This is a genomic window from Streptomyces sp. NBRC 110035 (genome assembly GCF_000829695.1).
Classification (GTDB): Bacteria; Actinomycetota; Actinomycetes; order Streptomycetales; family Streptomycetaceae; genus Streptomyces.
In genome coordinates this window covers 1-114,608 of sequence record NZ_BBNN01000028.1, presented here as the reverse complement: position 1 = coordinate 114,608, position 114,608 = coordinate 1, and the positions used below count along the sequence as shown (strand labels likewise).

The window sequence follows — 114,608 nt, the reverse complement described above, 5'->3', positions numbered from 1 at the left end:
CGAGGGTGGTGCGGAGGTCGTCGCGCACGGAGTCGAACATCGGAAAGCTCCTGAAAGTGCTCGCGGAAGGGGGGAAGAGGGTGCCGAGGACGGCGCGGGGTGTGCGCCGCGGCGCACCAGGCCCTACGCCGTCCAGTCGAGGATGATTTTTCCGCTGCGGCCGCTCGCCGCGTCCTCGAAGGCCGCCTCGAAGTCGCGGTGGGAGTACCGGCCGGTGATCACGGGGGCGAGGTCCAGGCCGCCTTCGAGGAGCACCGACATGGCGTACCAGGTCTCGAACATCTCACGGCCGTAGATCCCCTTGAGGGTGATCATCGAGGTGACGATCCGGGACCAGTCGACCGGGAACTCCTCGGCCGGCAGCCCGAGCATCGCGATCCGGCCGCCGTGGGTCATGTTGGCGATCATGTCGCGCAGCGCCTCGGGCCGGCCGGACATCTCGAGGCCGATGTCGAAGCCCTCGCGCAGGCCGAGGAGGTGCTGCCCGTCGGCGATCGCCGAGTCCCGCACGTTCAGCGCCAGGCTCACACCGATCTTGCGGGCGAGTTCCAGCCGCTCCTCGCTGACGTCGGTGATCATGACGTGCCGGGCGCCGGCGTGCCGGGCCACCGCGGCGGCCATCAGGCCGATCGGTCCGGCACCGGTGATCAGGACGTCCTCGCCGACGAGGGGGAAGGACAGCGCGGTGTGCACGGCGTTGCCGAACGGGTCGAAGATCGCGGCGACATCGAGGTCGACGGGGACGCGGTGCACCCAGACGTTGGCCGCGGGCAGGGTGACGTACTCGGCGAACGCGCCGTCGCGGCCGACGCCGAGGCCGATGGTGGCACGGCACAGGTGCCGCCGTCCGGCCTGGCAGTTGCGGCACTTGCCGCACACCAGGTGGCCCTCGCCGCTGACCCGGTCACCGGTCTTGATCTCGCCGACGTCCCGGCCGGTCTCGACGACCTCGCCGACGAACTCGTGCCCGAGGACCAGCGGGGTGCTGATCGTCTGCCGGGCCCAGCCGTCCCAGGCACGGATGTGCAGGTCGGTACCGCAGATGCCGGTGCGCAGCACCTTGATGAGTACCTCGCCGGGGCCGACGGCCGGCTCCGGGACGTCCGCGAGCCACAGCCCGGGTTCGGCCTTGTCCTTGACGAGCGCCTTCAACGCCACGGCTCCTCGGGGTGAGTCCCGGCTCCGGGCATGCCGGAGCAGCCCCGGCCGGAAGCGGGATGGGGATCGCACTGCAATCTGCCGTACGACACCCTCACCGGTCCATCGAGGATTTCTTAAGCACGGCCACAGCTTTCCTTCACGCCGTCACTCCTTCGGCGGCAGCACACCGCGTCCGTGGGCTCGAGGAAGCAGGTCCGTCTCCGCGGTGTCAGAAGGGCAGTCCGTGTCTCTCCCCGCGCTCGAGCCGTACGACGAGATCGGCGGCCCGTTCCTTGATGGCGGCGAGCCCTTCCTGCCCCCAGGCCCGCGGCCGGGTGTCGGAGACCGAGACGGTGCCCAGCACCGTGCCGGTGCTGTCGATGAGCGGGGCACCCAGGTAGGAGCGCACCCCGAACTCGTCGACGACCGGGTTGCCCGCGAACCGCGGGTAGTCGCTCACGTCCCCCAGGGCCAGCGCCTTGCGGCGGGCCACCACATGGGGGCAGAAGCCGTGGTCGCGGGGCAGCGACCGGCCCAGCAGGGCGCCGGTGCCGTCGCCGCGGACGGCGGGGGCGACCGCCGGGGTGTGCAGCCCGGCGAAGAACTGTCCCTCCTCCCCCAGGAAGTTGACCATGGCGTACACCGCTCCCGTGAGTTCGGAGAGGCCGTACGCGAAGGCGTCGAGCGTGGGTTCGGGGCGCTCGCCCAGCCCCAGCCGGCGCAGTCGCTCGATGCGGGCCGGGGCTTCCTTGTCCTCGGGGGTGAGCAGCAGACGACCGGCCGGACGCGGCGGGTCGTAGCTCATGGGCGGGCTCCCCGGATGTGGGCACATGTCATATACGGGCTCCGTGGTGTGCGGTGATCACCTGTGGGCGCGGTACCCCGTCGCGGGGGCCGGGGCGTGGGCGATGAGATGGCGGACCAGGGTCAGCAGGGTCTGGACGCCCGAGTTGGAGATCCGGGCGTCGCAGCACACGACGGGGATCCCGCCCGGCAGGTCCAGGGCGGCGCGCACCTCCTGGGGGTCGTAGCGGAAGGCGCCGTCGAACTCGTTGACGGCGACGATGAAGCCGAGGCCGCGTTGCTCGAAGAAGTCGACGGCGGCGAAGCACTCCTCCAGGCGCCGGGTGTCGGCGATGATCACCGCGCCGAGGGCGCCCTCGCAGAGTTCGTCCCACATGAACCAGAAGCGTTCCTGGCCCGGTGTGCCGAACAGGTAGAGCACATGTTCCTGGTCCAGGGTGATGCGGCCGAAGTCCATCGCCACGGTTGTCTCGACCTTGTTCTCGATGCCGTCGAGCCGGTCGGTGGCGGCGCCGACCGTGGTGAGCAGTTCCTCCGTGCTGAGCGGCGCGATCTCGCTGACCGCGCCGACGAAGGTGGTCTTGCCCACACCGAACCCGCCCGCCACGAGGATCTTGAGCGCGGTGGGGAACACGTCGGCGGCGGAGCCGCGGTCAGAGCTGTCGTCGTAGTCCATCGAGCACTGCCTCCAGAAGGGCCCGGTCCGTCGGGTTGTGGTCGAACACGGGGGGCTTGGTGGTGAGGCCTCCGCTGTCGACGAGGTCCGCCAGCAGCACCTTGGTGACGGCCAGCGGCAGCTTGAGGTGGGCGGCCACCTCGGCGACCGGGAGGGGCGCGCGGCACAGTTCGAGTGCCTGCGTGTGCTCGGGGCCGAGGTAGCCGAAGGGGGCGGCCCCGGTGGCCATCACCTGTGACATCAGGTCGAGTTCGACGGTGGGGCGGGTGCGGCCGTCGCTGACGGTGAAGGGGCGCACCAGCCGCCCGGCCGCGTCGTCCAGCCAGGGGCCGTCACCGGCCGTCGTCACGTTCAAGGCCTCATCGCCCGCGGCTCGACGGCGGGCTGCCGGGGGGCGGTCACCAGGTACGGCCTCACACTCTTGACCAGCATGGCCATCTCGTAGCCGAGCACCGCCGCGTCGGCCTCGCGACCGGCCAGTACGGCGAGGCAGGTGCCGGAGCCGGCGGTGGAGACGAACAGCAGCATCGAGTCGAGCTCGACGACGACCTGGCGGACGTCGCCGCCCTCGCCGAAGCGGATGCCGGCGCTGCGGCCGAGGGAGTAGAGGCCGGAGGCCAGGGCTGCCATGTGGTCGGCGCTGTCCGCGTCGAGACCGTGCACGGACTTCACCAGCCCGTCGCAGGAGAGCAGCACGGCGCTGGAGGTGTGCGGCACCCGTTGCACGAGGCCGCTCATCAGCCAGTCGAGATCGGAAACGTGGGCGGTCGGCGCATCGCTCGCCATGGTGGATGGACTCCTTGGGGTACGAAGGTCTGCGGGAGCGCTGGGTGCGGGGACGGGCGGGGAGGTGGGGGCCCGGCAGGGGGTGGAGGGTGCGGGCATGCTCATCCGGGGGGTGCGCTCCCGTCGTGCCGTGCGGTGGGGTGGTCGGTGGGGGGCGCGGACACGCCGTCGCGGGCACCGCGTGCTTCCTGGACTGCCGCGTGCGGGGGACGCGCGTCGGCGGGGTGGGACTCCGTGGTGGGGGACTCCGTCGTGTGAGCCGTGATGCCGTGGGACGGTCCCATGAGGCGGGCGTCCACGTAGTGGGGGTCGACGGGGTGGGTGTCCGTCGGGTGGGCGGTGGGACCGGGCCGCTCCCCCATGGGCGACGACGGCAGTCCGGGCAGGGGCGCCATGAGGTCGCCCGTCGTGTGGCCGCCCGCCATGGGGTCGTCGGCCGTGCCGTCACGGCGCAGGTCGCCCCGGTCCGTGTCCTCGCTGCCCATGGGGCCCGTCTCCATGGACTGTTGGGTTTCGGCGAGGCTGACCCCCCGCCGGAAGGCCGCCATCAGGTGGGGATCGTGCCCGACGACGTGCTCGGTGTCCTGACGCGGCGTGGGACCGTCGCGGAGCTGGGGCACCAGGTGTTCCTGGGCACGGCGGCGGGGCAGGTGGGGCCTGCCCGTGGTGCCGCGCACCGTGGTGTTGCGTGGGGTGAGGGGGGCGGTCCCGGTCCCGCTCCCCTCGAGTGTCTGCCGGTCGTCCGGGGTGACCCCGGGCACGGCCTCGGCCGGATGGGGCCGCACCGCGCGGGCACCGCGCAGCGGCAGGGGCGGCGCCGCGCCGTCGGGGGCCGCCGGGGCGGGGGCGGGGATGTGGTCGTGGCGCCGCGCCGACGGCACGGCGGAGGACGGCACCGGGGGGAGGGACGTCTCGCTTCCGTACCCCGCCGGTGGGCCGGATCCGGTCTGCTGCACGAGGCCGGTCCGCGCATCGGGTCCCGTCCACGCATCGGGGTCGGTCCGTGCGTCGTGTCCCGTCCACACGTCGGGGCCGGTCCGCGGGCCGGTGACGTCGGCGTACGGATCGGGGCCGGTCCGCGGGCCGGTCTGCCACTGTCCGTTCCCGTGCCCGGCGGTACCGGCCGGCGGGACGCTGCCAGGCGCGGGGACGGCCGGCGCGGACCGGTGTGCCGGCCCGCCACCGTGTTCCGCGGACCACTGCTCGGCGCCGAGCAGTGCCTGCGGCACCACGAGCACGGCCTGCACTCCGCCGTAGATGTTGTTCTGGAGCCGGACCCGGATGCCGTGCCGCCGCGCGAGCTGCGAGACCACGTACAGGCCGATGCGCCCGTCGGCCAGCAGGCTGGCGACATTGACCTGGTCGGGGTCGGCGAGCAGGGCGTTCATCCGGTCCTGCTCGCCCACGGGCATACCGAGTCCGCGGTCCTCGACCTCGACGGCGAGCCCGGAGGTGACGAGACCGGCGCGCAGCAGCACCTGGGTGTGCGGGGCGGAGTACAGCGTGGCGTTCTCGACGAGTTCGGCGAGCAGGTGGATGACGTCGGCGACGGCGTGCCCGCGCAGGGTGCCGTCGATCGGCGGCACCAGTTTGACCCGTGAGTACTGCTCGACCTCGGCGATGGCCGAGCGCAGCACCTCGGTCATGGAGACCGGGTGGCTCCACTGCCGCCGGGAGACGGCCCCGCCGAGGACGGCGAGGTTCTCGGCGTGGCGGCGGATGCGGGTGGCGAGATGGTCGACCTGGAAGAGGCCCTTGAGCAGGTCGGGGTCCTCGATCTCGTTCTCCATCTCGTCGAGGAGGGAGATCTCGCGGTGCACCAGGGACTGCAGACGCCGGGCCAGGTTGACGAACACCTCGAGCTTCTGTTCGCTGCCCGCCTGGCTGGAGAGCCGGGACGCCTGGACGACGGCGGTGACGGCGCTGTCGTGGGACCGGGACAGGTCTGCGGCGAGCCGGTCGAACGCGTCGGCGTCCCCCGGCGTTCTGCCCGGCTGCGTGCGCGGGGGCGGGGGCGGGCCGTCGCCGCGTCGCAGGGTGTCCACGAGGGCGCGCAGGTCGGCCTCGTGCCGGGCCGTGCTCCGGCGCAGGCCCTCGACACGGTCGTGCACGGACCGCGCCGCGCGGTCGGCTGCGACGGCCGCGATGACGATGCCGGCGAGAGCCACCGACACCGCGCCGCCGAGCACGCCCCACAGGGGCGCGTCCGGCCGTGTGCCGGTGGAGCGGATGATGAAGATCACGGCGGCACAGGCGCTGAGGGCGACCGCCACGGGCGGCAGGACGGCCAGCCGCAGCAACTGGGGTCTTGTCTGTGCCTCGGGGGGCGCGGGGGCGGGCCGGGAGGGCGGGCGTCCGTGCCGTCCTCCCTCCCGCCGGTCCGTGCGGGAGGGAGGACCGGCGGGAGGGAGGGGGTCGGGCATGGGCGTCCTCGAACTGCTCCGTCGGTCCTGGGTGCCGGGTGAGCGCCCGGCGCCACGGCCGCCGGGCGGGCGGGAGCGGTTCCGCGCGCCGCGCGGCCCGCCGCCGAGCGGTGCGGACGTACGCCCGTTGCCGGCACCGGCGCGCGGGCCGGCCGGCGGGCCGTCCGGGGCACCCGCGGCTTCCTGCGACCCGGCAGGCGCGCTCGGCACACCGGTCACGCCCGAGGCGCCGGCCGGGCCCGGGCGTCGGGGTGTGTCACCCCGGCCTCTCCCTCGTCCGCCTCCGCCTTCTGCCTGCACGTACCGGTCCCCGCTCCCTGATTCCGATGGGCGCGACCCCGTGGGGCGGTGCGCCGAGCGACGGGTGTCGTCGCGGTGTCGCCGTACCGGTCGGGGGGCGCCTCGGAAGGCCGAGGGCGTCGGCCATGCGTCACCCGACCGGCACTCACCGTAGTCGCCACCGCATCACGTGCGGTGGTCAGTTGACAAACTCACACGGACAGCGTCCCGCTCTGGTATGAGGCTTCGTACGACAGACCGATAAACCCGTCACTCACTCGCCAAAGAGCGGCCATCACTCGATCCGACCTGCTCGGATACGGTCAACAGGAAGCGCCGAGGGCCGGGGAGCTCGCAGCTCCCCGGCCCTCTCGTTTTCTTCCGGCCCCCGGCCGGACGCCACCTCGGGGACCCCCTCAGGGGCCCTCCGCACGCCGTGCGCCACTCACAGGAGCATCACTCAACGTAGCGATCGAGGCCAAGGCTCATTCCTCCGGCACCAGACCCAGCTCCTCGGGGGATGAGACCGTGACGGGGTCGGGCAGCGGCCACCTGTGGTCCGGGACGTGCCCCACGCCCCGCCACCACGGCTCGGCCGGCAGTTCACCGGCGGGCTCGAACGGCAGGCCCGGGACGGGGAAGGCGGCGGGCTGCCCGACCGCGTCGGCCGCGGCCATCGTCCACTCGCCGGGCTCCGCCCACGGATGCGGTGCCAGGTTGAAGGTGCCCCAGTGGATCGGCAGGAGGACACCGCCCGTCCGGCCCCGCTGGAGGTCGAGGTGGGCCTGGAGGCCTTCGGCGGGGTTCATGTGGATCTCCGGCCAGGAACCCGGTCCCGGATTCGGGTCCGGCTGCCCCTCGGGCCAGAAGTCCGAGTACGCGCCGATCTGGATCATCGTCGCGTCGAAGGGGCCGTGGGCGGCGCCGATGTCCTTGAAGCCGTCGAAGTAACCGGTGTCCCCGCTGTGGTAGACGCGGTGTTCCCCGCCGGCGACGGCCCAGGAGGCCCACAGGGTGTGCTGCGTGTTGCGCAGGCCCCGGCCGCAGAAGTGGCGGGCCGGGGTGGCGGTGAGGGTGAGTCCGCCGATCTCGGTCGCCTCGTGCCAGTCCAGTTCGCGCAGCCGGTCGGCGGACACACCCCAGTGCTCGAGATGGGCGCCCACGCCGAGCGGCACGGCGAACAGCGTGTCCGTGCCGGCCAGCGCCCTGACGGTGGGCAGGTCCAGGTGGTCGTAGTGGTCGTGCGAGATCACGACGACGTCCACCGGGCCGAGCGCGGCCAACGGCAGAGGAACCGGGTGCAGCCGCTTCGGGCCGACGAAGGGGAACGGGGAGCAGCGCTCGCCCCACACGGGGTCGAACAGCACCCGCCGCCCGTCGATCTCCACGAGCACACTGGAGTGCCCCATCCAGGTCAGCCGCAGTCCGGAGGCCGGCGGGCGGGCCAGGTCGGCGGGGGTGGTGGCGTGCACCGGCGGGGTGTGGTGGGGGGCACGGCGGGACCGGGTGCGCTTGTCGAAGTAGGTCCTCGCCAGGTCCCGGGACGAGCCCGGGGGCCGGGGCCGGGTGGGGCCTTGGGGATTCTGGAACACGCCGTCCCGGTAGTGCGGGGACCGGCGGATGCGCTCCATGCGCTCACCGGCGGGGTCCGCGCCGAAGGCCGCGGGCCGTAGCGCGCGGAGCCCGGAGCTCTGGGAACGGGTACCGGCCACGACGCCTCCAAGGAGAATCGGTCAGACATTCCATTATGTACGTCGGCGCAGTGCCGCGGGGGCGGGTACGGGGCCCGTGCCCGGTGCGGGCCCCGCACCCGCCCCCTTTCTTCACGCCCGGCGTCACGCCACCGCGGCGATGCGCTCCCTGATGTCGCCCGGGGACAGCATCCCCTTCGCCGTCACATGGTCCCCCGACGACTCCCCGCGCAGCCTGCGTCCTATCCACGGCACCAGGTACTCGCGCGCCCACTGGACGTCGTCACGCCGGACGTGGAGGCTGCCGCGCGGCGGCAGCCGGGGCCAGGCCTGCTCCGGGTCGGCCGGGACGTCCAGGCCGAGGGTCTGGCCCGCGCGGAGCGCCACACGGGTGTGCCCCTCGGGCGAGAGGTGCAGCCGGTCGGCGTCCCAGGCCCTGCGGTCCTGGATGCTCCTCAGGGACCACAGGTCGAGCACCGGACAGCCGTACCGGTCGGCGACGGCCCGGACGTGCCCGTTGTAGGTGGCGATCTTGCCGCGCAGATGCCTCAGCAGGGGCACGCCCCGGGTGTCGAACCCGGTCGTCACCAGCACCGTGCCGGAGACCGCCGTGAGCGCGGCGATCGCCTGCTCGAAACGCTCGGCCACCTCGTCCGGATCGCTGCCGGGGCGCAGGATGTCGTTGCCGCCCGCACAGAACGAAACCAGCGCGGGGTCCAGTTCGACGGCCCGCGGGAGCTGGTCGGCCATGACCTGGTCGAGCAGCTTCCCGCGCACCGCGAGATTCGTGTACCGGAAGTCGCCTTCGGGACGCCGGTCGGCGAGAAGCACCGCGAACCGGTCGGCCCAGCCGACGAACGCCCCGTCGGGGCCGGGGTCGCCGACGCCCTCGGTGAAGCTGTCCCCCACCGCCACGTACGACCCGATCACTGCCTTGCCGTCATTCTTCGAATCGTCTGCCACAACCGGACATGATTCACCTTCGAATGTGACCTACGCGACCGTAGGAAGACATTGACGGGCGGTGAGATAAGCCACTCGCAAAGCATCGGCCCATTCCGGAATAGCCCTGGGGAGGCGGACGTTGGACGGCGGCGACGTGACGCACGGAACGCTCCGGGCGCGCGCGCCGAACGCGCCGAAGGCCGGACCCGGGGATCGGGGTCCGGCCTTCGGCGCGTACCGGGCGGGGTGCCGCGGGGTCAGCCGATGGGGACGCCCTTGCCGCGGAGGTAGGAGACCGGGTCCACGTCCGAGCCGTAGTCCGGCGTGGTGCGGATCTCGAAGTGCAGGTGCGGGCCGGTCGAGTTGCCGGTGGAGCCCGCGAGGCCGACCTGCTGGCCGCCGCTCACGGTCTGGCCGGCCGAGACGGACAGCGAGGACAGGTGGGCGTACTGGGCGTAGTAGCCGTCGTTCAGCTTGATGACGACCTGGTTGCCGTACGAGCCGGCCCAGCCGGCGGAGACGACGGTGCCCGGGCCCACGGCCTTCAGGGAGGTGCCGGTCGGGACGGCGAAGTCGACACCGGTGTGGTAGCCGCTGGACCACATGCTGCCGGCCACCTTGTAGGCGGTGCCGAGGCCGCCGCCGGGAACCGGCGAGCTGTAACCGGAGGTGTTCGCGACCCGGTTCGCGGTCGTCACGGCGGAGGAGGACTTCGGCGCGGACTGCTCGGAGGAGCCCGAGGACGGCTTCGGGGCGGACTGCTCCGAGGACTCACCGGCCGCCGCCGACTTCGACGCGGAGGACGGAGCGGGCGAAGAGGGCGCAGTGGACTTCCCGGGAGAAGAGGACTTCTCCGGCGCGGCGGTCACGGCGGCCTCGCCGTCGACCGAGAGCTTCAGACCGGGGTGGATGAGCGACGGGTCGCTGCCCACGGCCTCGCGGTTGTCGGCGTAGAGCTCCTTCCAGCCTCCGTCGACGTTCTCGGACTCGGCGATCTTCGCCAGGTAGTCGCCGCCCTTCACTGTGTACGTGCGGGCGTCACCCTTCCCTCCGCCGTCGGCCTTCACGCCGTCAGCCGTCCTGGCGGCGACGGAATACGACTGGACGGCCTTCTCCGGGACGGCCTGCACAGGGGCGGCGTTCGCCCCGGTGGCGCCGAGAAGCGGCAGGGCGAGTGCGGCGCCACCGGTTCCGGCGACGGCGATGGAACGGGTGAAACGCGCAGCGCCGGGACGGCGGTGCTTACCCTTTGCGGGCATGACGAATTCCTCTCCGGCGCCTACGAGGTGAGCTGTCGGGTTCGGACTGGAGATGCCCGGCCGCGTCGAGACGCGGCTTAACCCCAAGCCGTTCCGGAGACCGGAACAGGCAGTCGTACCTGTGGGTCCCCCGCTCCTGCCGTACGCGGGTCAGAGTGTGAAGGCTCCGGACAGCGGCAGGATTAGGCGTCTGTCCGGATCGATGGTGAACGTAGGCGACCGATACGCAAAGGAACAAGCGCGATCTTCCGAGCAAAGGCGCATTTCCGTGATCCATCGACATGAAAACGGTCACCCAGAGTCGCCCCGGGTGTTACGCGCTCCCCGAATCCTCTTGCGAAACACGGGAATTACGTGAGCATGGCGACAACGCATCGTCACCTCTATGACGATGCTCACCACCCCATTCCCATCTCCCTCCCTATCGGGTCGTGTTGGATCGAAACCGCCTAAACGGACAGATTGCACCAATAGGAGGGGAAAGGGTGGTCCCGCCCGGTCCGGCGACGGGTCCGCCCGGGGGCCGTGTCACGGGTCCGTCCGCGCCGGTGGCTCGACACCGGCGACATCACGCCGCCGGTCCGGTCACCAACTCATGGCCCCTGCCAGGCATGTCGTATCGTCGGGTGACACCCGTCGACGCCGCCGCGCCGGCGGCGCAGAGTGGGAGAGGGGCCCCCGTGACGCAGCAGATCCCGTCGACCGAACCCGAGCTCACCGGTGTGCGCAATTTCCGTGATGTGGGCGGCCTGCCGACCGTCGACGGCCGCCGGGTGCGGCACGGGGTGCTGTTCCGCAGCGGCCACCTCGCACACGCCACCGAGGAGGACGCCGCCTTCCTGTCCTCCCTGGGCCTGCACACCGTCTTCGACTTCCGTAACGCGGCCGACCACAGACTGGACGGACGGGACATCGAACTGCCCGGCGTGCGCAATGTGAACCTGCCGCTGAGCGATCCGGCCGACGGCGCCGAGTTCTGGAGGATGGTCCGTGACGGGGACCTCGACCAGCTCCGCGCGATCCTCGCCGACAGCAAGGGAGCGGAACGGATGATCGCCTCGTACCGCGCGACCGTGACGCAGCGCACCTTTGAGCACTCCCGCATGCTGATCTCGCTCGCCGAGGAGAGCCTTCCCGCACTGATGCACTGCGCGGCGGGCAAGGACCGCGCGGGCCTGTCGGTGGCGGTGACGCTGCTCGCGCTGGGCGTGGAACGGGACGCGATCTTCGACGACTACCTGAAGTCCAGCGCCGCGCACCGCCGCTACAAGGTGCGCCGCAGCTCCACCTCCGCCTCGGCCTACTCACCCGAGGTCATGGAGCTGCTCGACCCGCTGTTCGACGCCCGCGCCGAGTATCTGTCGGCCGCACTCGAGACGATCGAGGAGACCTGGGGCGGCGTGGACCCCTACCTCGAACAGGCTCTCGGGTTCACCCCCGGGCACCGGGAGCGGCTGCGCGAGCGCATGCTGGACTGAGCGGCGCCGGGGGCTACGCCTTCGCGCCCAGCTCGAAGAGCAGGTAGACGAAGGCCGCGAAGAGGTGACCCACCACGACGTAGATGAACAGCCTCACCCACAGGGCGCGGGGGAACTTCTCCTCCATGTCTTTCATGACACGTCTCCAGGGGTGGGGCCCAGGCACAGGGCGGCCGTGGGACTCTGCAGCAGGGTGTGGACGAACAGCAGCTCGACCCCGTCGGGGTCCTCGGCGGCGATACGGTGCGGGGTCAGCGAGTCGAAGTGCGCGCTGTCGCCCGGTACGAGGCGGTGCAGGGTCTCCCCGAGGCGCAGCCGCAGCCGCCCTCCGAGGACGTACAGCCACTCCTCGCCGGGGTGGACCCGCACGATGTCGCCCTGGGACCCCTCCGGGACCTGGACCCGCAGGGCCTGCATCCCGCGCCCGGGGGAGCCGGCCTGCCGGTAGGTCCAGCCACCGGCCGTGGTCGGCTCCATGTCGGCGGCGCGCACCACGGCTTCACGGCCTGCGGCGGTCTCACCGAGCAGTTCGGAAACCGTCGTACCGTAGACGCGGGCGAGGGAGAGCAGCGTCGGCAGCGATGGCTGGCGCTGTCCGGTCTCCAGCCGGGAGAGGTGCGCGGGCGACAGTCCCGCGTCGCGGGCGGCGGCCTCCAGCGTCAGGGAGGCCCGACGCCTGAGGGCGCGCAGCTGCGGGGCGACCGCGGGGAGCGCGTCGGCCGGTTCGGCCGACGGCCCGGCCTCGGGAGAGCTCATGACTCCATTCAGCCGCACTCTTGCCCGGGGGGCAAATTTCTTGCCTCACGGACAAAAAACGCCGTCCTCACCGGTCGGCGACCGTCTGCCTCACCAGTGTCCTGCCGAACTCCCACACCAGACCACCCTCATGGGCATCGTCCATGACCGCGGTGAAGGCGTCCACGAAGCGGTCCACCTCCCGCTCGCCGATGATCAGCGGCGGGATCAGCTTGATCACCTCCAGGTGGTCGCCGGAGACCTGGGTGAGGATCCTGTGCTTCTGCAGCAGCGGGACGACCACCATCTGCGCGAAGAGCCCCTTGCGTGCGGCCTGCAGCATGGCCCAGCGGCCGCGCAGCTTCAGCGACCGCGGCCGGCCGAACTCGATGCCGATCATCAGGCCCCGGCCACGGACGTCGGCGAGCAGCTCGTACGTGTCGACGAGGGCCGCGAGCCGGGACCGCAGCAGCTCCCCGGTGGCCCGGGCGTTCGCGACGACCTGTTCGTTCTCCATGACCGACAGCACCGCGAGGCCGGCCGCCATGGCCTGGGCGTTGCCCCCGAAGCTGGCCGAGTGGACCAGCACCCGGTCCATCGACGAGTAGACCTTGCGGAAGATCCAGTCCTTGCCGAGCGTGGCCCCCACCGGCACGTAGCCGCCGGAGAGCGCCTTGGCCACGCACACCAGGTCCGGTTCGACCCCTTCCTCGTGCTGGTAGGCGTAGAAGTCGCCGGTCCGTCCGAGTCCGGTCTGCACCTCGTCGGCGATCAGCAGCGCCCTGTGCCGGTGCAACAGCTCCTGGGCGGCGCGCAGATAGCCGGGCGGGGCCGCGTGCACGCCCTTGCCCTGGACGGGTTCCACGATGAGGGCGGCGACGTCCCCCCTGGCCAGTTCCCTTTCCAGCGCGTCCGGATCGCCGAGGGGTACGGCCGTGTCGGGCAGCAGGGGGGCGAATCCGTCCCGGAACCCGGACTCGCCGTTGACGGACAGGGAACCCGCGGTCAGCCCGTGGAAGGCGTGCGCGCAGTACAGGACGCGGGGCCTGCCGGTGGCGTACCGGGCGAACTTCAGCGCGGTCTCGACCGCCTCCGTGCCGCTGTTGCCGAAGAACACCCGGTCCAGGTGAGGGCTGTGGGTGAGCAGTTCCTCGGCCAGCAGTCCGGGCAGCGGCGGGCAGTCGAAGCGGGTGAGGTCGGCGAGCGAGGAGTCGAGGACGTCGTGCAGTGCCTTGCGGACCACGGGGTGGTGGCGGCCCAGGCCCATCACCCCGAATCCGGCGAGCATGTCCAGGTGGTCGTGGCCGTCCGCGTCCCAGAGGTGTGCGCCCTCGGCACGTGTGTAGACCTTGTCGAATCCGATGGTGTGCAGCATGCGCGGGAGCTGGTGGTTGAGGTGTCTGGTGTGCAGCTCGTAGCGCTCGGCCCCGCGCTCGGCCAGCAGTGCGCCGAGGTCGAAGTCCCCGGCCGCCCGTGACGGCTCCGACGGCTCCGACGGCTCCGGGGCGGACTCCGCGTTGGTCATGGCTGTTCCTCCCGTCGCTCCCGTGGTTCCCGTCGCCCCCACGGCTCCCGCTGTTTCCCTGACGGTCCGGTCCGGAGCCGCCGCTCCTGTCCCACGGCCGGGCCCACGCCGATCCGGATCGGCGTGCCGTGGTACCCGGCCGCCCTCGCGGTCCACTTCACCTCGTCGTCGAACTGCTTGGTGGTGCCCGGGCCCACCCGCACCGCCGCACAGCCCGCCCCGATCGCCGCGGACACGTCCTTCGGCCGGAAGCGGAGGTCCGCGGCCACCGGAATCCGCGACCTCCGCGCGATCGTCGCCGGCGCGTCCGCGTCGTCCCTCGTCGGACACGAGCCCCGCACGATCCGACACCCCGACGCCGTCAGCTCCGCGATCTGCCGCAACGCCGCCCCGATGTCCGACGTACGCGTCGTCGTCATCGACTGCACCGACACCGACGCGCCCCCGTCCACCGCCACCGGCCCGACCTGGATCCGCCGGCTCCCGCGCCGCGGGGCGAGCGGCCGAACCGGCACCTCGGGGACCCCGAGGGCGACAGCCGTCATGGCGTCACTGCCTGTTTCCCGGGACCGTCTCGCGCAGGGCGCGCAGCGACTCCTTCAGGGACCCCATGGTGGCGAGGACGGCGGTGGGTTCGTAACCGCAGTGCGCCATGCAGTTGGCGCAGCGCGGGTCCTTGCCGCGGCCGTACCTGTCCCAGTCGGTCTCCTCGATCAGTTCCCGGTACGTCGGCACGTAGCCGTCGCTCATCAGATAGCAGGGGCGCTGCCAGCCGAAGAGCGAGTAGTTCGGGATCGCCCACGCGGTGCACGGGAAGTCGACCCTGCCCTCGAGGAAGTCCAGGAACAGGGGCGAGTGGTTGAGTCGCCAGCGACGGCGGTTGCCCCCGGCGAACGCCTTCCTGAACAGCTCGCGGGTCTGCTCCACACCGAGGAAGTGCTCCTGGTCGGGGGCCTTCTCGTAGGCGTAGGCGGGCGAGATCATCATCTCGTCGACCTCGAGGTCGTCGTTGAGGTAGTTGAGCACCTCGATGACGGTCTGCGGGGTGTCGGTGTTGAAGAAGGTCGAGTTGGTGGTGACCCGGAAGCCGCGCCGCTTGGCTTCCTTGATGGCGGCCACCGCCTCGTCGAACACGCCCTCCTTCGCGACGGACTCGTCGTGCCGCTCGCGCAGCCCGTCGATGTGCACGGCGAACGCGAAGTACGGCGACGGGGTGAACCTGTCCATCTTCCTGCGCAGCAGCATGGCGTTGGTGCACAGGAACACGTACCTGCGCCGTGCCACCAGCTGGCGCACGATCTCGTCGATCTGAGGGTGCATCAGCGGTTCACCGCCGGCGATCGACACCATCGGCGCCCCGGACTCCAGCACCGCGCCCACGGCCTGCGCGACCGGCATGCGCTGCTTGAGCACCCCGGCCGGGTGCTGGATCTTCCCGCAGCCCTCACAGGCCAGGTTGCAGGCGAAGAGCGGTTCCAGCTCGACGATCAGCGGAAACTTGTCCCGTCGGCGGAGTTTCTGTTCGGCCAAGTATGTGGCGACCTTGACGGACTGGCGCAGCGGCATGGCCATCTGGCTCACCTCCCAGGGAGCAGCAAGGAACGGTGCCATTCGAGATACGCGGGAAGAACGGAACGAAGGGCGCGGAAAGCCGATATTCCACCGCGTACCGTGCCGATCCGGACCAGTTCATGTTCAGGAGCGTCCACGACCACCCGTACGGCCGCAACCGGGCGCGCACCCGCGCGGACGGCGCTCAGGAGCGTGGCAGCGGACTCCATGTCGACCGCGATCGCGCCGGTGGTGAGCAGTTCGGGCCGTTCGTGTCCGCGGACCACGTGCCCGGAACCGGTGAGCGGCCCGGTGTGGACGGTGCGCCCCGGCGCGACGCGCGCCAGTTCCTTCGCCAGCAGGTCGGTTCCGACGCACGGCACGCTGCCGCGCGGGTCACGGGTCTCCCGGGCGACCACCAGGTCGCCCGGGTGCATCCCGGGGGCCAGCCCGGCGCAGAATCCGGTGGCCAGCACGGCGGCGTCACGCAGCGCCGGACCGGCGAGCGCCCGGGTGACGGAGCGCTCGGCGGCCGCCGGCCCGATACCCGTGCGCAGGACGGTGACCGGATCACCGGCGCCGCCGTGGCCTCTGCCGCGCAGGGCGAGCCGCTCGATGCCGAGCGCGCAGGCGATCAGCAGCGGCACCGGGGCCGCCCGGGGGCTCATCAGCTGCCTGTCGCCTCGGCCAGCCGCTGCCGCTGTGCACCGGCGTCCGCCTCCGGCTGTACGACCGACACCTCCGCCGGCACCGCCGTCGGCGTCTTGGCGAACGGCTCCCCGTTCACGTACCGGCCGAGCGCGGTGAGCGGGAAGACCTGCCGGTAGAGGTGGTAGTTGATGGAGAAGTCCCAGGGGAAGCCCGTGCCGGTGAAGTAGGGCTCGTCCCAGGAGCCGTCCTCGTGCTGGGTGGCCGCCAGCCAGGCGATGCCGCGTTCCACGGCCGCGGACTTCTTCTCGCCGGCCGCCAGCAGGGCCATCAGCGCCCACCCGGTCTGCGAGGCGGTCGAGGCACCCTTTCCGCTCCACTCGCGGGAGTCGCGGTAGGAGCGCAGGTCCTCGCCCCAGCCCCCGTCGTCGTTCTGGACCGACTCCAGCCAGGCCACGGCCCGTCGGATCGACGGGTGCGAGCCGGGGAGGCCGGCGGCGACCAGCGCCGGCACCACGGACCCGGTGCCGTAGAGGTAGTTGACGCCCCAGCGTCCGAACCACGAGCCGTCCGGTTCCTGTTCGGCGAGCAGCCAGCGGATGCCGCGCCGGGTGCGCGGGTCGTGGGCGAGCCCTTCGACGGCGAGCATCTCCACCACGTGCGCGGTGACATCGGCCGACGGTGGGTCGATGACCTCGCCGAAGTCGCAGAACGGCAGCCGGTTGGGGAACGGGCTGGTGTTGTCGACGTCGAAGGCGCCCCAGGCGCCGTTGCGGGACTGCATGCCGAGGTTCCAGCGGACCCCGCGGCCGACGGCGTTGTCCACGCGCTCCGGGTCGTGGTGCTTGACCCGGCGGAGCGCGAGGACCACCTCGGCGGTGTCGTCGATGTCGGGGTAGTTGTCGTTGTGGAACTCGAACGCCCAGCCGCCCGGTGGGAGTCCCGGTCTGCGTACCGACCAGTCGCCGGGCCGTACGACCTGTTCGCCGAGCATCCAGTCGGCGGCCCTGACCAGTTGGGGGTGGTCGGCGGGCAGGCCGGCGTCGGCGAGGGCGATGGTGGCCAGGCAGGTGTCCCACACCGGGGACTGGCAGGCCTCGATCATCCGGGCACCGTCCTCGCGCCACACGGCGAACCGGTCGAGGGAGTCCAGTCCGGCACGCATCACCGGGTGGTTCAGGTCGTAGCCGAGCAGGTGCAGCGCGATGACGGAGTACACGGCGGGCGGCTGGATGCCGCCCCAGCAGCCGTCGTTCTCCTGCCGCTCGATGATCCAGCGGGCCGCGGCGTTCATCGCCGCCCCGCGCAGTCGGCTCGGGACGGCCCGGCGCAGCGCGTGCAGGCCCTTGTCGAGCCGCTGGAAGACGCCGTCCCAACTGGCCGCCGGTGCCATCCGTCCGGGAGGGCGGGGACGGGCCGGGTCGGTGTGCAGTTCGTCGAGCGGGAAGGGGGCGGGCCGTACCGGCCGCTTGGCGGAGACGATCGTCAGCGGGACGATGGTCTGGCGGGCCCAGCAGCCGAAGTCGTAGATGTTGAGCGGCGCCCAGGACGGGAACCAGATCAGCTCGGGCGGAAGTTCGGGCAGGTCCTCCCACTTCCACCAGCCGAACAGGGCCAGCCAGATCCGGGTGAAGACCCGGGAGGCGGCGATCCCGCCCCGGCCGCGGACCCAGGCGGCGGCGCGCGCCATGTGCGGGGCGTCCGGCGCGTCACCGGCCAGCCGCAGGGCGACGTACGCCTCGATGGTGGCGGAGAGGTCGCCGGGCCCGCCGTGGAAGGTGGCCCAGGTGCCGTCCGCGCGCTGCTCGCTTCGGACGAACAGGGCGGCGGCACGGGCGGTCTCCTCCTCGAGGATGCCGAGGAACTGACGCAGCAGCAGGTCCTCGGCATCCATCGTGACGTTGGTCTCGAGGTCCCCCTTCCACCAGCCCTGGGCGTCCTGGCGGGACAGCAGGAACTCGGTGGCGCGCCGCATGGCGCCGGCGGCGATGTCGGGTCCCCCGGTCGCCACGGGGATGTCGGTGTCGGTGTCGCTGGCCGCGGCCACCGAGGACGGCCACGCCGCCCCGGTGCTTCCGTCGGTCGTCGCTGTCATGGCTTCCCCTTCGTGCAGTCCTGCAATGTGTGCGTCTGCTGTGGGTCCGCCGTCGGCCGGTGCCTGCTCCCCGCAACACCGGCCGGCGACTACGCGAGGGCTATTCGACCGATAGTGATCATCTCTTTCGTACGACGACGAAGTCCGCGAGCGCCGTGAACTGCTCCCGCACCCTGTCGGGCATGTCGACGGCGTCGAGGGCCTCGATGGCGATGGTGTGCTGGCGACGCGCTTCCTCGGCGGTCCACTCCCGTCCGCCGGCCTGATCGATGAGGGCCGCGCGGGCCGCGAACTCCTCCTCGGAGAAGGTGGCGAAGTCGCTGCTGCCGGCGTCGGCGGCGAGGATCCCCGCGAGCTGCTCGGAGGCCGGGCCGCCCGCGGCGAGCGCCGCCACGACGGGGAGGGACTTCTTGCGCTGGCGCAGATCGCTCCAGGTCTGCTTGCCGGTGGCAGCCGGGTCGCCCCAGATGCCGAGGAGGTCGTCGACGGCCTGGAAGGCCAGCCCGAGGTGGTAGCCGTACTTCTCCAGGGTGTCGGCGGTGCGCGCGTCGGCGCCGCCGAGCACGGCGCCGACGGAGCTGGCGCAGGCGAGCAGGGCGCCGGTCTTGTTGCCCTCCATCTCCAGGCACTCCTCGACGCCGACGCGGTCGCGGTGCTCGTAGGAGATGTCCTGTGCCTGGCCGTCGATGAGGGCGCGGGTGGCGGTGGTCAGCCGGCGGGTGGCCCGGCCGGCCTCGACGGTGCCCAGCTCCAGCAGCACCTCGTTGGCGAGGGCGAACAGGGCGTCGCCGACGAGGATGGCCTGGGCGGGACCGTGCACCTTCCAGACGGTGTCGCGGTGCCTGCGCTGCTCGTCGCCGTCCATCAGGTCGTCGTGCAGCAGGGAGAAGTTGTGGACGAGTTCGACGGCGACGGCGCCCGGGACGCCGACCTCGGGGGCGGCACCGGTGACCTCGGCTGACAGCACGGCGAGCGCGGGGCGCACGGCCTTGCCGCCGTCGCCGTCCGCGGGCCTGCCCAGGGAGTCGATCCAGCCGAAGTGGTAGGCGGCGACGGTGTCCATGGGAGGCGCCAGGCGGCCGATGGCCGCCCGCAGTACCGGCATGGCCAGTGTCCTGCCGCGCTCCAGGAGCGCGGGCACGTCCGCCGCGGTCCTTCCAGCGGCCTTCGAGGCCGGGGGCACAGTGGGCACAGTCTCTCCTCTTGTTGCGGTACCGGGGGTGCGGGGGCCCGCCGCGGCGGGTGCGTCGGCGCTCACCGGAGTTCCCCTCGCACGGCGGGGCCCCGGGCGCCGCGGCCGGCTTCCCCGTCCCACGCGAAGAGGTGGCGGGGCCGTGGCCGGCCCAGGGCGCTCAGCGCGGCGTCCGCCGCGCCGACGCCGCTGCGGACCGCGCCCTCCATGGTCGCGGGCCACCCGGTGGCGGTCCACGCTCCGGCCAGGTACAGGCCGGGAACCTTGGTGCGGGCACCGGGCCTGAGCCGTCCGACGCCGGGAGTGGGGGCGAACGTCGCGGTGCGCTCCCGGGTGACGAAGAAGTCCCGCACGCCGGCGTCGCGGGCGCGCGGCAGCAGGCGTTCCAGTTCCGGCAGGTAGCGCTCGCGCAGCGCGGCCACGGGCTCGTCGATGTCGTGGTGGGCGACCGACTGCGACACGGCCAGGTACTGGCCCCGGCGCAGGCCGGAGGACCGGGTGCGGTCGAAGACCCACTGCACGGGGCTGCCGAGGGCGGCGAAGAACGGGCTGGTGAGCACGGTGCGGTCGTAGACGACGTGGAGGTTGAGGATCGGTGCGGTGCCGATGCCGAGCAGCCGCCCGGGATCGTCGAGCGCTCCGGCGGGCAGCAGGCCGTGCGTCTCGCGCTGGGGTACGGCGAGGACGACGGCGTCCGCGTCGAGGGTCCCGCCGGGGGCCCGGACGCTCCAGCCTCCGTCGCCGCGGGCGGTGACGGAGGTGACGCGGGTACGCACCTCGGTGCGGACCCCGGCAGAGTCGAGCGCCTTGCGGGCCAGCCCGTCGTGCAGGTCGCCCAGCGGGACATGGGCCCAGCCGATGTCGGCCGCACCCGGGTCGGACAGCAGGCCGGTCTTGAAGACCATCGCGGCCAGCGCCAGCGAGGCGTCGCCCGCGACCGCGTTGAGGGTGGCGACCCCCACCAGGTCCCACAGCGCCTCGACGGCGCGCGGCGACTGGCCGTGCGCGGCCAGCCAGCTGCCGAAGTCCTGGTCGTCGAGGGCGGGATCGGCGAGGTCGAGTCCCTTGAGCGCGAGCGCGGCGCGGCCCACACCCGCCCGTTCGGCGAGCGAGAGGTGCGGGTAGGCGGCGAGGCTGCGCCCCAGGTGGAGGGGGACGGGCAGCGGGTCGCGGCGCAGCCGGCCGAGCCGGCGTCCCGCGGGCCGGCCGGCGTCGATCACGGGCACGTCGAGACGGTTCTGCAGCGGTGCCAGGGCCGTGCCGTCGATCCGGTCGAGGAACCAGCGGTAGGCGGTGCAGCAGCGCAGGTAGACGTGCTGGCCGTTGTCGACGGTCAGGTCGCCGCGCTGGAAGGAGAAGGCGAGCCCGCCGAGCCGGGGGCGGCCTTCGAACAGGGTGACGCGCACGCCGGCGTCGGCGAGCGCGAGCGCGGCGGTGACGCCGGCGAGACCGCCACCGACCACGACGGCGTGCCGCCCCGCCGGTGCGTCGTCGGCGGTGAGCAGTTCCCCGGAACTGGTGACACGGGTCATGACGTGCCCTCCCCTGCCCGGCCGCCGTGCCGCCGGACCGGTGCGCGAAGAGCCCTCCCGGGAAGGGACGCGAGGCCGCGGCAAAGGGGTGCGCCCCGTGTGCCGGGGGCGCGACCGGGTGGGAGAGGTGCGTCCATCAGGCGCGCCTCCTGACGGTCCGCCGGGTGACGTGCCGGGTGTCCAGACCGGACAGGCCGCGCACCGCGACGTAGGCCTTCTCCCGTCCGGGCAGGGAGACCCGGCCGCGCAGCACGGCCTCGGGCTCGCGCTCGATGCGGTCGAGGAGGCGGCGGTAGATGCCGGCCATGGCGGCGACGCAGGCGCCGCTGCGCCGGTCGAGCATGGGCAGCAGCCGGTAGCCCTCGGCGAACAGGGCGCGGGCCCGGCGCACCTCGAAGTGGACGAGGCCGGCGAAGTCGGAGCCCTCCGGCGGGGTCGGCCCGCCGAACCCGGCCGAACAGCCGAACTTGGCGAGGTCGTCGGAGGGCAGATAGATGCGCCCGCCCTCGGCGTCCTCCCGGATGTCCCGGAGGATGTTGGTGAGCTGGAGCCCGAGCCCCAGGGTGTCGGCGTACTCGGGGGCGCGTTCGGCGCCCCGTGCGCCGGGTTCGGTGCCGAAGACGCCGAGGGAGACCCGCCCGATGGCGCCGGCCACACAGCGGCAGTAGGCCTTCAGGTCGTCCCAGGTTTCGTAGGTCTCGCCGCGCACGTCCATCTGGACGCCGTCGATCAGTTCGTCGAGGCCGCCGAGCGGGACCGGGAACTGCCGCGCGGTGTGGGCGAGGGCGACGGCCACCGGGTCGGTGTCGTCCTCGTCGACCGCGCCGTCCCGGACCCGGGTGAGCAGCGCCCGGGTGTCCTCGAGCCGGGCGACCTTGACGTCGTCCGCCAGCGCGCCGTCGCCGATGTCGTCGACACGGCGGGAGAACGCGTACAGCGCCGACATCGCGCGTCGCTTCGGCGGCGGCAGCAGCCGGATGCCGTAGGCGAAGTTCCGGGCCTGCTGTCCGGTGACGGCCTCGCAGTAGCTGTATGCGGCGAGTACCGGCGCCGATGTGTGTGTGTCCGACTCCACTGCCGGGATCACCCCTCTCCTCGCAGCGTCGTGCCGGCCTCGCGCAGCAGCCGGGCCTTGCCGGGCCTCGGCGGACCGGGAAGTACGTCGTACTCGGCGGCGGCGATCGCGCCCAGGGCCGCCCGTCCCCCTGCCACGAATCCTGCGAGCAGCAGCTTCACCCTGCCGTGGACGCTGCCCACCAGGGGGGCGCCCTCCTCGAGGAGCTCCCTGGCCCGCTGCGCCTGGAACGCGACCAGGGCGCGCACCGACGCGCCGGCGTGCGGCGCGGCGAGATCCGCCTCGTCCACGTGGAAGCGTTCCATGTCCTCGGCGGGCAGGTAGACGCGGTCGCGGCCGAGGTCCTCGGTGACGTCCTGGAGGTGCTCGACGATCTGGAGGGCGGTGCAGACCGCGTCGGAACGACGGATCCGCTCGGGGGTCGAGGTTCCGGTGACGCCGAGGACGAGGCGGCCGACCGGGTTGGCCGACAGCTCGCAGTAGGCGAGCAGGTCGTCGTAGGTCTCGTAGCGGCTGACGACCTGGTCCTGACGGTTGGCGGCGATCAGGCCGAGGAAGGGTCCGGGGGGCAGGCCGCGGCGGCGGACCGTCGGCTGGAGCCTGCGCAGCAGCGGATGGTGCGGGACCGCGTCGAAGACGCGGCGCAGATCCGCCTCGAAGGCGTCGAGCAGCGCCGTCCGGTCGGCCGCCCGGCCGGGGGCGACGCCGAGCAGCTCGGCGTCGGCACCGCCGGGGGCCAGGTCGCCGTCGCCGATGTCGTCGACGAGCCGGGCGTAGCCGTAGACCGCCATCAGGTCGTCGCGCCAGGCCCGGGGCAGGAAGAACGGCGCCACCGGGAAGTTCTCGGTGGCCGCCTTGTCCAGGGTGGCGCGCTCGGTGTCCAGAGGGGCGCCCCCGGGACCTGCCGGGCACACCGTGCCGGTTCGCGTCATCGCGGGCAGCCCTGGGCGGGGACGGCACATGCTGCGCTCAGCAGGGGAGTCTCCGTAGCCATTGCCGTCACATCTCCCGTTCTACACTGCCGACCCAATACGCACTATTTCGGACACGCCGCCCGTGTTTCCGCCCGACCGGGTCGCCGTTGGGTGTCGCGCGTTATGGCCCTGATTGCCGCCTTTAAGGACCGGTACAGCTTACGTTGTACAGCGCGGTACGGACCGCCGGGGTCTCCCCGCGCCTCGGAACAACGAACCGGTCCGTGTCAGGATTCCTGCACACGGCAGGAGTTGACGTTTCCTTTGCAGACGTCCGCCCCTCTCGGCCGGTTCCGGCCGCAGGGGTGTGGGCAGGCGGCCCCGGCTACTTGGCGGTGAACTTCTCGTACTCCTTGAGTACCTCGTCCGTCGGGCCGTCCATGCGCAGTTCGCCGCGCTCCAGCCACAGCACGCGGTCGCAGGTGTCACGGATCGACTTGTTGTTGTGGCTGACCAGGAAGACGGTGCCGGCCTCCTTGCGCAGTTCCCGGATGCGCGCCTCGGAGCGCTTCTGGAACTTGCGGTCGCCGGTGGCCAGCGCCTCGTCGATCATCAGGACGTCGTGGTCCTTGGCCGCCGCGATGGAGAAGCGGAGCCGGGCCGCCATGCCGGAGGAGTAGGTGCGCATCGGCAGGGTGATGAAGTCGCCCTTCTCGTTGATGCCGGAGAAGTCGACGATCTCCTGGTAGCGCTGCCGGATCTGCTCGCGGGACATGCCCATGGCGAGCCCGCCGAGTACGACGTTCCGCTCGCCCGTCAGGTCGTTCATCAGGGCGGCGTTGACGCCGAGCAGGGAGGGCTGGCCGTCGGTGTAGACCTTGCCCTTCTCCGCGGGCAGCAGGCCGGCGATGGCCCGCAGCAGGGTCGACTTGCCGGAGCCGTTGGAGCCGATCAGGCCGATCGCCTCGCCCCGGTGGGCGACGAAGGAGACCCCGCGCACCGCGTGCACCTTGCGCACACCCCGCGCCTCGTCGTCCTTGCCCCGCCGTATCATCCGGCTGAGCGCCGCCGTGGCGCTGCCGCGGCCGCCGCGCACACCGTTGACGCGGTAGACGATGTGCAGGTCGTCCGCGACGACGGTGGGGATGTGTGTGTCCGTCCTCCGGTCAGCCACGGCCGTACCTCTCCTCGGCCTTCCAGAAGTAGATGAAGCCGATCACGCCGGCCAGCAGCGCCCAGCCCAGCGCGAACGCCCACACGTGGGCGGGCAGGTACGAGGAGCCGTAGCCGTCGATCAGCGCGAAGCGGACCAGGTCCATGTAGACCGCGGCGGGATTCAGCTGCAGGACGTCGGCGAGCCAGTGGGGGACGTCCTTGTCGGCGAGCATCGCCGGGATGCTGAACATGACGCCCGAGGCGTACATCCAGGTGCGCAGCACGAACGGCATCAGCTGGGCCAGGTCCGGCGTGCTGCTGCCGAGGCGCGCGAAGATCAGCGCGAGGCCGGTGTTGAAGACGAACTGGAGCAGCAGCGCGGGGACGACCAGCAGCCAGGACAGGGCGGGCATGCTGCCGAACGCCATCACCACGACGACCAGGACGATCATCGAGAACAGCAGCTGCTGGAGCTGCTGCAGCGCGAACGAGACGGGCAGCGCGGCCCGCGGGAAGTGCAGGGCCCGCACCAGGCCGAGGTTGCCGGAGATGGCCCGCACCCCGGCGAGGACCGAGCTCTGCGTGAACGTGAACACGAACACGCCCGTCACCAGGAACGGGACGTAGACGTCGCTCGGAATGCCCCGGCGGGCGCCCAGCAGCAGGCCGAAGATGAAGAAGTACACGGCCGCGTTCAGCAGCGGCGTGGCCACCTGCCACAGCTGGCCGAGCTTGGCCTGGCTGTACTGCGCGGTCAGCTTCGCCCGGGAGAAGGTGAGGATGAAGTGCCGGCGTCCCCAGAGCTGCCGGACGTATTCGACGAGCGACGGCCGGGCGCCGCTCACCGTCAGTCCGTACTTGGCGGCGAGCTCGGCCGCCGTGAGGCCGTCGTCGGGCGGCCCGGGTGCGCCGACCGCGACCGGGCCGTCGTGCGTTGTCTCACTCACTGGTGAAAGCTTTCCCTCTTCGAGATGCCCGGCCCGTACGGACCGGGCATGCGCCGGGAGGCCTGGGTGCGGCCCCGATGGTCCCGGACACGAGCTTGTCAGATGACAGGGGGCCGGCCCAGCCGGGTCAGCCGCCACACCGTACGCCACTTCATGGGCCGGCGAGGACCGCTGGGGGTGGTCCAGCCCTCCCGGAAACCGCCGAACCAGGCCTTGAGGGCCGGGCGCGAGGGTCTGCGGAGCAGGGTGAGCAGCATCCAGGCGCCCAGGTAGAGGGGGACCAGGAGCGCGGGAAGGTTGCGGCGGGCCAGCCAGACGCGGTTGCGGGCGACCATGCGGTGGTAGACCGCGTGCCGCGAGGGGGCGGTGGTCGGGTGGTACAGCACCATGTCGGACCGGTAGTCGATCATCCAGCCGGCGTCGAGCGCCCGCCAGGCCAGGTCGGTCTCCTCGTGTGCGTAGAAGAACGCGTCGGGCAGGCAGCCGACGTCGGCGAAGACCCGGGTGCGTACGGCGTTGGCGCCACCGAGGAAGGTGGTCACCCTCGAGGAGCGCATCGGGTCGGCGGCGCGCAGCCGGGGCACGTGGCGGCGCTGGGTGCTGCCGGTGTCCGGGTCGGCGATGCGGAAGCTGATGATGCCGAGCTCCGGGTCGGCGGTGAACGCCTGGCGGCACAGCTCGGCCGTGTCGTGCTGCGCCAGGAGGCCGTCGTCGTCGAGGAACAGCAGGATGTCGACGTCCTGGCCGTTCGGGCCGAACGCCTCGATGCCGACGTTGCGGCCGCCGGGGATGCCGAGGTTCTCCGGCAGCTCGACGGTGCGCACGCCGTCGGGGACCTCCGGGACGGGCGAGCCGTTGCCGACGACGACGGCCCGGACCGGTTCGCCGTCCTGCTTGGCGACCGAGTCGAGCAGGGCGCGCAGCTCGTCGGGGCGGTTGCCCATGGTGATGATCACCGCGCCGACCTTGAGGGAGGACCCCATCGCGGTCACCTCAGCCTGCTGGAGGCGAGGACGGACACCAGGTGCAGCAGGGTCTGCAGCAGGGCTATCCCGGCGAGGACGGCGACACCCAGGCGGGTGAAGAACAGGTCGCCCCGGGCTGTGTCGACGATCGCGAGGACCACGATCAGCAGCGACGCCTCCATGCCGAGGATCAGCCGGTGGAACTTCAGGGCTCCGGCGGCACGGCGGGCGAGCGCCATGCCGGAGGAGCGCGGCTCGGCGGCGGCCTCCTTGACCGGCGGGAGTCCGCCCTGGTGCCGGGCCACGCCGACCAGGTCGGTCTCGGCCTTGATCAGGATGGCGCCGAGGGCGGCCAGGGTGCCGAGGAAGGCCCAGAGCCAGTCGATGCGGCCGGTGCCCCACAGGTCGGCGGCGCGCAGGCCGAACCCGACGAGGACGGCCGCGTCGCACAGGTAGGCGCCGACCCGGTCGAGGTAGACCCCGCTGAGCGAGAACTGCTGCTTCCAGCGGGCGACCTCGCCGTCCACGCAGTCGAGCAACAGGTACAGCTGCACCATGACCAGGCCGAGGACCGCGCCCGTGATCCCCGGCACCAGCAGGGCCGGGGCGGCGAGGACGCCGAAGACGGTCATCAGATACGTGAGCTGGTTGGGCGTGACCCTGGTGTTCACCAGGTAGCGGTCCACCCGCAGGGACACCTCACGCATGTAGAGGCGTCCCATCCAGTGCTCACCGCTGCGCCGGTCCTTCACCCCCGCGGGGTGGACGACCGGACGGAGTTCAGCTACCGATGGCCTTGACATAGTCGGCGTAGACGTCCTTGATCTGTTCGGTCTTCAGGTCGAGATGTTCGAGAATCGTGAAGCGGCCGGGGCGGGTCTCGGGGGCGAATTCGACGACTTTGACGAACTCCTCCGCCGTGAAGCCGATCTCCTGAGGCAGTACCGGCAGTCCGTGCCGGCGCAGTACTCCGGCCATGTACGCCGACTCGTCGTGCGCGCCGCGCAGGTACATGGCGAAGGCCGCGCCCAGGCCGCACTGCTCTCCGTGGGCGGCGGCCCGCTTGGGGTAGAGCAGGTCGAAGGCGTGGTTGATCTCGTGGCAGGCCCCGGAGGACGGCCGCGAGTCGCCGGACACCGACATGGCGATGCCGCTGAGGACCAGTGCCTCGGCGAGCACCTGGAGGAAGTCGTTGTCTCCGATGCCTCCGGGGTGGCGCAGCACGGACTCGCCGGCCTGCCGGGCCATGGCGGCGGCGAGCCCGTCGATCCGCTCGCCCTTGACCCGGTTGGCCAGCTCCCAGTCCGCGATGGCGGAGATGTTGGAGACGGCGTCGCCGATCCCCGCGCGCACGAAGCGCACCGGGGCGTCCCGGATGATGTCGAGGTCGATGACGACCGCGATCGGGTTCGGCACGCCGTAGGAGCCGCGGCCGGCGTCGTTGTCGAGGGTGGCGACGGGCGAGCACAGGCCGTCGTGCGCGAGGTTCGTCGGTACGGCGACCAGGGGGAGGCCGACGCGTGCCGCGGCGAACTTGGCGCAGTCGATGATCTTGCCGCCGCCGAGTCCGACGATCGCGTCGTAGTGACCGGCCTTTATGGCGCCGGCCAGCCGGACCGCGTCGTCGAGGGTGCCGCCGCCGACCTCGTACCAGGTGGCGCCGGGCAGCGACGGGGAGAGCCGCTCGCGGAGTCCGGCGCCGGAGCCGCCGCTGACGGCGACGGCGAGGCGGCCCGACTGCGCGATGCGCTCGTCGGCGAGGACCCCGGCCAGGTCGTCGAGGGCACCGGGGCGGATGTCGACGACGAGCGGGGAGGGGATGAGCCGGGTCAGTACTGGCATGCGATCTCCCGTCCACGGGCGAGATCGTCGTGGTTGTCGATCTCCACCCAGTCGACGTCGCCGATCGGCGCCACGTCGATCCGGAAGCCGCGGTTCACCAGTTCCTGGTAGCCGTGCTCGTAGAACTGCTGCGGGTCGGTCTCCCACACGGTCTTCAGCGCGTCGGCCAGTGCGGGGGCGGCGTCGCCCTCGATGAGGGTGACGCCGATGTACTCGCCGGTGGCCTCGGCGGGGTCCATCAGCTTGGTGATCGTCGTCATGCCCTTGCCGGGGTCGACGACGACCTTCATCTCCTCGTCCGCGAGGGACTTCACGGTGTCGAGGGCGAGGATGATCCTCTTGCCGTCGCCGCGGGCGGCGAGCAGCGTCCTCTCGACGGAGACCGGGTGCACGGTGTCGCCGTTGGCGAGGATCACGCCGTCCTTGAGTGCGTCACGGCCGCACCACAGGGAGTAGGCGTTGTTCCACTCCTCGGCCTTGTCGTTGTCGATGAGGGTGAGCTTGAGGCCGTACTTCCGCTCCAGGGCCGCCTGGCGCTCGTACACGGCCTCCTTGCGGTAGCCGACGATGACGGCGGCCTCGGTCAGGCCGATCTCGGCGAAGTTGCCGAGGGTGAGGTCCAGGACCGTCGGTTCGCCCTCTATGCCCGCGGGCCCCACCGGCACCAGCGCCTTGGGCAGGGTGTCGGTGTAGGGGCGCAGACGCCGTCCGGCGCCGGCCGCCAGCACGAGGCCGATCATGCGGGTTCTCCTTCATCGTGTACGGCGGGTGCTCCGCCCCGGTGGGCGGCCACCCAGAAGCGGATGCTCTCGAAGAGCACCAGCAGGGCCACGGCCACGGCGATCACCGTGAGCGCGACGGCGAACTGCGAGGCGGTGAGCAGGGCGGCCAGGACGACGACCGCCAGGGTGCGGCCTTCGTGTCCCGCGACCGCCCGCACCAGCCAGGGCGGGGGCGCGCCCGCGTCGCCGCGGATGCGGTAGACCGTGTCGTAGTGATGGTAGGCGACGGCGGCCACCAGGCCGTAGGCCGCCGGAAGCGCTCCGTTCACCCCGGCGCCTGCCGCCAGTGCCAGGACGGTGCCGTACTCGGCTGCGCGCAGGAACGGTGGGACCAGCCAGTCGAGGGGGCCCGTGAGGGGGCGGGCGACGGCCAGGGCGGAGGTCAGGACGTACAGGAGGGCGGCGAGGACGGGCCACGGTCCGCCGAAGCCGGTCAGCGCGGCCGCGGTGGTGACGGCGGCGCCGCCGAGCAGGGCGACGGCAGGGGCGGTGAAGCCCGGCAGGCGTCGCGCGGGGGCCTTCAGCGCCTGGGCGAGGCGTTCGGCGAGCGGCCCGGTGTCGGTGAGGTCCGCGAGGGCGCGCGCCGCGCGGTCGGTCCTGCGGGCCTTACGGGTCAGGGAGCGCAGGACGCGGCCGGCCGTGGTGTACGTCGCCGCGAAGGCGCAGCCGATCAGCAGGGCGCAGAAGGTGATGCGGGGGGTCGTGAGTGCCGTGAGGACCGCGATCATCGCCCAGCGCTCGCCGATCGGGAGGACGATCATGCGGCGCACCCAGACCGTCCAGCCGACGCTGTCGAGTCTGTCGGAGAGGGCGGCGGTGGGGCTGGTGTTGGCGGTGGCGGCCGTGCTGTCGGCGTTCGCCTCGTTGAAGGAGAAGTCCACGACGTGCCGACAGGTCTGCAGGACCATCGCGCCCAGGGCGAGGGCCCATACGTCGTCGCCGCCGCGGGCCGCGCCGAGCGCCAGGCCCGCGTAGTAGGCGTACTCCTTGGCGCGGTCGAAGGTGGCGTCGAGCCAGGCGCCGAGGGTGGAGTACTGCAGGGAGTAGCGGGCGAGCTGGCCGTCGGTGCAGTCCAGCACGAAGGAGGCGAGGAGCAGGGCGCCGGCGGCGACGAAGCCCGGGCGGGTGCCGGTGGCGGCGCAGGCGGCCGCTATGAGCGCGGTGATCAGGGAGGCGGTGGTGACCTGGTTGGGGGTCAGGCCGCGCCGGGCGCACCAGCGGGCGATGTAGCGGGAGTACGGGCTGATGCAGTAGGTGGTGAAGAAGCCGTCGCGGGCCTTGACGGCCGACTTCAGCCGGACGGCCTCGTCGTCGACGGCGGCGACGGACTGCCGGGCCTCGTTGCGGGCCTGGGGGCCGTCGGGCACGGTGGCGACGAGGCTGCCGAGGTCGGGGCGGTGCGGATCGCTGCCGTCGGCGCTCAGGGCGGTGACGATGCGGTCGGTGAGGGTGGTTCCGGCGGGCGCCGAAGTCCCGCCGGACGCGGTCCCACCGGCCTCGCCGGGCTCGGGGGAGGCGGCGGGCTCGGGGACCGCGGTGCTCTCGCGGGCCATCGCACGGGCCAGGGCCTGGCGGGCGGCCGGCTGGGCGGTGACGGCACCGGGGATCGCGGCGAGCGGGAAGCGGGGGTCGGTGAGGCCGAGGCGCAGCGCGTGCTCATGGCCCACGAACCGGGCGTCGACGACGGCGACCCGCTGACCGGTGGGCACCTCGGCGAGCAGGGCCCCGGCCTCCGCGGTGCCGGACGCGATCCGCACGTCGAAGCCGAGAGAACGCAGGTCCGCCTCGAGCGACGAACCCGGAACCGGCTGGCCGGTGAGGATGGCGGTCGACAACCGAATCTCACTCCCTGGAATGCCGACGTGTCCACGCCGGTCGTGTACATGGTGGGGGCGGCCGTACGGGGCCCCGGGCGGCATGTCGGCTGAGGCTAGCGGATGTCCCTGAGCCCGCGTTCACCGCCCGTTCGGCGGTTGGATCGTTGTGGTTCCACCTGCGTCCCTGCCGCGATCATCATCGGGGATAGCGGGGCCGGCCCACAAACCGCGCACCCAGAAGGGGCATCGGGGCGAATACGGGGCACCGCTCCGGAACCGCTCCGGTCGAACGGCACCCGCCCCTTCGGCTCGTCCGCAGCGTCGGCCGGGGCATCCGGGAGAGGCGCGCTCCGCTCTGGAACACGTCTGACCTGCGTACCGTTTCCGCAGGTCAGAGCACATGACAACGGTGTTCAGTGCCGCGTTGCCGGATACCCCCGGCCCGTAGTTCACTGTGATCCGGACGAGTCAGGGAGGAACGGCTTCCATGGGGGCTGGGCACGATCACGGGCACGCGCACGGCACACCCGCCGGCGGTACGGCGAGCGCGGCGTACCGCGGCAGGCTGCGGGCGGCGCTGGCGATCACGCTCGCCGTCATGGTGGTCGAGATCATCGGCGGTGTGCTGGCCGACTCGCTCGCCCTGGTCGCCGACGCGGCCCATATGGCGACGGACGCGCTGGGGCTCGGCATGGCGCTGCTGGCGATCCATTTCGCGAACCGCCCGCCGAGCGAGCGCCGCACCTTCGGCTACGCCCGCGCGGAGATAATCGCCGCGCTCGCGAACTGTCTGCTGCTGCTCGGGGTGGGCGGCTACGTGCTGTACGAGGCGGTCCAGCGGTTCATCACGCCGGCGGGCACCGAGGGCGGGCTGACGCTGGTCTTCGGCGCGATCGGCCTGGTCGCCAACATGGTGTCGCTGACGCTGCTGATGAGCGGGCAGAAGGAGAGCCTGAACGTGCGCGGGGCGTTCCTGGAGGTGGCCGCCGACGCGCTGGGCTCGGTCGCGGTGATCGTCTCGGCGCTGGTCGTCGTGGCGACCGGCTGGATGGCCGCCGACCCGATCGCCTCCCTCGTGATCGCCGCACTGATCGTGCCCCGCACCTTCAAGCTGCTGCGCGAGACCCTGGACGTGCTGCTGGAGACGGCGCCCAAGGGCGTGGACATGGCCCAGGTCCGGGCGCACATCCTGGACACGCAAGGCGTCGAGGACGTGCACGACCTGCACGCCTGGACCATCACCTCGGGCATGCCGGTACTGTCCGCGCACGTGGTCGTCAGCTCCGAGGTGCTCAGCGCCATCGGGCACGAGAAGATGCTGCACGAACTGCAGAGCTGCCTGGGCGACCACTTCGACGTGGAGCACTGCACCTTCCAGCTGGAACCGCGCGGTCACGCGGAGCACGAGGCGCGGCTCTGCCACTGAGACGGCACCGGGCCGTGGGCGCCGTCCCGGCCGCCGTGGGCTGACGTGGCGGCGGGGCGCCGGGGGCGGCCCGAGCGGGAGGCGCCGCTGGGGCGTGAGTGTGGTGTCCGTGCGCCGGGGAGGCATCCTTCCGCCCCCTGCCTGCGCCCTTTCGTCCATGGCGCCCCGCATTTCACGATTTCACGGTTCTCCCGCCGCCGGCCCGGGCAGGTCGTCCACGGGGCCCCTCTTCCGGTGTCCGGCCCGCGCCGGCCACGGGCCGGGCCGCCCGCGGGACATGCGGGCGGTGCGGGAGTGCCGGGAGTGCCGGATTCGTGCGGCAGACTTGGGGCGCGAAGACCGAGTGAAGGATGGGTATGCCGATCACACCTGCCACCGCGACGCACAGCCCGTCGGGCCCTGCCGCCGAGGCGATTCTGCTGGAGCTTGTCGACGAAGACGGCGTGACGATCGGTACCGCGGAGAAGCTGGCCGCCCATCAGCCCCCGGGGCAGTTGCACCGGGCGTTCTCGGTGTTCCTGTTCGACGAGCGGGGCCGGCTGCTGATCCAGCAGCGGGCGCTGGGCAAGTACCACTCCCCCGGCGTGTGGTCCAACACGTGCTGCGGGCACCCCTACCCCGGCGAGGCGCCGTTCGCGGCGGCGGCCCGGCGGACCTTCGAGGAGCTGGGGCTGTCCCCGTCGCTGCTCGCCGAGGCGGGCACGGTGCGCTACAACCATCCGGACCCGGCCTCCGGTCTGGTCGAGCAGGAGTACAACCACCTGTTCGTCGGCATGGTGCAGGCGCCGCTGCGGGCGGATCACGAGGAGGTGGCGTCCACGGCGTTCGTGACCCCGGACGAGCTGGCCCGGCGGCACGCCGAGGACACCTTCTCGGCGTGGTTCACGACCGTGCTGGACGCGGTCCGCCCGGCGGTCCGGGAGCTGACGGGACCGTCGGCGGGCTGGTGACCGTGCGCGGGGCCGGTCGCGGACCCGCGTGTGCGCCGGGTCTGCCCGGGCCCATGCGGTCCGGGCCCGCGCGGTCCGGGCCGTCAGACCTGCGCGGACTTGAGCGGCAGGGCGGCCCAGACCACCTTGCCGCCGCCCGCGGTGTGCTCGACGTCGCACATGCCGTTCGCCTCACGGGTGATCTCGCGCACCAGGAGCAGTCCGCGGCCGCCGGTGCGGCCGTGGTCGGTCTCCAGAGCGGTCGGACGGTAGGGGTGGCCGTCCTCCACGGACACCCTGACCCACTCGGCTCCGACGGCGACCTCCACGGCGAGCACCGGGGAGAGCAGGGCCGCGTGCCGTACGGCGTTGGTGACCAGTTCCGACACGATCAGCAACAGTCCCTGGACCACCTCGTCGGCGACCGGCACCCCCTGGCGCAGCAGCAGGTCCCGTACGGCGTGGCGCGCCTGCGGGACCGAGGCGTCGAGGGCGGGGGCGGTGAACCGCCAGACGCCTTCGTACGGCAGTGGCGCCGGTCGCGGTGTCACGTTCTTCGCCTCGGTGGGTCTCTCCCCGCCCTGTGGGCGTGGGCCGGGCCCGCGCCCCTGGTCGTCCATCGTCCGGTCGCCACCCTCACGCTCGATTGTCACCACACGTCGAGTGTTGGCACCTGTGCGCACCCCGCCGGAGCCCTGAACAGAAGTCAGCGGATATCGAGCGTTTATGGCCGTTGGCTTATGCCGTCGTCGCTTGCGGCACCGTTCCTGTTCGCCCTGTGGAGGGTCGGTGAACTATTCGGGTTGTGCGGGTCCGGCATGGGGCCCCGTGCTCTCCGGACCCGTCAGCTGGTCGGAGACCATGCCCACGATCCTGCGCCCGCCGTAGCCGGTGGCGATCAGCCCGAGCCCGTCGAAGAGCAGGGCGAGCGAGAGGAAGGTGCCGATCACGTACTGGCTGCTGCTCGGCCAGGTGGCCAGGACCAGGATGCCGAGGAGGAGGCCGAGGACGCCCTGCAGGAGCGTCACACCGAACTGCGGCCCGCGGACCACCACGCTGCCCACCAGGCGGAACAGCCCGCCGGTGAGGAACAGCAGTGCGGCGAACATGGTCAGCCCCTCGGCGGCCGCCTCCGGTGTGCGCAGGACCACCACACCGGCCGCGACGTTCAGCGCCGCGACGATCACGGCGAGCCAGAAGAAGTTGGTGTGCCGGGCCTGGACCGCGTGCAGCAGCGAGACCGCACCGCCGATCAGCAGCAGCCAGCCGAACAGCACCATCGTGGTCAGAGTCGCGACGCCGGTGTAGACCAGACCGAAGAGGCCGGCGGCGACCAGGATCACGCCGAGCGCGGCGAGCCGGCCGAAGCCGCTCTTCAGTTTGGCCGCCTCGCCCCGCGGTGTGGTGGATTTGGCCATGACTGCCTCCTCGTTGTCCGTTCCCTCCCCTTCTCCCCTGCCCCCGGTGTCGCGTAACACCTCGCACGCTCCTGCCGGTCGGCGCCCCGACCGGGGCGGATAGCATCCGGCGCATGGAGCCGCAGCTGTCGCACAGTGTCACCGACTCGGTCGCCACGGTCGTCATCCGCCATCCGGCGAAGCGCAACGCCATGACGACCTCGATGTGGCGCGCGCTGCCGCCGCTGCTCGACACGCTGGCGGACGACGCCGGAGTGCGGGCGCTGGTGCTCACCGGCGAGGGCGAAACCTTCTGCGCCGGGGCCGACATCTCCACGCTCAGGGGCTCGCCGCAGGAGGCACAGCGGCTGGCCGTGGCGGCCGAGGAGGCGCTCGCCGCGTTCCCCGGGCCGACGCTCGCGGCGGTCCGGGGCCACTGCGTCGGCGGCGGGGCACAGCTGGCGGCGGCCTGCGATCTGCGGTTCGCGCAGGAGGGGGCGGTCTTCGGGGTGACCCCGGCCCGGCTCGGGATCGTCTACCCTGCCTCCTCCACCCGGCGGCTGGTCTCGCTGGTGGGACCGGCCACCGCCAAGTACCTGCTGTTCTCCGGTGAGCTGATCGACACCGCGCGGGCGCTGCGTACGGGGCTGGTCGACGAGGTGCTGCCCGTGGACGGACTGGACCGGCGGGTCACGGAGTTCACCGCGGTCCTGGTCTCGCGTTCGCAGCTGACGCAGGCGGCGGCGAAGGAGTTCGCGGACGGACGCACCGACCGGGACAGCCACTGGAGCGGTCAGGCGCGCGGCAACGGCGACACGGCGGAGGGGGTCGCCGCCTTCCTCGAACGCAGGCCACCCCGGTTCGGCTGGACTCCGCCGGGGCGCGGGTAGGGCACGGCGTACGCGACGGACAGGCATGGTGAAGCGTTGACGAGGTATCCGTAGGTGACCGTCCGCTCCGGCCCGGGGCGGACGGAGAACCGAAGGAGGAGATCGTTGTGCGTGCCATCGCGGATGTTCTGCGTCAGATCGGCGGCGCCGCCGCCACCGTCGTGACCCTGCCGTTCCGGGCGCTGGCCCGGCTGTTCGGGGGTGCCTCGTCCGCGGGGCGGGGCCGGCGCGCCTGACCCGGCGCGCCGGGACCCCGCGAGTCGCCGCCCTGATCCCCGATGGTCGGCACCACCTGCCACAATTGCCGCGCAACCTCAGCGAAGAAGGCGGTACGGGATCGTGACGACACCCCTCCAAGGGTCCATCGAAGGCAGGATCGCCGAGGAGCTCGGCGTACAGGAGCGGCAGGTCAGGGCCGCCGTGGAACTGCTCGACGGCGGTTCCACGGTGCCCTTCATCGCCCGCTACCGCAAGGAAGCCACCGAGATGCTCGACGACGCGCAGCTGCGCACGCTCGAGGAGCGGCTGCGCTATCTGCGGGAGCTCGAGGAGCGTCGTACGGCGATCCTGGACTCGGTGCGCGAGCAGGGCAAGCTCACCGAGGAGCTTCAGGCACGGATCCGGGGCGCCGAGACCAAGGCGCGCCTGGAGGACATCTACCTGCCGTACAAACCGAAGCGGCGGACCAAGGCGCAGATCGCGCGCGAGGCGGGGCTCGAGCCGCTGGCGGACGGGCTGCTCGGTGATCCGGGCGTCGAGCCCCTCGCCGCGGCCGCCGCTTTCGTGGACGCCGAGAAGGGTGTCGCCGATCCGCAGGCCGCCCTGGACGGCGCGCGGGCCGTCCTCACCGAGCGGTTCTCGGAGGACGCCGACCTGATCGGCGAGCTGCGGGAGCGCATGTGGATGCGCGGGCGGCTCGTCGCCCGGGTGCGTGACGGCAAGGAGGAGGCGGGCGCCAAGTTCTCCGGCTACTTCGACTTCGCCGAGCCGTTCACCGAGCTGCCCTCGCACCGCGTCCTGGCGATGCTGCGCGGCGAGAAGGAGGAGGTCCTGGACCTCGTGCTGGAGCCGGAGGAGGCGACGGAGGGCCCGTCCTCGTACGAGGGCACGGTGGCCCACCGGTTCGGGATCGGCGACCGGGGGCGCCCGGCCGACAAGTGGCTGCTGGACACGGTCCGCTGGGCGTGGCGCACGCGCATCCTGGTGCATCTCGGGATCGACCTGCGGCTGAGGCTGCGCACGGCGGCCGAGGACGAGGCGGTGCGGGTGTTCGCGGCGAATCTGCGCGACCTGCTGCTCGCCGCTCCGGCCGGCACCCGCGCGACCCTCGGCCTCGACCCCGGCTTCCGTACGGGGGTGAAGGTCGCCGTGGTGGACGCGACGGGCAAGGTCGTCGCCACCGACGTGATCCACCCGCACGTCCCGGCGAACCGGTGGGACGAGTCGATCGCCAAGCTGGCCCGGCTCGCCAAGGAGCACGCCGTCGAACTGATCGCGATCGGCAACGGTACGGCGTCCCGCGAGACCGACAGGCTGGCCGGCGATCTCATCACCCGTCACCCCGAGCTGAAGCTGACGAAGGTGATGGTGTCCGAGGCGGGCGCCTCCGTGTACTCGGCGTCCGCGTTCGCCTCGCAGGAGCTGCCCGACATGGACGTGTCGCTGCGCGGGGCGGTCTCGATCGCGCGCCGGCTCCAGGACCCGCTGGCGGAGCTGGTGAAGATCGACCCGAAGTCGATCGGCGTCGGCCAGTACCAGCACGACCTGTCCGAGGTGAAGCTGTCGCGTTCGCTGGACGCGGTGGTGGAGGACTGTGTGAACGGCGTGGGGGTGGACGTCAACACGGCGTCCGCGCCGCTGCTCGCCCGGGTCTCCGGCATCACCTCCGGACTCGCCGAGAACATCGTGTCCCACCGGGACAGCAACGGGCCGTTCGCCTCCCGCGGCGAGCTGAAGAAGGTGCCGAGGCTCGGCCCCAAGGCGTACGAGCAGTGCGCGGGCTTCCTGCGGATCCGCGGCGGCGACCCGCTGGACGCCTCCAGCGTGCACCCGGAGGCCTATCCGGTGGTCCGGCGCATGGTGCAGAAGTCCGGCGAGGAGGTCGCCTCCCTGGTCGGCAACACGGGGGTGCTGCGCTCGCTGAGGCCGCAGGACTTCGTGGACGAGACGTTCGGTCTGCCGACCGTCTCGGACATCCTCAAGGAGCTGGAGAAGCCGGGGCGCGACCCGCGGCCGGCCTTCAGGACCGCCGCCTTCAAGGAGGGCGTGGAGAAGATCTCCGACCTGTCCTCCGGGATGATCCTGGAGGGTGTGGTGACGAACGTGGCGGCCTTCGGCGCGTTCGTCGACATCGGCGTCCACCAGGACGGCCTGGTGCATGTCTCCGCCCTGTCGAGGACGTTCGTCAAGGACCCGCGGGACGTGGTGAAGCCGGGCGACATCGTCAAGGTGAAGGTTCTCGACATCGACATTCCGCGCAAGCGGATCTCGCTGACCCTGCGGCTGGACGACGAGGCGGCGGAGCAGACCGAGGCGGCTCCCCGCGGGCGCCGGCAGCGCGGCGGCGGGCGCCTGCAGCAGCAGCGCCAGGGCCAGGGGCAGGGCCGTGGTGGGGGCGGTGGGGGCGGTGGCGGCGGTCGCGGAAACGGCGGCACGCGTCAGGCACCCGCACCGGCGAACAGCGCGATGGCCGACGCCCTGCGCCGGGCGGGGCTGGCCGACCCGAAGAAGGGCAAGCGCTAGGCCCTGTCGTCACGTTCCCGCCGTCCGCCCGAAGGGCGGGCCGCGCGGCGTCAGGTGCGTGCTCTCGGCGCGCCGGGCCCTGACCCTTGTACTGGATGTACTCGGGTCAGGGCCCGGCACGGCGAGAGTGCGTGCATGGCGCCGCGCGGCAGGCGGGAATGTGACGACAGGGCCCAGGCCCTGTCCGGCGGATCGTGCCGAAGACGTGGGGTCCGGCACGCTCGTCTGCGGCGTTGTCGTCGGTTACCGACTCCCCCGGGCTCTCGGTTCCACTCGAGCGGGGAGGGACCCCCATCGCGTCGGCGCCCTCCCACGACCTGATCCGCCGGACAGGCCCTGGGCCCTGGACAGCCCCCGAGCCCTGCGTCGACCGGCGGCCCGGTTCCTCCGCGGCGTGCGAGGGGCCGGGCCGCCGGGCTGTTCGGCGGCGGCCCGGCCCGGCGCCGGATCAGGCCCCGTCCGCACCTGGTCGGTGCCCGGTCAGGCCCGGACCGCACCCGGTCGGACTTCGGTGACCTTGCCGTCGGCCACTTCCAGGCGGCGGGTGACGTGGACCGCGTCGAGCATGCGCCGGTCGTGGGTGACGAGAAGGAGGGTTCCTTCGTAGGAGTCGAGGGCCGACTCCAGCTGCTCGATGGCGGGCAGGTCGAGGTGGTTGGTCGGCTCGTCGAGGACGAGGAGGTTGACGCCCCGGCCCTGGAGGAGGGCGAGGGCGGCGCGGGTGCGTTCGCCCGGTGAGAGGGTGACCGCCGGACGCGTCACGTGGTCCGTCTTGAGGCCGAACTTGGCCAGCAGGGTGCGGATCTCGGCCGGTTCGGTGTCCGGGACCCCGGCGCGGAAGGCGTCGAGCAGGGCCTCGGTGCCGTGGAACAGCGCGCGGGCCTGGTCGACCTCGCCGAGCAGCACGCCCGAACCCAGCGCGGCGTGCCCGGCGTCGACCGGGACGCGGCCCAGCAGGGCGCCCAGCAGGGTGGACTTCCCGGCGCCGTTGGCACCCGTGACGGCGACCCGGTCCGCCCAGTCGATCTGCAGGGTGACCGGTCCGAGCACGAAGTCGCCGCGCCGCACCTCGGCGTCCCGCAGCGTCGCCACCACCGCGCCGGAGCGCGGGGCCGCGGCGATCTCCATGCGCAGCTCCCATTCCTTGCGCGGCTCCTCGACCACGTCGAGACGCTCGATCATGCGCTGGGTCTGGCGGGCCTTGGCGGCCTGCTTCTCGCTGGCCTCGCTGCGGAACTTGCGGCCGATCTTGTCGTTGTCGTTGCCCGCCTTGCGGCGCGCGTTCTTCACGCCCTTGTCCATCCAGGACCGCTGTGTCCGGGCACGGTCCTGGAGCGCGGACCTCTTGTCGGCGTACTCCTCGTACTCGTCGCGGGCGTGCCGGCGGGCCACCTCCCGTTCCTCCAGGTAGGCCGCGTAGCCGCCGCCATAGAGGTTGATCTGCCGCTGGGCGAGGTCGAGTTCGAGGACCTTGGTGACGGTGCGCGTGAGGAACTCGCGGTCGTGGCTGACCACGACCGTGCCGGCGCGCAGACCTTTGACGAAGCGTTCGAGGCGCTCCAGACCGTCCAGGTCGAGGTCGTTGGTCGGCTCGTCGAGGAGAAAGACGTCGTAGCGGGACAGGAGGAGGGAGGCGAGGCCGACGCGGGCCGCCTGGCCGCCGGACAGGGCGGTCATCGGCTGGTCCTGGCCGACCGTCAGCCCGAGCGACGCGCTGACCTCCTCGGCGCGTTCCTCGAGGTCGGCGCCGCCCAGGGCCAGCCAGCGCTCCAGGGCGTCCGCGTACGCGTCGTCGGCGCCGGGCGCCCCGTCGACCAGGGCCGAGGTCGCCTCGTCCATCGTCCGCTGGGCGTCGGCGACGCCGGTGCGGCGGGCCAGGAAGTCCCGGACCCTCTCGCCGGGCCGGCGCTCCGGCTCCTGCGGGAGGTGGCCGACGCTCGCCGTGGGCGGGGAGAGCCGCAGCTCGCCCTGTTCCGGCGCGGTGAGCCCGGCGAGCAGACGCAGCAGGGTGGACTTGCCGGCGCCGTTGGCACCGACCAGGCCGATCACGTCGCCGGGGGCGACGACGAGGTCGAGGCCGCTGAACAGGGAGCGGTCGCCATGGCCGGCGGAGAGGTTCTTGGCGACGAGGGTGGCAGTCATCAGACCGCCGATCCTAGCTCCCCGCGTGCTCCCGCCCCGGCCCGCCTCCCGGCGCTCACCGCCGTACCGCCGCCGTCAGGACCGCCCCGGCGGTGCGGGCCACCAGGTAGGACTCGCCCTTGACCGTCCTCGGATCCAGGGGGATGCGGTGGCGGCCCGGTTCCAGGACGCCGTCGAAGAAGTCGCGGGTGTGGGTGCGGGCGAGACGGTCGAGGCGGTACGCGGTGAGCCGCACCCGGCACGACGCGGTGACCTCGACCTCCGCGTCGGCACGCGCCGGAGCCGAGGAGGCGGGGGCGGTCAGCGCGGTCAGGCGGCGCTGTCCGGGCGGGCTGCGGTCCAGGGCGTGCTCGGTCTGGGCGACGAGCAGCGGGACGATCGGGGCGTGGCCGTCGACGCAGGGCACGTCGACACCGGCGGCGGCGAAGGCGGCGCGCACGGCGGCCCGTTCGGCGGGGCCGGCCGACCGGTCGAAGACGACGGCGGCGTAGCCGCGCAGTTCGTCGGCGGGGACACCGTCGGCGTCGTGGGCGATGTCGGCGCCGACGCCGGCGGTGCGCAGGGCCGCGACGAGCCTGGCCGGCAGGGCGACGCGGGCGCCGACCAGCAGGACGCGGCGGCGGGTGTCCGGGGCGCCGCCGGCCGGCAGGGCGGCGAGGGCCGTGCGGTAGTCGGCGCCGCGGAAGCGGAACGGGCCCAGGCCGTGGTACCCGTTGCGTTCCAGGTCGGCGTGTTCGTCGGTCTGCCAGGCGAAGTCCCGCCAGATGTAGTCCTCGCCGTCCCGCTCGATGGCGGCGGTCACCGCACCGCAGCCGAGGTCCTCGCACTCGGGGCAGCCGTAGACGATGTACCGGCCGGACGGCAGCGGTGCCCCGGTCTCGAGGAGCAGGCTGCGGACCTGGGCGGTGAAGATGGCGGGCGGGACGTCGGAAGCGAGCGGGGAGACGGCGTCGAGGTCACAGAGGCGGGACAGCAGCGGGCGTCCGTCGACGACGAAGTCGACGGAGTCCCGGTGGACCTGGTGGTCACCGCCGGGGAGGAGTCCACCGGCACGGATCGCCGGTGTCAGGCCGAAGGTCGCGTACTCGGCAGACATGCTGTGAGTATTTCCGCAGCGGGACGGACCTGAGCACTGCATGACATATTCCGCTAACGTCCCCGCATGGAAACCGAACCGGTCTTCGATGTCCGTGTGGTCGGCGGCGGGGTCGTCGGGCTGACGACGGCCGTCGTCCTCGCCGAGCGGGGCGCACGGGTGGGGCTGTGGACGCGCGACCCGGTCGAGCGGACCACCTCGGCGGTTGCCGGGGCGCTGTGGTGGCCGTACCGGATCGAGCCGGTGGCGTCGGCGCACGTGTGGGCGCTGCGTTCGCTGGACGTGTACGAGAAGCTGGCGGCGCGGCCGGAGGTCACCGGCGTACGGATGGTCGAAGGGGTACTGGGCGGGACCACGCTGGACGAGGTCGGTGCCTGGGCCGCCGCGCGGCTGCCGGGACTGCGGGTGTCAAGCGCCGAGGAGCACCCGTCGGGGCCGGGTGTGTGGGCCCGGCTGCCGCTGGTCGACATGTCGGCCCATCTGCCCTGGCTGCGGGAGCGGTTCGTGGCCGCGGGCGGGGTGGTGGAGGAGCGCGTGGTGACGGACCTCGCTCGGGCGGACGCCCCGGTCGTGGTGAACTGCTCGGGGCTGGGGGCGCGCGACCTGGTGCCCGATCCCGCGGTGCGTCCGGTGCGGGGGCAGCTGGTCGTGGTGGAGAACCCGGGGATCCGTACCTGGGCGGTCTCCACCGGCGCCGACGGGACGACGGCGTACGTCTTGCCGCAGCCGGGGCGGCTGGTGCCGGGCGGTACGGCGCAGGAGGACGACTGGTCCCTGGAGCCGGATCCCGCTCAGGCCGAGGCGGTCGTGCGGCGGTGCGCGGCGCTGCGGCCCCGGATCGCGGGGGCGCGGGTCCTGGAGCACCGGGTGGGGCTGCGGCCCGCCCGGGACGCCGTCCGCATCGAACGCGAGTCGCTCCCGGACGGGCGGGCGCTGGTGCACAACTACGGCCACGGCGGCGCGGGGGTCACCGTGGCCTGGGGCTGCGCGCGGGAGGCGGCGGAACTCGCCCCGGGGTGAGGGCCGGCGTGGCGGCCGCGGAAACGGCCGGGCCGGCCGCCCCCTCGGAATCGGGGCGGCCGGCCCGGCCGGTGCGTGCGGCGACGGCCGGATCGGCTGCCGGCACTCAGTGCTCGGCCGGTGCCTCGTAGTGCTTGCCGACCGGGTCCCCCTCCACGTCCGTACCGGCCCCGGGCCCGATACGGAGTTCGAATTCCCCGTCGTACTTCGTGTGCCCCGCGATGACGGCCAGGTCGACCGCCTCGGACCCCACCTCCCTGCGCACGATGACCGGGTCCCGGCGCAGGTCGCGCATGAGCGCCACGCACATCAGGATCATCACGACGACGAACGGGGCCGCCGCGAGGATCGTGATGTTCTGCAGGCCGGTCAGCGCGTCGCCGGAGCCGCTGCCCACCAGCAGCATGATCGCGGCGACCGCTCCGGTGACCACGCCCCAGAAGACCACCACCATGCGTCCCGGTTCGAGCGCCCCCTTCTGCGAGAGCGTGCCCATCACGACCGAGGCGGCGTCGGCGCCGGAGACGAAGAAGATGCCGACGAGGATCATCACCAGGAGGCTCGCCGCCGTGGCGAGGGGGTACTCCTGGAGCACCGCGAACAGCTGTCCCTCGGCCGTAGACTCGTCACCGAGCCGGCCCTGCTCCTGGAGCCTCATCGCGGAGCCGCCGAAAATCGCGAACCAGATCAGGCTGACCGTGCTGGGCACGAGGATGACTCCGCCGATGAACTGACGGATCGTGCGGCCCCGGCTGATGCGGGCGATGAACATGCCGACGAACGGCGTCCAGGAGATCCACCACGCCCAGTAGAAGACGGTCCAGCCACCCAGCCAGTCCGCCACTCCCTCACCGGTGCTGGCCTCCGTACGGCCGGCCATCCGGGGCAGTTCCCCCAGGTAGCCGAAGACCGAGGTGGGCAGCAGGTCGAGGACGAGGACCGCGGGACCGGCCATGAACACGAACAGGGCGAGCACCAGGGCGAGCACCATGTTGGTGTTGGACAGCCACTGGATGCCCTTCTCCACGCCCGACACCGCGGAGGCGACGAACGCGACCGTGAGCACCGCGATGATGCTGACGAGCAGCCCCGTGCTCACCTCGTCCATCCACTCCAGTTCCTGCATGCCGGAGCCGATCTGCAGCGCGCCGAGCCCCAGGGAGGCCGCCGAGCCGAAGACGGTCGCCACGATGGCGAGGACGTCGATCGCGCGCCCGGTGTTCCCGTTGGCGTGCTTCGAACCGATGAGCGGGGTGAAGACGGCGCTGATGGTCTGCCGGCGGCGCCTGCGGAAGGTGCTGTAGGCGATGGCGAGGCCGACCACGGCGTAGATCGCCCACGGGTGGAGCGTCCAGTGGAAGAGCGTGGTCGCCATGGCCAGTTCCATGCGCTCGCCCGAGTCGGCCGGGTCGGTGCCGGGCGGTGCCGTGACGTAGTGCGCCAGCGGCTCACTGACGCCGTAGAACATCAGGCCGATCCCCATGCCCGCGCTGAACATCATCGCGACCCACGACACGGTGCGGAACTCGGGTTCCTCGCCCTCGGCGCCGAGATGGATCCGGCCGTAACGGCTGGCCGCGAGCCAGAGGGCGAAGACGACGAAGCCGGAGGCGGCCAGCATGAACGCCCAGCCGCCGTTGTGCATCAGACCCGAGAGCGCGCTGCTCGAGACGTCCTCGAGGGAATCGGTCGCGGTGGCGCCCCAGACGACGAACGCGACGGTGAGCACCGCCGTGACACCGAACACCGTCCGGTCGGTCCGCGGGCCCTCACGGCCCGCCAGGCCCGCCTCCGAGCCCGGCAGCGGGCCCGTCCTGTGGTCCTTGTCGCTGTGCTGGTCCTTCGTCACAAGCGGCACCTTTCATCGAGCCGTTGGCCGGAGGATCACTCTTCCAGCCATGCCCCTACCACCTGTGGCGCAAAATTCACCTCCGCGGCGGTCACGTTCCTGTCACCCGACGGGCGGACGGTGATCGAGGGGATCACGCGTCCGCCCGAGTGGGTGACCGGTCGTGCGCGAGGCCGTGACCGGCGGCGCGTGGATCATCCGGTTCCGGAGGTGTCCCCTGCTCCTCCCGGAACGCGCTGGACGGTGTGCGGGGAACGCACGCCGTCGCGGACGGGGGCGTCGAGAGCGGGCCCGGACCCGGTGGGCGCGTTCACGGTGGCGCGGACGAAGGCGGCGGTTCCGCCGGTGAACGGGACGCGCACGGAGGTCCGGGCGAGGTCCACGGCGAGGGTGGGGGTGTCCGCCGGGGGGTCGATCAGGCCGCGGTCCGTGCCCGCGACGATCAGGGCGAGACGGTGGCCCTCGGGGACGACGTGGTCGGTGGCGGCCAGGTCCAGGGTGACGGTGTAGCGCTTGCCCGGGGTGAGCGGGGCGCCCTTGCCGTTCGAGGCGTGGGTGCCCAGGTCGGCCCAGCCCCGGCTGACGATCGTGTGACCGACGTCGGCGGTCGTGGCCTCGGTCTCCCGGTAGCAGGAGCTGTCGCCCTCGGTGCTCGCGCCCCAGCAGGTGCGGTCGGTGCGGGTGGTGATGCCCTCGCCCGCGGCGGCGTAGTCGCGGATGGTGTCGGGACCGAGGTCGACGAGGACGGCGGACAGGTGTGCCGTGGCGGTGCTGGGGGTCACGGTGACGGTGGCCTCGGAGTCGCCGGACACCCGCAGGTCACGGGAGAGCGGCACGGTGACGAAGCCGGCCTTCTCCGGTGTCGACGTGTCGACACCGGCCGCCCAGTCGGTCTCGTCGAGGCTCGGGTCGTCGGTGAACGTCTCGGTGCCGCGCCCCTTGCGCAGACCCAGTGTGCCGACGCCGTCCTCGGTGCCGTGGGCGGGGCGCAGGGTCGCGGCACGGGTGCCCCGCGGCGGCCAGCTCTCCGAGGTGACCCACTGGTCGGGCGCGCGCTCGATGTCGGCCATGGGCTCGCGGTCGATGCCGTTGTCGAGGCCGAGGAGCTCGTGGTCGAACCAGCGGTGCAGGGTGTCGACCCAGTCGGCGCGGCGGAAGTCGAACGGGTCGACGTGTCCGGTCCGGGAGAGCCAGATCTTGCGGTCGACGCCGTTCTTCGCGAGGGCGTCCCACCACGGGCCGACGTGCTGCATCCGCACGTTGAGGTCCTGCATGCCGTGTACGAGGAAGACGCTGGCCCTCACCTTCTTCGCGACGCGCACGTAGTCGCGTTCGGTCCACAGCGGCGTCAGGTCGCCGGTGCGCGGGGCACCGTCGACGAGCTCGCGCTGGACGGCCCCGCACCGGGCGCGGGCGTCCGGGCTCTCCACGTAGTTCGACAGCCAGTCGGGGCCCGAGTCGTAGAGCGGGGCGCCCTTGCTGAAGTAGTAGTCGTACCAGGAGGAGATGGCGGCAATCGGCACGATCGTCTCGAGGCCCTCGACGCCGGTGGCGGCGACACCGTTGGCGATGGTGCCGTCCCAGCTCTTGCCGATCATGCCGGTGCGGCCGTTGGTCCAGCCGGCGTCGGCCCGCTCGGCTCCGGTGCGGGTGGTGTAGGCGGTGCCGCGGCCGTTCAGCCAGTCGACGACGGCCTTCGCGGACTGGATGTCAAAGCGGCCGCCGACGTCCACACAGCCGTCGGAGCGGCTGGTGCCGGCCAGGTCGACGCCGACGACGGCGTAGCCGCGCGGCACGAAGTAGTTGTCGTAGAACAGCGGCATCCGTACGACGTCGCCGTTCGCGTCGTACGTCTTGCGCTCGCTCTCGTTGCCGCGCCCGCAGCAGGAGTAGTACGGGCTGGCGTCCATGATGACGGGGACCTTCCGGCCCCGCTGCGCGGGTTCGGCGGGGCGGACGATGTCGGCGGCGACCCGGTCGGTCCGTCCGTCGCCGTCCCCGTCGAGTCCGGTGTCCACCCAGACGGCCTCGCGGATCGCGTCGTCGTAGGAGTGGACGGGCAGGCTCTCGCGCGGCGCGGTGCCCGCCGCGGCGGTCGCCGTCGTGGGGGTGAGCAGCGTGGCCGTCAGGGCGGCCAGGGCCACCGTCACGAGCGGTCTCCAGGTCGTCAAGCGCGTGCGTATCGGCATGCGCGGACGGTACAACGGTCAACTCGTGTGCAGAAGGGGGCGTCTGACGACCCGTTGGCATGCGGGCGGAGCCGGGAGCCGGGGGTCACACCGCGTCGGCCGACCGTGTGGGCACCCGGACGTCCCGCTCCCCGGGGGTCGTCCGGACCGCCCCCGGGGCCAAGGGGTCCTTTCCCCATGAGCGTCCGATCGGGTCGCGTGGTCCGGTGCCGTGCGTCGCAAGGCGCCGGAGAGCCCTCATGGCGGAGCTGCCGGGGCTTTTCGGCAACGCGGCGGGGCGCGCGGTGCCGGACCGCGCGCCCCGGGGGGGCATGCCGCGGCCGGCGGCGCCGGGCGTCGTCGAGCGGGACGGCGAGGACTTCCGGGTCGACGCGGAACTGCTGCGGCTCGGCGTCGAACTGTCGAACTGCCGGACGTACCGCTGCCGCACGAGACGATCCTCGAGGCCCGTACGACGCTCACCGGGCATGCCCGGGCGGCCGCCCAGGAGCTGTCGCGGCTGCTGCGGGACGCGGTGGCGCAGCGGGACCCGCGGGAGGTGGGGTCGCTGTCCGCCCCTCTGCGTCCGCTGGTGGTGCAGGCGTCGCTCACGGCCTTCCAGCGGTCGCTGCGCGAGGAGCTGCGGGAGTGGCTGGACGGCGGGGCGGGACCGGGGACGGCGGAGCCGGCGGGGCGGGAGACCGGTGCTCCCGCCCCGCCGGGCGGCCGTCGGCACCGCCCGCACCGGAGGGTCAGCGGGCGTCCGTGAACCGCTCCCCCTTCTCCGCCTTGTGCACCAGCAGCGCCGGCGGCGCGAACCGCTCGCCGTAGCGCTCGGCGAGTTCGCGCGCGCGGGCCACGAACCCGGGCAGCCCGCCCTCGTACCCGTTGATGTACTGGAGCACGCCACCCGTCCAGCCGGGGAAGCCGATGCCGAGGACGGAGCCGACGTTGGCGTCGGCGACCGAGGTCAGCACGCCCTCCTCCAGCAGCCGGACGGTGTCCATCGCCTCGGCGAACAGCATCCGCTCCTGCAGGTCCCGGAACGGAATCCCGTATCCCGGTTTGGTGAAGTGTTCGCGCAGGCCGGGCCACAGGGCGGCACGCCTGCCGTCCTCGCCGTACTCGTAGAAGCCGGCGCCGCCGGCACGGCCAGGGCGGCCGAACTCGTCGACCATGCGGTCGATGACGGCCTCGGCGGGGTGCTCGGTCCAGGTGCCGCCGGCCTCCTCGACGGCCCGCCGGGACTCGCCCCTGATCCTGCGCGGCAGGGTGAGCGTCAGTTCGTCCATGAGGGAGAGCACCTTGGCGGGGTAGCCCGCCTGGGCGGCGGCCTGTTCGACGGAGGCGGGCTCGATGCCCTCGCCCACCATGGCGACGCCCTCGTCGAGGAAGCGGCCGATGACCCGGGAGGTGAAGAAGCCGCGCGAGTCGTTGACGACGATCGGGGTCTTCTTGATCTGCCGGACCAGGTCGAAGGCGCGGGCGAGCGCCTCGTCGCCGGTCCGCCCGCCCTTGATGATCTCGACGAGCGGCATCCTGTCGACCGGCGAGAAGAAGTGCAGCCCGATGAAGTCGTCCTGGCGTTCGACGCCTTCGGCGAGGGCGGTGATGGGGAGGGTGGAGGTGTTGGAGCACAGGAGGGCGTCGGGTTCGACGACGTCCTGGATCTCCTGGAACACCTTGTGCTTGAGGGCGGTGTCCTCGAAGACGGCCTCGATGACCGCGTCACAGCCGACCAGGTCCCGCGCCTCGGCGGTGGGCGTGATCCGCGCGAGGAGCGCGTCGGCCTTCTCCCGGGTCGTCCGGCCCCGGGAGACGGCCTTGGCGCACAGCTTCTCGGAGTACGCCCTGCCCTTGGCGGCGGCTTGCGGGGTGACGTCCTTGAGGACGACGTCGATGCCCGCGCGTGCGCACGAGTAGGCGATGCCGGCGCCCATCATCCCGGCGCCGAGCACGGCGACCTTGCGGACCGTGCGGGGTTCGATGCCCTGGGGGCGGCTGGCGCCGGAGTTGACGGCCTGGAGGTCGAAGAAGAACGCCTGGATCATGTTCTTCGACGTCTGTCCGGCTGCCAGCTCGACGAAGTAGCGGGCCTCGATCACCTGGGCGGTCTCGAAGTCGACCTGGGCGCCCTCGACGGCGGCGGCGAGGATGCCGCGTGGCGCCGGGTAGGGGGCGCCGTTCGTCTGCTTGCGCAGGGTGGCCGGGAAGGCGGGGAGGTCGGCCGCGAACTTGGGGTGGGACGGGGTGCCGCCCGGGATGCGGTAGCCGGGCCGGTCCCAGGGCTGGGCGGACTCGGGGTTCGCGTCGATGAAGGCACGGGCCTTGGCGATCAGCTCCTCGCGGGTGTCGGCCACGTCGTCGACGAGGCCGTTCTCCCGGGCGCGCCGCGGGCTGTACTGGGTGCCCTGGAGGAGCACCTTGAGCAGGGCGTCGGCGATGCCGAGCAACCGGACGGTGCGGACGACGCCGCCCCCTCCGGGGAGCAGGCCGAGGGTGACCTCGGGGCAGCCGATCCTGGAGCCGGGCACGTCCAGGGCGATCCGGTGGTGGCAGGCGAGGGCGAGTTCGTAACCGCCGCCGAGGGCCGCTCCGTTGATCGCCGCGACGACCGGCTTGCCGAGGGTCTCGATACGGCGCATCTGGCGCTTGACCGCCATGCCGCCGTCGAACAGGTCCTGCGCCGTCTCGGGGGTGACCCTGATCAGGTCGCGCAGGTCGCCGCCGGCGAAGAAGGTCTTCTTGGCGGAGGTGAGGATGACGCCGCGGATGCTGTCCTTCTCCGCCTCCAGACGGTCGGTGATCACGGCGAGGGAGTCGCGGAACGCCCGGTTCATGGTGTTCGCGGACTGGTGGGGGTCGTCGAGGACGAGGGTGACGACACCGCTGTCGTCCTGTTCCCAGCGGATGGTGTGGGTTTCGGTCATGACAAGGTCTCCGTAGAAGTCGCTCGGTCGCTCGGGTCCGGGGTCCGGGGTCCGCCGGGATGTCAGAGGCGCTCGACGATGGTGGCGATGCCCATGCCGCCGCCCACGCAGAGCGTGGCGAGGCCGTAGCGCTTGTCCTGACGCTCCAGTTCGTCGACGAGGGTGCCGAGGATCATCGCGCCGGTGGCGCCGAGCGGGTGGCCGAGCGCGATGGCGCCGCCGTTCACGTTGACCTTGTCCAGCGACAGGCCCATGTCCTTCACGAAGCGCAGCACGACCGCCGCGAACGCCTCGTTGATCTCGACGAGGTCGATGTCGTCGATGGTCAGCCCGGCCCTGGCGAGCGCCTTGCGGGTGGCGGGGGCGGGGCCGGTGAGCATGATGGTGGGCTCGGAGCCGGAGACGGCGGCGGAGACGATCCGCGCGCGGGGGGTGAGCCCGTACCGCTCGCCGACCTCCCTGGTGCCGACGGCGACGAGGGAGGCGCCGTCCACGATGCCGGAGGAGTTGCCCGCGTGGTGGACGTGGTCGATCCTCTCCACCCAGTGGTACTTCTGCAGCGCCACTGCGTCGAAGCCGCCCAGCTCGCCGATGTCCGCGAAGGACGGCTTGAGCCCCGCGAGGGAGTCGGCGGTGGTGCCGGGGCGCAGGTGCTCGTCGTGGTCGAGGACGACGAGTCCGCTGCGGTCCTTCACCGGGACGACGGACCGTGCGAAGCGGTTCTCCTTCCAGGCGGTGGCGGCGCGCTCCTGGGAGAGGGCCGCGTACTCGTCGACGTCCCGCCGCGAGAAGCCCTCGATGGTGGCGATGAGGTCGGCGCCGATGCCCTGGGGGGCGAAGTTCGTGGCGAGGTTGGTCATCGGGTCGTTGAACCAGGCGCCGCCGTCGGAGGCCATCTTCACCCGGGACATGGACTCCACTCCGCCGGCCAGGACCAGGTCCTCCCAGCCGGAACGGACCTTGGCGGCCGCCAGGTTGACGGCCTCGAGGCCGGAGGCGCAGAAGCGGTTCTCCTGGACGCCGGCCACCGTGTCGGGCAGCCCGGCCGCGATGGCGGCGATCCGGGCGATGTCGGAGCCCTGGTCGCCGACCGGACTGACGACACCGAGCACGATGTCGTCGACGGCGGCCGGGTCGAGGTCCGGGAAACGGCCGCGGATCTCGTGGATGAGCCCGACCACCAGGTCGACGGGCTTCGTGCCGTGCAGGGCGCCGTTCGCCTTGCCGCGCCCGCGCGGGGTGCGGATCGCGTCGTACACGTACGCTTCGATGCTCACGAGGTGGCCTTTCGCTGAGGAGGTCGGAGCGCGGACAGCAGTCGGGGGACGTCCCAGTCGCGGGCCACGTCGTCGGTGTCGGTGCCCGGCCGGGCGGGCCCGGTGCGGACGCTGGTGGGGGTGGCGGAGAACCGTGGGGCCGGGGCGGGCTGGGTGATACCGGCGTGGTCGGTGAAAGTGCCGCGGGCGGCGAGGTGCGGGTCGTGCGGGGCCTCGCGCAGCGACAGGACGGGGGCCACGCACGCGTCGGAGCCGTCGAAGACGGCGGTCCACTCCTCGCGGGTGCGTTCCCCGAAGCGGGCGGTGACCCTCTCGCGCAGGGCGGGCCACCGGGTGACGTCGGTGCGGGCCCCGGTGAGCCCGGGCCCGGCCTCGCCCTCGTCGTCGCCGCCCTCGTCCTCGATGCCGAGCAGCCTCAGGAACTCGTCGTAGAACTGAGGTTCGAGCGCGCCCACCGCCATGTGTCCGCCGTCGGCCGTCTCGTACGTCCCGTAGTACGGGCAGCCGCCGTCGAGGAGGTTGGCTCCGCGCCGGTCCTGCCAGGCTCCGGCGGCGAGCATGCCGTGGATCATGGTGGACAGGTGGGCGGTGCCGTCCACGATGGCCGCGTCGACGACCTGCCCGGTGCCGCCCGCGCGTGCGTGGTGCAGGGCGGCGAGGACGCCGACGACGAGGTAGAGGGAGCCGCCCGCGTAGTCGCCGAGCAGGTTGGCCGGGACGGCCGGTGGCCGGCCGGGGCTGCCGATCATGCCGAGGGTGCCGGTGCGGGCGATGTACGCGATGTCGTGCCCCGCACGGTCCGCGAGGGGGCCCTGCTGGCCCCAGCCGGTCATCCTGCCGTAGACGAGGCGCGGGTTGCGGGCGTGGCAGTCCCCGGGACCGACGCCCAGGCGCTCGGCGACACCGGGGCGGAAGCCCTCGACGAGGATGTCGGCACGCTCGGCCAGGTCGAGGACGCGGCCTGCTCCGTCGGGGGACTTCAGATCGACCACGACGGAGCGCTTGTTGCGGTTGGTGACGTCGTACGCCGGGTCGATGCCCAGTCCGGGGCCGCCGGGGCGGTCCACGCGGACGACGTCGGCGCCCAGATCGGCCAGGAGCATCGCGGCGAACGGTCCGGGGCCGATCCCGGCCAGCTCGACCACCCGCACGCCGGTCAGCGGCCCCTGCCCCGACGACCGTGCGGGTGCGGGTACCCGTGCCTCCGTCATCGCACCCCCAGCTCCGACACAACCGATGTCACCTCGATGACGCCAAGAACACGTTCCACTCAGCACCGGAGCGGGCGAGCAAGCGCTTGGCCACCGTCCGCCCACTGTACGACGCGGTTCGCGTCCCCGCCCGGCCCACGTGCCGGCCGGGCCTGTCCGGCGGATCAGGTCGGAGGTGGCCGGTGACACCGGGTGGAGACTTTTCGGCACCGGACCCGGACCGTTCGGCAGCACCTTTCGCACAAGTGCCAAAGGGAAGTTCAATGAAATGCTTGAGGGCATGCGATTTCTTCTCGAAGTGGACATGGACGACGAGGCGTTGGCGAAGGACCCCGTGGGGGAGCTGGGGCGGATCCTGCGGTACTGGGGCGGCAACCTGCGGCACTACCCGATGAAGGCCGGTGACGGATCGGAGATCTACGACTCGGAGTACCGCGAGGTGGGCCGTTGGCGCATCGAGCAGGGCGAGGGGGACGAGCGGGACGGCCGCAAGGGCCAGGACGGCCGGGGCGAGCGGAAGGGAGCCGTCTAGGCTTCCGTGCCCGCTGCCTCCCAAAGGGCCCTGCGGCACAGGGCGTCCGCCCGGCGGGTGGTCTCCGGGAGGCGGTGGGCGGGGGTCAGCGCGAGGGTGTGGGCGCAGGCGTTGGCGAGACCGACGCGATGGCCGACCGAGACGAAGACCGGTTTGACGGAGTCCCGGGTGCGCAGGGCCCGGCCGACCTCCTCGGCGCCGGCGAGCAGCGGGGCCGTGCTGCCGCGCGGGGTGGCCGGGGCCGTGAAGGTGAAGGTGAAGGGGTTCTTCGCGACGCCGATCGTCGGCAGGCCGGTGAGAACCCCCAGGTGGCTGGCGAGGCCGAAGCGGCGGGGATGGGCGAGCCCGTAGCCGTCGCAGACGACCGGGCCGGGCGGGCACGGCAGGGCCTCGAGGGCGGCCAGCACGGTGGGGATCTCGCGGAAGGCCAGCAGGCCGGGCACGTACGGGAAGGAGATCCGGCCGACGGCCGTGGCCTCGGCGACGGCCTCGAGGCTCGCCACGTCCAGGACGACGGCCGCGGCGACGACGAGGTCCCGCTCGTCGTCGTACGCGACGTCGACACCGGTGACCCGGCCCGTCCCGGGCGGCGGACCGGGCTCGTCGAGCACCACCCGCCCGCGCAGTCGGTCCTGGACGGCACGGGCCGCTTCCTCGGTCGTGGGCCAGCCCTCGGGGATGCGTACGCTCGTCATGGTGGCGACGAGCCTACGGGGTGGAGGACTTCGCCTGGCGGGTCGGGGCTCGAGGCCCGGCCCGCCGCGCCCGTCGCCGGGCGCCCGCCGGGGCCGGCCCTTGTTCCTTTTCTCCCGGCCCCGCCCCCGTCGCCCGGCCTCTTCGGACGACCGGTCGCCGGTGGGCCCCTGCGAGCCCTTGCCGGACCGCGTACCGCGTACCGCGGACCGCCCCGCGTGGCGTGTCCGCTCCTTCCCGGCCCGTGAACCGGTCCGGTGCAGGGCAGCGGTGACGGAGGTCACCCTGCGCCGGGGGGCACGGATCGGCCGGTTCCGTCGTCTCTTTGAGTAGCCCGCCCTATCCGCCCGGAAGCCGTCCAGCCGTCACGAGGGAGCAAGGCGTTGTCCACCGTCATCGAGCAGCCCGTCGAGGCCCGTCTCGTCGCCGCCGCGCCGCGGATGGCGAGCATTCCCGCCACTCTGCGTTACGACCGGAGCGATCCGTTCGCCGTCCGCATGACCTTTCCCGCTCCCGCCACCCTGGAGGGCGTCGAGGTCTGCTGGACCTTCGCCCGCGAGCTGCTCACGGCGGGGCTGCACGAGCCCGAGGGCCACGGTGACGTCCGCGTGCGGCCGTACGGCTACGACCGGACCGTGCTGGAGTTCCACGCTCCGGAGGGAACCGCCGTCGTGCATGTCCGCTCGGGCGAGATACGCCGGTTCCTGGAGGCGACCGGCGAACTCGTGCCGGCCGGCTTGGAGCACCTCCAGTTCGACCTGGACCGCGATCTCGCCGAGCTGATCCGCGACGCCGGCTGAGCCGGGCGGCCCGGCCGGCACTCCTTGCGTCCTGCGGACCTGCGGACCCCCGCGGAAAACGCGTTGACAGCCGTCCTCGGCCCTTCGTACGGTGGACGGGCTTCTGTTGCCGTCGAGGGGAGAGGGACGTTGCTCGTCTGAGGTCCTGAGACACCGCGTCACACCCGTGGGGTGTGTACGCAGCGTGCGACCTCGGCGTACGAGCCGTCCTTGCGGAACAGGGCTTTCCTCATGCCCGTCTCTCCCCGCCCGGCTCCCGGTCGCCCTCTCCTGCGGTGTCTCGACACGCGTTTGCCCCGACCGCACCACGCAACCGCAAAGGCCCGCATGTCCACAGCCATCACCTGTACCGCCCTGTCCTTCACCTGGCCCGACGGCACCCCCGTCCTCGAGGACCTCGACGTCACCTTCGGCCCCGGCCGGACCGGCCTCATCGGCGTCAACGGGTCAGGAAAATCAACCCTGCTGAAGCTGATCTCCGGTGAACTCCGGCCGACCGGCGGCACCGTCCGCGTCACCGGCGAGGTGGGGCACCTGCCGCAGAACGTCACACTCGACACCTCGCTGAGGGTCGACGAGGCGCTCGGTATCGCCGCACAGCGGGCCGCGCTGCACGCCGTCGAGGCGGGCGACGTGACCGAGGCGCACTTCGAGACGGTCGGCGACGACTGGGACGTGGAGGAACGCGCCCTGGCCACGCTCGGTGAACTCGGCCTGGGGAAAATCGGGTTGGACCGCACCCTCGGCGAGGTCTCGGGCGGTGAGTCGGTGCTGCTGCGGCTGGCCGCGCTGCTGCTGGACCGACCCGACGTGCTGCTGCTCGACGAACCCACCAACAACCTCGACCTGTACGCCCGCAGGCGGCTGTACACGGCCGTCGGGAACTGGCCGGGCGTCATGGTCGTGGTCAGCCACGACCGCGAACTGCTGGAACTGGTCGACCAGATCGCCGATCTGCGCTCCGGCGGGGTGACCTGGTACGGCGGCAGCTACACGGCCTACGAGGAGGCGCTCGCGGTCGAACAGGAGGCGGCCGAGCGCATGGTGCGGGTCGCCGAGGCGGACCTGCGCAAGCAGAAACGCGAACTCGCGGACACTCAGGTCAAGTTGGCCCGCCGCAAGCGGTACGGGCAGAAGATGCGGGACCAGAAGCGCGAGCCGAAGATCGTCATGGACGCCCGCAAGCGGGCGGCCCAGGAGTCCGCGGGCAGGCACCGCATCATGCACGAGGAGAGACTCGCCGGGGCGAAGGAGCGGCTCGACGAGGCGGCGGAGGCCGTGCGGGACGACGACGAGATCCGCGTCGACCTGCCGTGCACGGCCGTGCCGCCGGGGCGCACCGTCCTCACCCTCATGGACCTCGAACTCGCTTACGGCGCCCGGGTGAGGGGCTGCTTCGAGCTGCGGGGCCCGGAGCGGGTCGCGTTGATCGGGCGCAACGGCGCGGGCAAGACGACGTTGCTGCGCACCGTCGCGGGCGAACTCCCGCCGGTGTCCGGGGAGGCGGCGGCACAGGTTCCGCTGCGGTTCCTGCCGCAGCGCCTCGATGTCCTCGACGACGAGCTGAGCGTCGCCGAGAACGTGGCGCGGTCCGCACCGGACGCCACCAACAACCGGATCCGGGCACGGCTGGCCCGCTTCCTGTTCCGGGGCGCCCGCGCCGACCAGAAGGCGGTGACACTGTCCGGCGGCGAACGCTTCCGGGCGACGCTGGCCGCGCTGATGCTGGCCGAGCCGGCGCCGCAGCTGCTGATGCTGGACGAGCCGACCAACAACCTCGACATCGCCGGCGTCCGGCAGCTCACCACGGCGCTGGAGTCCTACCAGGGGGCGCTGGTCGTGGCGAGCCACGACCAGCCGTTCCTGGAGTCGGTGGGGATCACGCGCTGGCTGCTGATGGAGGAGGGGGAACTGAAGGAGATCGCACCGGAAGCGGTCGGGTGACCCGGGTACGACCTGCGTGGGCCGGTCACCGGTGGCGGATCACCGGGCCGCCGGGGGGGGTGACCCGGGCCGGGTTCGCCCTGCATGATGGCTGCGTCGGCACCCGGGGGAAACCGGCCGGCCCGCCGGCGCCCTCGGTACCGGCGGCAGTCCCGCCCCGTCCGATACGGAGTCCCGCACGTGCCCAGCAAGAAGGCTCTCGTCCGTCGTCCCGGTCCCCGACTGGCCGAAGGGCTGGTGACCCATGCCGAACGGCAGGGCGTCGACGTCGGCCGCGCGACGGAGCAGTGGGAGGCGTACTGCGAGGTGCTGCGCGAGCACGGCTGGGAGACGGTCGAGGTGGTCCCGGCCGATGACTGCCCGGACTCCGTGTTCGTCGAGGACACGGTCGTCGTGTACCGGAACGTGGCCCTGATCGCCCGGCCCGGCGCCGAGTCCCGGCGCGCGGAGACCGTCGGGGTCGAGGAGGCGGTGGCCGCGCTGGGCTGTTCGGTGAACTGGGTCTGGGAGCCGGGCACGCTGGACGGCGGGGACGTGCTCAAGATCGGCGACACGGTGTACGTGGGCCGGGGCGGGCGTACCAACGCGGCCGGGATCCAGCAGCTGCGGGCGACGTTCGAACCACTGGGCGCCCGGGTGGCCGCGGTGCCCGTGAGCAAGGTGCTGCATCTGAAGTCGGCGGTGACGGCACTGCCGGACGGAACGGTCCTCGGACACGTTCCGCATGTGGACGCGCCGTCGCTGTTCCCCCGCTTCCTGCCGGTGCCGGAGGAGTCCGGGGCGCATGTGGTGCTGCTCGGCGGGGACCGGCTGCTGATGGCGGCGAGCGCGCCGAAGACGGCCGAGCTGTTCGCGGACCTCGGTTACGCGCCGGTGCCGGTGGACATCGGGGAGTTCGAGAAGCTCGAGGGCTGCGTCACCTGCCTCTCGGTGCGGCTGCGGGACCTGTACTCCTGACGGGCGCCCCCGGCCCTGATCAGCGGTCTTTACGACACGCTTAACCTACGGTTTCGTAACCTACGGATTCGTAGCCTACGATTCCGTAGGTAGCCGGCGCCGCTCGCCGATGCCCCGTACATGTCCCCGTCCCCTGGAGTACCGCATGTCGATCACCTCTCCCCATCTCGGCAGCTCTTCCGCCTGGACCGACACCCGGCTGCTGTACGCGCTGGAGGAAGTGGTCGAGACGGAACTCAACCGGCACCTGAAGGTCGCCAAGGACTGGATGCCCCACGAGTACGTGCCGTTCAGCGACGCGCGTAACTTCCCCGGGTTCTTCGAGGACGGCGAGGCCTGGGAGAAGGGGCAGTCCAAGGTCACCGAGGTCGGCCGGATCGCCCTGGTGGTGAACCTGCTGACCGAGGACAACCTGCCGAGCTACCACCACGAGATCGCCACGCTGTTCGGCCGCGAGGGCGCCTGGGGCACCTGGGTGCACCGCTGGACCGCCGAGGAGGGCCGGCACGGCATCGTGATGCGGGACTACCTGCTCGCCTCGCGGGCGGTGGACCCGGACAAGCTGGAGCAGTTCCGCATGTCCCACATGAGCGAGGGCTTCGAGTCGGACAACCGCCACTCGATGCTGCACTCGGTCGCCTATGTCGCGTTCCAGGAGCTGGCCACCCGCATCTCGCACCGCAACACCGGCCACCAGTCCGGTGACCCGGTCTGCGACCGGATGCTGTCGCGCATCGCGACCGACGAGAACCTCCACATGGTCTTCTACCGGAACCTGCTCAAGGCCGCCTTCGAGATCGCTCCCGACCTCACGATGCAGGCGGTGCGGGACGTCGTCGTGAACTTCCGGATGCCGGGTCACGGCATTCCCGGCTTCGAGCGGGCCGCGGCGCAGATGGCGATCGGCGAGGTCTACAACCTGCGCATCCACCACGACGACGTGCTCCAGCCGGTGATCCGCTTCCTGAAGATCATGGAGATCGACGGGCTCGGCCCCGAGGGCATCCAGGCCCAGGAGGAGCTCGGCCTGTTCCTCGGCGGTCTGGACTCCGAGGCGAGCAAGTTCGACGAGAAGCTCGCGGCGCGCAAGGCCCGGATGGCAACGCGGGCGGCCGGCTGACCCCCCGCCCTCCCGACGGCGGCCGCCGTCCTTACCGGCGCCCGGCCGCCCTCGTCACCCGTCACCCGTCACCCGTCACCCGTCACCGGGACGTACGGCGCAGCTCCAGCCGCTCCTTCTCGGAGAGTCCGCCCCAGACACCGAAGCGCATGTCGTGGGTCACGGCGTAGTCGAGGCAGGCGGCCCGGATGGGGCACAGACCGCAGATCAGCTTGGCGTCACGGACCGAGCTGCCGGGCTCGGGGAAGAAGAAGTCCCCCCCGGTCTGCGCGCACAGGGCCTCCTCCTGCCACGTGAGGTCGGGCGACGCGATGGTGTCGATGTGCATGCCCGACAGCGTGCCGGGCGGCGAAAAACGTTCGATCAACGCGGGATCAACGCGGCTCCCCGCGCCCCGGCCCGCACCCGGACGCCCGTGCCCGCACCCGTGCCGACCGCACGAACGATGCCCGCACCGGCGCCGGAACGCACGGCGGCGCACGGAGCGTTTCACCCCGGGGCGCGGGCACACGCGGCACGCGCGGGCGCCGTCGGGGACCGCGGCCCGGGCTGTCCGGGCCTCACGCGGAGGCGCGGCGTACCAGGGTCGTCGGGAAGATCACGCTGGAGGGGGCGCCGCCCACGGTCTCGCGCACGGCGGTGGTGCGGTCGAGGCCGCGCAGCAGGAGCCGGGCCATGAGCCGGCCCATCTCCTCGATGTCCTGGCGGACGGTGGTCAGCGGGGGGTCGGTCTGCTCCGCGAACGGCAGCATGTCGTCGAAGCCGACCACCGCCACGTCGTCCGGCACCCGGCGCCCGTGCTCGCGCAGGACCCGCAGCGCGCCCACCGCGGTGAGGTCGTTGGCGGCGAACACGGCGTCCAGGCCGGGGCGGCTCTCCAGCAGCTCCCGCATCGCCCGCTCGCCACCGGCGAGGGTGAAGTCACCCTCCGCGACGAGCCGCGGATCGGCATCGGCCATGGCGTCCCGGTAGCCGTCGAGCCGGTCCACGGCCGAGGTCTGGTCCAGGGCGCCGGTGATGTGCGCGACCCGGCCGCGGCCGAGGCCGAGCAGGTACCGCACGGCGTCGCGGGCGCCGCCGCGGTTGTCGCTGTCGACGTAGACGACGCCGTTCCTGCCGCCGGACCAGCCGGGCCGGCCGCCGAAGACAACCGGGACGCCCGCACACTGGATCAGTTCGGGCAGCGGGTCGTCGAGGTGCAGCGAGAAGACCAGCGCGCCGTCGACATGGCCGCCGGCCAGGTAGCGTGCGACGCGGGCGTGGTCGTGACGGCCCTCGGTGAGCAGCAGCACGAGCTGGTTGTCGTGCGCGGTCAGCTCCCTGCTGATGCCGCGCAGCTGGCGGGCGAAGAAGGGGTCGGCGAAGACGCGGCTCTCGGGTTCGGCGACGACGACGGCGATGGCGTCGTGCCGGTTCGTCACGAGGGTGCGGGCGGCCTGGTTGGGCACGTAGCCGAGTTCCTCCACCGCCTGCCGGACGCGCTCGGCCAGGGGTTCGGTGACGCCGTCGGCGCCGTTGACCACGCGGGAGACGGTGGCCCGCGAGACCCCGGCCCGCGCGGCCACGGCCTCCAGGGTGGGGCGCGGCACTGTCTCGGTCACGTCGGGAGCTCCTCACCAGCGGCTGCGGATCAGGATAGCTCCGTGGCCCCGGGAGGCGAGAGCGCTCTCGCCGAGGGGCGGTCCTGCCGTACGCCCGTGCCCCACACCCCGTGTCCCACGCCTCAGGCCCCGCGCCCCGTGGCCGCGTGCCCCTGGTGCCCGTGCCCCGGCCCCCGTCAGTGCTCGTGTTCCCCGCTCCCGCTCTCCTCGGGGGCGGGCTCCTGGCCGTGGTCGTGTTCGTGCGGTTCGTGGCCGGGGATCGTGCCGTCCGGCTTCTTCACCAGGAACATCCCGGTCATGCCCATGTCGGAGTGGCTCTGGACGTGGCAGTGGTACATCCAGGCCCCCGCCCCCACCCCCTCCCCCGCGACGACCTGGAAGCCGAAGGAGTCCGCGGGGCCGACGATCTTGTTGTCGACGACCCGGCTCGGGTCGTCGGGTCCGGTGAGCATGCCGGTGCGGTTGTCGGCCCAGCGGTGACCGTGCATGTGGAAGGTGTGGTAGTACTCGCCGTGCGTGATCATGACGATCTCCACGCGGTCGCCGACGGTGGCCTCGAGGTCGGGGCCGGTGTGGGCGGGCCTGTTGTTGATCGTCATGTCGTTGAAGACGATCGTGTGCGTGCGGTCCGGCAGGACGTCTCCCTTGCGTCGCACGATCACCCCGCCGTACAGGCCGTTGCGGATGCCGCCGGTGCCGTGTTCCGTGCCGACGACGTGGTCGTGGTAGTGCCAGTAGCCGGCGCTGCCCGACCGCCAGGTCCCGTCCGGGCGCCGTCCGGGTTTGTGGGTGCGCCAGGTGTAGGTGCGCGTGCCGCCGGGCGCGACGTCGCTGCGGTTCGCCCTGGTGCCGTCGCTGGAGATCTCGTAGTCCAGACCGTGGACGTGCAGGCTCACCGCCACGTCCATGGTGTTCTCGAACTCGATGTGCAGCGTGTCGCCCTCGTTGAGCTCGATCAGCGGGCCGGGGACGGACGCCTTCCCCTTCTCCAGGCCGTAGCCCATCTTTCCGCCCTCGAGGCGCTCGGCGTACAGCTTGACGCGTCTCACCTCGCCGCCGGCGGGCGCGGTCCTCGCCGGGGTCGGGGTGCTCACCGCCTCGGCGGATCCCAGGGACAACGATGTCGCGGCGACCGCGCCACCCAGCAGCACCCGCCGGTTGAAGCCGCGTCTGTCCATGCCGAACTCCCCCTACTGGTACGGAACGTGATGGTGCCGATGGTTGAGAGGCGTGAGCGCAATGGCGGTGCGACGGCCATGAGTTGGTTGTCATGAACCCGGGAAACCGTACCGGTCACCCTTCCGTTTATCCACACTCAGGACAAAGTTCGTTTCATCACGGCCATAGGTATTGGCGTGTGACGCAAAGGGGTCTAGCTTCCTTGACGCTGTTGCTGCGACCGAGGAGGGGTGGGTGGCCACGTGCGGTTCACATCGCATCAAGGACCCATGCGCTTGCACGGGTTGAGCACGAGAAGCACGAGAGCGACCAGAACCGGACGAAGGTCCTGGGCGGCGACCGTCGCCGCCGGGGTCGTCGCCGCCGGACTGCTGTCGGGTCCCGCCGCCACCGCGCGCCCGGCCTCCGACCCGGACCCGGACCTGACAACGATGTCGATCAAGTCGCCCCCGGGGGGCGCGAACGTACGGGTGCTGCTGTTCCACGGTTCCGCCGCGGCCGGCGACGAGTCGCCGCTGGTGAACGCCGGGATCGAGGCGATCGAGAAGATCGGGCTGTCCGGTCCGCAGAACCAGCGGTTCACGGTCACGGCGACGGACAACGCCTCGGTGTTCACCAACGGCACCAGGTTGAGCCGCTTCAACGCGGTCGTCTTCCTCACCGGCGGCGGGGATGTCCTCGATCCGGCCCAGGAGGCGGGCCTGGAGGCCTACATGGAGGCCGGCGGCGGGTTCGTCGGCGTTCATGACGCGGCCCGCGCGGAGCCGTACTCGGACTGGTTCACCGGTCTCATCGGCGCCCGCCCGGCCTCGTCCGGCCCCACGGGCGTCCAGCGGGCGACCGTCGAGGTCGGCGACCGGCGGCATCCGGCGACCAAGAGCCTGCCGCAGGAGTGGAAGCGGCCCGACAAGTGGCTGAACTGGGAGAAGAACCCGTCCGGCGAGGTGCACACCGTCGCCAGGGTCCGCGAGTCGAGCTACCGGCCGGGGACGGGCGCGGCCGGCGCCGACCACCCCGTGAGCTGGTGCCGGGACTACGACGGCGGCCGGTCCTTCTACACCGGCATGGGCGGCACGGTGTCGTCGTACGACGAGACCGACTTCCGCGACCACCTGCGCGGCGCCCTGCTGTGGACCAGCCGGCTGGTGCAGGCCGGCTGCAAGGCGACGATCAGCGGCAACTACGAGGCCGAGCGGCTGACCCGGCCCAACCAGCCGGGACGGAACGACCAGATCGGGGAGCCGCACGGACTGGTCACCGCCCCCGGCGGCCGCGTCTTCTACATCGGCCGCGGCGGCGCCGACTCCTCGCAGCCGGTGGTCACCGACTGGAACGACCCGGACATCGGCAAGGGCACGGGCGAGATCCACGTCTACGACCCGAAGACCGGAAAGGTCACGCTCGCCGGGGCGCTCACCGTCTTCGGCAACAAGGGCAGCGGCGACGAACTGGTCAAGGTCGAGGAGGGGCTGCTCGGCATCGAGTTGGACCCGCGGTTCGAGCGGAACGGGTGGGTGTACCTGCACTACACGCCCCACTCGGAGATCGACCGCGACAGGCGCATGGCCGACCGGCGGGTCTCCCGCTTCACGTTCGACGAGTCCACCGGCAAGCTGGACCCGGCCAGTGAGAAGGTCCTGCTCGACTGGCCGGTGCAGATCCACAGCTGCTGTCACTCCGGCGGCGGGATGGCCTGGGACTCCAAGGGCAACCTGTACATCGCCACCGGTGACAACAACTCCAGCAGGTTCAGCGACGGTTACTCGGGCAACAACCCCGAGCCGAACTACAAGGGCGTCTCCTTCGCGGACGCGCGCCGCACCTCCGGCAACACCAACAACCTCAACGGCAAGATCCTGCGCATCCACCCGGAACCGGACGGCACGTACACCCTCCCCGAGGGCAACCTGTTCACGGGCGAGGAGAGCGCCGAGGGCGGCGGCAAGACACGCGGCGAGATCTACGTGATGGGTGTGCGCAACCCGGCTCGCATCTCGGTCGACCCGGCGACCGACGTGCTCCACGCCGGCTGGGTCGGCCCGGACGCCGGCCAGCCGTCGACGACCTGGGGCCCGGCCAAGTACGACACCTTCGCCGCGATCACGAAGGCGTCCAACCGCGGCTGGCCGTACTGCATGGGCAACAAGCAGCCCTACCGGGACCGGAACCTTCCCGACCCCTCGCAGCCCCTTGGCTGGTACGACTGCGACAACCCGAAGAACGAGTCGCCCAACAACGACGGTCTGGTCGATCTGCCGCCGGTGACCGGCAACAACATCTGGTACTCGCCGCAGGGCGGCGCCCCGGACTTCCCCCGCGACGAGAACGGCGTCCCGTCCTACAGGCAGGACGAGGCCGTCTACCGGCTGCCCTGGCTCAAGGGCGGCGGCCAGGCCGCGATGAACGGGCCGGTCTACCGCTTCGACGAGGCGAGCGGCAGCGACACCCAGTGGCCGGCCTACTGGGACGGCAAGTGGTTCGTCGGCGACTTCTACGACGCCGGCCAGCCGCGCAACGCGGTGCTCATGAACCCGAGGACGCAGGGCGACGGCGGACTGCCGGTGCACTCGGAGTCGTTGAAGAAGATCGTGCCGGTCGGCAACGACGGCATCAAGAGCCTGATGGACTGGAAGTTCGGTCCGGGCGGCGCGCTGTACGTCCTGGACTACGGCCGCGGTTTCTTCACCTCGGACGCGAAGTCCGCTCTGTGGCGGGTCACCTACACGGGCGGCGGTCCGACCCCGGCCGCCGGTCAGCTGGCGAGGAAGGCCGAGTGAAACCAGTGATGCGCAGGCAACGAAGAGTCTGGGCGGCCCTGCTGGCCACCCTCCTGATGATGCTCGGCCTGCAGACCGTCTCCGCGGCCGGCGAGCCGGAGGCCGGGCGGACGGGGCGGGCGGGGGCCGCGGCGGACCAGGTGCTCACCTGGACCGCGGGCAACGACATCGACACGTACCTCACGGCACCGGCGACCGCGGTGGCCGGACCGGCGACGATCGTCTTCGAGAACAGCGAGGCCACCGGCAACACCACCGGTATGCCGCACACGTTGACGTTCGCCACGTCGGACCCCGGGTTCAACGACGACGTCCAGCTGAACATCCTGGCCAACCCCGGTGACGCCCAGGACGGCCGGCACACCGCCGAGGTCACGCTCACCCCGGGCCGCTACTTCTACCACTGCACGATCCCCGGTCACGGCGCGATGCAGGGCGTCCTGGTGGTGACCGAGGGCAGCGGGGAGGACACCACGGCGCCCGAGGCGACGGCCTCGGTGACCGGCACGCAGAACGCCGGGGGCGCGTACGTCGGTTCGGCGAGCGTCGCCGTCACGGCCACCGACGAGGGCTCGGGCGTCGACCGGATCGAGTACGCGCTCGGCGCCGACGGTGCCTGGCAGCCGTACACCGCCCCGGTGGTCGTCGACCAGGTCGGCACGCACACGGTGCGCTACCGCGCGCTGGACAAGGCGGGCAACGTCTCGGCGGTCAGGAGCGTCGGCTTCACCGTCGTCGCCCCGCCGACGGACGACACCACCGCGCCGGAGACCTCGGCGACGGTGGACGGCGAGAAGAACGCGGACGGTGACTACATCGACATGGCGACCGTCACCGTCAGCGCCTCCGACACGGGCTCCGGGGTGAACACCATCGAGTACGCGCTCGGCGCCGACGGTGCCTGGCAGGCGTACGGCGGCCCGGTGATGGTGCATCAGACCGGCACCCACACCGTGCGTTACCGTGCCACCGACAAGGCGGGCAACGTCTCGGCGGTCAGGAGCGTCGGCTTCACCGTCGTCACCGCGCCCCCGCAGGACACCACCCCGCCGGTGACGGGCGTGAACGTCGAGGGGACGAAGAACTCCGGCGGGGCGTACGTCGGCAGCGCGAAGGTGACCGTCAGCGCCACCGACGCCCACGGTTCCGGCGTCGAGTCCATCGAGTACTCGCTCGACTCCGGGCCCTACCTGGCGTACACGGAGCCCGTCCTCGTCGACCGGGCGGGCAGGCACACCGTCGCGTACCGGGCGAGCGACAGGGCGGGCAACACCTCCGCGCCGCTCACGGTGAGCTTCACCGTCGTGACCGGCCAGGTCCCCGCGCCGCCCTGCCCGGAGTACGACGAGCGGCTGACGGTGTTCGTCGGCGAGGTCGACTCGGGCGTACCCAACCGGGTCACCAACAACCGGTGCAGGATCGGAGAGTTGATCGAGGACGAGAAGGAGTGGACGTCCAGCGCGCTGTTCCTGAAGCACGTGAGGGGCGTGCTGGACAAGCTGAAGGAGGAAGGTGTCGTCGACCGGCGGGAACTCCGGGCCGTCAACCAGGCGGCCCGCCGGTCCGGGATCGGCGAGCCGGGCCAGACCGACGGCTACCGCAAGATCCTCGACGGCAGCGCGGAGACGTTCGCCGAGTGGCAGCAGGTGGGCGGTGGTTCGTTCGCGCTGAACCCGGACGGATCGATCACCTCCGGCACCACGAGGTCCGGGCTCGGCATGCTGTGGTTCCCCGAGCGCAAGTACGGCGACTTCTCGCTGAAGCTGCAGTGGCGTGACGACGCCCCGGGGACCGGGAACGCCAACTCCGGCGTGTTCGTGCGGTTCCCGCAGGTCCACGACCACCCGGAGGAGACCCGGCCGGAGTGGGTCGCCATCAAGTACGGGCACGAGGTCCAGGTGTTCGACTCGCCCACCGGCGACATGTACAAGACGGGCTCGGTCTACGGCTTCGACCGTGTGGGGCTGGCCGGCGCCGGGGTGACGCAGAAGGGCACCTGGAACGACTACGAGATCCGGGTGGAGGGCCAGCACTACTCGGTCTTCCGCAACGGTGTGCTGATCAACGAGTTCGACAACACCGGCGGTCAGGACTTCACCCCGCCGCGCCCGGACGACCCGGGCACGGACGGACGGCGGTTCGCCTCCGGCTACATCGGGCTCCAGGTCCACGGCACCACCGACGTGGTGTCGTACCGGGACGTCCGGATCAAGGAACTGCCGTGACACAGCGCTGACGTGCCCGTGAGGGTGATCCGGCGCGCCGGGTCGGGAGGCCGCAGGTCCGGGCTTCCCGGCCCGGCCCGGCTGTACCCGCCGGGTTTCGCCCGGCGTCTTCGGACACCCGGGCGGGGGCGGCGGACCACCGAGCCCGGCAAAGCGCGCGGCTACGGCTACGGCTACGGCTGCATGAGGATCTTGACCGCACCGTCCCGCTTGCGCTGGAACATGTCGTAGGCCCGGGGCGCCTCCGACAGCGGCAGGCGGTGGGTGGCGAAGTCGTCGACGCCGAGGGGGTCGTCGTCCGTCAGGTGGGGGATGATCTCGTCGCTCCAGCGGCGCACGTTCGCCTGCCCCATGCGCATCTGGATCTGCTTGTCGAACATGGTGAGCAGGGGCATGGGGTCCGCCGCGCCGCCGTAGACGCCGGAGATCGAGACGGTGCCGCCGCGGCGCACCAGGTCGATCGCGGTGTGCAGGGCGGCGAGCCGGTCGACGCTGAAGCGTTCGGCCAGGGGGCCGCCGATCTTCCGGGGCAGCAGCGCCGCGGCGTTCTGCACCATGCGGGCCGCCGCGCTGCCGTGTGCCTCGGTGCCGACGGCGTCGATCACGGCGTCGGGGCCGCGGCCGTCGGTCCGGTCGCGGATCGCGGTGACGAGTTCCTTCTCGTCGTCGAAGGAACGCAGGTCGAAGGTTTCCACGCCCCGTTCCTGCGCCCGGCGCAGTCGTTCCGGGACCAGGTCCACGCCGAAGACCCGGCCGGCGCCCTTGAGCCGGGCGATCCGGCAGGCCATGTCGCCGATGGGACCGAGGCCGAGCACGGCGATGCTGCCGCCCTTCGGAACGTCGGCGTAGACCACCGCCTGCCAGGCGGTGGGCAGTACGTCGGAGAGGTAGACGAACCGGTCGTCGGACGGCCCTTCGGGAACCTTGATCGGGCCGTACTGCGCCTGCGGGACCCGCAGGTACTCGGCCTGGCCGCCCGGCACCGCGCCGTAGAGGCGGGTGTAGCCGAACAGGGCCGCGCCCATGCCCTCGGCGCTGACCTGGGTGGTCTCGCACTGGGTGGGCAGACCCGTGAGGCACATCCAGCAGTTGCCGCAGGCGATCTGGAACGGCACGACGACACGGTCACCGGCCTGGAGGTCCGGTACGCCGGCACCGACCTCCTCGACGATGCCCATGGGCTCGTGGCCGAGGATGTCGCCGGGGGTCATGAACGGGGTGAGCACCTCGTAGAGGTGCAGGTCGGAGCCGCACAGTCCGGTGGACGTGACGCGGATGACGGCGTCCGTCGGTTCCTCGATCCGCGGGTCGGGCACCTCCTCCACCCGGACGTCCCTCTTTCCCTGCCAGGTCACTGCCTTCATCGCCGCCTGCTCCCTGCGTCGTCGTGGCCGGTGCGCCGTCCGTACGGCGGGCTCCGGGTACCCGTGCGCTCCATGCCGAACCGCGCCCCGCTGAGCCGATCGGCGGAAGCCACCGCGCGGGAACACCGTCGATCAGGCATGGCCACCGACGATCAGAAAAGCGCACAATCAAGACAGCCGATGATGTAGGGCAGGCAGGGTGGCGACGGTGGGCACGGGACGAAGAGCACGCACACGACGCGTCGCGACGACGGGAGCGCTGCTGGCGGCACTGCTGGCGGCCGGTCTCGCGGCGGGCTGCACGGCGTCGAACGGCCCCGGCGACGACGGACGCGGATCGCCCCGCACCACGCGTCCGGGCGGGACGGAGCGGACCGAAGGGGACGGCCACCCGCCGGTCCTCGCGGTGAAGATCGACAACGTCCCCGCGGCCCGCCCCCAGACGGGCCTGGAGTCGGCGGACGTGGTGTACGTGGAGCAGGTCGAGGGCGGTCTGAGCCGCCTGATGGCGGTCTACGCCACCCGGCTGCCCGAGTCCGTCGGCCCGGTGCGCAGCGCCCGGGAGGCCGACCTGGAGCTGCTGCGCCAGTTCGACCGGCCGGTTCTGGCGTTCTCCGGGGCGCAGGGCAGGCTGCTGCCGCTGATCGACCGGGCTCCGCTGGAGCCCCTGACACCCGGCACGTCCGACGCGGGGGCGGACGTCTACGTCCGGGGCGCCCACCGGTCCGCCCCGCACAACCTCTACCTCCAGCCCCGGCGGTTCATGGACGGCCCGCCCGGCCGGGCCGCGCTGACCACCGGCTTCCGCGACGGCCCGCCGCCCGCGGGCGGCGAACCCGAGACCACGCGTACGGTGCGCTATCCGGCGGCCCGCTTCACCTTCACCTGGTCCGACGCCCGGAACCGCTGGCTGGTCTCCATGGACGGCACCCCCGCGGTCACCGCGCGGGGCGAGCCGGTGGCGCCCTCGACCGTCGTCGTGCAGTACGTGACCGTCCGCCCGTCCGGCTATCACGACTCCCGGGGCAGCAACACGCCGTACACCGAGACGGTGGGCTCCGGAACGGCCACCGTGCTGCGCGACGGGCGCGCCCACGACGTCCGCTGGAGCCGCCCGGACGCCTCGGACGGCACCGCGTTCACGACGGAGGACGGCACCGCGGTGAACTTCGCGCGGGGGCAGGTGTGGGTGGTCTACGCGGAGGCCGCCTGACCGGCACGGAGGCGGTCGGCGGGACCCGCGGGTCACCGGGGCGCCGGCCCACCCGGGCGTCAGGTCACCGGGGCGGTCGGCCCGCCGGGGCGGCGCAGCCCTTCGGCGGCGTCCGCCACCCGCCGGATCAGCTCGAAGAAGGCGGCCTGCTCGTCGGCGTCCAGCGGGCCCAGGAAGACCTGGTTCATCCGGGCCGTGCGCACCGTCAGCCTGCGGTGGGTGCGCAGGCCGTCGTCGGTGAGCCGGAGCAGGAAGCGGCGGCCGTCCTGCGGGTCACGGACCTTGCCGAGCAGTTCCCGCCGGACGAGCCGGCCGATCACCTCGGCGATGGTGGACCGGTCGAGACCGACCCGCTCCCCCACGGTCCGCTGGTCCAGGCCCGGCTCGGCGACGAGCACGTTGAGGACCGCGAACTGCGGGGAGGTGATCTCCTCGGACACCATCGTGTTCCACAGCAGGTGGTGCGCCTGCTGGAGCCGCCGGGCCAGGTGTCCCGGATGCGTGGCGAGGTCCACCGCGGTCATGTACGCCCCTCACTGCCGATGCCGTCGATTCGTTGGTGCACTGAACAATACCCGTGCACGGCCGACCCTGTCTGTCAACCCGTGACGACATCGACGCAGGATGAGACAGGGTATTGACGCTCCCGCCGGGCGGTGACAACGTGAGGGAGTTGTTGTGAAAATACTCCGTGTCCTGACTAATGAAGGTGGTGGCCTCTGTGGCGAACGTTCTCACCCAGCACGACATCGACCAGGAGATCGCGGCCGAGCACGCCGCGTACGAGAAGCGGGTGGCGGGCGGCGCCCCCGTCGAGCACCATCCGCGCCGCGACTACCGGCCGTACCGTTCGTCGGTGCTGCGCCACCCCCGGCAGCCGGCGATCGCGGTCGACGTGACCAAGGACCCGGAACTGGTGGAGCTGTCCTCGCCCGCCTGGGGGGAGCGTGACGTCAGTGAGACCGACAACGACCTCACCCGGCAGCACACCGGCGAGCCCGTCGGCGAGCGGATCACCGTCTCCGGGCGGCTCCTCGACCGGGACGGACGTCCCGTGCGCGGTCAGCTGGTGGAGGTCTGGCAGGCCAACTCGGCCGGGCGGTACGCCCATCAGCGGGAGCAGCACGAAGCCCCGCTGGACCCGAACTTCACCGGCGCCGGGCGCACCCTCACCGACGCAGAGGGCTTCTACCGCTTCACGACCATCCAGCCGGGCCCGTATCCGTGGCGCAACCACGTCAACGCGTGGCGCCCGGCGCACATCCACTTCTCCGTCTTCGGCAGCGCCTTCACCCAGCGGCTGGTGACGCAGATGTACTTCCCGAACGACCCGCTGTTCCCGTACGACCCGATACTGCAGTCGGTGACCGACGACGCGGCCCGCCGGCGGCTGGTGGCGGCCTACGACCACAGTCTGTCGGTGCCGGAGTTCTGCCTCGGCTACCACTGGGACATCGTGCTCGACGGGCCGCGGGCCACCTGGATGGAAGAAGGGCGCTGACCGACATGACGAAGACCGACCCGGGCAGTCCGAAGAACGTGCCGCCCACCCCCTCGCACACCGTCGGCCCCTTCTACGGGTACGCGCTGCCGTTCCGCGGCGGCGAGGACATAGCGCCGCTCGGCCACCCGGACACCGTCACCGTGCACGGCCACGTGTACGACGGTGAGGGCAACCCGCTGCCGGACGCACTGCTGGAGGTGTGGGGGCCCGACCCCCGGGGCGACCTGGCGACCGCCGACGGCTCGATGCGGCGGGACCCGGCGAGCGGCGGCTTCCTGGGCCGCAACGGAGTGGAGTTCACCGGCTTCGGCCGGATCCAGACCGACGCCGACGGCCACTGGTACGTGCGCACGCTGCGGCCGGGGGCCCGGGGGCACCACGCTCCGTACCTCAGCCTGTGCGTGTTCGCGCGGGGCCTGCTGACGCACCTGTTCACCCGGATCCACCTGCCGGGCGACGAGGCGGCGCTCGCGGCGGACCCGCTGCTGTCCCGGCTCGACACGGAGCGCCGCGCCACGCTGATCGCGGCGGACGAGGGGCGGGGAACATACCGTTTCGACGTCCGCCTCCAGGGCGAGGGTGAAACGGTCTTCCTGGAGTTCACGTGACACCGGCCGACACCGGCACCGGCCTGCTCGCCCCCGGGTGGGCCGGTTCACCGGCCGCCGCCGAGGCCGGTGACGGCGCCGTCCTGCGGGCGCTGCTCGACGCCGAGGCCGCACTGACCCGGGCGCAGGCGGCCGCCGGGCTCGCCCCCGCCGGGGCCGCCGCGGCGGTCACGGCGGCGGCCGCCGACCCCGGCCGCTTCGACCCGGCGTCCCTCGCCGAGCGGGCGCGGGGCGGCGGGAACCCGGTGATCCCGCTGGTCGCGGATCTGACCGGGGCGGTGGGCGAGCCCTACGGCCCTTACGTGCACCGGGGTGCCACCAGCCAGGACATCATGGACACCGCGCTGATGCTGGTGGCCCACCGCGCCCTCGGCCCGCTCCTCGACGACCTCGACCGCGCCCAGCGGGCCCTGTCCGGCCTCGCCGCCGAGCACCGCGACACCGTGCTGCCGGGGCGGACGCTGACCCAGCACGCGGTGCCGACGACGTTCGGGCTGAAGGCCGCCGGGTGGCGCTCCCTGGTGCTCGACGCACGCGACCGGGCGACGGCCGTGCGCGTCACGCTGCCCGCCCAGCTCGGCGGGGCGGCAGGCACGCTGGCCGCGTTCACGGCGTACGGGGCGACGGATCCGACCGGGCTTCCCGCGCTCTACGCCCGGGAGCTGGGGCTGTGTCCGCCCGCTCTTCCCTGGCACACGCTGCGCACCCCGGTCGCCGATCTCGCCGGTGCTCTCGCCTTCACCGCCGGAGCGCTGGGCAAGCTCGCGGCGGACGTGCTCACGTACTCCCGCACCGAGATCGCCGAAGTCGCCGAGGGCAGCGGCGGCGGGTCCTCGGCCATGCCGCACAAGGCCAACCCGGTGCGTTCGGCACTGATCGCGGCGGCGGCCCGGCAGGCCCCGCAGCTCGCGGCCACGCTGTACGGCTCGCTGGTGGCCGAGGACGAGCGGCCGGCCGGGGCCTGGCACGCCGAGTGGGAGCCGCTGCGGGAACTGCTGCGCCTGACCGGCGGCGCGGCCCGCAACGCCGCCGAACTCATCGAAGGACTCCGGGTGCACGCGGACGTCATGCGCGAACACCTCGACCTGACCCACGGGTTGGTCGTCTCCGAGCGGTTGTCCGCCGAGCTGGCGCCCCTCCTCGGGCGTGACCGGGCGAAGGAGCTGCTCACCGGCCTGGCGCGGCGCGCGTACGCGGAGGGCCGCGACCTCGGGGCGCTGCTCGGCGAGATGCTCGGTGAACTGCTTTCCGCGGAACCGGAGCTGGCGGAGCGCCCGGAGTGGAGGAGCTTCGACCTCGGCGCCGTGACCGACCCCGCCCGTTACACCGGCTCTGCCGGACCTCTCACCGACCGTGCACTGGAGCGCTCGTGACCGACACTCTCCTCAACCACCGCGTCGAAGGATCCGGTTCCGCTCCCCCGCTGCTGCTCGGCCCCTCGCTGGGCACGTCGTACGCCCTGTGGGACAAGGTGGCGCCCGAGCTGTCGGTCACGCACCGGGTGGTCCGCTGGGACCTGCCGGGGCACGGCGGTTCGGCGGCCGGGCTGATCGGTCCCGGCGCGAGCGTCGGCGATCTCGCGGACCTGGTGATCGCACTCGCCGACTCGCTCGGCATCGAGCGGTTCGCCTACGCGGGAGTGTCGGTGGGCGGCGCGGTGGGTCTGGAGCTGGCCGTACGGTACCCGCAGCGGGTGTCGTCGCTGGCCGTGATCTGCTCCTCGGCCCACTTCAACGGTGCGAAGGCCTGGGAGGAGCGGGCTGCGCTGGTGCGGAGCGGGGGCCCGGCGGAGCTCGCGCGGAGCGCGGACTCCCGCTGGTTCACGCCCGGTTTCACGGTGCCCGAGCTGGTCCGCGACCACCGGGACGCCGACCCCGGAGCGTATGCCGCCTGCTGCGACGCGCTGGCCGCGTTCGACCTGCGGGACCGCCTCGCCGAGATCGGGGCGCCGACACTGCTGGTGGCCGGCCGGGAGGACCCGGCGACACCCCCGGCGCATCTGCGCGAGATAGCCGACGCGGTACCGGGGTCGGGGCTCGTGGAGATCCCGGGTGCCTCGCACCTGGCGCCGGCGCAGCGCCCGGAGGCGGTACTGACGGCGCTGCGGGCGCACTTCGGCGGGGACGCGGCGGGCGGGATGCGGGTACGACGCGAGGTTCTCGGGGACGCGCACGTGGACCGGGCCCAGGCACGGCAGACGCCGTTCACGGCGCGGTTCCAGGACTTCATCGCGCGCTACGCCTGGGGCGAGGTGTGGACCGACCCGACGCTCAGCCGCCGCGAACGCAGCATGATCACACTCACCGCCCTGGTCGCCCACGGCCACTACGACGAGCTGGCCATGCACGTCCGCGCGGCACGCCGCAACGGCCTCGCCCCCGAGGAGATCGGGGCCGTCCTGCTGCAGACGGCGGTGTACTGCGGAGTCCCGGCGGCCAACTCCGCGTTCGCCACGGCCCAGCGGGTACTGGCGGAGACGGAAGCGGAGACGGAGGAGTCCGGCCGAGCGTCCTGACCCGCGGCCGGGCCGGTGGGCGGCGGGAGAAAGCGGGCGGGCGGCTGAGAGGCGGGCCCGGGACGGTGGGACACCACGGACCGTCGGCGGGCGGACGGTCCGGGCCCGGACCGGCGAGGGGCCGGTGAGCGGGATCGGCCGAGGAGTCTTCCGGAGCCGACGCGCGCCCGGGCTTCCGGGCTTCCGGGCTTCCGGGCTTCCGGGCTTCCGGGCTTCCGGGCTTCCGGGCTTCCGGCACCGTACCCCGCCCCTGTCCGCCCGGCGCGCCTCCTCCACGACGTGGCCCGCGGCCCCGGCCACCGCCCGTTCACCGGTTGCCCCGGCGAGCTGCGGACGCGGCCGCGCCGGCCGGGCCCCGTGCGCCGCTGCGGGCGCGGACCACGGCAGCAGCACCGCGGTGCATGCCCTGGCGGCCCGTACTTTCCGTGGGCGGCGTCGGCCCGAGTCCGTCCGCCGCGGCCGTGGCGTCGTGGATCGCCCCCGTAGGGGTGCGGTCCCGCGGCCCGGCCGGGTGGTCACCCGGCCGGGAGCGCGCGCCGTTCGGCGCCCGAGTGGGGCGGCACTCCTCGGCTGCGTGCCCGAGGGTCACCGGGGCCGGTGCCCCGGCTCCCCTCCCGGGACCGCGGCACGGCCCGCGCTCGCCGTCCGGCCGGCGAGCGCGGTCAGTTCGGCCTCGGCGCGGACGGCCAGGCCGTCCGCGCCGCAGGAACGCGCGAGAGCCAGGCCCCGCTCCAGGTCGGTCCGCGAGCGGGCGAGGACGCCGTACTCGACGCGGGCCGCCGCGTGTTCGTACTGGCAGGGTGAGGACTCCAGGTAGGCGACGGCCTGCGCGGCGAGCCGCACCGCCCGCTGGCCGGTCTCCAGGGCGGCGGCGCAGCGCAGGGACTCCCCTATGGCGGTGTCCGTGCCGAAGCGCTCGGCCCGGCGGCGGTGCTCGACGGCGAGCCGGGCGGCACGGGCCGGGTCCTGGGCGGCGATGGCGCGCGCGAGGTCGGCTGCCCAGAAGACGTGGACGGGGTTGTGGTGGTCGCGGGAGGCCGCCGCCTTCTCCGCGGCCTCCAGTTCGTTGATGCCGTCCTTCGTACGGCCGACGGCGAGCAGCAGCCTGCCGCGCACCGAACGGGGGTCGGGCAGCACGATGGTGGACGGGTAGGGCGGCGTGAAGCCGTGCCGTTCGGCGACCTCCCAGGCCTCGTCCGCATGGCCGCGGACGAGCAGCGTGTCGACCAGGTTGCAGGTTGCCGTCCACTACAGGGGCAGGCCGCGGCCCACGCGTTCGGCCAGGCGCAGGGATTCGCGCAGCGACTTCTCCGCCGCCGCGAGGCGGCCCCGCCTGCGGTGTGCGAGACCGACGTAGGCGTGGGCGAGGACCAGGTGGCCGCCGCTCCAGCCGGCCGACTCGTAGGAGCGCAGGGCCTCGGTGTAGAGGCTCTCGGCGCGGTCGAGTCGATCGGTGTAGGTGTACGTGCTGGCGAGCATCAGGAGCAGCTCGACGCCCCACTCGGCGTCGGTCCAGCCGAGGCCGGGCGCGAGACGGCCATTGACGAGGACGCGGTCGCTGATCTCGGCGATCTCCTCGGCGTTCTCGCCGCGCATCATGGCGTCGAAGCCACGCAGAATGAGCAGCGCGCGCTCGGAGTTGTCCCGGCCGGTGCAGGTGGCGGCGAGGGCGGCGAGGCGTTCGGAGCGGCCGGGGGCGGTGGTCTCGCCGTCGTGGATGCCCTCCCACATGAACTGCACGGCCTGCAGGCGCATCCGGGCGGGGCCGGGCTCCAGCCGCGCGGCCTCCGCCTCGACGGTGCGGACGGCCTCCTCCATCTGGTTGTTGTGCATCAGCGCCTGGGAGAGCCGGACCACGGCGTCCACCCGCGCGTCCCCGCCGAGGCCGGACATGCCGAGCGCGGTCCGCAGGTGGCCGATGGTCCGGGCGGGCGCGGTGAGGAAGGTGGCACAGCCCAACTCGTAGAGCACGCGCGCGTGGACCTCGGGGCGGGGCGGTTCCTCCAGGGCACGCTCCAGGCAGCGGCGGGCGGCGTCCGGGGCGCCGACGGCGAGGTGTTCACCGGCGGCGTCCCGCAGTTGGCAGACGAGTTCCTCGTCGTCGTCCGGGTGCACTTCGAGGAGGTGGCGGGAGGCGGACGCGGCGCCGCGCCCGGAGTCGGTGACGATCCGGGCGGCTATGCCGTGCATGGCGCGGCGCAGCGCGTCGGGGATGGAGTTGTAGACGGCGGTGGCGATCAGCGGGTGGACGAACTCGAGGTCGGCGGGTCCGCTGCGGCCGGTCCCGGGGTCGGGTGCGGTGAGGATGCGGGCAGTGCGCAGGCGTTCGGCGCAGCGGACGGCGTCGGTGTGGTCGAGGGTGGCGAGCTCGGCCACCAGGCCGACGGTGATGTCGCTGCCGAGGATGGCGGCGGCCCAGGCGAACCGGGTGGCGTCTATGCCGAGTTCCTCCAGCCGGGCGACGAGCCCGCCGCCGCGGGCGGAGCGGTTCAGTTCGCGCAGTTCACCGGCGTGCGCCTCGACGGGTTCGAGTCCGCCGTCCCGGACCTTGGCGAGCAGTTCGACGGTGTCGTAGGGGTTGCCGCCGGTGACGGCCCACACCTCGCGGCAGAACGCGGCGTCCGCGTTCTCGCCGAGGGTGGCGCGGGTCAGGCCGGCCGCGGCGGGCGGGGTCAGCGCGCTGAGGACGGTGACGGGGTGCGCGGCCGCCTCGGCGACGGCGTCCAGATGGCGGGCGCTCGCCCCGGAGACCTCGCCGGGCCGGCGGGCGACCACGACGAGAACGGGCAGGTCCGCCAGGCTTTTCGCGAAGGCGGAGAGCCAGTGCAGGGTCTCCTGGTCGGCCCAGTGGGCGTCGTCGACCGTCAGCACCAGCGGCCAGTCCCGGCGGGCCAGCCGGCGCACGGCGGCGACCAGGCCCTCGCAGACGCCCTGCGGATCGGCGTGCCGGTCGCCGGGCTCGGCTACGCCGAGGGCGGGGCCGGCGATGTCGTACCAGTCGCCGAGGTACTCGCGGACCTCTTCCGGCACCATCGGCACCAGCGCGGGCTGGAGGAGCTGGCGTACGACGTTGAACGGGACGGTGCGCAGGGTCTCGCCGCCACGGGCCGACCACACGGTACAGCCACGCTGTTCGGCGATGCGCCGGGTCTCGGCGAGCAGTGCGGTCTTGCCGAGACCCGCCTCGCCCCGCAGCACCAGCAGACCGCCGGGCGAGGACCGGTCCGCGCACAGGGTGTCGACCATCGCGGTGATGGCGGCGACCTCCTCCTCCCGCTCCCAGAGAGAGGCCGAGGCCGATGCCATGGGCCGTACCTCCGTCATTCCGCTGCCTCCCCAAGTCGCCCGAACGACGTACAGGCGTCGAGCGTAGTCCTCCGACGGCCTCGACGGAGCGGTACCGGCCGGGCTCTTGCCGTGGAGGGTGACAAGCGGGTACAGGGGGCGACGCGTCCTGCGGTCCACCGGGGTCCGACGGCCAACGCCTTTCACGGAAAAGGCAGGTGATGGTGCGTCGGACGTTTTCGACAGGGGCGGGACGCAGGGGGTGGGGCGGGGCCCCGGGGTGGGGCTCCCGGGGCCGGGTTCCGGGGATTCCGGCATCCGGCCGCCCGTGCGGGCCCGCACGCCCGCGGGCCCGCACGGGTGCACACGCGTGGGTCCGCCCGGGCCCGCGCGACCTCGGGATCCCGGATATACGGACCTCTCTCATCCCTCTTTCACCGACGCCTCATACGGTGGGGGCATGACGCAGGCGACTCCTCCCGGGTGGTATCCCGACCCCGGGCAGACGAATGACGGACCGGCCACCGAGCGCTGGTGGGACGGCACTGCCTGGACGGACCAGGTCCGGCCGGCGGGATCGGCGCCCGCCTGGGGCCCGCCGGTGCCGGGCGCGTCGGCCGGACCGGCGTACCCGGCCCGGCCGACATACCCGGGATACCCGGCGCATCCCGGGTATCCCGGGTATCCCGGGTATCCCGGGGTCGTGAGGTCCGGCCCGGGCTCCGGCCGAGGGCGGGGGCTGCGCATCGGGATCGCCGTGGCGGCGGCCGTCGCGGTGCTGGCGAGCATCGGGGTCGGCGTGTACGCGCTGACCGACGGCGGCGGGAGCGACGGCTCCACCGCCTCGCGGGCACCGGACGGACGGGACGGCGGTCCGGGCGGGGACACCGAGCGCGGTCCGGGCGAGGAGGGCCCCGGCCCGGACACCTCGGAGCCGCCGCGGGTCGAGAGCGGGTCGGTGACCGACGGACTGAGCGGGATCAGCCTGCCCATCCCGGACGGCTGGTACGGCCAGGAGGGCCAGGTGGGCGCCCAGATCATGTCGGAGGACACGTACGACTGCCCCGGCGACACCTCCAGCACCTGCACCAAGGGCGGTGCGTACTCGGCACCGGCACTGGCCCTGGGCACCCGCGGTTCCACCGCGGAGGAGGTCGCCAAGGCGGACATCTCCGCCAATGCCGAGGAGTCGTACGGCGGCGATTCCTACGGGAGGATCAGCTCGCACGAGGTCCTCGAGTCGAAGGCGGTGACCGTCGCCGGGCAGAAGGGCTACCTGGTGCGCTGGAAGGCGGTCACGAGCAAGGGCTCAGACGGGTACGTCCAGTCGCTGGCCTTCCCCTCCCCCGCACAGCCGGAACAGATCGTCGTGGTCCGCTTCGGCGTGGACACGGACCAGAAGCAGTCCGTCCTCGACGACATCACCGAGGGCATAGAAGAGGCGGAGGGCGGCGGCGGCAACGGCCAGGACGTCTGAGCCCACCCTCGTCCGCCGCGCCGTCCGCCCCCCGGAACGACGGCCGGGTGGGGTTCCCCTCCGCTCAGGGGGAGCCCCACCCGGCCGGTGGTGCGCGCCGCCCCCGTCCCCACGGTGCGGCGCGGCCGGGCCGCCGCCCGGTCGTCCGGGAGCGGCGGCCCTGGTCTCATTCGAGGCCGAGCGCCGGCAGTACGGCGGCCTCCACGAACCGGAGCAGGTAGTCCGGGTCCGCGTTCTCCCCCTCCAGGAGGGGCCGCACCCGCAGCACTCCGAAGAACTGGGCCGGGATGTACGCCAGTGCCGGATTGTCCGCGGAGACCTCACCGCGTTCGACCCCGCGGCGCACGATCGCCTTCAGTGCGGTGGTCTCCGGTTCGACCAGTGCTTCGCGCAGGGCCTGCGCCAGCTCCGGGTCCTGCGTGACCGCGTGACCGAGTGCCTGTAACAGCGAGGTGTCCTTCGCCGACCACGCGCCCGCGCTACGGGCGGCCTCGCGCAGATCCCCGGCGAGGGTACCGGTGTCGATGCCGGCGAAGCGCGCCTGTCCGCTGGACCGCAGGGCCGCGGCGACGAACCGGGGCTTGGTCTGCCACTGCCGGTACAGCGTGGACTTGCTGCACCGTGTCCGGGCGGCGACCCCCTCCATGGTGACGGCGTCGTAGCCGCACTGTCTGATCTGTTCCAGGACCGCGTCGAAGAACTCCTGCTCACGCTCGGGCGTGATCTTGGAGCGGCGCGAACTGCCGACCGGTTCCGGTCGGTCCGCGGCCTGCGACGTCATCGGATCGACTCCTTGTCCCGGGGCGGACCCTCCGGGCTGCCGGTTCCCGGCGGGCCTGTGTCCGCCACCCATCGATACGCGAGTGTACCGGAACGGTGCCGTATCGGTACACTCGCGTATCGGTACGAACTCGTATCGGTACGATCGCGTATCGAATCGGACTCGTCCCGCTGAGGCTCGACACCGCAGCCCGGCCCGGCACCACAAGTGCCCTCAGCACCACCACGGAACCAGCGTCGGCGAAAGGGCCGGGGAATGAATGCCCGCAGCGAGCCACCGAGCGAGCCGCCACCGGCGAGGCCCGGCCCACCGCCGGTGTCCGGCGCGTCGGCGCGCCCGCCCCTCCTGCGTGAGCTCCTGCTCGTGGCGGGGCTCTTCCTCGTCTACAAGGTCGGCCGCCGGCTGGCGACGGGCCACTCCGAGGCCGCCCTCCGCAACGGGCACGACGTGTGGGAGCTGGAACGGTCGCTCCGCCTGCCCGGCGAGGGAGCGGTGCAGGCACTGCTGCTGCACGGAGACGGCCTGGTACACCTCGCGAACACCTACTACGCGGCCGTGCACTTCCCTGCCACCGCCGCCTTTCTGATCTGGCTCTTCCTGCGCCGTCCGGTCCACTACAGGTGGGCGCGAAGGGTGCTTGCCGCGGTCACCGCCGCCGCACTGACGCTGCATCTGGCGTTCCCGCTCGCGCCGCCCCGGATGCTCGCCGCCACCGGCCTGGTGGACACCGCGCGGGTGTACGGGCCCTCGGTCTACGGGCCTCCGCAGACCGACACGTTGTCGAACCAGTTCGCGGCGATGCCCTCGCTGCATTTCGGCTGGGCGCTGATGGTGGCGACCGGTCTGGTCGTCGCCACGCGTTCACGGTGGCGGTGGCTGTGGCTGCTGCATCCGCTGCTGACACTGCTGGTGATCGTCGGTACGGCGAACCACTTCTGGCTGGACGCGATCGTGGCGGCCGCCCTGCTCGGTGCCGCCCTCGCGGTCCTGCGCCTCCCCCACCATGCCCGCCGGCCGCCGACGGTGCCGGTGCCGGTGCAAAGAGACGGGAAGGGCACGGCGGGCGCGGCGGACGAGGCGAGGGCCGTGGCCGAGGAACGCGCGGGGGCGCGCCGATGAACGCGGCCCTCGTCGCCGTCGCCCTGTCCCTCGTCTCCGCCGTCGCCTACGCAGCCGCCGCGGTCGCCCAGGAACGGCTGGCGTCACGCTCCCCCGGCACCGGTGCCCTGCGGCTGCTGGGCAGCGGCGCCTGGTGGTGGACGGTCGTGCTGAACGCCGCGGGCGCGCTGCTGCACGTCGTGGCGCTCGCGTACGGCCCGCTGACCGTGGTCCAGCCGCTCGGCGCCCTCACTCTGGTCGTGGCCGTGCCCACAGGAGCATGGTTCGCGGGGCGGCGGGTGGGGCGCACCGAGTGGCGGGGCACGGCGTTCACCCTGGCCGGTCTCGCGGCGATCCTGGCCACCGCGTCGGAGCCCGCACCGGGCGGCACACTGTCCGCGCCCGGGGCGCTGCTGGTCTCGGGCGTCACGGCCGCTCTGATCGGCGTGCTGTCGCGGCCCGGCGCCCGGCCCGGACTGCGGCACGCGACCGCGGCGGGCATCGCCTCCGGGGTGGCGTCGGCGCTCACCCAGTCCGTGACGGTGGCCGTGACGGACCGCTCGGATCAGCTGCCGGACGTCCGGGTGATCGGGGTGGCCCTGCTCGTCGCGGTGTTCGCGGCCGGCGGACTGCTGCTGTCCCAGACCGCGTACCGCAGCGGGCTGGGCGCCCCGCTCGCGGTGGTGACCCTGGCGAACCCCGTGGCCGCCGCGGTGATCGGACTCTGCCTGCTCGGCGAGCGGTTCCGGGGCGGCCCGGCGGGAGTACTGCTCGCACTGACCGGCGCGGCACTCGCCTCATGGGGCGTGATCCTCCTGACCCGGGCGACACCACGCCCGCGCCTCGGCGAGCACGCCGGAGTACACCCCGCGGCGGGCCCTCCCGTGCCGGATCCCTCCGAGACCACCCACCCCGGGACCGCTCACTCCAGGACCGCTCACCCCGAAGCCACCCACCCCAGGACCGCCCACCCCGAAGCCGCGGTCCTCCCCCTGCGTCCGGGGCCGGCGGCACCGCACGGACCCACCGGCCCCGTGCCCCGGCCACGGCACAGGCGTCGGCAGCCCGAACCGGGCCACCCGGCCGACGTGGCGTAGACGGCTCCGTGGCGAGGCCGCGGCACGGGGCCGGTCACCGGCCCGGTCAGCACCTGTCGCGCGTCAGCTCGTCGACGACGAACCCGACCCCGACCCCTAGCATCCAGACGTCCTTGGCCAGGGCGAGACCCTCCTGGGTGGGCCGCAGGCTGCCTTCCTCACGCATCCCCGGCGTCCGCAGGTACATCCCCAGCAGCGCCGACGAGAACGCCGCCAGTCCGGCGCCGGCCACGACCGTGGGAACGGCGGGCAGCAGCAGGGCCGCGCCCAGCGTGATCTCCCCGGCGGAGAACAGCCGGGCGAAGGCGGCGGGCTGCACCTTCTCGAGGAACGGATAGGTGTTCTTGGCCATTCCGTGCACCTGGGCGGCCGTCTCCTCGTCGACGCCCCGCTTGGACAGTCCGGAGTTGAGGATGAACGCCCCCGTGGCCAGACGGGGTGCCACGTGCCTGGGTTCGATGGGCAGACGCATGAGAGCTCCCGGTCGCTGTGTGGCGCAGTGCCGTCCACCCTGGAACGCCCCGGCCCTCCCGGCAGGTCGGCGGCCGGGAGCCGGAGGCCGGTCCGCCACGGGAACGCGACCGGTCGGCATCCGACGACCGAGATCAGCGTGGGGACGTCGAGCCCCCGGCGGTGGGCGGCCCGTACGGCACCGGGGGCCAGGGGCGCTGGCGCAGAGGAGAGCGCAAGGCGCGCAAACGGTTTGCGTCGGTACGCAGGAAAGCGGCGCGTCACGACCGCGTCGACTCCGGCGGGACGGTTCAGTCCCCCGCCGGCACCACGCTGAGATGGGAGGCGGCGCGCCGGCGTCTTCGGTGGCCGGCCGGGGTGCGGGGCGTCTCGCGCAGGACCAGCGTCAGCCGGACGCAGTCCATGTCCTCGAGAACCCTGGTCGTCTCCACGACGAGGCGGCAGTCGGTGACCCCCCAGCGCGGATCGGGGTGCCGCAACGGCCTTACGGCGCCGTCGTGTTCGGCAGCCTGCTCGCCGACGGCACGGAGCCAGTGCGGTAGCCCCTGCCGGTAGGCGGCCTCCATGATGGGGTCCTGGGCGATGTCCCGGCGGATGGCCTGCAGTCCGTGGTCGTGGCCGTGCCGCTCCACCGTCTTGGCGAAGTGCGCCAGCATCGGCAGGCACCAGCTCGACTCGTGTTCCCCCAGCACGGTGGCGGCGTCCGGGTGGAAGAGGACGAACCGGAGGAAGTTGTCGCCGGGCATGGCCGTCGGATGCGGTTCGACATCCCGGAAAAGTGTCCGGAAAGCGGTGTTGGCCAGCAGGACGTCCCAGCGGCGGTCGACCACCAGGGAGGGGAAGGGCACCGCGTGGAGGAGCACGGCGTAGTCCTCCAGGTAGGCCCGCACCTCGGGAGTCTCGGGGCCGGGCCGCGGTACCGACCGCTGCCCTCCTGCCTGATGTGCCATCGGGAGGCTCACCCCTCTTGCCTGTGCGGCCTTGACGCGGCGCCCCGATCCTCCGGCCCGAACCTCGGGCGTGTCAACTATCGTGGCATTTCATGCCGGTTGACGGCTGAAATTGGCCACAGTTGTGGCGAGACCTGGATGTGAGTTCGAGGCACGGGCTAGTCTCCGTGAAGTTCACGGCAATCCCGTGTGAGAGGCCTGTAAGAGACGTAGGAGATCTGTCGGTGACCGGTGGCTTCGTGGGTGAGGGTCGGGACACCGCGCCGACGACCGCGCTGACGGCCGTCGTCGCCCGCGTCGCCGCACTCGCCGACCGGCTCGACGTGCCGCACACCGAGGTCTTCGACGTCGGCCGGCTCTCCGCGGCCTCCGGAGTGCCGGAACCTGTCGTCAAGGCCCTGCTGAGCGGCCGGCCGGCGGGCGAACCCGAGGTGCAGACCCGGTTCGTGCAGCGCCTGGACCTGCTGCGCCGCACCCGGCTCAAGCCGAACGGCCGCAAGTACACGCAGCAGGAGATCGCCGACGGCGCGGGCATGTCCCGGCAGCAGGCCGGCGCCCTGATCAACGGCGACCGGCGTCCCACCATGGAGCACTGCGACGCCATCCAGCGGTTCTTCCGGGTGCACGCCGGATTCCTCACCGCCGAGGACCCCGAAGCGCTCGCGAACGCGCTCCAGCACACCGAGCAGGAGCTGCTGCAGAGCCTGGCGGACCGCGAGCGGCGGGCCGCCGTGGCGGCCGGCGACCCGCTGGAGCGGCTGCTGCAGGACCACGGGGTGCGCGGTATCGCGTGGCGGGCCGCCCAGCTCCCCACCGACCAGCACCGCGACAAGGTCGCGGAGTGGCTGGACATGCTCCTGGAGAACGTCCAGCCCCCCAAGGCCTGAACGGGCGGGACGGTTCAACCGGGTGGGCGGACCGGCCCGCGGCACGGACCGGTCGAACAGGTCCCGGCGGCCGGACAGAACAACCGGAAGCCGGTCCGGCAGGACGTCGGTCAGTGGTGGAGCCACGACCACCGGAACCTGCGTACCACCATCGATGTCAGTGGTGGGCGGCAAGCTGGGGGGTGCGCCCGCACCGCGCGGGACGCGCGATGCCGGATCACGACTTGGGGAGAGCCGAGCGATGCCCACCGCCGTACCGACCGACCGCGAGCGCACCGCCGTCCAGGCCTATCTGCGACTGCTGCACACGGTGCGCGCCGCCCACGACATGCAGAGCGGGCCTCCGGGCGCCCGCAGGCCCCCGGTCGTGGCACCGTCCGTCCTCGCGGAGGCGGAGACGGCCCTGGCCCGGGCCGGGCTGTCCGGCAACGAGGAGTCCTTCTTCCGGATGCTCCGCGACTGGCACCCCCAGCCGTGACGGGTCAGCCGTGAGGGACGGCGACCGCGGTCCCGACCAGGCCGCCCTCGACGCTCCAGCGGCCGTCGAAGTGGCCGAGGCGGCGGTCGCCCACCCAGGGTCCCGGGACCAGGAGCACCGCCCTGAACCCACCGCGCGCCGAAGCACCGGAACCACCGGTGCCGGTGCCGGTGCCGGTGCCGTCGGCAGGTTCGGTGAACAGCTCGATGTCGGCCTCCATGAAGTCGAGCCACTTCCCGGTGAGCGGGAACCAGGCCTTGTAGACGGCCTCCTTGGCGCTGAACAGCAGCCGGTCCCAGTGCACCCCCGGTCGTTCCCGAGTCAGCCGGGCGACGCGCTCCGCCTCCCCGGGAAGGGACACGGAGGACAACACCCCCTCGGGCAGCGGTCCGTGGACCTCCGCGTCGACGCCGACGGAAGCCAGGTCACCCGTGCGGACCAGGGCGGCGGCGCAGTAGCCCGCGCAGTGGGTCATGCTGCCGGCCAGCCCGTCGGGCCAGCCGGGCGCGCCGCGCTCGCCGGGCAGCACGGGGTGCGGGGGGACGCCGAGCTTCCTCATGGCCCGGCGGGCGCAGGAGCGTACCGCGGTGAACTCCCGCCGGCGCTTGTCGACGGCCCGCGCCACGACGGCCGCCTCCTCGGGGTGGAGCGGGGCGTCGACGCCCTCGTCGCCGTAGGCCTCCACGACGACGACCGTCTCGGGCAGCAGTTCCCCGATCACCGGTTCCCGCCCTTCCCCGTCACGGTCCCGGACATGGTCGCGGACTCCGTCGCGGGCGTCTCCCCGGACACGATCCGGCGCAGCCGCCCCGGCGGGGCCGGCCGCTTGCGCCATTCGCGGGGGTAGCCCACGGACACCTCCTCGAAGCGGACGCCGTCCTGCCGGGTGCTGCGCGGGATGTGGAGATGGCCGTAGACCATCGTGTGCACGTTGAACCTGCGGTGCCAGTCGTCGGTGAGGACGGTGCCGCACCACATGGCGAACTCGGGGTACCACAGGACGTCGGTGGGGTGCCGGTGCAGCGGGTAGTGGTTGACGAGGACGACGGGCAGGTCGTCGGGCAGGTCGGCGAGCCGCCGTTCGGTCTCCCGGACCCGGGCCCGGCACCAGGCCTCGCGGCTCGGGTAGGGGTCGGGGTGCAGCAGGTGTTCGTCGGTGCAGACGACGCCGGTGCCCTGCGCGTACTCCAGCCCCTCGTCCTTGGTGGCGCACCCGGCCGGCAGGAAGGAGTAGTCGTACAGGAGGAACAGCGGGGCCACGGCCACGGGACCGCCGGGGCCCTCCCAGACGGGGTAGGGGTCCTCGGGAGTGACCACCCCGAGGTCGCGGCACTGTTCGACGAGGTGGTCGTAGCGGGCGACGCCGCGCAGGGTGACGGCGTCCTTCGGGTGGGTCCACAGCTCGTGGTTGCCGGGCACCCAGACGACCTTCCGGAACCGGCCCGCGAGGGTTCCGAGCGCCCAGCGGATGTCGTCCACGGTCTCCGCGACGTCTCCGGCCACGAGGAGCCAGTCGTCGTCCGACTCGGGGCGCATCCGCTCCACCAGGGCGCGGTTCTCGTCGTAGCCGATGTGGAGGTCGCTGACGGCCCACATCTGTCCGTCGCCTGCTGTTGACGTCATCTGCCGCCCCTCGAACCTGAACGATCAATCCGTACGCACACCATGCACGAAGGGTACGGTCACCGGCGTGCAGGATCACCGAATCCGTAACACGCCCGTGGTTCGGGAGCACGGATCGAAGCCGTATGATCGGCCGCAACACCGCCGCAGTGAAGCCCTTCCCCGGGGCCGTCCGGCGACCCTCCACACACCCTGCCCGGGCACGGGCCGCCGAGGCCTGCCCGCACACCGTGAAAGGCGGCCCTGCATGGCCTCTTGCGTACGCGTATGGCTCAACCGCACGTACGCGGAGAACGTGTTCTTCATGGATCAGCTGAGAAGGAATCCCAGCGACCGGGCCGTCGAGATCCATGCCACCCACGGCGACCCGGACTCCCCCGTACTGGCCGCCGCCGACACCGCCGAGCTCGAGCCCGAGGGCCTGTCCCCGGCGGCGTACGTCGAGTACGCGCTCGCCCAGTGCGCGCGGCGCGGCATCGACGTGTTCGTGCCGCGGCTGCACCAGGGCGCGATCGTCGCGCACCGCGCGGAGTTCGAGGCGGCCGGTACGGCGCTGCTGGCGCCGCCGCCCGAGGCGGTGGCCGTCTTCCACGACAAGGTGATCGCCTACGAGGCCGTCCAGGCGATCGGGGTGCCGGTGCCGCCGTGGTGGCGGGTGCGGTCGGCGGACGAGCTGGTCCACGCGGTCGACGAGCTGGAGGCGCACGGGCACCGGGCGTGCTTCAAGCCCGCGTCCGGCGCGGGCGGTGTGGGCTACCGGGTGATCACCCGTGTCCCCTTCTCGCTCACGCAGCTGAACGGCTTCCCCAGCCCGTACGTGCCGCTGGAGCTGGTGCTGGAGGCGGTACGGCAGGCCGAGGAGCCGGTGGACTGGCTGGTGATGCCGGTGCTGGGACAGCCGGAGGTGTCGGTGGACTGCCTCACCGGGCCGGACAACCGGGTCCGGCTGGCCGTCGGCCGCACCAAGAACGGCCGCCGCAGGGGGTTCACGCTGCACGAGCAGTGGCTGGAGCCGGCCCGGCGGATCGCGGAGGGGTTCGGGCTGCACCATCTGTCCAACATCCAGTTCCGGATGTTCGGCGAACGGCCCGTGCTGATGGACGTCAACACCCGGCCGGCGGGCGGTCTGCACCAGCTGTCGCTGTGCGGGGTGAACGTGCCGTGGGCCGCCGTGCGGCTGGCGCTCGGTGACGATCCGGGGGAGATGTTCCCGCCGTTCCTGGGCCAGGACTACTCGGTGGTGTCGGGGCCGCGGCCGCTGCGGCCGGTCCCGGTGTCGCAGCAGGGCACGGACCTGCCCGCGGACAGTCCCGTGGACAGTCCCGTGGACAGTCCCGTGGACGTGCCCGCGCCCGTGCTGAGCGGTGTACCGGCCTCGGCCGTGCCCGCCGGGTCCCGGGCGACGGCCGGCTCCGGTCAGGTGCGCACCGCCGCCGCGGACGCCGTCGCCGGGGGCCCCGCCTGGGGAACGCACCACCGCTAGAACCCGGGTTTCCCCGCACGCACCCACCGTCCCCGCTCCCACCGACCGGTCCCGGCGCGCTTCCCGTGCCGGGACCGGATTTTTTTCGGGAAATTTCTCCGGAGGGTGTATCAGGCGGCGGGTGTCGCGCTCTTAAAGGTGAAGGGCGACGGGGGAAGCCCTCTCCGGGAGACGGGGAAGCCTTCCGGAGGGGACGGGGGGGGAAGCCCGGGGAAAGCACGGGGGAACGGGGGGCTCGGGTCGGTCGGCCGCTGTCACGGGGGGCGACCGACCCGAGCCGATGCGCGCCGTCAGCCCCGCCCCACCGCCAGCCGCAGGGTCAGCACCTGGAAGGGGCGCAGGGCCACCGGCACGGCGTCCCCGTCGGTGTCCGCCGGTTCCAGCGGGCGCTCCAGGAGATCGGTCACCGTGGCGCCGCCGAGCGGGAAGCCGGTGCGCAGGAGGCCGGTGGCACGCCCGCCGCGGGACTCGTAGAGGCGGACGACGACGTCACCGGAGGCGTCGTCCGCGAGCTTGACGGCCTCGACGGTCACCCCTTCGCCGTCCACGCGGACCACGGGAGCGGCGGGAGCCACGAGGGCCTGTGGGTCCGGCGGGGCCGCCGCCCGGGTCACGCGCAGCGGCAGGTTGAGGGCGTAGCCCTCCGCGACGGCGTCCTCGATGCCCGCGCCGGGCAGCAGCGCGTAGGTGAAACGGTGGACGCCCTGGTCGGCCCCGGGGTCCGGGACGCGGGGCGCGCGCACCAGGCTGAGGCCGACCGTGGTGGTCGTTCCGCCGTCGTCGCGGACCGTGCGGGTCACATCGTGGCCGTACGTCGAGTCGTTGAGGACGGCGACGCCGTAGCCGGGTTCGCCGAGGTGCACCCAGCGGTGGCCGGACACCTCGAACCGGGCCGCCTCCCAGCTGGTGTTGGTGTGGGTGGGGCGCTGGACGTGGCCGAACTGGATCTCCGCGGAGGAGTGCGGGGCCCGGATGTCCACCGGGAAGCCGGCCTTGAGGATCTTCTCGGCCTCGTGCCAGTCGATCTCGGTCTCGAAGTCGATCCGGGGGCTGCCGGCGCGCAGGGTGATCGTCTGGGTGATCCGTGAGCCGTTGCCGAAGGCGCGCTCCACCCTGACGGCGCCGATCAGCGGGGCCTCCGCGACGACGGTGACGGACTCGGTGCCGAGCAGGTCCGTGCGCCGGTTGCGGTAGTGCTTGTCGATGTCCCAGGCGTCCCAGTGGTTGGGGAGGTCCGTGTGCAGCCGCAGCAGGTTGCCGGGCCCTGCCAGTACCTCGCGGGCCGACCGCAGATCGTGTACGGACGACAGTGTGCCGTCGTCCGCCACCCGGACCCGCACCAGCCCGTTGTCGAGCACCCGTCCCGTGTCCGTGACGGTGACGGTGACGGGCTGCGGGGGTGCGGCCGGAGCCGCGTCCGCCTCCAGGGGTGCGCTGCCGTTCGCGGGCACCGTCACGTACACGGGCGGGCCGTCGGGGATGCGGACCACCTCGGCGCGGTCGTACGGGCTCGTGTTGAACACCCGGGCGCCGGCGCCCGGGCGGCCGCCGCCCAGGGCGTCGGTCGCCTCCCTCGTCAGCGTCTCCAGTTCCTCCGCGACCCTGGCGTACTCGGCCTCGGCCTCCCGGTGCACCCAGGCGATGGAGGAACCGGGCAGGATGTCGTGGAACTGGTGCAGCAGGACGGTCTTCCACAGCCGGTCGAAGGCGTCGTACGGGTAGGAGTACTGGTCCGGCACGTGCAGGGCTGCCGTCGTGGCCCACAACTCGGCCTCGCGCAGACAGTGTTCGCTGCGCCGGTTGCCCTGTTTGGTGCGGGCCTGGCTGGTGTAGGTGGCGCGGTGGAGTTCCAGGTAGAGCTCGCCGTTCCAGACCGGGGCGTCCGGGTACTCCTCCCGGGCCTTGGCGAAGAAGATGTCGGGGTGTTCGACGACGACCTTCGCGGAGCCCTCCAGATCGGCCAGCCGGCGGGCCCGTTCCATGTGTTCGCGGGTGGGGCCGCCACCGCCGTCGCCCCAGCCGAACGGCGCGAGCGAGCGCCTGCCGCCGCCCTTCTCGCGGTAGTTGCGCACGGCGCGGGCCATCTCGTCGCCGGTGAGGGCGGCGTTGTAGGTGTCGACCGGCGGGAAGTGGGTGAAGATGCGGGTGCCGTCGATGCCCTCCCACCAGAAGGTGTGGTGCGGGAACCTGTTGGTCTGGTTCCAGGAGATCTTCTGGGTGAGGAACCAGTCGTTGCCGGCGAGCTTGGCGAGCTGCGGGTAGGCGGCGGTGTAGCCGAAGGAGTCGGGCAGCCAGACGCCCTTCGTCTCGATGCCGAAGTGTTCGAGGAAGAACCTTTTGCCGTGCACGAGTTGGCGGGCGAGGGCCTCGCCGCCGGGCAGGTTGCCGTCGGCCTCCACCCACATGCCGCCCACCGGCGCCCACTGGCCCTTCTCGACCGCCTTCTTGATCCTCGCCCACACCTGGGGGTGGTGGTCGCGCACCCACGCGTACTGCTGGGCCTGCGAGCAGGCGAAGACGAACTCGTCGTACTCGTCGGCGAGCGCGGTGGCGTTGGAGAAGGTGCGGGACGCCTTGCGCCGGGTCTCGCGCAGCGGCCACAGCCAGGCGGAGTCGATGTGGGCGTGCCCGACGCCGGAGACGGTGTGCGCGCTGGCGTGCGCGGGCTGCGCGAGGACGGGGGCGAGGATCTCCCGGGCCGCGGGAGCACTGCCGGAGACGTCGTCGAGGTCGAGGGCGTCCATGGCCCGGTCGAGCGCGTGCGCGATCTCGTGCCGGCGGGGCTCGTGCTCGCCCAGTTCGGCCATGAGTTCGCGCAGCACGTCGAGGTCGAGGTCGAGGTGCCAGACCGGTTCGTCGAGGACGGCGAGGTCGGCGCCGCGGAACACGTACAGCGGTGTGTCGCCCGCCGTGAACCGGTCGCCGAGCGGGGTCGGGCGAGCGAAACCGTCGGCCAGGATGTCGGGGTTGGAGGCCGCCTCGACCAGGTAGTCGATCTCCTCGCCGCCCGCGGCCGGACGGCCGACCGGGACGTACCGGTTGAACGGGTTGACGGCCTTCAGGGGGGTGCCGTCGGGCAGGTGCACGAGGCCTTCGGCCTGGAAGCCCGGTCCGGCGCCGGTGAAGCCGAGGTCGATGACCGCCTCGACGCGCCGTCCGGCCCATGCCGCGGGGACCTGCCCGCGCATCCGGAACCAGGTGGTGCCCCAGGGCGGGCCCCACGGGGTGTCCGGGGCGAAGGGCACGTAGGAGGCGGCCGCGGCCTCGGCGAAGGGGACCGGCTCGCCCGGTGCGTGCCAGGCCTCGACGGTGAGGGGGGCGGTGGCGGCGTAGATCGCGGGTTTGACGCGCTGGTGGTGGAGCCGCTGGAGGCGGTGTTCGATCCGATGGCGTTCGTCGTGCATGAGGGGCTCTCTTCCTGAGGTGCTCTTCCCGCGGGGCTACTTGAGGTGGGCGAGGCCGGGGTGGACGGCGCTGTAGCCGTCGACGAGACGGCGGGCCACGTCCACGGAGTCGACGAGCGGGTGCAGCGCGAACGCCTTGACCGCGTGGGTGCGGGAGCCGGACTCGGCGGCACGGAGCACCTCGCGCTCGACCGCCTTGACGGAGCAGACCAGGCCGGTGGCGTGACCGGGCAGCGGATCGACGGAGAGCGGGTGCGCCCCCTGTGCGTCGACGAGGCAGGGGACCTCGATGACCGCGTCCGCGTCCAGCGCCGACAGGGTGCTGCGGTTGCGGACGTTGAGGATCAGGGTGGTGCGCTCGTCGCGGGCGACGGCCCGCATCAGGGCGAGGGCCACCTTCTCGTAGCCGCCGGCCAGGTCGTCCTCGTCGCGGTCGCCGGCTCCGGCGGTCTCGCGGTTCTCGGACATGTAGGTGGCCTCGCGTTCGGCGCGGGTGCGCTCCCAGGCGGCGAGGGCGGGGGTGCCGGGATCGGACACCTGCGTGTAGAAACGGGCCTGCTGGTCGTGGAGGAAGGCGCCGCGGGTCCTGTGGGCCTGCCGGTAGGCGCGGACCGTCTCCCGGTTGAAGTAGTAGTAGTGCAGGTACTCGTTGGGGACCGCGCCGAGGGACTGGAGCCAGTCGGCGCCGAAGAGCCTGCCCTCCTCGAAGGAGCCGAGCAGCTGCCGGTCGGCGAGCAGGCGCGGGAGTTCGTCACGGCCCCTGACGTACAGGCCGCGCACCCAGCCGAGGTGGTTGAGGCCGACGTAGTCGGTCCACGCCTCGCGCGGGTCCGCGCCGAGCACCCGGGCGATGCGACGGCCGAGACCCACCGGTGAGTCGCAGATGCCGATGACCCGGTCGCCGAGGTGCCGGGACATGGCCTCGGTGACCAGGCCGGCCGGATTGGTGAAGTTGATGACCCAGGCGTCGGGGGCGAGCCGGGCCACCCGGCGGGCGATGTCGACGGCGACGGGGACGGTCCGCAGCCCGTAGGCGATGCCGCCCGCGCCGACCGTCTCCTGCCCGAGGACGCCCTCGTCGAGCGCGACCCGTTCGTCGTGCACACGGCCCTCGAGTCCGCCGACCCGGATCGCGGAGAAGACGAAGCCGGCACCGCGCAGTGCTTCGTCCAGGTCGGTGGTGGTGCTCACCTCGGGGGCGTCGGGCACACCGGCCGCCTGTTCAGTCAGTACACGGGCTACTGCATGCAGTCGACGGTCGTCGACATCGTGCAGGACGACCCGCGTCACCCGTCCCTCGGCGTGGTCCCCGAGGAGCGCGCCGTACACCAGCGGGACCCGGAATCCTCCGCCGCCCAGAATCGTCAGTTTCACGTCCGCACCCTTCCCACCGCGGCGGCTCCGACGCCTGCCGGTCCGTTCTTCCACGATGTCACCGCCGCCGGTTCCGTCCTCGATCATGACGTCTCCGGCGGGCACCGGGGCGTCCGGCCGGCATGCGCCCGGCATGCGGTCGGCGTGCGGTCGGACAGAGAACCGTGTGCGGCGCCGGGGCACCGGCAGGGCGCCGCTCCGTGCGGCCGGGCGTGGCGCCGTTGCACCCATTCGTGTCAATTCATGAGGTGAACTCTCCCCGCACGCAAGGACTTTCTCGGTTACACCTCTTGACGGTCACGGGGGCGCGGAGCACATTGGCGACACCCTGAGAGCGCTCTCAGAACGGATGAGCAACCGATGAGCAGGGCTCTTCGGGCACTCCCCGCACCCGGATCGACCCACGCATCCGTCCCCCTCTCCGAGAGGCATCCCCACATGAGTGACCCCTCCGGCACCCCCCGCAGACCCCGTGTTCCCCGCAGATCCCGTTCGCTGCGGCGGACGCTGACGGCCGCCGTCGGCACGCTCGGGCTCGCGCTCGCGGCCTCCACCCTCGCCCTGCCGTCGGCGAGCGCCTCCGCCCCGGCTCCCCCGTCGGGCTGGAACCGGGTCTTCGTCGACGACTTCGACGGCGCCGCGGGCAGCGGCGTCAACACCTCCGACTGGCGGTACGCGACCGGCAGGGGATACCCGGGCGGCCCCGCCAACTGGGGCACCGGTGAGATCGAGACGATGACGTCGAACCCGGAGAACGTCTCCCTCGACGGCAACGGCAACCTTCGTATCACCCCGCGCCGGGACGCCTCCGGGAACTGGACCTCCGGCCGCGTGGAGACCAACCGTTCCGACTTCGAGCCGCCCGCCGGTGGCGTCCTGCGCGTCGAGAGCCGCATCCAGGTGCCGAACGTGACCGGTGCCGCCGCCAAGGGCTACTGGCCGGCGTTCTGGATGCTGGGCGCGCCGTACCGGGGCAACTACTGGAACTGGCCCGCCGTCGGCGAGCTCGACATCATGGAGAACACGCAGGGCAACAACACCGTCTTCGCCACGATGCACTGCGGCACCGCGCCCGGCGGGCCGTGCAACGAGAACAGCGGCATCGGGGGGTCGACCACCTGCCGGGGCACGACCTGTCAGGCCGGCTTCCACACCTACCGGTTGGAGTGGGACCGCTCGGGGAGCGTGGAGGAGATCCGCTTCTCCCTGGACGGCACCACCTTCCACACCGTGCGGGAGGACCAGGTCGACGCGACGACCTGGACGAACGCCACCGACCACGGCTTCTTCATCATTCTCAACGTGGCGATGGGCGGCGGTTTCCCCGACGCCTTCGGCGGCGGCCCGGACGCCGGTACGCAGCCCGGGCACTCGATGCTCGTCGACTACGTGCAGGTGCTGACCTCCGGCGGCGGTGACGGCGGGGGCGGCACCACGCCGCCGCCGTCCGGCAACCGCGATGCCTACGGCACCATCCAGGCCGAGTCCTTCGACGGCCGGTCCGGCACGATGACGGAGACCACCTCGGACTCCGGCGGCGGTCAGAACGTGGGTGCGCTGGCCAACGGCGACTGGCTGCAGTTCAAGGGCGTGGACTTCGGCTCGCCCGCGGCCACGCAGTTCTCGGCCCGGGTGGCGAGCGGTGCGCCCACCGGGGTCAGCGGTCTGGTCGAGGTGCGTCTGGACAGCCGCGGCAACGCCCCCGTCGGAAGTTTCTCGGTGGGCAGCACGGGCGGCTGGCAGTCGTGGCGGACCGTCCCGGCGAACATCGGGTCCGTGACGGGCACGCACGACGTGTATCTGACCTTCACGAGCGGCCAGCCGCAGGACTTCGTGAACGTCAACTGGTTCACGTTCGGCCGCTGACCGATCGGTTCCGCTGCTCCCCCGAGGGGCTCCGCGCACGCGTGGGGCCCCTCCCTCATGTCCATGACCTGCGGCTCTCCCGGAGCGCCCGCGCCGCAGGGCCCTCCTCCCACGAATACGTCATACTTTTACTCGTGAACGTGTGACGAAGGTGAGGGTTCGTGCGTACCGGGACACCCTGTAGGTGGAGGAGAGGAGCGAGGGCGTCACGAGGTACGGCGATGCCGCCCGGCAGGAACGTGAGGGACACGGCGAGGCAGGCCCTCGACCACCTCGACGACAAGGAGCTGGCACGGAATGACCGAGGAGATCGAGGAGATCGAGTCGGCCGGGGAGCCGGCCCGGGCCGACGCCGGTTGGTCCAACCCCCTGCGTGACCCGCGCGACCGCCGTCTCCCGCACGTCGCCGGCCCGTCCGGTCTGGTCATCTTCGGGGTGACGGGCGACCTGTCGCGCAAGAAGCTGATGCCGGCGGTGTACGACCTCGCCAACCGGGGGCTGCTGCCACCGGGCTTCTCGCTGGTCGGTTTCGCCCGCCGGGACTGGGCGGACCAGGACTTCGCGCAGGTGGTGCACGACGCGGTCAGGGAGCACGCCCGCACACCGTTCCGCGAGGAGGTCTGGCAGCAGCTCACCGAGGGCATGCGGTTCGTGCCGGGCGACTTCGACGACGACACGGCGTTCGAGCAACTGCGCTTGGCTGTCGATGAGTTGAACATTTCCCGAGGCACCAGCGGCAACTACGCCTTCTATCTCTCCGTACCGCCGAAGTTCTTCCCGAAAGTGGTCCGGCAACTGAAGAAGCACGGGCTGGCCGACGATCCCGCGGGTTCCTGGCGGCGCGCGGTGATCGAGAAGCCGTTCGGCCGTGACCTGAGGTCGGCCGAGGAGCTCAACGCGGTCGTGCACGAGGTGTTCGCCCCGGACCAGGTCTTCCGGATCGACCACTACCTGGGCAAGGAGACCGTCCAGAACATCCTGGCCCTGCGCTTCGCGAACACGATGTTCGAGCCGATCTGGAACCGGTCCTTCGTCGACCACGTGCAGATCACCATGGCCGAGGACATCGGCATCGGCGGCCGGGCCGGCTACTACGACGGCATCGGCGCCGCCCGCGACGTCATCCAGAACCACCTGCTCCAGCTGATGGCGCTGACCGCGATGGAGGAGCCGGCCTCCTTCGACGCGGCGTCGTTGCTCACCGAGAAACTGAAGGTGCTCCGGGCCGTGCGGCTACCCGAGGACCTGGGCCGGCACACCGTGCGCGGGCAGTACGAGGGAGCCTGGCAGGGGGGCAGGCGGGTGCCGGGCTACACGGAGGAGGACGGCATCGACGCGGGCTCCACCACCGACACGTACGCGGCGATCAGGCTGGGCGTCGACAACCGCCGCTGGGCGGGCGTCCCCTTCTACCTGCGCACCGGCAAGCGGCTGGGCCGCCGGGTCACCGAGATCGCGGTCGTCTTCCAGCGGGCACCGCACTCCCCCTTCGACTCCATGGCCACCGAGGAGCTCGGGGCGAACGCCGTCGTCATCCGCGTCCAGCCGGACGAGGGCATGACGGTGCGGTTCGGCTCGAAGGTGCCCGGCACCTCGATGGAGATCCGGGACGTGACGATGGACTTCGCCTACGGCGAGTCGTTCACCCAGTCCAGCCCGGAGGCGTACGAACGGCTCATCCTCGACGTCCTCCTCGGGGACGCCAACCTGTTCCCCCGGCATCAGGAAGTGGAAGAGTCCTGGAGGATCCTCGATCCGGTCGAGGAGTACTGGGCGTCCCACGGCAGACCGGCCCGGTACGCCTCGGGCGGCTGGGGGCCCGCGGAAGCCGACGAGATGCTCGCACGAGACGGACGGAGCTGGCGCAGGCCATGAAGATCGATCTGACCGACACCACGGCAAGTGATGTCAACAAGGCGCTGGTGCGGGGCCGCCGCGCCATCGGCACCCCGGCGGTGGGCATGGTCCTGACGATGGTGGTCGTCACGGACGAGGAGAACGCCTACGACTCGATCAGGGCCGCCGAGGAGGCCTCGCACGAGCACCCCTCGCGCATGCTGGTCGTCATCAAGCGGCACGCCCGCACTCCGCGCGAGCGCACCCGTCCGCGGCTGGACGCCGAGGTGCGGGTCGGTTCGGAGGCCGGTACGGGCGAGACGGTCGTCCTGCGGACCTACGGCGAGGTGTCCGACCACGCCGACTCCGTGGTGCTGCCGCTGCTGCTGCCCGACGCCCCGGTGGTCGTGTGGTGGCCGGCGGACGCTCCCGAGCACCCCTCGAAGGACCCGCTCGGCGCGCTCGGCCAGCGCAGGGTCACCGACCTGTACACGGTGGACGCCCCCCTGGAGGTCCTGTCGGCCCGGAGGCGCACCTACGCGCCGGGGGACACCGACCTGGCCTGGACCCGGATCACGCCCTGGCGTTCGATGCTGGCCGCCGCCCTGGACCAGGCCCGGCTGACGGTGACGTCGGCGGCCGTGGAGAGCGAGGCCGACAACCCCAGCGCGGAGCTGCTGGCGCGCTGGCTGGAGGCCCGGCTGAAGGTGCCGGTCGAGCGCGTGGAGACGGCCGGCCCGGTGGTCACGGGGGTGCGGCTGGGCACGGCGGACGGCGAGATCGTCATCGACCGGCCGGAGGGCCCGATGGCCACGCTGTCGCTGCCCGGGCAGCCGTCGCGGCGGCTCGCGCTGAAGGTCCGCCCCCTGTCCGAGCTGATCGCCGAGGAGCTCCGGCGGCTCGACGCGGACGAGATGTACGCCGTCGCCCTGCGCGGCGAGAGTGCCGAGGAGGCCACCGCCCCTGCCTGAGACTCCCTGCTCCCCCGCCCCTCATGCCTGACACGGGTGACACGTCCGCACCGACCCGCCGCCCCGGTGGGCCGCCCCACCACGACATCGGGAAGTGAACTGACATGCAGATCGGTCTTGTTGGTCTCGGCAGGATGGGCGGCAACATGCGCGAGCGCATCCGCGCCGCCGGGCACACCGTCGTCGGCTACGACACCCGTCCCGACCTCTCGGACGTCGCCCATCTGTCCGACCTCGTCGACCGGCTCGACGGGCCGCGCGCGGTCTGGGTGATGGTCCCGGCCGGCGCCGTCACCCAGCACGTCATCGACCAGTTGGGGAGCCTGCTCAAGCCGGGTGACACCGTCGTCGACGGCGGCAACTCCCGCTGGACGGAGGACGAGAAGCACGCCAAGGAGCTGGGCGCCCGGGGCATCGGCTTCGTCGACGCGGGTGTCTCGGGCGGTGTGTGGGGGCTGGAGAACGGCTACGCGCTCATGGTCGGCGGTGACGAGGAGCACGTGGAGCGCCTGAAGCCGATCTTCGACGCGCTCAAGCCGGAGGGCCCGTACGGCTACGTCCACGCCGGCCGGGTCGGCGCCGGGCACTTCGCGAAGATGGTCCACAACGGCATCGAGTACGCCATGATGCAGGCCTACGCCGAGGGCTGGGAGCTGCTCGAGAAGGTCGACTCGGTGGACAACGTCCGCGAGGTGTTCCGCTCCTGGCAGGACGGCACGGTCATCCGTTCCTGGCTCCTCGACCTCGCGGTCGACGCCCTCGACGAGGACGCCCACCTGGAGAAGCTGCGCGGCTGTGCCGAGGACTCGGGTGAGGGCCGCTGGACCGTGGAGGCGGCCCTCGACAACGCGGTACCGCTTCCCGCGATCACGGCCTCCCTGTTCGCCCGGTTCTCCTCCCGGCAGGAGGACTCGCCGCAGATGAAGATGGTCGCGGCGCTGCGCAGGCAGTTCGGCGGGCACGCGGTCGCGTCCGCGGGCACCTCGACGGACCGGCCCGACCAGGGCGGTCACGGAAGCCCGGAGGGCGGGGGAAGCCGGGTCGCCGGGGAGGTCCGGGCAGAGCCGGGAAGCCCGGACGAGGTGTAGCGGCCGTGGGCGATCTGCTGCTCGCGCGGCACGGTGAGACGGAGTGGAGCAGGTCGGGGCGGCACACCGGCCGCAGCGACCTGCCCCTGACGCGGGACGGCGAGGCGCAGGCCAGGGCGCTGGCCCCGCTGCTCGCGGGCCGTTCCTTCGCCCTCGTGCTCACCAGCCCGCTGGTCCGCGCCCGGCGCACCGCCGAACTGGCGGGGCTGGCACACGCGTCGCCGGAGCCGGACCTGCGGGAGTGGGACTACGGCGGCTACGAGGGCGTCACCACCGCCGACATCCGCCGCACCCGGCCCGGCTGGGACCTGTGGACCGACGGGGTGCCGCCCGGCCCCGAGTTCCCCGGCGAGTCTCCCGGGCAGGTCGGCGCACGGGCCGACCGGGTGCTGTCCCGGGTGGCCGGGGCGCTCGAGGCGGGCGACGTGATGCTCGTGGCGCACGGCCACCTGCTGCGCGTCCTGACGGCACGCCGGCTGGGTCTGCCGCCCGCGGACGGACGGCTGTTCCGGCTGGAGACGGGCACGTTGAGCCGGCTGTCGCTGGAGCACGGCAGTCCGGTGGTCGAGGAGTGGAACACCCGGCCGTGACCCGAGCCGCGACACGGCACCGCGGCCCGGCCCGCACAGGGCCTGTTCGTCGGCTGCTCGGCCGCCACCGCTGAGGGCGCTCGCGGTACGTCTCCGTCTCCCCGTCGGCGACGGCGGCGACGCGTTCGGCGAAGGCGAAGCCGGTGGGGACGGCGGGGCCGTCCGTGACCGAGACACGGATCATCCGCTCGCCGGGGCAGTGGGCGTGATGGACGTTCGACAGCTGGGGCCGTCCGTCCTGCTTCAGGGTGACGAGCACCCCGCCGTCCTCGTCGCCGATCAGCTCCAGCAGGGCCCGCTGTGTGTCCTGTGTCATATCGGGTTCGACGGAGCGCACCGGCTCGGGTGTTCCCCGGCCGGGTTCGCCGGTGTGTTCCCGTGCGCGGTGAGGTCTGACCCGGTCCGGGCGGGGTATTCCGAGAATCGGCTCGTCAGGTTGATCGAAGGAGTGCCATGGGACTGCTGCGGCAGGAGGCCGACCCGGAGGAGACCGGTCTGGACGCGAAGGCGCTGGACCGGATGGACCGGTACTTCGCGCGCGAGGTCGACGAGGGACGGCTGCCCGGGTTCCTGGTGTCCGTCGCCCGGGGCGGGCGGATCGCCCACCTCACGGCGTACGGGCGGCGGGACGTCGCGGCCGGGCTGCCGGTGGAGAGCGACACCCTGTGGCGGATCTACTCGATGACGAAACCGGTGACGGCCGTGGCCGCGCTGACCCTGGTCGAGGAGGGCCGGCTGTCCCTGGACGACCCGGTCGGCCGTCACCTGCCGGCGTTCGCCGAGCCCCGCGTGTACGAGAGCGGCTCCGGCGACGGGATACGGACGCGTCCTGCCGCGGGTCCCCTGCTCGTACGGCATCTGATGTCCCACACCGCCGGGCTGACGTTCGCCTTCTACCACGCCCATCCGGTGGACGCGCTGTACCGCGCGGCGGGGCTCGACTCGTCGGTGGCGCCGGGAACGGACCTGGCGGGGACGGTCGACGCGTACGCCCGGCTGCCGCTGCAGTTCGACCCGGGGACGCAGTGGAACTACTCGGTCGCCTCCAACGTGCTGGGGCGGATCGTCGAGGTGGTGTCCGGGCAGCCGCTCGACGTGTTCTTCTCCGAGCGGATCTTCGGCCCACTGGGGATGACGGACGCCGGGTTCCAGGTCTCCGACGAACAGGCCCCGCGGCTGGCGGAGTTGTACGGGGAGACGGACGGCTCCGGCGACGACGGCAGCGGTGGGGGCGGGGGCGGCATCGGGCCCGTCGCCGGGCTGCCGCTGCACGGGCGGCCGCGGTTCCTGTCCGGCAGCGGGGGCATGGTGGCCTCGGCCCACGACATGCACCGGTTCACGGAACTGCTGCGTCGGCGGGGCGAGGTGGACGGGGTCCGGTTGCTCGCTCCGCGGACCGTGGACCTGATGACCCGCAACCACCTTCCCGGTGGCGCCGATCTGCGCGCCGTCGGCAGCCGCCCGGCCCATGACGATCCCGGCAACGAGGGGATCGGCTTCGGCCTCGGCGTCTCCGTCGTCGTCGACCCGTCCCGTACGCAGACCCCGTCCGGCCTCGGCACGTACGGCTGGACGGGGGTCGCCACCACGGCGTTCTGGGTCGACCCGGGCCGCGACCTGACCGTGCAGTTCTACACGCAGGTGCGGCCCAGGTCCTCCCACACGGTCTTCCGGGACCTCAGGCGGCTCGCGCACGAGGCCGTCACCGGCTGAGCCCTCCGCCGTCCGGCCGGGGACGCCCTCAGGACCAGTGCGCCACCGCGTCGAGGTGGGGCAGGTTGTGGTCGAGGCGTTCCCGCTTGGTGCGCAGGTAGGTGATGTTGCTCTCGCACGGCGGGATCAACAGCGGTACCTGCTCGGTGACCTGGATGCCGTGCCGCTGCAACGCGTCGCGTTTGCGCGGGTTGTTGGACATCAGCCGGACCGACTCCACGCCCAGGTCCTGGAGCATACCGGCGGCGACGCCGTAGTCACGGGCGTCCACCGGCAGGCCGAGGGCGAGGTTCGCCTCGACGGTGTCCAGTCCCTCCGCCTGCAGGGCCATCGCGCGCAGCTTCGCCAGCAGGCCGATGCCGCGGCCCTCGTGCCCTCTCAGGTAGACGACCACACCCGCTCCTTCGGCGGCGACGGCGCGCAGCGCGGCGGCGAGCTGGTCGCCGCACTCGCAGTGCTGGGAGCCGAACGCGTCCCCGGTCAGGCATTCCGAGTGCAGCCGGGTGAGGACCCGGTCCGTGCCGATGTCGCCGTAGACCAGGGCGACTTGTTCGTCACCGCGGTCGTGGTCCAGGTAGCCGACCGCCTGGAACTTTCCGTACACGGTGGGCAGCGGCGCATTCACGACGCGCTCCACTCCGGTCCGCTGCGGGGACTTCTTGCCGAGTACGCCTATGTTTTCTGTCATGATTCTCGAGTTCCTAAGCAGAGACGAAAGGCCGTGAGGACATGAGTGGTTCACCAAAGCGGTCGGCGGCATACGGCCCGGTCCACGGTCTGTTGCCGGCGGATACTACAGAAGATGTACGGAAGCGGGGCGCCGACGTCTCACGGCAGATCGCGGTGCTTCCCGTCGGGAGTTTCGAGCAGCACGGTCCGTTCCTGCCGCTGGCGACCGACACGCTGGTGGCGTGCGCCGTCGCGCGGGAGATCGCCGATGCGTATCCGGTGCATCTCCTGCCTCCGGTGACGATCGGCTGCTCGCACGAGCACGCGGCCTGGCCGGGGACCGTCTCCATCTCCTCCGTGACCCTTCACGCGGTGGTACGGGACATCGCCGACTCGCTGCGCCGGTCCGGTGTGGACACCCTGGTGGTGGTCAACGGACACGGCGGGAACTACGTGCTCGGCAACGTCGTTCAGGAATCCTCCGCCCGCGGTGAGCGCATGGCGCTGTTCCCCGCCCCGGAGGACTGGGAGACCGCGCTCCGGCACGCCGGCGTGGAAACCTCACTGCTCACCGACATGCACGCGGGGGAAATAGAGACCTCCGTCCTTCTGCACACTCGTCCCGAACTGCTCCGACCCGGTTATGAGACCTCCGATCACGTCGCCGACGACCGGCGCCGGTTGCTCACGCTGGGAATGTCCGCCTATACCGATTCCGGTGTCATCGGCCGTCCTTCGCTGGGTTCGGCCGAAAAGGGCAGGGAAATCCTGGTGAGCCTCGTGGATTCCTTCGGCGCGTATTTCTCGATGCTCACCTCCGACTCCACCCGGGGCCCGGCCTCCGGTGGCGGCAGCGGCGCGTAGTCCGGGATGTCCTGCGCGTCGGAGGCGGGTGCGGTCGCGGTGGTGGCGGCCGTCCGGCGGTCGGCGCGCAGGCCTGCGTACCAGCGGGCGACGAGCACGATCACGCCGGGCAGGCTCGCCGCGAGGCTGAGCACCCCGTAGACCACGGCGACGGTCAGGCCGCGGCCGGCGCCCAGCCCCGCGGCGCCGAACGCCCAGGCGGCGACGCCCTCGCGGGGTCCCCAGCCGCCGACGTTCAGCGGCAGCGACATGGCGAGCAGCGCCAGGACGGCCAGGGGCAGCAGCTCGGTCACCGCCGCGCCGACCCCGGCGACGCGGGCGGCGAGGACGAACATCGCCAGGTATCCGGTCAGGACCACGACGGAGGAGACGAGGACGCCCGGCCCGTTGCGCCGGGACAGCAGTCCCTGGCGTGCTTCGGCGAGCGCCGACCGCAGTGCCCGGTCCCGGCGGGAGGGCCCCGGCCGGTTCATGCGCAGGGCGAGGACGACGGCGCAGGCGCCCAGTGCGGCGAGGCCCGCCATGGGTGCCGCCTGCCGGAGGTCGTCGCGGACCGGGGAGGGCATGGTCAGCAGCATCACGGCACCGGCGGCGAACAGCGCGAGCTGTCCGGCGGTCCGCTCCAGGACCACGGACCGCACTCCGCGGCCCAGGTCGCCGGTGCTCTGTCCGTGCCGTACCGCGCGGTGGACGTCGCCGAGGACGCCTCCGGGCAGGGCCGCGTTCAGGAACAGGGCGCGGTAGTAGTCGGCGACCGCCGGGGCGAGCGGCAGCCGGATGCGCAGGCCGCGGGCCACCAGCGCCCAGCGCCAGGCGCTGAACACCGTGGTCACCAGCCCGATCCCGAGCGCCGCCAGCAGGGACGGCCCGTCGATCCGGCGCAGTCCGTCGACGAGGGCACCGGTGCCCAGGCGCCACAGCAGCACGGCGAGGATGACGACGCCGGCGAGGGTGCCGAGGCGGGTGCGTACTGCGGGGGTGTTGAGCCGGGCGAGGAGGGCGCAGGGACCGGTGGCGGTGGCGGTGCCGCCACCGGAACCAGGACCGGAACGGGGACCAGGACCGGGACGAGGTTCGGCACCGGGGCCGGGACCAGGACGAGGACGAGGTTCGGCATCGGGGCCGGGACTGGGACGAGGTTCGGCGCCGGGGCCGGGGCGGGGACCGGGGCCGGGGCGTGCGGGGCGCGACGGGGACGTCTGCGGAACCGGCAGGCCCAGGACCGGTGTCTCCACCGCCCTGGCGGTCACGCGACGCCGCCCGCCGGCCGGCACAGAGCGAGCAGGTCGGTGTGGTGGACGACGACCCGCAGGTCGCCCGCGGCGCAGGCCTCCAGACGCTCGGTCAGGTAACGGCCCGCGGGCTCGGCCAGTTCGGGGCGTTCCTCGACCGCCGCGCCCACCCAGCCCCGCAGCCACTGGGCGGTCAGCCCGGCGTGCTCGGGGCCGAGCCGCCAGGGGCTCGGGTTGAGCCGTACGGTCGCCCCGTGCTCGGAGAAGGCCTCCGCGGCGGCGGTGGCCGCGTCCGGGCCGAGCAGTCCGCCCCGCTTCTGGTGGGCGTTGAACGCCTCGGTGATCTCCCGGTCGAGCGGGTGCGGCGCGGTCAGTTCGACGCGTCCGGCCACCGACAGCGTGAGCAGCGCCGGGCAGCCGGCTCCGGCGCAGGCGGCGGCGAGGGCGTCGACGTCCTCGCGGGTGAGGACGTCGAGGAGTGCGGACGCCGTCACCAGGGAGGCGCCGGACAGCACGTCCGCGGTGAGCCGGGCGACGTCGCCGCGCCGGGTCTCCACGCTGACGCGGCTGCCGTCGGCGGCGGACCGCGGGGAGGCGACGGCGGCGAAGTGCAGGAGGTAGGGGTCCCGGTCGTGCAGGACCCAGTGCTGGGCGCCGTCCAGGCGGGGCGCGAGCCAACGGCCCATGGAGCCGGTGCCGCAGCCGATGTCGTGGATGATGAACCCGTCGGCCCGTTTCGGCAGGTTGGCGAGCCTGACGCGCAGCGGGTCGAGCAGGTCGTGGGCCCGCGCGAAGGCGTCGGCGGGCTCGCGCAGCTGGAGCCACTCGGGCGCGTAGCGGGCGGGTTCGTCCGCCTCGGGGGCGGTGTCGCTGTCCGTCCCGCGCAGCCGGAGGGTGGCCCGCTCCCCGGGGCGCGGCGCGGGTCCGGCACCGGGGATGACGGAGTGGGCGTCCTCGTACCGGGGGCCGGGCTGGGCCGGGATCGCGCCGGTGCCACCCGCATCCGTAGCCGCACTCGTGCCGGTACCGGTCTGCTGTGTCGTCACCTGGTTGGTCATGCGGCCCTCCGGGGTTCGGCAGGAAGCCGGCGCAGTACCGTCGCCAGGCTCTGTGCGGTGCTCGCCCAGCCGCCCAGCGCGGCACGCCGGCCGCGCGCGGCCGCCTTCAGCCGGCGGCGGACGTCCGCCTCGCCGAACCAGCCGCGCAGTTCGAGGGCGATGGCGGAGGGGTTCTCCGGCGGGACGAGGATGCCGGGCACCCCGCCGTCGGGGGCGCGGCCGACGGCCTCGGGCAGCCCGCCGACGTCGGTGGCCAGCACCGGGATGCCCCGCGCCAGCGCCTCGGTGACCGCCATGCCGTACGTCTCGGCGTACGAGGTGAGGACCATCAGGTCGGCGGCGGCGTAAGTGGCGTCGAGGTCGGCGCCGGCCTTCGGTCCCGTCAGTTCCAGCCGGTCCTGGAGGCCGTGCTCGCGGATCAGGTGGCGCAGACGGGTGACGTACTCGGGGTCGTGGGTGAGCCCGCCGACCAGGGCGCAGCTCCACGGCAGGTCGGACACCGCCGCCAGCGCCTCCACCAGCCGGTGCTGTCCCTTGCGCGGGGTGACGGCGGCGACGCAGAGCAGCCGGGAGACGCCGTCGGTGCCGGAGGCGAGGGGCGCGATGTCGGCGCCGGGGGCGGCGACGTGGACGCGGTCGGGCGCGAGGCCGTGGTGGGAGACCAGCCGGCGTACCGCCCAGTCGCTGGTGCCGATCACGGCGGGCACCGCGCGCAGCACCGTACGTTCGCGGGCGTCCAGGTCGGCGGCGAGGGCCGGGTCGAGCCCGGTCTCGTCGCCGAGCGGGAGGTGGACGAGGACGGCCATGCGCAGCCGCTGGGCCTCCGGGACGACGATCTCGGGGACCCCGCAGGCGACCAGCCCGTCCAGCATGACGGCGCTGCCGTCCGGCAGTTCGCGCAGGGTGCGGGCGAGCGCGCCGCGGGCGGCGGCGTCCGGGCGGGGCCAGTCACCGGGCACGGCGTGGCGCTCCACCTGCCAGCCGAATCCGGGCAGGTCCAGGCACACGCGCCGGTCGTACGCGTTGCCTCCGCTGGGCACCGACGGGTCGTCGACGCCCCCCGGCATCAGGAAGTGCACACGGCGCAGGGACATGGGGATGATCCCGCCGTTCCGTCGAGCGGAGGCCTGGGCGGCGGCCTGGGGGGCGGTCTGGGCGGCGGACTGCTGCGGTACGTAGTCCAGGCGGGCCCGCTCGAAGGCGTTGCCGGTGGCCTTGTCCGTGGTCCTGCCGGTGACGTGGATCGTCGCGTCGAGGGCGGTGTCGAGGGCGGTGTCGACGCTCGTGTCGGTCACAGCGCACGCTCGTAACTCGCCCAGGCGATGTGCGACTCGTGCAGGGTGACCGCGAGCTGTGCGATGCCCCTGGCCCCCTCGCCCAGCGCGCCCTTGTGGATGCGCTCGGCGAGCCGGTCGGCGATGATCTTGGCCAGGTACTCCGTGGAGGTGTTGGCCCCCGCGAAGTCGGGTTCGTTGTCGAGGTTGCGGTAGTTCAGCTCGCCGACGACGGCCCCGAGTTCCTGCGTCGCCAGGCCGATGTCGACGACGATGTTGTCCTCGTCCAACTGTTCGCGCCGGAACGTGGCGTCCACGAGGAACGTGGCCCCGTGCAGGCGCTGGGCCGGTCCGAAGACCTCGCCGTGAAAGCTGTGGGCGATCATGATGTGATCGCGGACGGTGATGCTGAACAACGGACGACCCTCCAGGTGCGGCGCGTCTGCTCCCCGGCTGATCGCCGCCGGGGATGCCGGGTAGTACGGCCGGACGCCTCCCGGCGTTCAGCGTCAGGCACGTCTTTTCTCAGGTCAGGCTGCGACCTCGCCGTAGCGTACGAGGTGGCACAGGGCCGGAAGCTCACCGGAGGCGAGGCGGGGCATGAGGGCGGGCAGCTCCGTGAACCCGGACTCGCCGGTGATGAGCGCGTCCAGGGCCGGGTCGGCCAGCAGGTCGAGGGCGAGGGCCAGCCGGTCGGCGTAGCTGCGGCCGGGGCGGGCCGGGGAGACGGTACCGACCTGGCTGCTGCGGATGGCGAGCCGCCGTGAGTGGAAGGCCTCGCCCAGCGGAAGGCTCACCTTCCGGTCGCCGTACCAGCTCAGTTCGATCACCGTGCCCTCGGCGGAGAGGAGTTCCAGGGAGCGGGTGAGCCCCTGTTCGGTGGCGCTGGCGTGTACGACCAGGTCGCAGCCGCCGAGGGCGTCGCCGGGCAGCGCGAACCCGACGCCGAGGGCCTCGGCGGTTTCGGCGCGCGCGGGGTCGGTGTCGACGAGCTGGACCCGTACGCCCGGGAAGCGGGCCAGCAGCGCGGCGACCGAACTGCCGACCATGCCGCCGCCGACGACGGCGATCCGGTCGCCGATCAGCGGTGCCGCGTCCCACAGGGCGTTGACGGCGGTCTCCACCGTGCCGGCGAGCACGGCCCGTCGGGCGGGCACGGTGTCGGGCACGGGTGTCACCGCGCCCGCCGGGACGACGTAGCGGGTCTGGTGCGGGTAGAGGCAGAAGACCGTCCGTCCGACGAGCGTTTCGGGTCCTTCCTCCACCACGCCCACGTTGAGGTAGCCGTACTTCACCGGTCCCGGGAAGTCGCCCTCCTGGAACGGCGCGCGCATCGCGGCGTGCTGGCTCGCGGGCACCTGGCCGCGGAAGACGAGGGTCTCCGTGCCCCGGCTCACTGCGGAGTACAGCGAGCGCACCAGGACCTCGTCCTCACCCGGTCCGGGCAGGGGGACTTCACGGATTTCACCTCGGCCGGGCGAGTCGAGCCAGAACGCATGAGCGGCGTGGTTCATCGAATTCCTCCTGAACGATCGTCACGTTGCACGCGTACCGAGGGGTGCACAGGCCGCGCACAAGGTAGCGGCGTTGATCGACTCTGTCACACGGCCGGAGGGTGTTCGGTGGCCCTGAACAACAGTTACGACGCACGGCTCGTACAGCAGGAAACCGCCGTGGGGGCGGGTGTACAGGTCCTGCTGCTGGTGCTGCTCGGTACGGCGATCGGCATGGGCCCTGCGGGCTGGCTGACCGGCCTCGCGTTCGCGATCGCCACGTGGGCGGTGCTCTCCCGGGCCCTGCACCGGTCCCGGCTGCGCTCGTTCGGCGCGGCCAACCGGGTCACGCTCGGCCGGGCGATCCTGGTCGGTGGGGTGACCGCGCTGGTCGCCGACTCCTTCCAGGACTCACCGCCCGTCAGTCTCTTCGTCGGCCTGACCGCCGTGGCCCTCATCCTCGACGGGGTGGACGGCAAGGTGGCGCGCAGGACCGGCACGTCGACGCCGCTGGGCGCCCGCTTCGACATGGAGGTGGACGCGTTCCTCATCCTGGTGCTCAGCGTGTACGTGTCCATGGCGATGGGGCCCTGGGTGCTGCTGATCGGCGGTATGCGGTACGTCTTCGTCGCGGCGGCCCGGGTGTGGCCGTGGCTGAACGCCGCGCTGCCACCGAGCACGGCCCGCAAGACGGTGGCCGCGCTCCAGGGCGTCCTCCTGCTGGTGGCGGGCGCGAACCTGCTGCCGCACCTGGTCAACGTGGGGGTGGCGGCGCTGGCACTGGGGCTGCTGGTGTGGTCGTTCGGCCGGGACGTGCTGTGGCTGTGGCGGACCTCGCGGGTGCGGCCCGCCCCCGTCGAGCGGCCGATGCGGGAACTCGTCGCGCGGTGACGTCCGGACGTCGGCCACGGTGACCGGCGCGGGCCCTGTGGCTGGCTGCCCGGCGACCGTTACCCAACGGTCCTTGCCCGATGGCCGTTACCCGGCGTTCGTTGCCTGCTGGCCGTTGCCCAACGGCTCTTGCCCGGCGTTCGTTGCCTGCTGGCCGTTGCCCAACGGCTCTTGCCCGGCGTTCGTTGCCCAACGGTTGTTACCAGGCGTTCGGTCACCCGATGTTCGCCTCGTCCGCGTCGTAGGGGGACGGGGGTGTGTTCTCGGGGTCCAGGATCTCCAGAGCTCCGTGGATCCAGCCGTCCGCCTTGCCCGTGTTCAGCGCGAAGCGGGCCTGGGAGAGCGGGCGGGTCAGTGGGTTGCGGCGGTGGGCACGCGCCGCTTTCCGAGCGTCCCGGAGAGCTCTGACAGCGAAGGCGAGCCGGAGCTGGAGGTCGCGGGGGACCTTGACGTCGACCAGGTCCGCGGCGCAGGAGGCGACCTGCTCGGCTGCCCCTTCCAGTTCGGCGGCCCGGCGGATACTGGACGGCCCCTGGAAGGACGCCAACAGCTCACGCACTTCGTGCAGTTGGGCTACGGCTTCGGAACTCATGCGTACAGCATGCCTCAACGGGGAGCGGGCCCCTCACCGCGTCGACGACGGACACCGTGGAGCCGGGGAGGACCGAGCGGGCGTGAGGTGTCCCGTCCGTCACCCGCGCCGGGGCAGCAGCCCCACCGCCGCCGCCGTGACGCCGGCCAGGACCAGCCAGGGCACCGCGGGGGGCAGCCCCGCGTCGAGCAGGACTCCGGTGGCCGAGCTGCCGGCCAGGACGATGAGTCCGGAGACGGAGGACAGCGCCCCGGTGTAAAGGCCGAGCCGGCCGTCCTCGGCGAGATCGGGGACCCAGGCACGGGCCACGGGCGCGACCAGCATCTGGCCGAAGGTGAGCAGGACAACGAACCCGGTCACCGGCGCCAGTGCGGCAGCTCCCGGCCACCCCGTGGGCCGCGTCGTCGCAGCCGTCCCCGCCACCACCGCGAACCCGGCCGCGATCAGCAGCAGACCGGCCGCCATGGACCGGCGCGTCGTCAGCCGTCTGCCCGCCCAGCGGGTCACGGGCAGCTGGGTGGTCACCACCAGCAGCGAGGACACCGCGAACAGCCAGGCCAGCGACGTCTGCGAGCCGGTGACGCGCTCCACCTCGGCGGGCAGCGCGAGATACATCTGGTTGTAGGCGAGCAGGAAGGCGCCGTACGCGCAGCACAGGGCGAGGAAGGGCCGGTTGCGCAGGACCAGCCGCGGCCCGCCCCGGACCGGCGTCCGCTTCCGGCCCGGTATGCGCTGGGGCAGCAGCCGGGCGTGTCCGGCGAGGACGAGGACGAAGACCCCGGCGCCCGCGAGACACGCGGTGCGGAAGTCCACGGCCAGCAGGAGGGCGCCGAGCAGCGGCCCCACGAACGCCCCCGCCTGTCCGGCCACGGTGAACAGCGCGAGGACGCGGGTGCGGGCCTGGCCGCTCTCCTCCTCCCACACGACGGCCTGGCGGGCCACCTCGGACTCGACGGCCGGTGAGAACAGGGCGGCGGCGAAGCCGATCAGCAGCACCGCGCCGATCACCGCCCAGGTCCGCCCGGCGTACCCGAGCCACACGAACCCGGCGATCCGGAGGGCGCAGCCCGCGAGAACCACGGGCCGGATGCCGTACCGGTCGGCCAGGGCCCCGCCGACCACGAACAGCCCCTGCTGGCTGAACGTCCTGAGCCCCAGCACCAGTCCGACCAGCCACCCCGCCATGCCCATGGCCTGGCCCAGATGGGCGGCGAGGAAGGGCAGGACGGCGTAGAAGCCGAGGTTGAAGGCGAGCTGGGTGAGGATCAGCAGCCGCAGCAGCAGGGAGAGTCGGGGGCGGCGGCTGCCTTCCGCGCCGGTCCTGCGGGAGCCCAGGGAGGCCGGGAACGTCATCGTGCCTCCACCAGCCGGTCCCCGTCCTGCGTGCCGTCGGGCTTGCCGGCCGAGGCCGGCCCCTCCAGCCCTTCCGGCCGTTCCGGCCCGGACGCCCCACGTGTTCCCCGCCCTCGTCCCCTCTCCCGACCCGGCCGTCCCGGTCCGCCCGCCGCCGTCACCGAGAGGGCGCCGAGCAGGGCGAGGGCTGCGGCCGGGGCGAGGACGGCCCAGGGCGCGCGTTCGGCGTAGGGCTGGTTCTCGGCGAGGAGCAGGCCCCATTCCGGGGACGGCGGCTGGGCGCCGAGCCCGAGGAAGCCGAGGGAGGCGAGGGCGAGGGCGATGCCGGGCAGTCGCAGCAGGGCGTGGCGGACGACGGGCGGCAGTACGGCGGGGAGCAGGTGGCGCCACAGCAGATACCGGCGGCCGGCGCCCAGGCCCTTGGTGGCGGCGAGGTGCTGGGTGGCGCGTTCCTGGAGCAGCAGCGCGGAGGTGTGCGCGGCGAGCGCGGTCCAGCCGACGGCGGTCACGGCGAGCGCGGGTGTGGTGGTGCCGCTGCCCACGGCGGCGGTGACGAGGAGCGCGGCGAGCACCGGCGGTACGGCGTTGACCGTGTCGACGAGGGCCCCGGACAACCGGGGTACCAGCCCGAGCAGGACGCCGATGCACAGGGTCGCCGCGCTGATCCCGAGGGCGAGCAGCAGGGTGTCGAAGGCGCCGTGCCCGACGCGGGCGAGCATGTCCCGGCCGAGGGCGTCGGTGCCGAACGGATGGGTGAGGGAAGGGGGTTGAAGCCGTTGTGCGGTGTCGAGCGCGAGCGGGTCGCGGGCCAGCCCGAGGACGACGACAGTGGCCAGGACGGCGCCGTGGGCGAAGGGCTGGACGCGACGGGCCGGTGGCGGCTGCCGGTGCAGTGTCGACAGGGCGCCGTCGCGCAGGGCGGGTCCGGTGAGCAGCCGGGCGGCGAGCCGGCAGGCGGGGGTGACAAGGGCCGCGAGCAGGACCAGGGCGAGGGTGCCCGCCTGGAGGACGGGCAGGTCCTGGGCGAGGGCGGCCTGGAGGGTGGTGCGGCCGAGTCCCGGGATGTCGAAGACCTGCTCGACGGCGACGGCCCCGCCGGTCAGCCCGACGACGAACAGCCCGAGGTTGGGCAGCAGCGCGGGCAGGCAACGGCGTACCGCCTGGCGGGCGACGCGCCGGCCGGGGATGCCCCGGGCGGTGGCGCTCCGGGCCCAGGGTTCGGCGAAGGCGCCGGGCAGCAGGTCGTCGAGGAGCCTGCCGAGGACGGCCCCGGCGGGCAGGCCGAGGGCGAGGGCGGGGAGCACCGTCCACCGGGGTCCGTACCAGCCGAGGGCGGGCAGCCATCCCCACTGCACGGCGACCACGGTGGCGAGGACGGACGCCAGGAGGAACTCGGGCAGGGCGGCGAGCACGGCGGACCCGGTGCCCGCGGCGCGCCGGCCGCCGAGCCGTCGCCGCGCGCCGAGGTGGAGCGTCCGGGCGCACACCAGCGCGGCGGTGAGGGCGGCGGCCAGGAGCGCCACCGTCATCAGCAGCAGGGAGGCGCCGAGTGCCCGGAGCACGTCGGGCATGACCTCGCTGCCGGAGATCCACGACCGTCCCGCGTCCCCGCGCCACAGGCCGCTCAGCCACTGCCCCAGCAGGTGTGCGGGCCCGGCGTCGAGTCCGAGCTGGGCGCGGACGGCGGCCAGGACCTCGGGGGTGGCGTCGCGCTCGGCGGAGCGGGCCTTGAGGACGGTGCGCGCCGGGTCGGTGCGCGCGAGCCAGGGCAGCAGGCCGATGCCGCACACCAGGACGGCCGCGAGGACGGCCCGCCACAGGAGTGCGGCCACCTGCCGTCGCATCGTCAGCGCCGCGTTCCCGTACCGACGAGGGTGCGCTCGTACGGGTCGAACAGCACGCCGCGCGCCGAGGCACCGACGCCGGTGATGATGCGCTGGTGGACCAGCGGCAGCACCGCGTCGCTGCCGAGGACGGCAGCCTCGGCCTTCATGGCGGCGTCCTGCCGCTCGTCGGGGTCGGCGGTCCGCTCGGCCTCGGCGACGGCCCGGTCGACGTCCTTGTCGCAGAGCTGGGCGATGTTGTTCGCGCCGTCGCAGGTGTAGTCGGCGGCGAGCACGGCGACGGGGTCGCCGGTGTCCAGCATCGTGTTGCGGGCGAGGACGAACGCGTCGAACGTCCCGTCCAGCGCGTCGGTTTCGAGCCGCGAGTACTCCCGCACCTCCAGCTCGACCTCGAACCCGGCCTTCTCCAGCTGCTGCTTCAGCACCTGGGCGGCTTCGGGCAGCTCGGGCCGGTTGTCGTAGGTGGCGAGGGTGATCGCGGCACCGTCGCCGCCACCGGCCGCCCGGGTTCGTCCGGTGGGCTTGCCGCGTTTGCCGTCGGCCCAGGTCACGGCGGGCCCGTAGACGCCGGCGCCGGGGTCGGCGTACCCCTCGTACACGCCTTCGGCGAGCGTGGAGGTGTCGAGGGCCTCGCGGGCGGCGGCGCGCAGCTTCGGGTCCTTGAAGGGGCCGGAGGCGGCGTTGAGCAGCAGGCTGGTGGTGCGGGTGGTGGCGGTGTCGCGGCGCATGGCCGCGTCGAGGGTGGCGGCCTGGGCGACGGGTACGGCTTCGGCGATGTCCAGTTCGCCGGTGCGCAGGGCGTTGGCGCGGGCGGTGCCGTCGGCGATGAACCGGGCGTCGATGCCGGAGGCCTGGGCGCGCCCGCCCCAGTAGTCGTCGAAGCGGTCGAGGGTGGCGGAGGCGGCCCCGTCGACCTTGGTGAGTTCGAAGGGTCCGGCGGCGGTGCCGACGGGGTCGACGCGCCGGGCGTCCCCGCCCTTCCCGTAGGCCTTCTCGGCGAACACGGCGAGGCTGGGGCTGGAGAGCCGCAGCGGCAGGATGGGGTCGGGCTCGGCGGTGCCGACGCGGACGGCCCGGTCGCCGTCGGGTTCGGCGGTCAGGGTGACGCCGGTGAGGGCGCCGGGGACCGGCTCGGCCTCGGCGGCGTGGGTGAGGGCGGCGGCGACGGCGGCCGGGGTGACGTCCGTGCCGTCCTGGAACCGGGCCTCGCGCAGCGTGAACACCCAGCTCCTGTCGCCGTCCTGACGCCAGGACTGGGCGAGCGCGGGCGCGGCGGCGCCGTTGGCGTCCATCGCGGTCAGCCCCTCGGAGACACCGAGCCGGCTGAGGAGGGTGGCGTCGGCGCCGTACGGGGAGAGCTGCTCGGCGGGCGGGAAGGCGAGCGCGACGCGCAGCCGGGAGCCGCCGCCGGCGTCGTCGCCGCCGGCGGAGTCCTCACCCGCGGAGGCGAAGCAGCCGGCCAGGAGCGGGGTGAGGGCGAGGGCGGCGAGCAGCCGCGGAGGAAGCCGGCGCACCGGTCACCGTCCCATCGGGATCTCGAAGTGGAGGACGCCGCCGGCGCGGCCCGCGTCCTCACGTTCATCGTGCACGACCTTGGCGAGGGACCGCCAGAAGGGCTCGGCGCCGGGGACGGACGGGTCGGTGTGCAGGTACACGGACCGGTAACCGCCGTCGGCCGCGGCGAAGCCGAGCAGGTGGCCGACCATGCGCCGGGCGAGCCCGCGCCTGCGGTGGTCCGGCCGGACGTACACGCGCCGCACCTGCGCGGTCTCGCCGGAGGGATACCGCTCGGCGAGTTCGCGCGGGTTCGGCGGATGCGCGGGCCCGCGGGAGTCGAGCGCGGCGGTGGCGACGACGTCCCCGGCACCGCTCCCGCCGTCGCCGGGGCCCTCGGGGTCGACGGCGACGAGGAGGGTGTGGCGGGGCGAGGAGAGGTAGGCGGCGGCCGGATCGACGATGTCGCCGTGCCACCGGGGCACGTAACCGGTGCCGAAGTCGCGGTAGACGGTGTCGAGCATCACGGCTCGCGCACGGTCGAGGTCCGCCGGACCCGCGGTCCTGATGATGTAGTCACGCACTTGCGCATCATATGCATTAAGCCTCCGGAATCGATCATCCGGGTGAACCTCCCGGCGGACAGCCGCGACACGCGCCGCGGAATGCGACACGGCCGCGACGGCACCCCTAGAACCTACCGACATGACATTCGTTTTCAAAAGAGTGGGGCGCCGATGAGGATCGCGTTCGTCGGCAAGGGCGGCAGCGGCAAGACGACGATGTCGGCCCTCTTCTCCCGTCACCTGGCCGCCGACGGCGCCCCGGTGCTCGCCATCGACGGCGACATCAACCAGCACCTGGCCGAGGCGCTCGCCCCCGCCGGGGGCACCCCGGTGATGCCCCCTCCCCTGGGCCCGCGCCTGCACGACATCAAGGCGTACCTGCGCGGCGCCAACCCCCGCATCACCTCCACCGAGTCGATGATCAAGACGACCCCGCCCGGCCGCGGTTCACGTCTCCTGAGCCTGCTCGGCGACGACGAACTGCACGCACGGCACGTCTGCCGGGTCGGCGGCGTCCCGCTGATGGCCACGGGCGAGTTCGACGACAGCGACCTGGGCGTGGCCTGCTACCACTCCAAGCTGGGCGCGGTGGAGCTGTACCTGGGCCATCTGATCGACGGCCCCGGCGAGTACGTGGTGGTCGACATGACCGCCGGCGCCGACGCCTTCGCCTCCGGCCTGTTCACCCGGTTCGACCTCACCCTCCTGGTCGCCGAACCCACCCGCAAGGGCGTCTCCGTCTACCACCAGTACCGCCACCACGCCCGCGAGTTCGGCATCCGTGTCGCGGTCGTCGGCAACAAGGTGACCTGCGAGGACGACCTCCTCTTCCTCAAGGAACAGGTGGGCGACGACCTCCTGACCCACCTGGTGCACTCGGACTGGGTGCGGGCGGCGGAACAGGGCCGGCCACAGCCCACCGCCCCGGCCGCTTCCGGCTCCCCGGCCGCGTCGGACCCCCTCAGCGGGCTCGAGCCGCACAACCGCCACGCCCTGACGGTCATGCGCGGAGCCGTGGACTCCCACCTCCGCGACTGGGACCGCCTCCACCGCCACGCCGTGGAGTTCCACCTCCGCAACGCCCGCTCCTGGGCCGACGCCCGCACCGGCGAGGACCTGGCCGCCCAGGTGGACCCGGAGTACGTCCCCGGCCCGCCGACCCTGCCCTTCTGAGGCGCGCTCCTCGGCACCACCCTCGGCCCTGAGCTGACTGTCAGGCCGGGCGCCGCGTCGGGGCGCCCGACCAGACACTCGCCCGGTTACGGAAACGGACTCACGGTGCGCGAGCACAGGGAGGTCCGCGTGCCGGTCCGAGGACCTCCCCCACTACTCGATGCCGGTCGCGTCGACCAGCCGGACCAGGTCCTTGCGCCCGTACCCGAGCAGGCGGGCACGGTGTACGCCCATGAGCAACAGGTGTGCGGCGATGTGAGGTTCCCCCGCTGTGCGAGAGGTGCTGATCAGCTGGTCAGAGCGGGTTGACGGGTGTCCAGGTTCGTCGGTTCGGCCGTCGCCTGCTTGGTGCAGTGCTTCTCCTCGAACTCGATCGGACTGAGCCAGCCGAGCCGTTCCCGAATGCGCCGGTTGTTGTAGAAACCGTCGATGTACTCGAAGAGCGCGAGGTTCGCCTCGGCCCTGGTCGCGAAGACCCGACCGCGCACGCACTCCGTTTTGATCAGCATCCACAGGTTCTCCGCGGGAGCGTTGACGCTCCTATAGTTGTCAACTCGCCGCGGAGGCCGTCCTTGGGGCGGGTCGGAGCAGGTGGTAGACCTCGCGGATGACGTAACGCTTGAGGCATCGGATGATCTCCCGTTTCGTCCTGCCCTCGGCGGTGCGGCGGGCGACGTAGTCGATCGTGGGCCGGTGGAACCGCATCCGGACGATGACGGTCCGGTAGATCGCGGCGTTCAGCTGGCGGTGACCGCCGTGGTTGATGCGGTGCCTGCCGCTGGTCATGCCCGAGCCGGTGGGGACGGGAGCGATGCCCGCGAGCTTGGCGAGGGCGGCCTCGGACTTGATCCGCTCGGGGTTGTCGCCGGTCACGACGAGGATCTCCGCGGCCGTGTCCACGCCGATACCGAAGGGCTCGAGCAGCTGCGGGGCGACCCGCTGGACCAGGTCGCCGATCATCTTCGTCAGTTCCTTGGCCTCGGCGTCCAGGTACTGCCACCGCTTGGCGAGCGTCCGCAGGGTGTGGCGAAGTGCGTCCTCGGGTCCTTCCAGACGGCGAGGACGCAGAGCCGCGAGGTGCCGCGCCAGGCTGACCTGAGTCTTGCCGGCCGTCTCCCGGCGCAGGGCGTCCGGGGCATGGACGAGTATCGCCTTCATCGTGACCATCGCTGCCGCACGCTGTTCAACGGCCTGGTCATGGGCGATCTTGAGTTGGCGGATCATCTCGGCCTCGCCGTCGGCGGTCTTCGGCGTGGCGGTCGCGAACC

Annotated in this window: 95 protein-coding genes, 5 pseudogenes and 1 riboswitch (1 of these 101 running past the window's edge); of the genes and pseudogenes, 35 read left to right on the top strand and 65 right to left on the bottom strand. The window is 72.7% G+C overall.

What is annotated here, in order from left to right; translation table 11 throughout:
• From TU30_RS18960 to TU30_RS18915, 10 genes are all read right to left on the bottom strand, one after another.
• On the bottom strand, window positions 1-40 hold the start of the coding sequence (locus tag TU30_RS18960) for a glycine C-acetyltransferase (protein WP_042171603.1). The gene continues 1,160 nt to the left of window position 1, outside the view; only the first 40 of its 1,200 coding nucleotides appear in the window; the start codon lies at window positions 38-40; its stop codon lies beyond the left edge, outside the window.
• Window positions 41-123: 83 nt separating this feature from the next.
• Window positions 124-1,152, bottom strand: coding sequence for an L-threonine 3-dehydrogenase (gene tdh, locus TU30_RS18955; protein WP_042171602.1), 1,029 nt, complete (start codon window positions 1,150-1,152; stop codon window positions 124-126).
• Window positions 1,153-1,369: 217 nt separating this feature from the next.
• Complete coding sequence (locus TU30_RS18950) at window positions 1,370-1,945, bottom strand: GAF domain-containing protein (protein WP_042171601.1); 576 nt, start codon at window positions 1,943-1,945, stop codon at window positions 1,370-1,372.
• A gap of 57 nt (window positions 1,946-2,002) precedes the next feature.
• A complete protein-coding gene (locus tag TU30_RS18945) occupies window positions 2,003-2,620 on the bottom strand; it encodes an ATP/GTP-binding protein (RefSeq protein WP_042171600.1) in 618 nt (205 codons plus the stop codon).
• Complete coding sequence (locus TU30_RS18940; protein WP_042171599.1) at window positions 2,598-2,969, bottom strand: DUF742 domain-containing protein; 372 nt, start codon at window positions 2,967-2,969, stop codon at window positions 2,598-2,600. The genes TU30_RS18945 and TU30_RS18940 overlap by 23 nt, the downstream gene beginning before the upstream one ends.
• 2 nt (window positions 2,970-2,971) lie before the next feature.
• Window positions 2,972-3,406 (bottom strand): roadblock/LC7 domain-containing protein, encoded by a 435-nt coding sequence (locus TU30_RS18935; protein ID WP_042171597.1) that lies wholly within the window; start codon window positions 3,404-3,406, stop codon window positions 2,972-2,974.
• A 101-nt stretch (window positions 3,407-3,507) separates the two neighbouring features.
• Window positions 3,508-5,829, bottom strand: coding sequence for an ATP-binding protein (locus TU30_RS18930; protein ID WP_042171596.1), 2,322 nt, complete (start codon window positions 5,827-5,829; stop codon window positions 3,508-3,510).
• 764 nt (window positions 5,830-6,593) lie between these two features.
• Window positions 6,594-7,820 (bottom strand): MBL fold metallo-hydrolase, encoded by a 1,227-nt coding sequence (locus tag TU30_RS18925; RefSeq protein ID WP_042171594.1) that lies wholly within the window; start codon window positions 7,818-7,820, stop codon window positions 6,594-6,596.
• A gap of 123 nt (window positions 7,821-7,943) precedes the next feature.
• Complete coding sequence (locus TU30_RS18920) at window positions 7,944-8,729, bottom strand: SGNH/GDSL hydrolase family protein (protein WP_042171593.1); 786 nt, start codon at window positions 8,727-8,729, stop codon at window positions 7,944-7,946.
• 272 nt (window positions 8,730-9,001) lie between these two features.
• On the bottom strand, window positions 9,002-10,003 hold the full coding sequence (locus TU30_RS18915) for a M23 family metallopeptidase (RefSeq protein ID WP_042171592.1): 1,002 nt from the start codon (window positions 10,001-10,003) through the stop codon (window positions 9,002-9,004).
• A gap of 4 nt (window positions 10,004-10,007) precedes the next feature.
• Window positions 10,008-10,169, bottom strand: a riboswitch (cyclic di-AMP (ydaO/yuaA leader).
• Between the two features lie 514 nt (window positions 10,170-10,683).
• Between TU30_RS18915 and TU30_RS18910 the strand changes: the two genes are divergently transcribed.
• Window positions 10,684-11,481, top strand: a complete 798-nt coding sequence (locus TU30_RS18910; protein ID WP_042171590.1) for a tyrosine-protein phosphatase — start codon at window positions 10,684-10,686, stop codon at window positions 11,479-11,481.
• Window positions 11,482-11,494: 13 nt separating this feature from the next.
• On the opposite strand, the gene TU30_RS18905 is transcribed toward TU30_RS18910, so the two are convergent.
• The 18 genes and pseudogenes from TU30_RS18905 to TU30_RS18820 form a co-directional block, all read right to left on the bottom strand.
• Complete coding sequence (locus tag TU30_RS18905; protein WP_042171588.1) at window positions 11,495-11,617, bottom strand: DUF6126 family protein; 123 nt, start codon at window positions 11,615-11,617, stop codon at window positions 11,495-11,497.
• Window positions 11,614-12,237 carry a helix-turn-helix domain-containing protein gene (locus TU30_RS18900; RefSeq protein ID WP_042171587.1) on the bottom strand — a complete coding sequence of 208 codons (624 nt, stop codon included), beginning with the start codon at window positions 12,235-12,237 and terminating at the stop codon, window positions 11,614-11,616. The genes TU30_RS18905 and TU30_RS18900 overlap by 4 nt, the downstream gene beginning before the upstream one ends.
• Before the next feature lie 67 nt (window positions 12,238-12,304).
• A complete protein-coding gene (locus TU30_RS18895) occupies window positions 12,305-13,741 on the bottom strand; it encodes an aspartate aminotransferase family protein (protein ID WP_042171586.1) in 1,437 nt (478 codons plus the stop codon).
• A 74-nt stretch (window positions 13,742-13,815) separates the two neighbouring features.
• Window positions 13,816-14,286, bottom strand: a pseudogene (locus TU30_RS18890) (flavodoxin-dependent (E)-4-hydroxy-3-methylbut-2-enyl-diphosphate synthase); the annotation flags it as partial.
• 4 nt (window positions 14,287-14,290) lie between these two features.
• Window positions 14,291-15,313, bottom strand: coding sequence for an adenosyl-hopene transferase HpnH (gene hpnH, locus TU30_RS18885; protein ID WP_042171584.1), 1,023 nt, complete (start codon window positions 15,311-15,313; stop codon window positions 14,291-14,293).
• Window positions 15,314-15,318: 5 nt separating this feature from the next.
• Window positions 15,319-15,960 carry a 1-hydroxy-2-methyl-2-butenyl 4-diphosphate reductase gene (locus TU30_RS18880; protein WP_042171583.1) on the bottom strand — a complete coding sequence of 214 codons (642 nt, stop codon included), beginning with the start codon at window positions 15,958-15,960 and terminating at the stop codon, window positions 15,319-15,321.
• Complete coding sequence (gene shc / locus TU30_RS18875; RefSeq protein ID WP_042171582.1) at window positions 15,960-18,035, bottom strand: squalene--hopene cyclase; 2,076 nt, start codon at window positions 18,033-18,035, stop codon at window positions 15,960-15,962. The genes TU30_RS18880 and shc overlap by 1 nt, the downstream gene beginning before the upstream one ends.
• A gap of 118 nt (window positions 18,036-18,153) precedes the next feature.
• Window positions 18,154-19,218 carry a polyprenyl synthetase family protein gene (locus TU30_RS18870; protein ID WP_078878358.1) on the bottom strand — a complete coding sequence of 355 codons (1,065 nt, stop codon included), beginning with the start codon at window positions 19,216-19,218 and terminating at the stop codon, window positions 18,154-18,156.
• A 71-nt stretch (window positions 19,219-19,289) separates the two neighbouring features.
• Window positions 19,290-20,843, bottom strand: a complete 1,554-nt coding sequence (gene hpnE, locus TU30_RS18865; protein WP_360619228.1) for a hydroxysqualene dehydroxylase HpnE — start codon at window positions 20,841-20,843, stop codon at window positions 19,290-19,292.
• Window positions 20,844-20,895: 52 nt separating this feature from the next.
• Complete coding sequence (gene hpnD / locus TU30_RS18860) at window positions 20,896-21,846, bottom strand: presqualene diphosphate synthase HpnD (protein ID WP_042171577.1); 951 nt, start codon at window positions 21,844-21,846, stop codon at window positions 20,896-20,898.
• Window positions 21,843-22,766, bottom strand: a complete 924-nt coding sequence (hpnC, locus tag TU30_RS18855) for a squalene synthase HpnC (RefSeq protein ID WP_042171575.1) — start codon at window positions 22,764-22,766, stop codon at window positions 21,843-21,845. Before hpnC ends, hpnD begins: the two co-directional genes overlap by 4 nt.
• Window positions 22,767-23,133: 367 nt before the next feature.
• Window positions 23,134-23,922, bottom strand: coding sequence for an ABC transporter ATP-binding protein (locus TU30_RS18850; RefSeq protein WP_042171574.1), 789 nt, complete (start codon window positions 23,920-23,922; stop codon window positions 23,134-23,136).
• A complete protein-coding gene (locus TU30_RS18845) occupies window positions 23,915-24,850 on the bottom strand; it encodes an ABC transporter permease (RefSeq protein ID WP_042171572.1) in 936 nt (311 codons plus the stop codon). Before TU30_RS18845 ends, TU30_RS18850 begins: the two co-directional genes overlap by 8 nt.
• Before the next feature lie 98 nt (window positions 24,851-24,948).
• Window positions 24,949-25,833: a glycosyltransferase family 2 protein gene (locus TU30_RS18840; protein WP_042171570.1), complete on the bottom strand. Its 885-nt coding sequence runs from the start codon at window positions 25,831-25,833 to the stop codon at window positions 24,949-24,951.
• A gap of 5 nt (window positions 25,834-25,838) precedes the next feature.
• Complete coding sequence (locus tag TU30_RS18835) at window positions 25,839-26,618, bottom strand: CDP-alcohol phosphatidyltransferase family protein (protein ID WP_078878366.1); 780 nt, start codon at window positions 26,616-26,618, stop codon at window positions 25,839-25,841.
• Entirely contained in the window at window positions 26,596-27,657 is a 1,062-nt protein-coding gene (locus TU30_RS18830; RefSeq protein ID WP_042171567.1) for an iron-containing alcohol dehydrogenase family protein, read from the bottom strand. The genes TU30_RS18835 and TU30_RS18830 overlap by 23 nt, the downstream gene beginning before the upstream one ends.
• A complete protein-coding gene (locus TU30_RS18825; protein ID WP_042171566.1) occupies window positions 27,645-28,397 on the bottom strand; it encodes a sugar phosphate nucleotidyltransferase in 753 nt (250 codons plus the stop codon). Before TU30_RS18825 ends, TU30_RS18830 begins: the two co-directional genes overlap by 13 nt.
• A complete protein-coding gene (locus TU30_RS18820) occupies window positions 28,394-30,274 on the bottom strand; it encodes a DUF5941 domain-containing protein (protein WP_042171565.1) in 1,881 nt (626 codons plus the stop codon). The genes TU30_RS18825 and TU30_RS18820 overlap by 4 nt, the downstream gene beginning before the upstream one ends.
• Window positions 30,275-30,743: 469 nt before the next feature.
• Between TU30_RS18820 and TU30_RS18815 the strand changes: the two genes are divergently transcribed.
• Complete coding sequence (locus TU30_RS18815; RefSeq protein ID WP_042171564.1) at window positions 30,744-31,682, top strand: cation diffusion facilitator family transporter; 939 nt, start codon at window positions 30,744-30,746, stop codon at window positions 31,680-31,682.
• A 356-nt stretch (window positions 31,683-32,038) separates the two neighbouring features.
• The gene (gene idi / locus TU30_RS18810; RefSeq protein WP_042171563.1) at window positions 32,039-32,632 is read left to right on the top strand and encodes an isopentenyl-diphosphate Delta-isomerase; all 594 of its coding nucleotides are present in this window, start codon (window positions 32,039-32,041) and stop codon (window positions 32,630-32,632) included.
• Between the two features lie 83 nt (window positions 32,633-32,715).
• On the opposite strand, the gene TU30_RS18805 is transcribed toward idi, so the two are convergent.
• Window positions 32,716-33,231 carry an ATP-binding protein gene (locus tag TU30_RS18805; protein ID WP_042171672.1) on the bottom strand — a complete coding sequence of 172 codons (516 nt, stop codon included), beginning with the start codon at window positions 33,229-33,231 and terminating at the stop codon, window positions 32,716-32,718.
• Window positions 33,232-33,405: 174 nt separating this feature from the next.
• Complete coding sequence (locus TU30_RS18800) at window positions 33,406-34,029, bottom strand: HdeD family acid-resistance protein (RefSeq protein WP_042171562.1); 624 nt, start codon at window positions 34,027-34,029, stop codon at window positions 33,406-33,408.
• Window positions 34,030-34,142: 113 nt separating this feature from the next.
• Here TU30_RS18800 and TU30_RS18795 point away from each other — a divergent pair, with 113 nt between their 5' ends.
• The 3 genes from TU30_RS18795 (at window position 34,143) to TU30_RS18790 (ending at window position 37,640) form a co-directional block, all read left to right on the top strand.
• Window positions 34,143-34,898: an enoyl-CoA hydratase/isomerase family protein gene (locus TU30_RS18795; protein WP_042171560.1), complete on the top strand. Its 756-nt coding sequence runs from the start codon at window positions 34,143-34,145 to the stop codon at window positions 34,896-34,898.
• Between the two features lie 107 nt (window positions 34,899-35,005).
• Window positions 35,006-35,134, top strand: coding sequence for an LPFR motif small protein (locus tag TU30_RS38045; RefSeq protein ID WP_370626673.1), 129 nt, complete (start codon window positions 35,006-35,008; stop codon window positions 35,132-35,134).
• A 103-nt stretch (window positions 35,135-35,237) separates the two neighbouring features.
• Window positions 35,238-37,640: a Tex family protein gene (locus TU30_RS18790; protein ID WP_042171558.1), complete on the top strand. Its 2,403-nt coding sequence runs from the start codon at window positions 35,238-35,240 to the stop codon at window positions 37,638-37,640.
• Window positions 37,641-38,120: 480 nt separating this feature from the next.
• Here the strand turns inward: TU30_RS18790 and TU30_RS18785 are convergent, their stop codons facing one another.
• Window positions 38,121-39,782: an ABC-F family ATP-binding cassette domain-containing protein gene (locus tag TU30_RS18785; protein WP_042171555.1), complete on the bottom strand. Its 1,662-nt coding sequence runs from the start codon at window positions 39,780-39,782 to the stop codon at window positions 38,121-38,123.
• 55 nt (window positions 39,783-39,837) lie between these two features.
• Complete coding sequence (locus TU30_RS18780; protein ID WP_042171553.1) at window positions 39,838-40,878, bottom strand: hypothetical protein; 1,041 nt, start codon at window positions 40,876-40,878, stop codon at window positions 39,838-39,840.
• A gap of 66 nt (window positions 40,879-40,944) precedes the next feature.
• Here TU30_RS18780 and TU30_RS18775 point away from each other — a divergent pair, with 66 nt between their 5' ends.
• Complete coding sequence (locus tag TU30_RS18775; protein WP_042171551.1) at window positions 40,945-41,898, top strand: FAD-dependent oxidoreductase; 954 nt, start codon at window positions 40,945-40,947, stop codon at window positions 41,896-41,898.
• Window positions 41,899-42,004: 106 nt separating this feature from the next.
• On the opposite strand, the gene TU30_RS18770 is transcribed toward TU30_RS18775, so the two are convergent.
• Both TU30_RS18770 and TU30_RS18765 read right to left on the bottom strand, forming a co-directional pair.
• On the bottom strand, window positions 42,005-43,747 hold the full coding sequence (locus TU30_RS18770; protein WP_042171549.1) for a BCCT family transporter: 1,743 nt from the start codon (window positions 43,745-43,747) through the stop codon (window positions 42,005-42,007).
• 194 nt (window positions 43,748-43,941) lie between these two features.
• The gene (locus tag TU30_RS18765; protein ID WP_042171547.1) at window positions 43,942-45,936 is read right to left on the bottom strand and encodes a Xaa-Pro dipeptidyl-peptidase; all 1,995 of its coding nucleotides are present in this window, start codon (window positions 45,934-45,936) and stop codon (window positions 43,942-43,944) included.
• 272 nt (window positions 45,937-46,208) lie between these two features.
• Here TU30_RS18765 and TU30_RS18760 point away from each other — a divergent pair.
• A pseudogene (locus TU30_RS18760) lies at window positions 46,209-46,684 on the top strand (hypothetical protein); the annotation flags it as partial.
• On the opposite strand, the gene TU30_RS18755 reads toward TU30_RS18760, so the two are convergent.
• The 3 genes from TU30_RS18755 to TU30_RS18745 all read right to left on the bottom strand — a co-directional run bounded on the left by TU30_RS18755 (window position 46,668) and on the right by TU30_RS18745 (window position 51,333).
• On the bottom strand, window positions 46,668-48,845 hold the full coding sequence (locus TU30_RS18755) for a 3-hydroxyacyl-CoA dehydrogenase NAD-binding domain-containing protein (protein WP_042171545.1): 2,178 nt from the start codon (window positions 48,843-48,845) through the stop codon (window positions 46,668-46,670). The pseudogene TU30_RS18760 and the gene TU30_RS18755 overlap by 17 nt on opposite strands.
• Before the next feature lie 62 nt (window positions 48,846-48,907).
• Window positions 48,908-50,122, bottom strand: a complete 1,215-nt coding sequence (locus TU30_RS18750) for an acetyl-CoA C-acetyltransferase (protein WP_042171540.1) — start codon at window positions 50,120-50,122, stop codon at window positions 48,908-48,910.
• Window positions 50,119-51,333, bottom strand: coding sequence for a CaiB/BaiF CoA-transferase family protein (locus TU30_RS18745; protein WP_042171538.1), 1,215 nt, complete (start codon window positions 51,331-51,333; stop codon window positions 50,119-50,121). The genes TU30_RS18750 and TU30_RS18745 overlap by 4 nt, the downstream gene beginning before the upstream one ends.
• 280 nt (window positions 51,334-51,613) lie before the next feature.
• Here TU30_RS18745 and TU30_RS18740 point away from each other — a divergent pair, with 280 nt between their 5' ends.
• Window positions 51,614-51,865, top strand: coding sequence for a hypothetical protein (locus TU30_RS18740; protein ID WP_042171671.1), 252 nt, complete (start codon window positions 51,614-51,616; stop codon window positions 51,863-51,865).
• On the opposite strand, the gene TU30_RS18735 is transcribed toward TU30_RS18740, so the two are convergent.
• Complete coding sequence (locus tag TU30_RS18735) at window positions 51,862-52,560, bottom strand: endonuclease V (protein WP_042171536.1); 699 nt, start codon at window positions 52,558-52,560, stop codon at window positions 51,862-51,864. The genes TU30_RS18740 and TU30_RS18735 overlap by 4 nt on opposite strands.
• A 381-nt stretch (window positions 52,561-52,941) precedes the next feature.
• Here TU30_RS18735 and TU30_RS18730 point away from each other — a divergent pair, with 381 nt between their 5' ends.
• From TU30_RS18730 to TU30_RS18715, 4 genes are all read left to right on the top strand, one after another.
• The gene (locus tag TU30_RS18730) at window positions 52,942-53,358 is read left to right on the top strand and encodes an SsgA family sporulation/cell division regulator (RefSeq protein ID WP_042171535.1); all 417 of its coding nucleotides are present in this window, start codon (window positions 52,942-52,944) and stop codon (window positions 53,356-53,358) included.
• A 327-nt stretch (window positions 53,359-53,685) separates the two neighbouring features.
• Complete coding sequence (locus TU30_RS18725; RefSeq protein WP_042171533.1) at window positions 53,686-55,302, top strand: ABC-F family ATP-binding cassette domain-containing protein; 1,617 nt, start codon at window positions 53,686-53,688, stop codon at window positions 55,300-55,302.
• 180 nt (window positions 55,303-55,482) lie between these two features.
• Entirely contained in the window at window positions 55,483-56,259 is a 777-nt protein-coding gene (gene ddaH, locus TU30_RS18720; protein WP_042171531.1) for a dimethylargininase, read from the top strand.
• 145 nt (window positions 56,260-56,404) lie between these two features.
• Window positions 56,405-57,379 carry an acyl-ACP desaturase gene (locus TU30_RS18715; protein WP_042171529.1) on the top strand — a complete coding sequence of 325 codons (975 nt, stop codon included), beginning with the start codon at window positions 56,405-56,407 and terminating at the stop codon, window positions 57,377-57,379.
• A gap of 82 nt (window positions 57,380-57,461) precedes the next feature.
• Here the strand turns inward: TU30_RS18715 and TU30_RS18710 are convergent, their stop codons facing one another.
• The 3 genes from TU30_RS18710 to TU30_RS18700 all read right to left on the bottom strand — a co-directional run bounded on the left by TU30_RS18710 (window position 57,462) and on the right by TU30_RS18700 (window position 60,158).
• Entirely contained in the window at window positions 57,462-57,707 is a 246-nt protein-coding gene (locus TU30_RS18710) for a WhiB family transcriptional regulator (protein WP_042171527.1), read from the bottom strand.
• Between the two features lie 232 nt (window positions 57,708-57,939).
• Entirely contained in the window at window positions 57,940-58,980 is a 1,041-nt protein-coding gene (locus tag TU30_RS18705) for a LacI family DNA-binding transcriptional regulator (RefSeq protein ID WP_042171526.1), read from the bottom strand.
• A gap of 176 nt (window positions 58,981-59,156) precedes the next feature.
• Entirely contained in the window at window positions 59,157-60,158 is a 1,002-nt protein-coding gene (locus TU30_RS18700; protein WP_042171525.1) for a multicopper oxidase domain-containing protein, read from the bottom strand.
• A 270-nt stretch (window positions 60,159-60,428) separates the two neighbouring features.
• On the opposite strand from TU30_RS18700, the gene TU30_RS18695 reads away from it, so the two are divergent.
• Both TU30_RS18695 and TU30_RS18690 read left to right on the top strand, forming a co-directional pair.
• Entirely contained in the window at window positions 60,429-62,936 is a 2,508-nt protein-coding gene (locus TU30_RS18695; protein WP_078878356.1) for a ThuA domain-containing protein, read from the top strand.
• 8 nt (window positions 62,937-62,944) lie between these two features.
• The gene (locus TU30_RS18690) at window positions 62,945-65,161 is read left to right on the top strand and encodes a family 16 glycoside hydrolase (protein ID WP_042171522.1); all 2,217 of its coding nucleotides are present in this window, start codon (window positions 62,945-62,947) and stop codon (window positions 65,159-65,161) included.
• Window positions 65,162-65,334: 173 nt separating this feature from the next.
• On the opposite strand, the gene TU30_RS18685 is transcribed toward TU30_RS18690, so the two are convergent.
• Entirely contained in the window at window positions 65,335-66,525 is a 1,191-nt protein-coding gene (locus TU30_RS18685; protein ID WP_042171520.1) for a zinc-dependent alcohol dehydrogenase, read from the bottom strand.
• 199 nt (window positions 66,526-66,724) lie between these two features.
• Here TU30_RS18685 and TU30_RS18680 point away from each other — a divergent pair, with 199 nt between their 5' ends.
• On the top strand, window positions 66,725-67,738 hold the full coding sequence (locus TU30_RS18680; protein ID WP_042171518.1) for a DUF3048 domain-containing protein: 1,014 nt from the start codon (window positions 66,725-66,727) through the stop codon (window positions 67,736-67,738).
• A gap of 59 nt (window positions 67,739-67,797) precedes the next feature.
• Here the strand turns inward: TU30_RS18680 and TU30_RS18675 are convergent, their stop codons facing one another.
• A complete protein-coding gene (locus TU30_RS18675) occupies window positions 67,798-68,262 on the bottom strand; it encodes a MarR family winged helix-turn-helix transcriptional regulator (protein WP_042171516.1) in 465 nt (154 codons plus the stop codon).
• 197 nt (window positions 68,263-68,459) lie between these two features.
• Here TU30_RS18675 and pcaH point away from each other — a divergent pair, with 197 nt between their 5' ends.
• From pcaH to pcaD, 4 genes are read left to right on the top strand one after another with little or no spacing between them, the layout of a single operon-like run.
• A complete protein-coding gene (gene pcaH / locus TU30_RS18670) occupies window positions 68,460-69,239 on the top strand; it encodes a protocatechuate 3,4-dioxygenase subunit beta (RefSeq protein WP_234307907.1) in 780 nt (259 codons plus the stop codon).
• 5 nt (window positions 69,240-69,244) lie between these two features.
• Window positions 69,245-69,850 (top strand): protocatechuate 3,4-dioxygenase subunit alpha, encoded by a 606-nt coding sequence (gene pcaG, locus TU30_RS18665; protein WP_042171510.1) that lies wholly within the window; start codon window positions 69,245-69,247, stop codon window positions 69,848-69,850.
• On the top strand, window positions 69,847-71,223 hold the full coding sequence (pcaB, locus tag TU30_RS18660; protein ID WP_042171509.1) for a 3-carboxy-cis,cis-muconate cycloisomerase: 1,377 nt from the start codon (window positions 69,847-69,849) through the stop codon (window positions 71,221-71,223). The genes pcaG and pcaB overlap by 4 nt, the downstream gene beginning before the upstream one ends.
• A complete protein-coding gene (gene pcaD / locus TU30_RS18655; RefSeq protein ID WP_042171508.1) occupies window positions 71,220-72,365 on the top strand; it encodes a 3-oxoadipate enol-lactonase in 1,146 nt (381 codons plus the stop codon). The genes pcaB and pcaD overlap by 4 nt, the downstream gene beginning before the upstream one ends.
• Before the next feature lie 585 nt (window positions 72,366-72,950).
• Here the strand turns inward: pcaD and TU30_RS18650 are convergent.
• Window positions 72,951-75,689, bottom strand: a pseudogene (locus TU30_RS18650) (AAA family ATPase).
• A 421-nt stretch (window positions 75,690-76,110) separates the two neighbouring features.
• Between TU30_RS18650 and TU30_RS18645 the strand changes: the two are divergent.
• Complete coding sequence (locus tag TU30_RS18645; RefSeq protein ID WP_042171507.1) at window positions 76,111-77,127, top strand: DUF2510 domain-containing protein; 1,017 nt, start codon at window positions 76,111-76,113, stop codon at window positions 77,125-77,127.
• Between the two features lie 166 nt (window positions 77,128-77,293).
• On the opposite strand, the gene TU30_RS18640 is transcribed toward TU30_RS18645, so the two are convergent.
• Window positions 77,294-77,908, bottom strand: a complete 615-nt coding sequence (locus TU30_RS18640; RefSeq protein WP_042171506.1) for a TetR/AcrR family transcriptional regulator — start codon at window positions 77,906-77,908, stop codon at window positions 77,294-77,296.
• Between the two features lie 255 nt (window positions 77,909-78,163).
• On the opposite strand from TU30_RS18640, the gene TU30_RS18635 reads away from it, so the two are divergent.
• Both TU30_RS18635 and TU30_RS18630 read left to right on the top strand, forming a co-directional pair.
• A complete protein-coding gene (locus TU30_RS18635; protein WP_042171505.1) occupies window positions 78,164-79,027 on the top strand; it encodes a phosphatase PAP2 family protein in 864 nt (287 codons plus the stop codon).
• On the top strand, window positions 79,024-80,103 hold the full coding sequence (locus TU30_RS18630; RefSeq protein ID WP_042171504.1) for a DMT family transporter: 1,080 nt from the start codon (window positions 79,024-79,026) through the stop codon (window positions 80,101-80,103). The genes TU30_RS18635 and TU30_RS18630 overlap by 4 nt, the downstream gene beginning before the upstream one ends.
• Window positions 80,104-80,149: 46 nt before the next feature.
• Here the strand turns inward: TU30_RS18630 and TU30_RS18625 are convergent, their stop codons facing one another.
• Together TU30_RS18625 and TU30_RS18620 are read right to left on the bottom strand one after the other, a co-directional pair.
• On the bottom strand, window positions 80,150-80,575 hold the full coding sequence (locus TU30_RS18625) for a hypothetical protein (RefSeq protein WP_042171503.1): 426 nt from the start codon (window positions 80,573-80,575) through the stop codon (window positions 80,150-80,152).
• Window positions 80,576-80,864: 289 nt separating this feature from the next.
• Complete coding sequence (locus tag TU30_RS18620; RefSeq protein WP_042171502.1) at window positions 80,865-81,524, bottom strand: hypothetical protein; 660 nt, start codon at window positions 81,522-81,524, stop codon at window positions 80,865-80,867.
• Between the two features lie 224 nt (window positions 81,525-81,748).
• On the opposite strand from TU30_RS18620, the gene TU30_RS18615 reads away from it, so the two are divergent.
• Both TU30_RS18615 and TU30_RS18610 read left to right on the top strand, forming a co-directional pair.
• Window positions 81,749-82,411: a helix-turn-helix transcriptional regulator gene (locus TU30_RS18615; protein ID WP_042171501.1), complete on the top strand. Its 663-nt coding sequence runs from the start codon at window positions 81,749-81,751 to the stop codon at window positions 82,409-82,411.
• A gap of 241 nt (window positions 82,412-82,652) precedes the next feature.
• Window positions 82,653-82,889, top strand: coding sequence for a hypothetical protein (locus TU30_RS18610; RefSeq protein ID WP_042171499.1), 237 nt, complete (start codon window positions 82,653-82,655; stop codon window positions 82,887-82,889).
• 4 nt (window positions 82,890-82,893) lie between these two features.
• Here TU30_RS18610 and TU30_RS18605 read toward each other — a convergent pair whose 3' ends face one another.
• Entirely contained in the window at window positions 82,894-83,610 is a 717-nt protein-coding gene (locus tag TU30_RS18605; protein ID WP_042171497.1) for a 4'-phosphopantetheinyl transferase, read from the bottom strand.
• On the bottom strand, window positions 83,607-84,512 hold the full coding sequence (locus TU30_RS18600) for a metallophosphoesterase (protein ID WP_042171495.1): 906 nt from the start codon (window positions 84,510-84,512) through the stop codon (window positions 83,607-83,609). The genes TU30_RS18605 and TU30_RS18600 overlap by 4 nt, the downstream gene beginning before the upstream one ends.
• Window positions 84,513-84,759: 247 nt before the next feature.
• Between TU30_RS18600 and TU30_RS18595 the strand changes: the two genes are divergently transcribed.
• On the top strand, window positions 84,760-85,995 hold the full coding sequence (locus tag TU30_RS18595; RefSeq protein ID WP_078878355.1) for an ATP-grasp domain-containing protein: 1,236 nt from the start codon (window positions 84,760-84,762) through the stop codon (window positions 85,993-85,995).
• A 290-nt stretch (window positions 85,996-86,285) separates the two neighbouring features.
• On the opposite strand, the gene TU30_RS18590 is transcribed toward TU30_RS18595, so the two are convergent.
• Window positions 86,286-89,399, bottom strand: a complete 3,114-nt coding sequence (locus TU30_RS18590) for a glycoside hydrolase family 38 C-terminal domain-containing protein (protein WP_042171493.1) — start codon at window positions 89,397-89,399, stop codon at window positions 86,286-86,288.
• A gap of 36 nt (window positions 89,400-89,435) precedes the next feature.
• On the bottom strand, window positions 89,436-90,773 hold the full coding sequence (locus TU30_RS18585) for a 6-phospho-beta-glucosidase (protein ID WP_042171669.1): 1,338 nt from the start codon (window positions 90,771-90,773) through the stop codon (window positions 89,436-89,438).
• Between the two features lie 438 nt (window positions 90,774-91,211).
• Between TU30_RS18585 and TU30_RS18580 the strand changes: the two genes are divergently transcribed.
• The 5 genes from TU30_RS18580 to TU30_RS18560 all read left to right on the top strand — a co-directional run bounded on the left by TU30_RS18580 (window position 91,212) and on the right by TU30_RS18560 (window position 97,124).
• Window positions 91,212-92,639: a glycoside hydrolase family 16 protein gene (locus tag TU30_RS18580; RefSeq protein WP_042171491.1), complete on the top strand. Its 1,428-nt coding sequence runs from the start codon at window positions 91,212-91,214 to the stop codon at window positions 92,637-92,639.
• 297 nt (window positions 92,640-92,936) lie between these two features.
• Window positions 92,937-94,514 carry a glucose-6-phosphate dehydrogenase gene (gene zwf, locus TU30_RS18575; RefSeq protein WP_042171489.1) on the top strand — a complete coding sequence of 526 codons (1,578 nt, stop codon included), beginning with the start codon at window positions 92,937-92,939 and terminating at the stop codon, window positions 94,512-94,514.
• Window positions 94,511-95,446 (top strand): glucose-6-phosphate dehydrogenase assembly protein OpcA, encoded by a 936-nt coding sequence (opcA, locus tag TU30_RS18570; RefSeq protein ID WP_042171487.1) that lies wholly within the window; start codon window positions 94,511-94,513, stop codon window positions 95,444-95,446. Before zwf ends, opcA begins: the two co-directional genes overlap by 4 nt.
• A gap of 104 nt (window positions 95,447-95,550) precedes the next feature.
• Window positions 95,551-96,534 (top strand): phosphogluconate dehydrogenase (NAD(+)-dependent, decarboxylating), encoded by a 984-nt coding sequence (gnd, locus tag TU30_RS18565; protein ID WP_107068496.1) that lies wholly within the window; start codon window positions 95,551-95,553, stop codon window positions 96,532-96,534.
• 5 nt (window positions 96,535-96,539) lie between these two features.
• Window positions 96,540-97,124 carry a histidine phosphatase family protein gene (locus tag TU30_RS18560; RefSeq protein ID WP_042171485.1) on the top strand — a complete coding sequence of 195 codons (585 nt, stop codon included), beginning with the start codon at window positions 96,540-96,542 and terminating at the stop codon, window positions 97,122-97,124.
• 151 nt (window positions 97,125-97,275) lie between these two features.
• On the opposite strand, the pseudogene TU30_RS37390 reads toward TU30_RS18560, so the two are convergent.
• Window positions 97,276-97,440: pseudogene (locus TU30_RS37390) on the bottom strand (PPOX class F420-dependent enzyme); the annotation flags it as partial.
• Between the two features lie 137 nt (window positions 97,441-97,577).
• On the opposite strand from TU30_RS37390, the gene TU30_RS18555 reads away from it, so the two are divergent.
• The gene (locus TU30_RS18555; RefSeq protein WP_042171484.1) at window positions 97,578-98,837 is read left to right on the top strand and encodes a serine hydrolase; all 1,260 of its coding nucleotides are present in this window, start codon (window positions 97,578-97,580) and stop codon (window positions 98,835-98,837) included.
• 28 nt (window positions 98,838-98,865) lie between these two features.
• On the opposite strand, the gene ribA is transcribed toward TU30_RS18555, so the two are convergent.
• Window positions 98,866-99,525, bottom strand: coding sequence for a GTP cyclohydrolase II (gene ribA / locus TU30_RS18550; RefSeq protein ID WP_042171482.1), 660 nt, complete (start codon window positions 99,523-99,525; stop codon window positions 98,866-98,868).
• A gap of 41 nt (window positions 99,526-99,566) precedes the next feature.
• Between ribA and TU30_RS34255 the strand changes: the two are divergent.
• Window positions 99,567-100,238 (top strand): annotated as a pseudogene (locus tag TU30_RS34255) (creatininase family protein); the annotation flags it as partial.
• Here the strand turns inward: TU30_RS34255 and TU30_RS37385 are convergent.
• From TU30_RS37385 to TU30_RS18525, 5 genes are all read right to left on the bottom strand, one after another.
• Window positions 100,211-101,620, bottom strand: coding sequence for a lysylphosphatidylglycerol synthase transmembrane domain-containing protein (locus TU30_RS37385; RefSeq protein ID WP_158719337.1), 1,410 nt, complete (start codon window positions 101,618-101,620; stop codon window positions 100,211-100,213). The pseudogene TU30_RS34255 and the gene TU30_RS37385 overlap by 28 nt on opposite strands.
• Window positions 101,617-102,660 (bottom strand): class I SAM-dependent methyltransferase, encoded by a 1,044-nt coding sequence (locus tag TU30_RS18540; protein ID WP_234307906.1) that lies wholly within the window; start codon window positions 102,658-102,660, stop codon window positions 101,617-101,619. The genes TU30_RS37385 and TU30_RS18540 overlap by 4 nt, the downstream gene beginning before the upstream one ends.
• Window positions 102,657-103,904, bottom strand: a complete 1,248-nt coding sequence (locus TU30_RS18535) for a glycosyltransferase family 4 protein (protein WP_370626674.1) — start codon at window positions 103,902-103,904, stop codon at window positions 102,657-102,659. Before TU30_RS18535 ends, TU30_RS18540 begins: the two co-directional genes overlap by 4 nt.
• Window positions 103,905-103,951: 47 nt before the next feature.
• A complete protein-coding gene (locus TU30_RS18530; protein ID WP_042171480.1) occupies window positions 103,952-104,350 on the bottom strand; it encodes a 6-carboxytetrahydropterin synthase in 399 nt (132 codons plus the stop codon).
• A 114-nt stretch (window positions 104,351-104,464) separates the two neighbouring features.
• Window positions 104,465-105,448: a zinc-binding alcohol dehydrogenase gene (locus tag TU30_RS18525; protein ID WP_042171478.1), complete on the bottom strand. Its 984-nt coding sequence runs from the start codon at window positions 105,446-105,448 to the stop codon at window positions 104,465-104,467.
• A 108-nt stretch (window positions 105,449-105,556) separates the two neighbouring features.
• Here TU30_RS18525 and TU30_RS18520 point away from each other — a divergent pair, with 108 nt between their 5' ends.
• Window positions 105,557-106,318, top strand: a complete 762-nt coding sequence (locus tag TU30_RS18520; protein WP_042171476.1) for a CDP-alcohol phosphatidyltransferase family protein — start codon at window positions 105,557-105,559, stop codon at window positions 106,316-106,318.
• 214 nt (window positions 106,319-106,532) lie between these two features.
• Here the strand turns inward: TU30_RS18520 and TU30_RS18515 are convergent, their stop codons facing one another.
• The 5 genes from TU30_RS18515 to TU30_RS18495 form a co-directional block, all read right to left on the bottom strand.
• Window positions 106,533-106,910 carry a hypothetical protein gene (locus tag TU30_RS18515; protein ID WP_141713811.1) on the bottom strand — a complete coding sequence of 126 codons (378 nt, stop codon included), beginning with the start codon at window positions 106,908-106,910 and terminating at the stop codon, window positions 106,533-106,535.
• Between the two features lie 99 nt (window positions 106,911-107,009).
• The gene (locus TU30_RS18510) at window positions 107,010-108,263 is read right to left on the bottom strand and encodes an MFS transporter (protein WP_078878352.1); all 1,254 of its coding nucleotides are present in this window, start codon (window positions 108,261-108,263) and stop codon (window positions 107,010-107,012) included.
• The gene (locus TU30_RS18505; protein WP_052479856.1) at window positions 108,260-110,107 is read right to left on the bottom strand and encodes an ABC transporter permease subunit; all 1,848 of its coding nucleotides are present in this window, start codon (window positions 110,105-110,107) and stop codon (window positions 108,260-108,262) included. The genes TU30_RS18510 and TU30_RS18505 overlap by 4 nt, the downstream gene beginning before the upstream one ends.
• A gap of 2 nt (window positions 110,108-110,109) precedes the next feature.
• Complete coding sequence (locus TU30_RS18500; protein WP_042171474.1) at window positions 110,110-111,621, bottom strand: ABC transporter substrate-binding protein; 1,512 nt, start codon at window positions 111,619-111,621, stop codon at window positions 110,110-110,112.
• A 3-nt stretch (window positions 111,622-111,624) separates the two neighbouring features.
• Window positions 111,625-112,185, bottom strand: coding sequence for a GNAT family N-acetyltransferase (locus tag TU30_RS18495; RefSeq protein WP_042171472.1), 561 nt, complete (start codon window positions 112,183-112,185; stop codon window positions 111,625-111,627).
• Window positions 112,186-112,338: 153 nt separating this feature from the next.
• Between TU30_RS18495 and TU30_RS18490 the strand changes: the two genes are divergently transcribed.
• Window positions 112,339-113,340: an ATP-binding protein gene (locus tag TU30_RS18490; protein ID WP_042171470.1), complete on the top strand. Its 1,002-nt coding sequence runs from the start codon at window positions 112,339-112,341 to the stop codon at window positions 113,338-113,340.
• A 287-nt stretch (window positions 113,341-113,627) separates the two neighbouring features.
• Here the strand turns inward: TU30_RS18490 and TU30_RS32930 are convergent, their stop codons facing one another.
• The gene (locus tag TU30_RS32930; RefSeq protein ID WP_052479855.1) at window positions 113,628-113,849 is read right to left on the bottom strand and encodes an IS3 family transposase; all 222 of its coding nucleotides are present in this window, start codon (window positions 113,847-113,849) and stop codon (window positions 113,628-113,630) included.
• Between the two features lie 40 nt (window positions 113,850-113,889).
• A partial coding sequence (locus tag TU30_RS18480) for a transposase (protein WP_042171468.1) occupies window positions 113,890-114,608 on the bottom strand: 719 nt, incomplete at its 5' end.

What these genes read in the sequence shown, in the direction of transcription:
- TU30_RS18755 (WP_042171545.1), bottom strand. Translation starts at nt 48,845, where the DNA reads ATGACCGAAACCCACACCATCCGCTGGGAACAGGACGACAGCGGTGTC.
- TU30_RS18590 (WP_042171493.1), bottom strand. Translation starts at nt 89,399, where the DNA reads ATGCACGACGAACGCCATCGGATCGAACACCGCCTCCAGCGGCTCCAC.
- TU30_RS18595 (WP_078878355.1), top strand. Translation starts at nt 84,760, where the DNA reads ATGGCCTCTTGCGTACGCGTATGGCTCAACCGCACGTACGCGGAGAAC.
- TU30_RS18540 (WP_234307906.1), bottom strand. Translation starts at nt 102,660, where the DNA reads ATGACCAACCAGGTGACGACACAGCAGACCGGTACCGGCACGAGTGCG.
- idi (WP_042171563.1), top strand. Translation starts at nt 32,039, where the DNA reads ATGCCGATCACACCTGCCACCGCGACGCACAGCCCGTCGGGCCCTGCC.
- TU30_RS18630 (WP_042171504.1), top strand. Translation starts at nt 79,024, where the DNA reads ATGAACGCGGCCCTCGTCGCCGTCGCCCTGTCCCTCGTCTCCGCCGTC.
- TU30_RS18905 (WP_042171588.1), bottom strand. Translation starts at nt 11,617, where the DNA reads ATGAAAGACATGGAGGAGAAGTTCCCCCGCGCCCTGTGGGTGAGGCTG.
- zwf (WP_042171489.1), top strand. Translation starts at nt 92,937, where the DNA reads ATGACCGAGGAGATCGAGGAGATCGAGTCGGCCGGGGAGCCGGCCCGG.
- TU30_RS18795 (WP_042171560.1), top strand. Translation starts at nt 34,143, where the DNA reads ATGGAGCCGCAGCTGTCGCACAGTGTCACCGACTCGGTCGCCACGGTC.
- TU30_RS18640 (WP_042171506.1), bottom strand. Translation starts at nt 77,908, where the DNA reads ATGACGTCGCAGGCCGCGGACCGACCGGAACCGGTCGGCAGTTCGCGC.
- gnd (WP_107068496.1), top strand. Translation starts at nt 95,551, where the DNA reads ATGCAGATCGGTCTTGTTGGTCTCGGCAGGATGGGCGGCAACATGCGC.
- TU30_RS18880 (WP_042171583.1), bottom strand. Translation starts at nt 15,960, where the DNA reads ATGAGCCCCCGGGCGGCCCCGGTGCCGCTGCTGATCGCCTGCGCGCTC.
- ribA (WP_042171482.1), bottom strand. Translation starts at nt 99,525, where the DNA reads ATGACAGAAAACATAGGCGTACTCGGCAAGAAGTCCCCGCAGCGGACC.
- TU30_RS32930 (WP_052479855.1), bottom strand. Translation starts at nt 113,849, where the DNA reads ATGCTGATCAAAACGGAGTGCGTGCGCGGTCGGGTCTTCGCGACCAGG.
- TU30_RS18715 (WP_042171529.1), top strand. Translation starts at nt 56,405, where the DNA reads ATGTCGATCACCTCTCCCCATCTCGGCAGCTCTTCCGCCTGGACCGAC.
- TU30_RS18555 (WP_042171484.1), top strand. Translation starts at nt 97,578, where the DNA reads ATGGGACTGCTGCGGCAGGAGGCCGACCCGGAGGAGACCGGTCTGGAC.
- pcaG (WP_042171510.1), top strand. Translation starts at nt 69,245, where the DNA reads ATGACGAAGACCGACCCGGGCAGTCCGAAGAACGTGCCGCCCACCCCC.
- TU30_RS18895 (WP_042171586.1), bottom strand. Translation starts at nt 13,741, where the DNA reads ATGACCAACGCGGAGTCCGCCCCGGAGCCGTCGGAGCCGTCGGAGCCG.
- TU30_RS18710 (WP_042171527.1), bottom strand. Translation starts at nt 57,707, where the DNA reads ATGCACATCGACACCATCGCGTCGCCCGACCTCACGTGGCAGGAGGAG.
- TU30_RS18930 (WP_042171596.1), bottom strand. Translation starts at nt 5,829, where the DNA reads ATGCCCGACCCCCTCCCTCCCGCCGGTCCTCCCTCCCGCACGGACCGG.
- TU30_RS18600 (WP_042171495.1), bottom strand. Translation starts at nt 84,512, where the DNA reads ATGACGTCAACAGCAGGCGACGGACAGATGTGGGCCGTCAGCGACCTC.
- TU30_RS18685 (WP_042171520.1), bottom strand. Translation starts at nt 66,525, where the DNA reads ATGAAGGCAGTGACCTGGCAGGGAAAGAGGGACGTCCGGGTGGAGGAG.
- TU30_RS18510 (WP_078878352.1), bottom strand. Translation starts at nt 108,263, where the DNA reads ATGACGTTCCCGGCCTCCCTGGGCTCCCGCAGGACCGGCGCGGAAGGC.
- TU30_RS18700 (WP_042171525.1), bottom strand. Translation starts at nt 60,158, where the DNA reads ATGGACAGACGCGGCTTCAACCGGCGGGTGCTGCTGGGTGGCGCGGTC.
- TU30_RS18805 (WP_042171672.1), bottom strand. Translation starts at nt 33,231, where the DNA reads ATGGACGACCAGGGGCGCGGGCCCGGCCCACGCCCACAGGGCGGGGAG.
- TU30_RS18675 (WP_042171516.1), bottom strand. Translation starts at nt 68,262, where the DNA reads ATGACCGCGGTGGACCTCGCCACGCATCCGGGACACCTGGCCCGGCGG.
- TU30_RS18945 (WP_042171600.1), bottom strand. Translation starts at nt 2,620, where the DNA reads ATGGACTACGACGACAGCTCTGACCGCGGCTCCGCCGCCGACGTGTTC.
- TU30_RS18780 (WP_042171553.1), bottom strand. Translation starts at nt 40,878, where the DNA reads ATGTCTGCCGAGTACGCGACCTTCGGCCTGACACCGGCGATCCGTGCC.
- TU30_RS18815 (WP_042171564.1), top strand. Translation starts at nt 30,744, where the DNA reads ATGGGGGCTGGGCACGATCACGGGCACGCGCACGGCACACCCGCCGGC.
- TU30_RS18505 (WP_052479856.1), bottom strand. Translation starts at nt 110,107, where the DNA reads ATGCGACGGCAGGTGGCCGCACTCCTGTGGCGGGCCGTCCTCGCGGCC.
- TU30_RS18915 (WP_042171592.1), bottom strand. Translation starts at nt 10,003, where the DNA reads ATGCCCGCAAAGGGTAAGCACCGCCGTCCCGGCGCTGCGCGTTTCACC.
- TU30_RS18625 (WP_042171503.1), bottom strand. Translation starts at nt 80,575, where the DNA reads ATGCGTCTGCCCATCGAACCCAGGCACGTGGCACCCCGTCTGGCCACG.
- TU30_RS18775 (WP_042171551.1), top strand. Translation starts at nt 40,945, where the DNA reads ATGGAAACCGAACCGGTCTTCGATGTCCGTGTGGTCGGCGGCGGGGTC.
- hpnC (WP_042171575.1), bottom strand. Translation starts at nt 22,766, where the DNA reads ATGACGCGAACCGGCACGGTGTGCCCGGCAGGTCCCGGGGGCGCCCCT.
- TU30_RS18635 (WP_042171505.1), top strand. Translation starts at nt 78,164, where the DNA reads ATGAATGCCCGCAGCGAGCCACCGAGCGAGCCGCCACCGGCGAGGCCC.
- TU30_RS18610 (WP_042171499.1), top strand. Translation starts at nt 82,653, where the DNA reads ATGCCCACCGCCGTACCGACCGACCGCGAGCGCACCGCCGTCCAGGCC.
- TU30_RS18935 (WP_042171597.1), bottom strand. Translation starts at nt 3,406, where the DNA reads ATGGCGAGCGATGCGCCGACCGCCCACGTTTCCGATCTCGACTGGCTG.
- TU30_RS18690 (WP_042171522.1), top strand. Translation starts at nt 62,945, where the DNA reads ATGCGCAGGCAACGAAGAGTCTGGGCGGCCCTGCTGGCCACCCTCCTG.
- TU30_RS18830 (WP_042171567.1), bottom strand. Translation starts at nt 27,657, where the DNA reads ATGCCAGTACTGACCCGGCTCATCCCCTCCCCGCTCGTCGTCGACATC.
- TU30_RS18735 (WP_042171536.1), bottom strand. Translation starts at nt 52,560, where the DNA reads ATGACGAGCGTACGCATCCCCGAGGGCTGGCCCACGACCGAGGAAGCG.
- shc (WP_042171582.1), bottom strand. Translation starts at nt 18,035, where the DNA reads ATGACAGCGACGACCGACGGAAGCACCGGGGCGGCGTGGCCGTCCTCG.
- TU30_RS18740 (WP_042171671.1), top strand. Translation starts at nt 51,614, where the DNA reads ATGCGATTTCTTCTCGAAGTGGACATGGACGACGAGGCGTTGGCGAAG.
- TU30_RS18620 (WP_042171502.1), bottom strand. Translation starts at nt 81,524, where the DNA reads ATGGCACATCAGGCAGGAGGGCAGCGGTCGGTACCGCGGCCCGGCCCC.
- TU30_RS18800 (WP_042171562.1), bottom strand. Translation starts at nt 34,029, where the DNA reads ATGGCCAAATCCACCACACCGCGGGGCGAGGCGGCCAAACTGAAGAGC.
- TU30_RS18525 (WP_042171478.1), bottom strand. Translation starts at nt 105,448, where the DNA reads ATGAACCACGCCGCTCATGCGTTCTGGCTCGACTCGCCCGGCCGAGGT.
- TU30_RS18515 (WP_141713811.1), bottom strand. Translation starts at nt 106,910, where the DNA reads ATGAGTTCCGAAGCCGTAGCCCAACTGCACGAAGTGCGTGAGCTGTTG.
- opcA (WP_042171487.1), top strand. Translation starts at nt 94,511, where the DNA reads ATGAAGATCGATCTGACCGACACCACGGCAAGTGATGTCAACAAGGCG.
- TU30_RS18825 (WP_042171566.1), bottom strand. Translation starts at nt 28,397, where the DNA reads ATGATCGGCCTCGTGCTGGCGGCCGGCGCCGGACGGCGTCTGCGCCCC.
- hpnH (WP_042171584.1), bottom strand. Translation starts at nt 15,313, where the DNA reads ATGGCCATGCCGCTGCGCCAGTCCGTCAAGGTCGCCACATACTTGGCC.
- TU30_RS18695 (WP_078878356.1), top strand. Translation starts at nt 60,429, where the DNA reads ATGCGCTTGCACGGGTTGAGCACGAGAAGCACGAGAGCGACCAGAACC.
- TU30_RS18835 (WP_078878366.1), bottom strand. Translation starts at nt 26,618, where the DNA reads ATGTCAAGGCCATCGGTAGCTGAACTCCGTCCGGTCGTCCACCCCGCG.
- TU30_RS18765 (WP_042171547.1), bottom strand. Translation starts at nt 45,936, where the DNA reads ATGCCGATACGCACGCGCTTGACGACCTGGAGACCGCTCGTGACGGTG.
- TU30_RS18900 (WP_042171587.1), bottom strand. Translation starts at nt 12,237, where the DNA reads ATGAGCTCTCCCGAGGCCGGGCCGTCGGCCGAACCGGCCGACGCGCTC.
- TU30_RS18840 (WP_042171570.1), bottom strand. Translation starts at nt 25,833, where the DNA reads ATGGGGTCCTCCCTCAAGGTCGGCGCGGTGATCATCACCATGGGCAAC.
- TU30_RS18490 (WP_042171470.1), top strand. Translation starts at nt 112,339, where the DNA reads ATGAGGATCGCGTTCGTCGGCAAGGGCGGCAGCGGCAAGACGACGATG.
- TU30_RS18950 (WP_042171601.1), bottom strand. Translation starts at nt 1,945, where the DNA reads ATGAGCTACGACCCGCCGCGTCCGGCCGGTCGTCTGCTGCTCACCCCC.
- TU30_RS18745 (WP_042171538.1), bottom strand. Translation starts at nt 51,333, where the DNA reads ATGACGGAGGCACGGGTACCCGCACCCGCACGGTCGTCGGGGCAGGGG.
- TU30_RS18645 (WP_042171507.1), top strand. Translation starts at nt 76,111, where the DNA reads ATGACGCAGGCGACTCCTCCCGGGTGGTATCCCGACCCCGGGCAGACG.
- TU30_RS18785 (WP_042171555.1), bottom strand. Translation starts at nt 39,782, where the DNA reads ATGACTGCCACCCTCGTCGCCAAGAACCTCTCCGCCGGCCATGGCGAC.
- TU30_RS18580 (WP_042171491.1), top strand. Translation starts at nt 91,212, where the DNA reads ATGAGTGACCCCTCCGGCACCCCCCGCAGACCCCGTGTTCCCCGCAGA.
- TU30_RS18725 (WP_042171533.1), top strand. Translation starts at nt 53,686, where the DNA reads ATGTCCACAGCCATCACCTGTACCGCCCTGTCCTTCACCTGGCCCGAC.